Annotated in this window: 110 protein-coding genes (1 of these 110 only partly in view); 59 read left to right on the forward strand and 51 right to left on the reverse strand. The window is 64.3% G+C overall.

The window, feature by feature from the left end:
- From dnaA to gyrB, 4 genes are read left to right on the forward strand one after another with little or no spacing between them, the layout of a single operon-like run.
- Positions 1 to 1527, forward strand: coding sequence for a chromosomal replication initiator protein DnaA (gene dnaA, locus VUG52_RS00005; protein ID WP_050707604.1), 1527 nt, complete (start codon positions 1 to 3; stop codon positions 1525 to 1527).
- Positions 1528 to 1567: 40 nt separating this feature from the next.
- The gene (gene dnaN / locus VUG52_RS00010) at positions 1568 to 2671 is read left to right on the forward strand and encodes a DNA polymerase III subunit beta (RefSeq protein ID WP_050707605.1); all 1104 of its coding nucleotides are present in this window, start codon (positions 1568 to 1570) and stop codon (positions 2669 to 2671) included.
- Between the two features lie 15 nt (positions 2672 to 2686).
- Positions 2687 to 3790, forward strand: coding sequence for a DNA replication/repair protein RecF (recF, locus tag VUG52_RS00015; RefSeq protein WP_028690032.1), 1104 nt, complete (start codon positions 2687 to 2689; stop codon positions 3788 to 3790).
- 4 nt (positions 3791 to 3794) lie between these two features.
- Positions 3795 to 6215 (forward strand): DNA topoisomerase (ATP-hydrolyzing) subunit B, encoded by a 2421-nt coding sequence (gyrB, locus tag VUG52_RS00020; protein ID WP_050707607.1) that lies wholly within the window; start codon positions 3795 to 3797, stop codon positions 6213 to 6215.
- Positions 6216 to 6289: 74 nt separating this feature from the next.
- Here the strand turns inward: gyrB and VUG52_RS00025 are convergent, their stop codons facing one another.
- Positions 6290 to 7588, reverse strand: coding sequence for a sigma-54 interaction domain-containing protein (locus VUG52_RS00025; RefSeq protein WP_050707608.1), 1299 nt, complete (start codon positions 7586 to 7588; stop codon positions 6290 to 6292).
- Between the two features lie 248 nt (positions 7589 to 7836).
- Here VUG52_RS00025 and VUG52_RS00030 point away from each other — a divergent pair, with 248 nt between their 5' ends.
- Genes VUG52_RS00030 through VUG52_RS00040 form a run of 3 tightly spaced genes read left to right on the forward strand, consistent with a single transcriptional unit; the run spans position 7837 to position 10858 of the window.
- Positions 7837 to 8721: an MBL fold metallo-hydrolase gene (locus VUG52_RS00030; RefSeq protein ID WP_331832315.1), complete on the forward strand. Its 885-nt coding sequence runs from the start codon at positions 7837 to 7839 to the stop codon at positions 8719 to 8721.
- A 41-nt stretch (positions 8722 to 8762) separates the two neighbouring features.
- The gene (locus VUG52_RS00035) at positions 8763 to 10043 is read left to right on the forward strand and encodes an NAD(P)/FAD-dependent oxidoreductase (RefSeq protein ID WP_050707610.1); all 1281 of its coding nucleotides are present in this window, start codon (positions 8763 to 8765) and stop codon (positions 10041 to 10043) included.
- On the forward strand, positions 10040 to 10858 hold the full coding sequence (locus VUG52_RS00040) for a sulfite exporter TauE/SafE family protein (RefSeq protein WP_050707611.1): 819 nt from the start codon (positions 10040 to 10042) through the stop codon (positions 10856 to 10858). The genes VUG52_RS00035 and VUG52_RS00040 overlap by 4 nt, the downstream gene beginning before the upstream one ends.
- Here VUG52_RS00040 and VUG52_RS00045 read toward each other — a convergent pair.
- On the reverse strand, positions 10847 to 11734 hold the full coding sequence (locus VUG52_RS00045) for a LysR family transcriptional regulator (protein ID WP_050707612.1): 888 nt from the start codon (positions 11732 to 11734) through the stop codon (positions 10847 to 10849). The two genes, VUG52_RS00040 and VUG52_RS00045, sit on opposite strands and share 12 nt — an antisense overlap.
- Before the next feature lie 239 nt (positions 11735 to 11973).
- Between VUG52_RS00045 and VUG52_RS00050 the strand changes: the two genes are divergently transcribed.
- Both VUG52_RS00050 and VUG52_RS00055 read left to right on the forward strand, forming a co-directional pair.
- Positions 11974 to 13623, forward strand: a complete 1650-nt coding sequence (locus tag VUG52_RS00050; protein ID WP_331832316.1) for a GMC family oxidoreductase — start codon at positions 11974 to 11976, stop codon at positions 13621 to 13623.
- Positions 13624 to 13720: 97 nt separating this feature from the next.
- Positions 13721 to 15340: an MFS transporter gene (locus tag VUG52_RS00055; protein ID WP_280081526.1), complete on the forward strand. Its 1620-nt coding sequence runs from the start codon at positions 13721 to 13723 to the stop codon at positions 15338 to 15340.
- A gap of 293 nt (positions 15341 to 15633) precedes the next feature.
- Here VUG52_RS00055 and VUG52_RS00060 read toward each other — a convergent pair whose 3' ends face one another.
- The 4 genes from VUG52_RS00060 to glyQ all read right to left on the reverse strand — a co-directional run bounded on the left by VUG52_RS00060 (position 15634) and on the right by glyQ (position 20000).
- Positions 15634 to 16404 carry a lysophospholipid acyltransferase family protein gene (locus VUG52_RS00060; protein ID WP_331832317.1) on the reverse strand — a complete coding sequence of 257 codons (771 nt, stop codon included), beginning with the start codon at positions 16402 to 16404 and terminating at the stop codon, positions 15634 to 15636.
- A 65-nt stretch (positions 16405 to 16469) separates the two neighbouring features.
- Positions 16470 to 16997, reverse strand: coding sequence for a D-glycero-beta-D-manno-heptose 1,7-bisphosphate 7-phosphatase (gene gmhB, locus VUG52_RS00065; protein WP_062572332.1), 528 nt, complete (start codon positions 16995 to 16997; stop codon positions 16470 to 16472).
- A gap of 4 nt (positions 16998 to 17001) precedes the next feature.
- Entirely contained in the window at positions 17002 to 19056 is a 2055-nt protein-coding gene (gene glyS / locus VUG52_RS00070; RefSeq protein WP_280081524.1) for a glycine--tRNA ligase subunit beta, read from the reverse strand.
- Positions 19053 to 20000: a glycine--tRNA ligase subunit alpha gene (glyQ, locus tag VUG52_RS00075; protein ID WP_011531473.1), complete on the reverse strand. Its 948-nt coding sequence runs from the start codon at positions 19998 to 20000 to the stop codon at positions 19053 to 19055. The genes glyS and glyQ overlap by 4 nt, the downstream gene beginning before the upstream one ends.
- A gap of 83 nt (positions 20001 to 20083) precedes the next feature.
- Between glyQ and VUG52_RS00080 the strand changes: the two genes are divergently transcribed.
- The gene (locus tag VUG52_RS00080) at positions 20084 to 20635 is read left to right on the forward strand and encodes a DNA-3-methyladenine glycosylase I (protein ID WP_331832321.1); all 552 of its coding nucleotides are present in this window, start codon (positions 20084 to 20086) and stop codon (positions 20633 to 20635) included.
- A 41-nt stretch (positions 20636 to 20676) separates the two neighbouring features.
- Complete coding sequence (locus VUG52_RS00085) at positions 20677 to 21564, forward strand: lysophospholipid acyltransferase (RefSeq protein WP_331832322.1); 888 nt, start codon at positions 20677 to 20679, stop codon at positions 21562 to 21564.
- Positions 21565 to 21661: 97 nt separating this feature from the next.
- Here VUG52_RS00085 and VUG52_RS00090 read toward each other — a convergent pair whose 3' ends face one another.
- From VUG52_RS00090 to def, 5 genes are all read right to left on the reverse strand, one after another.
- Complete coding sequence (locus VUG52_RS00090) at positions 21662 to 21976, reverse strand: tetratricopeptide repeat protein (protein WP_050707619.1); 315 nt, start codon at positions 21974 to 21976, stop codon at positions 21662 to 21664.
- Positions 21977 to 21987: 11 nt separating this feature from the next.
- Positions 21988 to 23361 (reverse strand): Trk system potassium transporter TrkA, encoded by a 1374-nt coding sequence (trkA, locus tag VUG52_RS00095; protein WP_050707620.1) that lies wholly within the window; start codon positions 23359 to 23361, stop codon positions 21988 to 21990.
- Between the two features lie 27 nt (positions 23362 to 23388).
- Positions 23389 to 24699 (reverse strand): 16S rRNA (cytosine(967)-C(5))-methyltransferase RsmB, encoded by a 1311-nt coding sequence (gene rsmB, locus VUG52_RS00100; protein ID WP_050707621.1) that lies wholly within the window; start codon positions 24697 to 24699, stop codon positions 23389 to 23391.
- The gene (gene fmt / locus VUG52_RS00105) at positions 24696 to 25628 is read right to left on the reverse strand and encodes a methionyl-tRNA formyltransferase (protein WP_050707622.1); all 933 of its coding nucleotides are present in this window, start codon (positions 25626 to 25628) and stop codon (positions 24696 to 24698) included. The genes rsmB and fmt overlap by 4 nt, the downstream gene beginning before the upstream one ends.
- A gap of 62 nt (positions 25629 to 25690) precedes the next feature.
- Complete coding sequence (gene def / locus VUG52_RS00110) at positions 25691 to 26197, reverse strand: peptide deformylase (protein ID WP_028690050.1); 507 nt, start codon at positions 26195 to 26197, stop codon at positions 25691 to 25693.
- A gap of 208 nt (positions 26198 to 26405) precedes the next feature.
- Here def and dprA point away from each other — a divergent pair, with 208 nt between their 5' ends.
- From dprA to VUG52_RS00125, 3 genes are all read left to right on the forward strand, one after another.
- Positions 26406 to 27503, forward strand: a complete 1098-nt coding sequence (dprA, locus tag VUG52_RS00115; RefSeq protein WP_050707623.1) for a DNA-processing protein DprA — start codon at positions 26406 to 26408, stop codon at positions 27501 to 27503.
- A gap of 39 nt (positions 27504 to 27542) precedes the next feature.
- Positions 27543 to 28100, forward strand: a complete 558-nt coding sequence (locus tag VUG52_RS00120; protein ID WP_028690052.1) for an L-threonylcarbamoyladenylate synthase — start codon at positions 27543 to 27545, stop codon at positions 28098 to 28100.
- Positions 28101 to 28330: 230 nt separating this feature from the next.
- Complete coding sequence (locus VUG52_RS00125; RefSeq protein WP_052896150.1) at positions 28331 to 28678, forward strand: hypothetical protein; 348 nt, start codon at positions 28331 to 28333, stop codon at positions 28676 to 28678.
- A 9-nt stretch (positions 28679 to 28687) separates the two neighbouring features.
- Here the strand turns inward: VUG52_RS00125 and VUG52_RS00130 are convergent, their stop codons facing one another.
- A complete protein-coding gene (locus tag VUG52_RS00130) occupies positions 28688 to 29884 on the reverse strand; it encodes an IS256 family transposase (protein WP_016391483.1) in 1197 nt (398 codons plus the stop codon).
- A gap of 56 nt (positions 29885 to 29940) precedes the next feature.
- Here VUG52_RS00130 and VUG52_RS00135 point away from each other — a divergent pair, with 56 nt between their 5' ends.
- The 4 genes from VUG52_RS00135 (at position 29941) to VUG52_RS00150 (ending at position 31785) form a co-directional block, all read left to right on the forward strand.
- Positions 29941 to 30207 (forward strand): hypothetical protein, encoded by a 267-nt coding sequence (locus tag VUG52_RS00135; RefSeq protein WP_256205946.1) that lies wholly within the window; start codon positions 29941 to 29943, stop codon positions 30205 to 30207.
- Between the two features lie 431 nt (positions 30208 to 30638).
- Positions 30639 to 30950 (forward strand): hypothetical protein, encoded by a 312-nt coding sequence (locus tag VUG52_RS00140; protein ID WP_050703158.1) that lies wholly within the window; start codon positions 30639 to 30641, stop codon positions 30948 to 30950.
- 279 nt (positions 30951 to 31229) lie between these two features.
- The gene (locus VUG52_RS00145) at positions 31230 to 31514 is read left to right on the forward strand and encodes a type II toxin-antitoxin system Phd/YefM family antitoxin (RefSeq protein WP_046853585.1); all 285 of its coding nucleotides are present in this window, start codon (positions 31230 to 31232) and stop codon (positions 31512 to 31514) included.
- Entirely contained in the window at positions 31480 to 31785 is a 306-nt protein-coding gene (locus VUG52_RS00150) for a Txe/YoeB family addiction module toxin (protein ID WP_082337593.1), read from the forward strand. Before VUG52_RS00145 ends, VUG52_RS00150 begins: the two co-directional genes overlap by 35 nt.
- 81 nt (positions 31786 to 31866) lie before the next feature.
- On the opposite strand, the gene VUG52_RS00155 is transcribed toward VUG52_RS00150, so the two are convergent.
- A complete protein-coding gene (locus VUG52_RS00155) occupies positions 31867 to 32844 on the reverse strand; it encodes an NADPH:quinone reductase (protein WP_050703159.1) in 978 nt (325 codons plus the stop codon).
- 132 nt (positions 32845 to 32976) lie between these two features.
- On the opposite strand from VUG52_RS00155, the gene hemF reads away from it, so the two are divergent.
- The gene (gene hemF / locus VUG52_RS00160; protein WP_050703160.1) at positions 32977 to 33888 is read left to right on the forward strand and encodes an oxygen-dependent coproporphyrinogen oxidase; all 912 of its coding nucleotides are present in this window, start codon (positions 32977 to 32979) and stop codon (positions 33886 to 33888) included.
- A gap of 25 nt (positions 33889 to 33913) precedes the next feature.
- Positions 33914 to 34738: a shikimate dehydrogenase gene (gene aroE / locus VUG52_RS00165; protein WP_186732132.1), complete on the forward strand. Its 825-nt coding sequence runs from the start codon at positions 33914 to 33916 to the stop codon at positions 34736 to 34738.
- A 318-nt stretch (positions 34739 to 35056) separates the two neighbouring features.
- Here the strand turns inward: aroE and VUG52_RS00170 are convergent, their stop codons facing one another.
- The 3 genes from VUG52_RS00170 to betC all read right to left on the reverse strand — a co-directional run bounded on the left by VUG52_RS00170 (position 35057) and on the right by betC (position 39241).
- A complete protein-coding gene (locus tag VUG52_RS00170; RefSeq protein ID WP_331832325.1) occupies positions 35057 to 36622 on the reverse strand; it encodes a SulP family inorganic anion transporter in 1566 nt (521 codons plus the stop codon).
- 163 nt (positions 36623 to 36785) lie between these two features.
- The gene (gene choX / locus VUG52_RS00175; RefSeq protein WP_050703163.1) at positions 36786 to 37709 is read right to left on the reverse strand and encodes a choline ABC transporter substrate-binding protein; all 924 of its coding nucleotides are present in this window, start codon (positions 37707 to 37709) and stop codon (positions 36786 to 36788) included.
- Positions 37710 to 37723: 14 nt separating this feature from the next.
- The gene (gene betC / locus VUG52_RS00180) at positions 37724 to 39241 is read right to left on the reverse strand and encodes a choline-sulfatase (RefSeq protein WP_262950839.1); all 1518 of its coding nucleotides are present in this window, start codon (positions 39239 to 39241) and stop codon (positions 37724 to 37726) included.
- 109 nt (positions 39242 to 39350) lie between these two features.
- Here betC and VUG52_RS00185 point away from each other — a divergent pair, with 109 nt between their 5' ends.
- Both VUG52_RS00185 and VUG52_RS00190 read left to right on the forward strand, forming a co-directional pair.
- Entirely contained in the window at positions 39351 to 40250 is a 900-nt protein-coding gene (locus tag VUG52_RS00185; RefSeq protein WP_262950930.1) for a choline sulfate utilization transcriptional regulator, read from the forward strand.
- Between the two features lie 159 nt (positions 40251 to 40409).
- On the forward strand, positions 40410 to 40742 hold the full coding sequence (locus VUG52_RS00190) for a DOPA 4,5-dioxygenase family protein (protein ID WP_028688720.1): 333 nt from the start codon (positions 40410 to 40412) through the stop codon (positions 40740 to 40742).
- A gap of 98 nt (positions 40743 to 40840) precedes the next feature.
- On the opposite strand, the gene trpA is transcribed toward VUG52_RS00190, so the two are convergent.
- Both trpA and trpB read right to left on the reverse strand, forming a co-directional pair.
- Entirely contained in the window at positions 40841 to 41650 is an 810-nt protein-coding gene (trpA, locus tag VUG52_RS00195) for a tryptophan synthase subunit alpha (RefSeq protein WP_050703165.1), read from the reverse strand.
- On the reverse strand, positions 41647 to 42864 hold the full coding sequence (gene trpB, locus VUG52_RS00200) for a tryptophan synthase subunit beta (protein ID WP_331832326.1): 1218 nt from the start codon (positions 42862 to 42864) through the stop codon (positions 41647 to 41649). The genes trpA and trpB overlap by 4 nt, the downstream gene beginning before the upstream one ends.
- Positions 42865 to 42974: 110 nt before the next feature.
- On the opposite strand from trpB, the gene VUG52_RS00205 reads away from it, so the two are divergent.
- Positions 42975 to 43871, forward strand: coding sequence for a LysR family transcriptional regulator (locus VUG52_RS00205; protein ID WP_050703166.1), 897 nt, complete (start codon positions 42975 to 42977; stop codon positions 43869 to 43871).
- Here VUG52_RS00205 and VUG52_RS00210 read toward each other — a convergent pair.
- Complete coding sequence (locus tag VUG52_RS00210) at positions 43868 to 44191, reverse strand: DUF883 family protein (protein ID WP_050703167.1); 324 nt, start codon at positions 44189 to 44191, stop codon at positions 43868 to 43870. The two genes, VUG52_RS00205 and VUG52_RS00210, sit on opposite strands and share 4 nt — an antisense overlap.
- 150 nt (positions 44192 to 44341) lie before the next feature.
- Between VUG52_RS00210 and VUG52_RS00215 the strand changes: the two genes are divergently transcribed.
- A complete protein-coding gene (locus tag VUG52_RS00215) occupies positions 44342 to 44557 on the forward strand; it encodes a dodecin (RefSeq protein WP_011531496.1) in 216 nt (71 codons plus the stop codon).
- Between the two features lie 102 nt (positions 44558 to 44659).
- Positions 44660 to 44881 carry a DUF1161 domain-containing protein gene (locus VUG52_RS00220; protein ID WP_050703168.1) on the forward strand — a complete coding sequence of 74 codons (222 nt, stop codon included), beginning with the start codon at positions 44660 to 44662 and terminating at the stop codon, positions 44879 to 44881.
- A 75-nt stretch (positions 44882 to 44956) separates the two neighbouring features.
- On the opposite strand, the gene VUG52_RS00225 is transcribed toward VUG52_RS00220, so the two are convergent.
- Positions 44957 to 45961 (reverse strand): LLM class flavin-dependent oxidoreductase, encoded by a 1005-nt coding sequence (locus VUG52_RS00225; RefSeq protein WP_050703169.1) that lies wholly within the window; start codon positions 45959 to 45961, stop codon positions 44957 to 44959.
- A gap of 152 nt (positions 45962 to 46113) precedes the next feature.
- Here VUG52_RS00225 and VUG52_RS00230 point away from each other — a divergent pair, with 152 nt between their 5' ends.
- Both VUG52_RS00230 and VUG52_RS00235 read left to right on the forward strand, forming a co-directional pair.
- Positions 46114 to 46539 (forward strand): OsmC family protein, encoded by a 426-nt coding sequence (locus tag VUG52_RS00230; RefSeq protein WP_331832327.1) that lies wholly within the window; start codon positions 46114 to 46116, stop codon positions 46537 to 46539.
- 75 nt (positions 46540 to 46614) lie between these two features.
- A complete protein-coding gene (locus tag VUG52_RS00235) occupies positions 46615 to 46848 on the forward strand; it encodes a DUF1161 domain-containing protein (protein WP_050703171.1) in 234 nt (77 codons plus the stop codon).
- Between the two features lie 149 nt (positions 46849 to 46997).
- Here VUG52_RS00235 and VUG52_RS00240 read toward each other — a convergent pair whose 3' ends face one another.
- Together VUG52_RS00240 and VUG52_RS00245 are read right to left on the reverse strand one after the other, a co-directional pair.
- On the reverse strand, positions 46998 to 47411 hold the full coding sequence (locus VUG52_RS00240) for a PA0061/PA0062 family lipoprotein (RefSeq protein WP_028688711.1): 414 nt from the start codon (positions 47409 to 47411) through the stop codon (positions 46998 to 47000).
- A gap of 55 nt (positions 47412 to 47466) precedes the next feature.
- Positions 47467 to 47886: a PA0061/PA0062 family lipoprotein gene (locus VUG52_RS00245; RefSeq protein ID WP_186732124.1), complete on the reverse strand. Its 420-nt coding sequence runs from the start codon at positions 47884 to 47886 to the stop codon at positions 47467 to 47469.
- 88 nt (positions 47887 to 47974) lie between these two features.
- On the opposite strand from VUG52_RS00245, the gene VUG52_RS00250 reads away from it, so the two are divergent.
- Positions 47975 to 49066 (forward strand): aminopeptidase, encoded by a 1092-nt coding sequence (locus VUG52_RS00250; protein WP_331832328.1) that lies wholly within the window; start codon positions 47975 to 47977, stop codon positions 49064 to 49066.
- A 94-nt stretch (positions 49067 to 49160) separates the two neighbouring features.
- Here VUG52_RS00250 and VUG52_RS00255 read toward each other — a convergent pair whose 3' ends face one another.
- A complete protein-coding gene (locus VUG52_RS00255) occupies positions 49161 to 49808 on the reverse strand; it encodes an HAD family hydrolase (RefSeq protein ID WP_262950826.1) in 648 nt (215 codons plus the stop codon).
- Positions 49809 to 49911: 103 nt separating this feature from the next.
- On the reverse strand, positions 49912 to 50460 hold the full coding sequence (locus VUG52_RS00260; RefSeq protein WP_050703175.1) for a gamma carbonic anhydrase family protein: 549 nt from the start codon (positions 50458 to 50460) through the stop codon (positions 49912 to 49914).
- Between the two features lie 66 nt (positions 50461 to 50526).
- Between VUG52_RS00260 and prlC the strand changes: the two genes are divergently transcribed.
- The 5 genes from prlC (at position 50527) to VUG52_RS00285 (ending at position 56800) form a co-directional block, all read left to right on the forward strand.
- A complete protein-coding gene (gene prlC / locus VUG52_RS00265; RefSeq protein ID WP_331832330.1) occupies positions 50527 to 52614 on the forward strand; it encodes an oligopeptidase A in 2088 nt (695 codons plus the stop codon).
- Positions 52611 to 52892: a YheV family putative zinc ribbon protein gene (locus tag VUG52_RS00270; protein WP_050703177.1), complete on the forward strand. Its 282-nt coding sequence runs from the start codon at positions 52611 to 52613 to the stop codon at positions 52890 to 52892. Before prlC ends, VUG52_RS00270 begins: the two co-directional genes overlap by 4 nt.
- Before the next feature lie 111 nt (positions 52893 to 53003).
- Positions 53004 to 54059, forward strand: a complete 1056-nt coding sequence (locus tag VUG52_RS00275; RefSeq protein WP_442964600.1) for a PA0069 family radical SAM protein — start codon at positions 53004 to 53006, stop codon at positions 54057 to 54059.
- Between the two features lie 297 nt (positions 54060 to 54356).
- Entirely contained in the window at positions 54357 to 55076 is a 720-nt protein-coding gene (locus tag VUG52_RS00280; protein WP_050703179.1) for a carbonic anhydrase, read from the forward strand.
- A 188-nt stretch (positions 55077 to 55264) separates the two neighbouring features.
- Positions 55265 to 56800, forward strand: coding sequence for a SulP family inorganic anion transporter (locus VUG52_RS00285; RefSeq protein WP_189656855.1), 1536 nt, complete (start codon positions 55265 to 55267; stop codon positions 56798 to 56800).
- A gap of 99 nt (positions 56801 to 56899) precedes the next feature.
- Here the strand turns inward: VUG52_RS00285 and VUG52_RS00290 are convergent, their stop codons facing one another.
- Positions 56900 to 57541, reverse strand: a complete 642-nt coding sequence (locus VUG52_RS00290; protein ID WP_186712209.1) for a hypothetical protein — start codon at positions 57539 to 57541, stop codon at positions 56900 to 56902.
- A gap of 381 nt (positions 57542 to 57922) precedes the next feature.
- On the opposite strand from VUG52_RS00290, the gene coxB reads away from it, so the two are divergent.
- Genes coxB through VUG52_RS00310 form a run of 4 tightly spaced genes read left to right on the forward strand, consistent with a single transcriptional unit; the run spans position 57923 to position 62143 of the window.
- Entirely contained in the window at positions 57923 to 59050 is a 1128-nt protein-coding gene (coxB, locus tag VUG52_RS00295) for a cytochrome c oxidase subunit II (protein WP_186712208.1), read from the forward strand.
- Between the two features lie 31 nt (positions 59051 to 59081).
- Positions 59082 to 60671 carry a cytochrome c oxidase subunit I gene (gene ctaD / locus VUG52_RS00300; protein ID WP_050703182.1) on the forward strand — a complete coding sequence of 530 codons (1590 nt, stop codon included), beginning with the start codon at positions 59082 to 59084 and terminating at the stop codon, positions 60669 to 60671.
- 10 nt (positions 60672 to 60681) lie between these two features.
- A complete protein-coding gene (locus tag VUG52_RS00305; protein WP_050703183.1) occupies positions 60682 to 61239 on the forward strand; it encodes a cytochrome c oxidase assembly protein in 558 nt (185 codons plus the stop codon).
- A gap of 16 nt (positions 61240 to 61255) precedes the next feature.
- On the forward strand, positions 61256 to 62143 hold the full coding sequence (locus VUG52_RS00310) for a cytochrome c oxidase subunit 3 (RefSeq protein WP_050703184.1): 888 nt from the start codon (positions 61256 to 61258) through the stop codon (positions 62141 to 62143).
- Between the two features lie 149 nt (positions 62144 to 62292).
- Here the strand turns inward: VUG52_RS00310 and VUG52_RS00315 are convergent, their stop codons facing one another.
- Positions 62293 to 62496 (reverse strand): twin transmembrane helix small protein, encoded by a 204-nt coding sequence (locus VUG52_RS00315; protein WP_023628968.1) that lies wholly within the window; start codon positions 62494 to 62496, stop codon positions 62293 to 62295.
- 62 nt (positions 62497 to 62558) lie between these two features.
- Between VUG52_RS00315 and VUG52_RS00320 the strand changes: the two genes are divergently transcribed.
- Genes VUG52_RS00320 through VUG52_RS00340 form a run of 5 tightly spaced genes read left to right on the forward strand, consistent with a single transcriptional unit; the run spans position 62559 to position 66442 of the window.
- Positions 62559 to 63302 (forward strand): SURF1 family protein, encoded by a 744-nt coding sequence (locus VUG52_RS00320; RefSeq protein ID WP_331832334.1) that lies wholly within the window; start codon positions 62559 to 62561, stop codon positions 63300 to 63302.
- Positions 63268 to 63846 carry a hypothetical protein gene (locus VUG52_RS00325; RefSeq protein WP_331832335.1) on the forward strand — a complete coding sequence of 193 codons (579 nt, stop codon included), beginning with the start codon at positions 63268 to 63270 and terminating at the stop codon, positions 63844 to 63846. Before VUG52_RS00320 ends, VUG52_RS00325 begins: the two co-directional genes overlap by 35 nt.
- Positions 63847 to 63855: 9 nt before the next feature.
- Positions 63856 to 64929, forward strand: coding sequence for a COX15/CtaA family protein (locus VUG52_RS00330; RefSeq protein ID WP_331832336.1), 1074 nt, complete (start codon positions 63856 to 63858; stop codon positions 64927 to 64929).
- Positions 64914 to 65813, forward strand: coding sequence for a heme o synthase (cyoE, locus tag VUG52_RS00335; RefSeq protein WP_262950820.1), 900 nt, complete (start codon positions 64914 to 64916; stop codon positions 65811 to 65813). The genes VUG52_RS00330 and cyoE overlap by 16 nt, the downstream gene beginning before the upstream one ends.
- On the forward strand, positions 65810 to 66442 hold the full coding sequence (locus tag VUG52_RS00340) for an SCO family protein (RefSeq protein WP_028688687.1): 633 nt from the start codon (positions 65810 to 65812) through the stop codon (positions 66440 to 66442). The genes cyoE and VUG52_RS00340 overlap by 4 nt, the downstream gene beginning before the upstream one ends.
- Positions 66443 to 66664: 222 nt before the next feature.
- On the opposite strand, the gene VUG52_RS00345 is transcribed toward VUG52_RS00340, so the two are convergent.
- The 3 genes from VUG52_RS00345 to VUG52_RS00355 form a co-directional block, all read right to left on the reverse strand.
- Positions 66665 to 67435: a MetQ/NlpA family ABC transporter substrate-binding protein gene (locus tag VUG52_RS00345; protein WP_331832337.1), complete on the reverse strand. Its 771-nt coding sequence runs from the start codon at positions 67433 to 67435 to the stop codon at positions 66665 to 66667.
- Positions 67436 to 67499: 64 nt separating this feature from the next.
- Positions 67500 to 68171: a methionine ABC transporter permease gene (locus VUG52_RS00350; protein WP_050703190.1), complete on the reverse strand. Its 672-nt coding sequence runs from the start codon at positions 68169 to 68171 to the stop codon at positions 67500 to 67502.
- Positions 68171 to 69178 carry a methionine ABC transporter ATP-binding protein gene (locus VUG52_RS00355; RefSeq protein ID WP_050703191.1) on the reverse strand — a complete coding sequence of 336 codons (1008 nt, stop codon included), beginning with the start codon at positions 69176 to 69178 and terminating at the stop codon, positions 68171 to 68173. The genes VUG52_RS00350 and VUG52_RS00355 overlap by 1 nt, the downstream gene beginning before the upstream one ends.
- Positions 69179 to 69401: 223 nt before the next feature.
- Between VUG52_RS00355 and katE the strand changes: the two genes are divergently transcribed.
- Positions 69402 to 71546, forward strand: coding sequence for a catalase HPII (gene katE, locus VUG52_RS00360; RefSeq protein ID WP_050703192.1), 2145 nt, complete (start codon positions 69402 to 69404; stop codon positions 71544 to 71546).
- Positions 71547 to 71606: 60 nt separating this feature from the next.
- Here the strand turns inward: katE and VUG52_RS00365 are convergent, their stop codons facing one another.
- From VUG52_RS00365 to zur, 4 genes are all read right to left on the reverse strand, one after another.
- Positions 71607 to 72314, reverse strand: a complete 708-nt coding sequence (locus VUG52_RS00365; RefSeq protein ID WP_050703193.1) for a PA5502 family lipoprotein — start codon at positions 72312 to 72314, stop codon at positions 71607 to 71609.
- A 129-nt stretch (positions 72315 to 72443) separates the two neighbouring features.
- Complete coding sequence (gene znuB / locus VUG52_RS00370; RefSeq protein ID WP_050703194.1) at positions 72444 to 73226, reverse strand: zinc ABC transporter permease subunit ZnuB; 783 nt, start codon at positions 73224 to 73226, stop codon at positions 72444 to 72446.
- Complete coding sequence (gene znuC / locus VUG52_RS00375) at positions 73219 to 73992, reverse strand: zinc ABC transporter ATP-binding protein ZnuC (protein WP_050703195.1); 774 nt, start codon at positions 73990 to 73992, stop codon at positions 73219 to 73221. Before znuC ends, znuB begins: the two co-directional genes overlap by 8 nt.
- Positions 73989 to 74474, reverse strand: a complete 486-nt coding sequence (gene zur / locus VUG52_RS00380; protein ID WP_050703196.1) for a zinc uptake transcriptional repressor Zur — start codon at positions 74472 to 74474, stop codon at positions 73989 to 73991. Before zur ends, znuC begins: the two co-directional genes overlap by 4 nt.
- 18 nt (positions 74475 to 74492) lie before the next feature.
- Here zur and VUG52_RS00385 point away from each other — a divergent pair, with 18 nt between their 5' ends.
- On the forward strand, positions 74493 to 75449 hold the full coding sequence (locus VUG52_RS00385) for a zinc ABC transporter substrate-binding protein (RefSeq protein WP_050703197.1): 957 nt from the start codon (positions 74493 to 74495) through the stop codon (positions 75447 to 75449).
- Between the two features lie 205 nt (positions 75450 to 75654).
- Here VUG52_RS00385 and VUG52_RS00390 read toward each other — a convergent pair whose 3' ends face one another.
- From VUG52_RS00390 to VUG52_RS00400, 3 genes are all read right to left on the reverse strand, one after another.
- Positions 75655 to 76149, reverse strand: a complete 495-nt coding sequence (locus VUG52_RS00390) for a hypothetical protein (protein WP_156329564.1) — start codon at positions 76147 to 76149, stop codon at positions 75655 to 75657.
- Between the two features lie 303 nt (positions 76150 to 76452).
- Positions 76453 to 77403 carry a homoserine kinase gene (locus tag VUG52_RS00395; protein ID WP_050703198.1) on the reverse strand — a complete coding sequence of 317 codons (951 nt, stop codon included), beginning with the start codon at positions 77401 to 77403 and terminating at the stop codon, positions 76453 to 76455.
- Between the two features lie 71 nt (positions 77404 to 77474).
- Positions 77475 to 77762 carry a DUF2782 domain-containing protein gene (locus tag VUG52_RS00400; RefSeq protein ID WP_050703199.1) on the reverse strand — a complete coding sequence of 96 codons (288 nt, stop codon included), beginning with the start codon at positions 77760 to 77762 and terminating at the stop codon, positions 77475 to 77477.
- Between the two features lie 74 nt (positions 77763 to 77836).
- Between VUG52_RS00400 and polA the strand changes: the two genes are divergently transcribed.
- Positions 77837 to 80587, forward strand: coding sequence for a DNA polymerase I (gene polA, locus VUG52_RS00405; RefSeq protein ID WP_050703200.1), 2751 nt, complete (start codon positions 77837 to 77839; stop codon positions 80585 to 80587).
- Between the two features lie 382 nt (positions 80588 to 80969).
- On the opposite strand, the gene yihA is transcribed toward polA, so the two are convergent.
- Complete coding sequence (gene yihA, locus VUG52_RS00410) at positions 80970 to 81602, reverse strand: ribosome biogenesis GTP-binding protein YihA/YsxC (protein WP_050703201.1); 633 nt, start codon at positions 81600 to 81602, stop codon at positions 80970 to 80972.
- Between the two features lie 208 nt (positions 81603 to 81810).
- Here yihA and VUG52_RS00415 point away from each other — a divergent pair, with 208 nt between their 5' ends.
- The 6 genes from VUG52_RS00415 (at position 81811) to VUG52_RS00440 (ending at position 87452) form a co-directional block, all read left to right on the forward strand.
- The gene (locus VUG52_RS00415; RefSeq protein ID WP_050703202.1) at positions 81811 to 82113 is read left to right on the forward strand and encodes a c-type cytochrome; all 303 of its coding nucleotides are present in this window, start codon (positions 81811 to 81813) and stop codon (positions 82111 to 82113) included.
- Between the two features lie 31 nt (positions 82114 to 82144).
- A complete protein-coding gene (locus VUG52_RS00420; protein ID WP_028688672.1) occupies positions 82145 to 82762 on the forward strand; it encodes a c-type cytochrome in 618 nt (205 codons plus the stop codon).
- A 239-nt stretch (positions 82763 to 83001) separates the two neighbouring features.
- Positions 83002 to 83637: a thiol:disulfide interchange protein DsbA gene (dsbA, locus tag VUG52_RS00425; RefSeq protein WP_050703203.1), complete on the forward strand. Its 636-nt coding sequence runs from the start codon at positions 83002 to 83004 to the stop codon at positions 83635 to 83637.
- 12 nt (positions 83638 to 83649) lie between these two features.
- On the forward strand, positions 83650 to 84501 hold the full coding sequence (locus VUG52_RS00430; protein WP_050703204.1) for an endonuclease/exonuclease/phosphatase family protein: 852 nt from the start codon (positions 83650 to 83652) through the stop codon (positions 84499 to 84501).
- A gap of 96 nt (positions 84502 to 84597) precedes the next feature.
- Complete coding sequence (locus VUG52_RS00435; protein WP_050703205.1) at positions 84598 to 86595, forward strand: GGDEF domain-containing protein; 1998 nt, start codon at positions 84598 to 84600, stop codon at positions 86593 to 86595.
- Between the two features lie 80 nt (positions 86596 to 86675).
- Positions 86676 to 87452: an N-acetylmuramoyl-L-alanine amidase gene (locus VUG52_RS00440; protein WP_050703206.1), complete on the forward strand. Its 777-nt coding sequence runs from the start codon at positions 86676 to 86678 to the stop codon at positions 87450 to 87452.
- Here the strand turns inward: VUG52_RS00440 and VUG52_RS00445 are convergent.
- Positions 87436 to 87699 carry a hypothetical protein gene (locus VUG52_RS00445; protein WP_156329565.1) on the reverse strand — a complete coding sequence of 88 codons (264 nt, stop codon included), beginning with the start codon at positions 87697 to 87699 and terminating at the stop codon, positions 87436 to 87438. The genes VUG52_RS00440 and VUG52_RS00445 overlap by 17 nt on opposite strands.
- On the opposite strand from VUG52_RS00445, the gene VUG52_RS00450 reads away from it, so the two are divergent.
- Positions 87698 to 89317, forward strand: a complete 1620-nt coding sequence (locus VUG52_RS00450) for an EAL domain-containing protein (protein ID WP_050703207.1) — start codon at positions 87698 to 87700, stop codon at positions 89315 to 89317. The two genes, VUG52_RS00445 and VUG52_RS00450, sit on opposite strands and share 2 nt — an antisense overlap.
- A gap of 75 nt (positions 89318 to 89392) precedes the next feature.
- On the opposite strand, the gene VUG52_RS00455 is transcribed toward VUG52_RS00450, so the two are convergent.
- Positions 89393 to 91171 (reverse strand): KinB sensor domain-containing domain, encoded by a 1779-nt coding sequence (locus tag VUG52_RS00455; RefSeq protein WP_220689959.1) that lies wholly within the window; start codon positions 91169 to 91171, stop codon positions 89393 to 89395.
- The gene (gene algB / locus VUG52_RS00460; RefSeq protein WP_050703210.1) at positions 91168 to 92514 is read right to left on the reverse strand and encodes a sigma-54-dependent response regulator transcription factor AlgB; all 1347 of its coding nucleotides are present in this window, start codon (positions 92512 to 92514) and stop codon (positions 91168 to 91170) included. Before algB ends, VUG52_RS00455 begins: the two co-directional genes overlap by 4 nt.
- A 210-nt stretch (positions 92515 to 92724) precedes the next feature.
- On the opposite strand from algB, the gene VUG52_RS00465 reads away from it, so the two are divergent.
- The 6 genes from VUG52_RS00465 (at position 92725) to VUG52_RS00490 (ending at position 98184) form a co-directional block, all read left to right on the forward strand.
- On the forward strand, positions 92725 to 93546 hold the full coding sequence (locus VUG52_RS00465; RefSeq protein ID WP_050703233.1) for a BON domain-containing protein: 822 nt from the start codon (positions 92725 to 92727) through the stop codon (positions 93544 to 93546).
- Positions 93547 to 93720: 174 nt separating this feature from the next.
- Positions 93721 to 94005 carry a hypothetical protein gene (locus VUG52_RS00470; RefSeq protein WP_050703211.1) on the forward strand — a complete coding sequence of 95 codons (285 nt, stop codon included), beginning with the start codon at positions 93721 to 93723 and terminating at the stop codon, positions 94003 to 94005.
- A 39-nt stretch (positions 94006 to 94044) separates the two neighbouring features.
- The gene (locus VUG52_RS00475) at positions 94045 to 94206 is read left to right on the forward strand and encodes a DUF1328 domain-containing protein (RefSeq protein WP_008092060.1); all 162 of its coding nucleotides are present in this window, start codon (positions 94045 to 94047) and stop codon (positions 94204 to 94206) included.
- 5 nt (positions 94207 to 94211) lie between these two features.
- On the forward strand, positions 94212 to 94682 hold the full coding sequence (locus tag VUG52_RS00480; protein ID WP_050703234.1) for an inhibitor of vertebrate lysozyme family protein: 471 nt from the start codon (positions 94212 to 94214) through the stop codon (positions 94680 to 94682).
- A 729-nt stretch (positions 94683 to 95411) separates the two neighbouring features.
- A complete protein-coding gene (gene gltP / locus VUG52_RS00485) occupies positions 95412 to 96746 on the forward strand; it encodes a glutamate/aspartate:proton symporter GltP (RefSeq protein WP_050703212.1) in 1335 nt (444 codons plus the stop codon).
- A 208-nt stretch (positions 96747 to 96954) separates the two neighbouring features.
- Positions 96955 to 98184, forward strand: coding sequence for a nucleoside recognition domain-containing protein (locus VUG52_RS00490; protein ID WP_050703213.1), 1230 nt, complete (start codon positions 96955 to 96957; stop codon positions 98182 to 98184).
- Here VUG52_RS00490 and VUG52_RS00495 read toward each other — a convergent pair.
- The 9 genes from VUG52_RS00495 to VUG52_RS00535 all read right to left on the reverse strand — a co-directional run bounded on the left by VUG52_RS00495 (position 98166) and on the right by VUG52_RS00535 (position 108505).
- Positions 98166 to 98780, reverse strand: a complete 615-nt coding sequence (locus tag VUG52_RS00495) for an ABC-type transport auxiliary lipoprotein family protein (RefSeq protein WP_050703214.1) — start codon at positions 98778 to 98780, stop codon at positions 98166 to 98168. The genes VUG52_RS00490 and VUG52_RS00495 overlap by 19 nt on opposite strands.
- A complete protein-coding gene (locus VUG52_RS00500; RefSeq protein WP_050703215.1) occupies positions 98777 to 99715 on the reverse strand; it encodes an MlaD family protein in 939 nt (312 codons plus the stop codon). The genes VUG52_RS00495 and VUG52_RS00500 overlap by 4 nt, the downstream gene beginning before the upstream one ends.
- Before the next feature lie 3 nt (positions 99716 to 99718).
- On the reverse strand, positions 99719 to 100504 hold the full coding sequence (locus tag VUG52_RS00505; protein ID WP_050703216.1) for an ABC transporter ATP-binding protein: 786 nt from the start codon (positions 100502 to 100504) through the stop codon (positions 99719 to 99721).
- Positions 100501 to 101634 (reverse strand): ABC transporter permease, encoded by a 1134-nt coding sequence (locus tag VUG52_RS00510; protein WP_050703217.1) that lies wholly within the window; start codon positions 101632 to 101634, stop codon positions 100501 to 100503. Before VUG52_RS00510 ends, VUG52_RS00505 begins: the two co-directional genes overlap by 4 nt.
- A gap of 188 nt (positions 101635 to 101822) precedes the next feature.
- Complete coding sequence (locus VUG52_RS00515; RefSeq protein ID WP_050703218.1) at positions 101823 to 102842, reverse strand: DUF5924 family protein; 1020 nt, start codon at positions 102840 to 102842, stop codon at positions 101823 to 101825.
- 74 nt (positions 102843 to 102916) lie between these two features.
- Positions 102917 to 104323 (reverse strand): M16 family metallopeptidase, encoded by a 1407-nt coding sequence (locus tag VUG52_RS00520; protein WP_050703219.1) that lies wholly within the window; start codon positions 104321 to 104323, stop codon positions 102917 to 102919.
- Positions 104324 to 104354: 31 nt separating this feature from the next.
- Entirely contained in the window at positions 104355 to 106013 is a 1659-nt protein-coding gene (locus tag VUG52_RS00525; protein ID WP_050703220.1) for a Na/Pi cotransporter family protein, read from the reverse strand.
- 341 nt (positions 106014 to 106354) lie between these two features.
- Entirely contained in the window at positions 106355 to 107125 is a 771-nt protein-coding gene (locus tag VUG52_RS00530; RefSeq protein WP_050703221.1) for a TerC family protein, read from the reverse strand.
- 72 nt (positions 107126 to 107197) lie between these two features.
- Positions 107198 to 108505: a CitMHS family transporter gene (locus VUG52_RS00535; protein ID WP_050703222.1), complete on the reverse strand. Its 1308-nt coding sequence runs from the start codon at positions 108503 to 108505 to the stop codon at positions 107198 to 107200.
- Between the two features lie 268 nt (positions 108506 to 108773).
- Between VUG52_RS00535 and VUG52_RS00540 the strand changes: the two genes are divergently transcribed.
- Positions 108774 to 109175 carry a GFA family protein gene (locus tag VUG52_RS00540; RefSeq protein ID WP_028688651.1) on the forward strand — a complete coding sequence of 134 codons (402 nt, stop codon included), beginning with the start codon at positions 108774 to 108776 and terminating at the stop codon, positions 109173 to 109175.
- Between the two features lie 167 nt (positions 109176 to 109342).
- Here the strand turns inward: VUG52_RS00540 and VUG52_RS00545 are convergent, their stop codons facing one another.
- On the reverse strand, positions 109343 to 111301 hold the full coding sequence (locus VUG52_RS00545) for a DUF7844 domain-containing protein (RefSeq protein WP_050703223.1): 1959 nt from the start codon (positions 111299 to 111301) through the stop codon (positions 109343 to 109345).
- Positions 111298 to 111420, reverse strand: the 3' end of a protein-coding gene (locus tag VUG52_RS00550) for a DUF2388 domain-containing protein (RefSeq protein WP_011531558.1). Its footprint extends 198 nt past the window's final position; only the last 123 of its 321 coding nucleotides appear in the window; its start codon lies off the right edge, out of view — the gene reads right to left on this strand; the stop codon is at positions 111298 to 111300. Before VUG52_RS00550 ends, VUG52_RS00545 begins: the two co-directional genes overlap by 4 nt.

Raw genomic sequence — 111420 nt, forward strand, 5'->3', positions numbered from 1 at the left:
GTGTCAGTGGAACTTTGGCAGCAGTGCGTGGAGCTTCTGCGCGATGAGCTGCCTGCCCAGCAATTCAACACCTGGATCCGTCCGCTACAGGTCGAAGCCGAAGGCGACGAGTTGCGCGTCTATGCGCCTAACCGCTTCGTGCTCGATTGGGTCAATGAAAAGTACCTTGGCCGCCTGCTCGAACTGCTGGGTGAACAGGGCAGCGGTATTGCACCTGCCCTTTCCTTATTAATAGGCAGCCGTCGCAGCTCCGCAGCCCGTGCCGCACCCAACGCCCCTGTCAGTGCCGCCGTTGCGGCAACCCTCGCGCAACAGGCGCAGGTGCAGCAGCCAGCCCCTGTACTCGAGCCTGTCAGCGCACCCGTGGTGGAGCCGGCACAGGTTGCCGAAGTCGAGGAGCCCTCTTCGCGCGACAGCTTCGACAGCATGGCCGAGAACGCGACCGCTCCGGTTGCCAGCGGCCGTACTGAACAGCGTACGGTGCAGGTCGAGGGTGCCCTGAAGCACACCAGCTACCTGAACCGCACCTTCACCTTCGAAACCTTCGTCGAAGGCAAGTCGAACCAACTGGCTCGCGCCGCGGCCTGGCAGGTTGCCGACAACCCCAAGCACGGCTACAACCCACTGTTCCTTTATGGTGGCGTCGGCCTGGGTAAGACGCACTTGATGCACGCTGTGGGTAACCACCTGCTGAAGAAGAACCCGAACGCCAAGGTGGTCTACCTGCATTCGGAGCGCTTCGTCGCCGACATGGTCAAGGCACTGCAGCTGAACGCGATCAACGAATTCAAACGCTTTTACCGTTCGGTCGATGCGTTGCTGATCGACGACATCCAGTTCTTCGCCCGCAAGGAGCGTTCCCAGGAAGAGTTTTTCCACACCTTCAACGCCCTGCTCGAGGGCGGCCAGCAGGTGATCCTCACCAGCGACCGCTACCCGAAGGAAATCGAAGGCCTGGAAGAGCGCCTGAAGTCCCGCTTCGGCTGGGGCCTGACGGTGGCCGTCGAGCCGCCGGAGCTGGAAACCCGCGTGGCGATCCTGATGAAGAAGGCCGACCAGGCCAAGGTCGAGCTGCCGCACGATGCCGCGTTCTTCATCGCCCAGCGTATCCGCTCCAACGTGCGTGAGCTCGAAGGCGCCCTGAAGCGGGTGATCGCCCACTCGCACTTCATGGGCCGCGACATCACCATCGAGCTGATCCGTGAATCGCTCAAGGATCTTTTGGCGCTGCAGGACAAGCTGGTCAGTGTGGATAACATTCAGCGCACCGTGGCCGAGTACTACAAGATCAAGATCTCCGATCTGCTGTCCAAGCGACGGTCGCGCTCCGTGGCGCGTCCACGCCAGGTGGCCATGGCGTTGTCGAAAGAGCTGACCAACCACAGTCTGCCGGAGATCGGCGACATGTTCGGCGGCCGCGACCACACCACCGTGCTGCACGCCTGCCGCAAGATCAACGAATTGAAGGAATCCGACGCGGACATCCGCGAGGACTACAAGAACCTGCTGCGCACGCTGACGACCTGATGGCCGTCTGCGCAGCTAATTGAAGGCAAGGGACTAGACCATGCATTTCACCATTCAACGCGAAGCCCTGTTGAAACCCCTGCAACTGGTCGCAGGCGTCGTCGAGCGCCGCCAGACCTTGCCGGTCCTGTCCAACGTCCTGCTGGTCGTGCAAGGCCAGCAGCTGTCGTTGACCGGTACCGACCTGGAAGTCGAACTGGTTGGCCGCGTCCAGCTGGAAGAGCCTGCGGAGCCGGGCGAGATCACCGTTCCGGCGCGCAAGCTGATGGACATCTGCAAGAGCCTGCCCAGCGATGTGCTGATCGACATCAAGGTCGACGAGCAGAAGCTGCTGGTCAAGGCTGGTCGCAGCCGTTTCACCCTGTCCACCCTGCCGGCCAATGACTTCCCGACCGTGGAAGAAGGCCCAGGCTCGCTGACCTGCAACCTGGAACAGAGCAAGCTGCGCCGCCTGATCGAGCGCACCAGCTTCGCCATGGCCCAGCAGGATGTGCGCTACTACCTCAACGGCATGCTGCTGGAAGTCTCCACTGACACCCTGCGCGCCGTCGCCACCGATGGCCACCGTCTGGCGCTGTGCGCCATGCAGGCACCGATCGGCCAGGCTGAGCGTCACCAGGTCATCGTGCCGCGCAAGGGTATCCTCGAGCTGGCGCGTCTGCTCACCGATCCGGAAGGCATGGTCAGCATCGTCCTGGGCCAGCATCACATTCGCGCCACCACCGGTGAGTTCACCTTCACCTCCAAGCTGGTCGACGGCAAGTTCCCGGACTACGAGCGCGTCCTGCCCAAGGGCGGCGACAAGCTGGTGATCGGTGATCGCCAGGCGTTGCGCGAGGCGTTCAGCCGTACCGCGATCCTGTCCAACGAGAAGTACCGCGGCATCCGTCTGCAACTGGCCGCCGGCCAGCTGAAGATCCAGGCCAACAACCCGGAGCAGGAAGAAGCGGAAGAAGAAATCAGCGTCGACTACAACGGCAGCTCGCTGGAGATCGGTTTCAACGTCAGCTACCTGCTGGACGTGCTGGGCGTCATGACCACCGAACAGGTTCGCCTGATTCTGTCCGACTCCAACAGCAGCGCCCTGCTGCAGGAAGCCGGCAATGACGACTCGTCCTACGTTGTCATGCCGATGCGTCTGTAACCCAAAGCAGGCGACATGTCCCTTCGACGTCTCTCGGTCACCGCGGTGCGCAACCTGCACCCGGTGACCCTCTCACCCTCCCCCCGCATCAACATCCTTTACGGCGCCAACGGCAGCGGCAAGACCAGCGTGCTCGAAGCTGTGCACCTGCTGGGGCTCGCCCGCTCGTTCCGCAGCACCCGGTTGAACCCGGTGATTCAGTACGAGCAGCCGACCTGCACTGTGTTCGGTCAGGTTGAACTGGCCGAAGGCGGTACCAGCAACCTGGGTGTTTCTCGGGAGCGCCAGGGTGATTTCACCATCCGTATCGACGGACAGAATGCGCGCAGCGCCGCGCAACTGGCCGAGATGCTGCCCCTGCAACTGATCAACCCGGACAGTTTCCGCCTGCTCGAAGGTGCGCCCAAGGTGCGCCGGCAGTTCCTCGATTGGGGCGTGTTCCACGTGGAACCTCGCTTCATGGCGACCTGGCAGCGCCTGCAGAAGGCCCTGCGGCAGCGGAACTCATGGCTGCGGCATGGTACACTTGATGCCGTTTCGCAAGCCGCCTGGGATCGGGAGTTATGTCTCGCCAGTGCGGAAATAGATGAATACCGTCGCAACTACATCAAGGCCTTGAAGCCTGTCTTCGAGCGTACCCTGAGCGAGCTGGTCGAACTGGACGGGCTGACCCTGAGCTACTACCGAGGCTGGGACAAGGACCGGGAACTCAACGAAGTCCTCGCAACCTCTCTCCTTCGCGATCAGCAGATGGGCCATACCCAGGCCGGGCCACAACGTGCCGATCTGCGCCTGCGATTGGGCGCGAACAACGCGGCCGACATCCTCTCGCGAGGGCAGCAGAAGCTGGTGGTCTGTGCCCTGCGCATCGCCCAGGGGCATCTGGTCAGCCAGGTTCGTCGCGGTCAGTGTATTTATCTGGTGGATGACTTGCCGTCCGAGTTGGACGAGCAGCACCGCCGCGCCCTGTGCCGCTTGCTTGAAGAATTGAACTGCCAGGTGTTCATCACCTGTGTAGACCACGAATTTCTGAGGGAAGGCTGGCAGACGGAAACGCCAGTCGCCTTGTTCCACGTGGAACAGGGCCGTATCACCCAGACCCACGACCATCGGGAGTGAAGGCATGAGCGAAAATCAAACGTACGACTCCTCCAGCATCAAGGTGCTGAAAGGGCTGGATGCCGTACGCAAGCGTCCCGGCATGTACATTGGCGACACCGATGACGGCAGCGGCCTGCACCACATGGTGTTCGAGGTGGTCGACAACTCGATCGACGAAGCCCTGGCCGGGCACTGCGATGACATCACCGTCATCATTCACCCGGACGAATCCATCAGCGTCCGTGACAATGGCCGTGGTATTCCGGTCGACGTGCATAAAGAAGAAGGCGTTTCCGCGGCTGAGGTCATCATGACCGTGCTGCACGCCGGCGGTAAGTTCGACGACAACTCCTACAAGGTATCCGGCGGTCTGCACGGCGTAGGTGTCTCGGTGGTGAACGCCCTGTCCGAGCAACTGGTGCTCACCGTTCGTCGTAGCGGCAAGATCTGGGAACAGACCTATGTCCATGGTGTGCCCCAGGCGCCGATGGCGGTCGTCGGTGATAGCGAAACCACCGGTACCCACATTCACTTCAAGCCTTCGGCTGAAACCTTCAAGAATATCCACTTCAGCTGGGACATTCTCGCCAAGCGTATCCGCGAGCTGTCGTTCCTGAACTCGGGCGTTGGCATCCTGCTGAAGGATGAGCGCAGCGGCAAGGAAGAGTTCTTCAAGTACGAAGGCGGCCTGCGCGCATTCGTTGAATACCTGAACACCAACAAGACCCCGGTCAACTCCCAGGTCTTCCATTTCAACGTCCAGCGTGACGATGGCGTGGGTGTCGAAGTCGCCCTGCAGTGGAACGACAGCTTCAACGAAAACCTGCTGTGCTTCACCAACAACATTCCCCAGCGCGACGGTGGTACCCACCTGGTCGGCTTCCGTTCCTCGCTGACCCGTAGCCTGAACAGCTACATCGAACAGGAAGGCCTGGCGAAGAAGAACAAGGTCGCGACTACCGGTGACGACGCCCGTGAAGGCCTGACCGCGATCATCTCGGTCAAGGTGCCGGATCCGAAGTTCAGCTCGCAGACCAAGGACAAGCTGGTTTCTTCGGAGGTGAAGACCGCCGTGGAACAAGAGATGAACAAGTACTTCGCCGACTTCCTGTTGGAGAACCCCAACGAAGCCAAGGCGGTGGTCGGCAAGATGATCGACGCAGCCCGTGCCCGTGAAGCGGCGCGTAAAGCCCGTGAGATGACCCGCCGCAAAGGCGCGCTGGACATCGCCGGCCTGCCGGGCAAACTGGCCGACTGCCAGGAGAAGGACCCTGCCCTTTCCGAACTGTACCTGGTGGAGGGTGACTCCGCAGGTGGTTCGGCCAAGCAAGGCCGTAACCGTCGCACCCAGGCGATCCTGCCGCTCAAGGGCAAGATCCTCAACGTCGAGAAAGCGCGCTTCGACAAGATGATCTCTTCTCAGGAGGTCGGCACGCTGATCACCGCACTGGGTTGTGGCATCGGCCGCGAAGAGTACAACATCGACAAGCTGCGTTATCACAACATCATCATCATGACCGATGCTGACGTCGACGGTTCGCACATCCGTACCCTGCTGCTGACCTTCTTCTTCCGTCAGCTGCCGGAGCTGGTCGAGCGTGGCTACATCTATATCGCCCAGCCGCCGCTGTACAAGGTGAAGAAAGGCAAGCAGGAGCAGTACATCAAGGACGACGAGGCCATGGAAGAATACATGACCCAGTCGGCCCTGGAAGATGCCAGCCTGCACCTGGACGAGTCCGCGCCAGCCGTTTCCGGCGTGCAACTCGAGGCGCTGGTCAACGAATTCCGCGCCGTGATGAAGACCCTCAAGCGTCTGTCGCGCCTGTACCCGGAAGAGCTGACCGAGCACTTCATCTACCTGCCAAAGGTTTCCCTCGAGCAACTGGCCGATAAGGCGCAGATGGATGTTTGGCTGAAGGCGTTCCAGCAGCGTCTGGATAACAGCCAGCGTTCTGGTCTGGCTTACAAGGCCGACTTGCACGAGGACAAGGAGCGCAACCTCTGGCTGCCTGTCGTTGAAACGACCTCCCATGGTTTGGCCAGCTATGTCACCTTCAACCGTGACTTCTTCGGCAGCAATGACTACAAGACGGTCGTCGCCCTGGGCGAAAAGCTGGGTACCTTGCTGGGCGATGGTGCCTATGTTCAGCGTGGCGAGCGTCGCAAGGCGGTCACCGAGTTCAAGGAAGCCCTCGACTGGCTGATGAACGAGAGCACCAAGCGCCACACCATCCAGCGATACAAAGGGCTGGGTGAGATGAACCCGGACCAGCTGTGGGAAACCACCATGGACCCGACCGTGCGCCGCATGCTCAAGGTGACCATCGAGGACGCCATTGCCGCCGACCAGCTGTTTAACACCCTGATGGGTGATGCGGTCGAACCGCGTCGCGACTTCATCGAAAGCAATGCGCTGTCGGTGTCCAACCTGGACTTCTGATCTGCGGGTAGTACAAGAAAGCCAATCCCCAGGGATTGGCTTTTTTTTTACCTTCATGAATGTTCCACGTGGAACTACGAAATCCCCAATGCTTTAAGTCGGCGGTACAACGTGCGTTCGCTCATCCCGAGGTGATCGGCCAATTCACTTCGGGAACCGTTGAAGGTTTCCAGGGCATGGGCCAGATCGGCCATTTCGTTCTTACGTCCCCGAACACCTGTCTGCCTTACGGCCGGGTGGATGTCCTCCGGAAGATGTTCGGGACGAATCAGCCCATCATCAGCAAACAATCGCGCGCGCTCCAAGATGTTTCTGAGCTCGCGAATGTTGCCTGGGAATGTATGCAGCTTGAGGCAAGCGAGTGCTTCGGCAGTGACCTTGGGCGAGTGCTTTCCGGCCATCCGTTGCAGCAGACTCTCACAGAGCAACGGCAAATCCTCGACTCGCTCACGCAGCGATGGCAGGCGAATCGGGAATCCGCTGATGCGGTAATACAGGTCTTCGCGAAACGTCCCTTCGGCGGCCATCTCCTTCAAGGGCTTGTGCGTGGCCGAGACCAGGCGGAAATCCGAATGGACCGTGCGCGTGCTGCCGACCGGACGGAAGCTGCCGGATTCGATCAGGCGCAGCAGTTTCACCTGCATCGCCAGCGGTACTTCACCGATCTCATCGAGGAACAGGGTGCCGCCGTGAGCGGCTTCGGCCAGGCCGATCTTGCGTTGAGTCGCTCCAGTGAAGGCGCCCTTTTCATAGCCGAACAGTTCACTCTCGAACAACGACTCGGTCAGCCCGGTGCAGTCCACCACCACCAGGGGGCCATTGGCTCGTGGGCTGCCCAGGTGCAAGGCGCGGGCGAACAGCTCCTTGCCCGTGCCCGACTCGCCCTGGAGCAGTACCGGAATCTGCGCAGGGGCTGCACGTTGCAAACTGGCCACGGCGGTCTTGAAGGCTGGCGCCCGGCCAACCAGTCCTTGCTGTTGAGGTTGTGCCGATGCCAGGGTGACGCTGGTCAGGCGTTCGACGAAGGCTACCACCCTGCCCTCGTCATCGAGGATCGGGCGCAGTTCCACATCCACATGCTCCGGCCCTCGCGGGGTGTGATGGATGTGCAGCACGCGCTCGGGCATCTTGCTGTCCAGCGACTTGCGCAGCGGGCAATGCTCCCCGGCCTGGTCGCAAGGCACGGCATAGTGGTGCGAGACCCGGTGGCATTTTTCGCCGATCGGCGCATGCTCCTCGTTGCCAAACTGGCGACGGTACGCCGCGTTGGCAGCCAGGATGTTGTAGTCGGTATCCAGCACGATACTGGGCAGCACATCGTGTTCGAGGTAGGACACCAGCGCGAGGATCGCGGGATGGGAAGCGGCTAGCATGACAGCACCAGATGAAGGACCTGGCGAGGGTAGCAAGGACTGCCAAACACTGCCATCGGCTGACAGTCGACTGCCAGGAACTGTCACCTTCGGGTTGCTCGTATGGGGGCTGCTGCGCAGCCCATCGCGGCACGAGGCCGCTCCTACAGGGGGAAGGCGTCCTATCTGAAAGGCTGGCATGTATCTTGATAAAGCACCCTTCACTGCCTATGCCTTCAAGGAGGCCCGGTGGATAACTGGAGAGTGCAATGATCATCGGCAACAACCTTCACGTTGAAGAATTCTTCGACAAGGCGACCTGGACCATCAGCTACCTGGTCATGGATGGCGAGACGCGCCAATGCGCGCTGATCGACAGCGTGCTGGACTACGACCCCAAGTCCGGGCGCACCTGCACCGATTCGGCGGACAAGCTGATCGCCCGTGTCGAGGCGCTGGACGCCAAGGTGCAATGGATCCTGGATACCCATGTGCACGCTGATCACCTGTCTGCGGCGGCCTACCTCAAGGAGCGGCTTGGCGGCAGCATCGCGATCGGTGCGCAGATCACCCAGGTGCAGAAAGTCTTCGGCACCCTGTTCAACGCCGAGCCGGGTTTTGCCTGTGACGGCAGCCAGTTCGATGTCCTGTTCGAAGATGAAGAGGGATTTCGCATCGGCAACCTGCATGCCCGTGCCCTGCACACCCCTGGGCATACCCCGGCGTGTATGAGCTACATGGTCGAGGATGCGGGCGAGATCGCTGTGTTCGTCGGCGATACCTTGTTCACCCCCGACTACGGCACCGCCCGTTGCGACTTTCCGGGCGCCAGCGCGCGAACCCTGTACCAGTCGATCCGTCGCCTGCTCGCCTTCCCCGACCAGACCCGGCTGTTCATGTGCCATGACTACCTGCCCGGTGGCCGTGAGCTGCGCTTCGTCACCACCGTGGCCGAGCAACGCGCCGACAACATCCATATCCATGAAGGGGTCAGCGAGGACAGCTTCGTGCAGATGCGCGAAGCCCGTGACAAGACCCTCGACATGCCCGTGCTGATCCTGCCGTCGGTGCAGATCAACATGCGCAGCGGGCAATTCCCCGAACCTGAAGCCAACGGTGTGAGCTACCTGAAGATCCCGCTGAACAAGCTGTAAGCCACGCCGTACCCATAACGAGATTTCCAAGGAACACCGCCATGCCTGCCTTGCTGTCCCCTGTCGATTCCTCCCGTGCCGACCACCACAAGGTGGTGATCGTCGGCGCCGGTGCCGCCGGTATCGCCACCGCCTCCAGCCTGATCGCCCGTGACCCGTCGCTGGACATTGCCCTGATCGACCCCGCCGACGTGCACTACTACCAGCCTGGCTGGACCATGGTCGGTGCCGGGGTTTTCAAGGCGCCGAGCACCGCCCAGACCATGGCGGCCACCCTGCCCCGTGGCGTGCGCTGGATCAAGGCACGGGTGGAGGGCTTCGACCCTCAGGGGCAACTGGTGGTGCTCGAGGACGGGCGCGCGGTCAGCTATGAACAGCTGGTGGTCTGCCCGGGATTGAAACTCGATTGGAATGCCATCGAGGGTTTGAGCGAGACCCTCGGACGCAACGGCGTCACCTCCAACTACCGCTACGACCTGGCGCCCTACACCTGGCAACTGGTGCAGAACCTCAAGCAGGGGCGCGCCCTCTTCACCCAGCCGCCGATGCCGATCAAATGCGCCGGGGCGCCGCAGAAGGCGTTGTACCTGTCCTGCGATCACTGGTTGCGCAACGGCCACCTGGGTAATGTCAGGGCCAGCTTCTTCAATGCCGGTGCGGTGTTGTTCGGCGTACCGGACTATGTGCCGGCGCTGATGAGCTACATCGACAAGTACGGCGTGGACCTGAACTACCAGCATCGCCTGACGGCGGTGGATGGTCCGAACAAGCGCGCCACGTTCATTCGTACCCTCCCCGACGGCAGCACCGAGACCCGGGTCGAGGCCTTCGACATGCTGCATGTGGTGCCGCCCCAGGTGGCGCCTGACTTCATCCGCCAGAGCCCGCTGGCCGATGCGGCGGGTTGGGTGGATGTCGACCCGCATACCTTGCGTCATCGCCAGTTCGGCAATGTCCATGCGCTGGGTGACGTGGCCAATACCAGCAACGCCAAGACCGCCGCCGCTGCCCGCAAGCAGGCACCGGTGGTGGCCAACAATGTGCTGGTGGCACTCGGTCGCCTGTCGACCCTGGCCCAGTACGATGGCTACGGCTCCTGTCCATTGACGGTCGAGCGCGGCAAGATCGTCCTGGCCGAGTTCACCTATGGCGGCAAGGTGGCGCCGAGCTTCCCGCGCTGGCTGCTCGATGGCCGCAAGCCAACCCGCCTGGCCTGGTTGCTCAAGGCGCAGATCCTGCCGCCGCTGTACTGGAAGGGCATGCTCAAGGGCCGCGAATGGCTGGCCCGGCCGCAACCTCTGGTGGTCGAGGCGCAGCAGTGATCGAACACCAACTGCTGGGCGCCGGGCTCGGCGCGATCATTGGCGCGGTGCTGGCCCTGACCGGTGCCGGCGGTGGCATCCTGGCGGTGCCGCTGCTGGTGTTCGGCCTGGGACTGAGCATGGTCGAGGCGGCGCCGATCGGCCTGCTGGCCGTGGGGTTGGCGGCGTCGGTCGGTGCGGTACTCGGCCTGCGCCAGGGGCTGGTGCGCTACCGGGCGGCCGCGTTCATCGCGGTGATCGGGATTGCCTGCGCGCCGTTCGGCCTGATGCTCGCTCATCGTTTGCCCAATACGCCATTGGCCTTGGTGTTCGCCGGGGTGCTGGTGTACGCCTGCCTGCGGATCTGGCGCAAGGCGGCGCGTGAACTGCGTGGCGAGTCGCCCTGTGGGGAGCGGGAGATCATGCCCTGCGTGCTCAACCCGCTGCAGGGAAGATTGCGCTGGACCCTGCCCTGCGCCCGGGCACTGGCGTTCACCGGGATGCTGTCGGGTCTGCTGTCCGGCCTGTTGGGGGTCGGTGGTGGATTTGTGATCATCCCGGCGCTGAACCGCTATACCAACCTGGACATGAAAAGCATCGTCGCCACCTCGTTGGCGGTGATCGCCCTGGTGTCCACCGGCAGCGTGGTCAGCGCCAGCGTCGCGGGGGTGATGCACTGGTGGGTCGGGGCGCCGTTTGCCGTGGGGGCGGTGCTGGGCCTGCTGCTGGCGCGGCCATTGGCGAGCAAGCTGGCCGGCCCGCGCCTGCAGCAGCTGTTCGCCGTGGTGGGCTGTGGCGCTGCGGCACTGTTGGCCGGCAAGGCGCTACTCGGCTAGCAACTCGTCCTGCTCGGCGGCGCACAGCGCCAGCAGGTAGTCCCACACCACTCGCAGGCGGACCGACTTGTGCAGCTCACGGCGGGTGCAGATCCAGTAGCTGCGCTGGATGGTCTCGCTGGGCAGCACGCGCACCAGCTTCGGATCGTGGCGGGCCATGTAGTTGGGCAGCACGGCGATGCCCAGACCGGCCTGGGCAGCATGCTGCTGGGCGATCACGCTGGTGCTGCGGAACACCACGTTGGGCGCCCGGCAGAAGCTGTTGAGGAACAGCAGCTCCTGGCTGAACAGCAGGTCGTCGACATAGCCGATCCAGCTGTGCCGAGCCAGATCTTCGCGGCTGTGCAGCGGTGGCGCGCGGTCCAGATAGTCCTGGCTGGCATACAGGGCAAGGCGGTAGTCGGTGAGCTTGCGGGTGATCAGCAGGTCGGCGTTGGGGCGTTCCAGGTGGATGCTGATCTCGGCTTCGCGGTTGAGGATGCTGACGAAACGCGGCACCGCCACCAATTCCACTTCGAGCCCCGGGTAGCGTTGGAACAAGGCTTTCATGCGCGGGGTGAAGAACATGATGCCGATGCCTTCGGTCACCCCCAGACGGATCTTGCCCAGTGGCGTGATGGCCTGGGTGATTTCTTCCTGCGCCAGCAGGGCGACGTTCTCCATCGCTTCGGCGTGCTTGAGCAGGGCCTGGCCGGAAGGCGTGAGTTCATAGCCCTGGGCGTGCTGGACGAACAGCGCGGTACCCAGGTGCTTTTCGATGCTCTCGATATGCCGGGCCACGGTGCTGTGGGTGGTGTTGAGGCGCTTGGCGGCGGTAAGCAGGCGGCCGCTGCGCTGCAACTCGAGGAAAAACCGCAGATCGTTCCAGTCGAACATGCTTGTCCCTTTGGCTGTTCGCGCTGACTCCTTCGCGGGTAAACCCGCTCCCACAGGGTTATCGCCAAACTCAGGATCGGCGGTGAACCTGTGGGAGCGGGTTTACCCGCGAAGGGGCCGGCCCAGATATGGCGCTGTGCTAAAACGCACAACGGCTGCGCGAAATCTCGTGTTTCCTCGGCGAAATTAATCAATAAGATGGATCGGGACAAGAATAATAATCAGGCGCGAGGTTGCACATGCCATCAGCCGATCCTGTCTACGACTATGTGGTCGTGGGTGCCGGTCCCGCCGGTTGCCTGCTGGCCAACCGCTTGTCCGCCGACCCTTCGTGCCACGTATTGCTGCTCGAGGCGGGTGGCCGCGACAACTATCCCTGGATTCACATCCCCGTCGGTTACCTCTACTGCATCGGCAATCCACGCACCGATTGGTGCCTGAAGACCGAGGCCCAGCCCGGCCTGAACGGTCGCAGCCTGGGTTATCCACGGGGCAAGGTGCTGGGCGGCTGCTCGTCGATCAACGGCATGATCTACATGCGTGGCCAGGCCGCCGACTACGACCGCTGGGCCGAGCAAGGCAACGACGGCTGGGCGTGGAAGGATGTGCTGCCCTTGTTCAAGGCCAGCGAGAACCACTTCGCCGGCGCCAGCGACAGTCACGGCGCGGACGGGGAATGGCGGGTCGAGCAGCAGCGCTACAGCTGGCCAATCCTCGATGCCTTCCGCGATGCCGCCGAGCAGAGTGGCATCGCCAAGGTCGGCGACTTCAACACGGGCGACAACGCCGGCTGTGGATACTTTCAGGTCAATCAGCGCAGCGGCGTGCGCTGGAACTCGGCCAAGGCGTTTCTCAGGCCCATCCTCAAGCGCCCCAACCTGACAGTGTTGACGGGCGTGCAGGTCGACCAGGTGCTGCTCGACAACACCCGCGCGCGGGCGGTGAAGGCCCTGTGGCAAGGCGCCTGGCACGAGTTCGCCGCTCGCCGCGAGATCATCCTGTGCGCGGGCTCCGTGGGCTCGCCCGGCATTCTGCAACGCTCCGGCATCGGCCCGCGCAAGCTGCTCGAAGGCTTGGGTATCGGGGTTCGCCATGAGATGCCCGGGGTTGGCGGCAACCTGCAGGATCACCTGCAACTGCGCCTGATCTATCAGGTCCACAACACCCGCACCCTCAATCAGATGGCCAACAGCCTGTGGGGCAAGCTGGGCATGGGCCTGCGCTACGCTTACGACCGCAGTGGCCCGTTGGCCATGGCGCCGAGCCAGCTGGGCGCCTTCGCCCGTTCAGGTCCCGAGCAGGCAACGGCCAACCTGCAATACCACGTGCAGCCGCTGTCGCTGGACCGCTTCGGCGAACCGCTGCATCGCTTTCCGGCCTTCACCGCCTCGGTGTGCAACCTGCGCCCGGCGAGCCGTGGACGCATCGACATTCGCTCGGCGGACATGAATGCCGCGCCGGTGATCGACCCCAACTACCTGAGCGACCCCGAGGACCTGCGCGTCGCCGCCGAGGCCATCCGCCTCACCCGGCGCATCGTCCAGGCCCCTGCCCTGGCGGCCTTCGATCCTCGCGAGTATTTGCCAGGCCCCGCCTTGCAGAGCGAGAACGACCTGTACCAGGCCGCCGGCCAGATCGGCACCACCATCTTCCACCCGGTGGGCACCTGCCGCATGGGCAGTGGCGCGCTGGACGTCGTGGATAACCAGCTGCGCGTGCATGGCATTCCCGGTCTGCGCGTGGCCGACGCCTCGATCATGCCGCAGATCGTCTCCGGCAATACCTGTTCACCCACGTTGATGATTGCCGAAAAGGCGGCACAACTGATCCTCAAGGGAGCCAATACCCAGACCAACCTCAGCGACGCCAGCGCGATACCGACGCCCTGACCCGGGTGTTTGCAACAGCGGTGGCTTGTGATCGCAAGTCGCCGGCAGTGGAACAACAAGAATAATCACTGTGGCCCGCGGGCCGAGGACAGCAACGATGTCGGATTACATCCAGGAACAGGGGGCGGCGGCGAGCAGCCCAAGCCGTCGTGAAGAGCGCAAGATCATTTTCGCGTCATCCCTCGGGACGGTGTTCGAGTGGTATGACTTTTTTCTCTATGGCGCGCTGGCTGCGGTCATCAGCAAGCAGTTCTTCGCGGGGGTCAACGACACCACCGCCTTCATCTTCGCCCTGATGGCCTTCGCCGCCGGCTTCCTGGTGCGCCCGTTCGGCGCGCTGGTGTTCGGCCGGCTGGGCGACATGATCGGGCGCAAGTACACCTTCCTGGTGACCATCGTGCTGATGGGCCTGTCGACCTTCGCCGTTGGCCTGTTGCCCACCTACGCCAGCATCGGCATCGCCGCGCCGATCATCCTGGTGGTGCTGCGCATGCTCCAGGGCCTGGCGCTGGGCGGTGAATACGGCGGCGCGGCCACCTATGTCGCCGAACACGCGCCACCCGGCAAGCGCGGTTTCCATACCGGCTTCATCCAGTCCACCGCCACCCTCGGCCTGCTGCTGTCGTTGCTCGTGGTCCTGGCCAGCCGCTACATCAGTGGCGACCAGTTCGAAACCTGGGGCTGGCGCCTGCCGTTCCTGCTGTCGATCGTGCTGCTGGCGATTTCCACCTGGATCCGCATGAGCATGCACGAGTCGCCGGCCTTCGTGAAAATGAAGGCCCAGGGCAAGGTCAGCAAGTCGCCGATCCGCGAGTCGTTCACCTCGTGGCCGAACCTGAAGGTGGTGCTCACGGCGCTGTTCAGCATCAATGCCGGGCAGGCGGTGACCTTCTACACCGCGCAGTTCTACGTGCTGTTCTTCATGACCCAGATGCTCAAGATGGACCCGGCCCAGGCCAACACGCTGCTGATCATCAGTGTGGTGATCGGTGCGCCGTTCTTCGTGTTCTTCGGCTGGCTGTCGGACCGGGTCGGACGCAAGCCGATCCTGATGCTTGGCCTTTTGCTGGCGACGGTGTTGTACTTCCCGCTGTTCAAGGCCCTGAGCCATTACGCCAATCCGCAGATCGACGCTGCCAGTCGCCAGGCGCCGATCGTCGTCACCGCCGATCCCAAGGGCTGCACCTTCCAGTTCGACCCGGTGGGCAAGGCACGCTTCGACAGCCCGTGCGACAAGGTCAAGACGTTCCTGGTCAAGCAGGGCCTGCCTTACAGTTCGGTGAATGTCGCTGGCAGCGAGGTGATCGTCAGCATTGGCGACAAGACCATCAATGGCTTCGACGAGACGGCCATGCGCAGTGCCATCGATAGCGCCGGCTACCCGGCCAAGGCGGATCCTGCGCATGTGAACCAGGTGATGGTGGTGGTGCTGATCGTTGCCATGATCCTGATCGCCACCATGACCTACGGGCCGCTGGCGGCGGTGATGGTCGAGCTGTTCCCGACGCGCATCCGCTACACCTCGATGTCGCTGCCCTACCACATCGGCAACGGCTGGTTCGGCGGCTTCCTGCCGACGGTATCGTTCGCGTTGGTGGTGTACACCGGGGATATCTTCTATGGGCTGTGGTACCCGGTGCTGATCACCGGGGTGAGCCTGGTGGTGGGGATCTTCTGCCTGAAAGAGACTCGGGATGTGGATATCGACAAGGTCTAGGCAATGCCAGGGATGTAGCGTGGGAGCGGGCTTGCCCCGCGATACCGGCGCAGCCGGTGCCATCCATCGCGGGGCAAGTCGGGGCGCCGAACCGCCGCTCCCACGTACTCGCTATGCCACCATCAAACGAGCACAAAAAAACCGGCGTAAAAGCCGGTTTTTTTATCGCGGGAAAAAACTTATGCACGATTTTCGGAAAAACGTCATACATGAAAATAAATAGCTAATTCAATCACTTAGCTATATTTCAAGACGCTTAATCCAAAAATTGCTAACAAGTTATCCACAGATCGTCAGGCAGGCTGCTGCTCGGGTTTTTCCGCCGCTGGCGGCAGCGAACCCATGGCGCGTTGGACTGCCTCGTTCCATGCCTGTGCGCGATCGTTGAGCTCGGCGATGGCACGCGGGCCCGTCCCCTCCGGGTACATCGGCTCGCCAATCACCACCTCGATGGTGCCCGGGCGCTTGCCCCAGCCTTCACGCGGCCAGAACTTGCCGGCGTTGTGGGCGATCGGCAGAACCGGCAGGCCGGCATTCACCGCCAGCGCGGTGCCGCCGCGGGAGAACTTGCCCATCTGCCCATGCGGCACGCGGGTGCCTTCGGGGAAGATCAACACCCAGGTGCCCTGCTTGAGCAGCTCGTCGCCCTGGCTGGCAACCTGGCGCAGGGCCTCCTTCGGGTTCTTCCGGTCGATGGCGATCGGTCGCAGCATGGCCATGGCCCAGCCGAAGAACGGCACGTACAGCAACTCGCGCTTGAGCACCTGGCTCAGCGGCGAGAAGTACGCCGACAGGAAGAACGTCTCCCAGGTGCTCTGGTGGTTTGACAGGATCACGCAAGGTACGTCAGGCACGTTCTCGGCGCCGGTGACCTTGTAGTCGATCCGCAGGATCGTCCTCACCAGGAACAGCGCACAGCGGCACCAATACACGTTGATGAACTTGTAGCGCTTGGGGAACGGCAGGAAAGGCGCGACGAAGAAGCTCAGCGAGCACCACAGCAGCGAACTGGTGCCCAACAGCAGGTAAAAAAGAAAGATTCTGATCGCCTGCAGGATCGACATAGTGGCATGTACCGTTGCGGGGCGTGCCCGCCTGATGAAAAGTGCGCCGGTCCTGGCGCACTCATTTAAATAAGTTCTCTGGCGATGGCTGCCAGATCGTCGAAAATCAGTGTAGTTTGCGGGACGCCTTTTTCCAGGGTCCTCTCGCCCTTGCCGGTTTTTACCAACACGGGTTGTGCATCGACGGCCAGGGCCGCCTCCAGGTCACCTTTGCTGTCACCGACGAACCATACGCCGGCCAGCGGTACCTGGTAGTGCTCGGCAATGGTCCGCAGCATGCCGGGCTTGGGCTTGCGGCAGTCGCAGCCCTCGTCCGGGCCGTGCGGGCAATGCACGATCAGGCCGACCTCGCCGCCCTGCTCGGCCACCAGCGCGCGCAGGCGCGCATGCATGGCCTCGAGGGTTTCCAGCGGGTAGTAGCCGCGGGCAATGCCGGACTGGTTGGTGGCAACCGCCACCGTCCAGCCCGCCTTGCTCAACTGCGCGATGGCCTCGATCGAGCCGGGAATGGGGATCCACTCCTCCAGCGACTTGATGTAGGCGTCGGAGTCGTGGTTGATCACTCCGTCTCGATCAAGAATCAGCAGTTTCAACGACTCACCCCAGCAGCGAGATATCGGCCACGCCCAGGAACAGGCCGCGCAGGCGGCTGAGCAGGGCATAACGGTTGGCGCGCACCTTGGCATCCTCGGCGTTGACCATCACCGCCTCGAAGAAGGCGTCGACCGGGTCACGCAGGGCAGCCAGGCGGGCCAGGGCCTCGCTGTACTGACGCGCGGCCGCCATCGGTTGCACGGCCTGGTCGGCCTGCTGGATGGCCGAGTACAGGGAGAACTCATTGGCGTTGTCGAAGTACTTCGGCTCGACCTGGTCGGCGATGGCGCCTTCGGCCTTGCCCAGCAGGTTCGACACGCGCTTGTTCGCCGCGGCCAGGGCTTCGGCTTCCGGCAGCTTGCGGAAGGCCTGCACGGCCTGCACGCGCTGGTCGAAGTCCAGCGCCGAACCCGGCTTCAGGGCACGCACCGACAGGTAGGTGGAGACGTCGATGCCTTCGTCCTCGTAGCGCGCGCGCAGGCGGTCGAAGACGAACTCCAGCACCTGCTCGGACAGGCCGGCGGCCTTGACCTTGGCACCGAACTGCTTGACCGCGAACTCGACCGCGACGGCCAGGTCCAGGTCCAGCTGCTTCTCGATCAGGATGCGCAGCACGCCCAGGGCGGCACGACGCAGGGCGTACGGGTCCTTGCTGCCGGTGGGCAGCATGCCGATGCCGAAGATGCCGACCAGGGTGTCGAGCTTGTCGGCGATGGCCACGGCGGCACCGGTGAGGGTCTGCGGCAGCTCGGCGCCGGCGCCGCGCGGCATGTACTGCTCGTTCAGCGCCAGGGCGACGTCTTGCGGCTCGCCATCGTTGAGGGCGTAGTAGTAGCCGGCGATGCCCTGCATTTCAGGGAATTCGCCGACCATTTCCGAAGCCAGGTCGCACTTGGACAGCAGGCCGGCACGGCCGGCGTTGGCGGCGCTGCCGCCGATGTACGGGGCAATGAAGGCGGCCAGCTTGGAAACGCGCTCGGCCTTGTCGAACACGGTGCCCAGCTGAGCCTGGAACACCACGTTCTTCAGGCGCTCGTTGAAGCTTTCCAGCGGCTGCTTCTTGTCCTGCTTGAAGAAGAACTCGGCGTCGGTCAGGCGCGGGCGCACGACCTTCTCGTTGCCCTGCACGATCTGCTTCGGATCGCGGCTCTCGACGTTGGCCACGGTGATGAAGCGCGGCAGCAGCTTGCCTTCGCTGTCCAGCAGGCAGAAGTACTTCTGGTTGTCCTGCATGGTGGTGATCAGGGCTTCCTGCGGCACCTCGAGGAAACGCTCCTCGAACGAGCACACCAGCGGCACCGGCCACTCGACCAGGGCGGTCACTTCGTCCAGCAGCGCCGGCGGCACGATGGCCGTACCTTCCTGCTGCATGGCAAGCTCGGCGGTACGCTTGCTGATCAGCTCGCGACGCTCGGCGAAGTCGGCCAGCACGTGGGCCTTGCGCAGGTCCTCGACGTAGTTGGCCGGGGTGGTGATGAGTACGTTTTCCGGGTGGTGGAAGCGGTGGCCACGGGATTCACGGCCGGCCTTCTGGGCCAGGATGGTGCAGTCGACCACCTGATCGCCCAGCAGCATCACCAGCCACTGGGTCGGGCGCACGAACTCTTCACGACTGGCGCCCCAGTGCATGCGCTTGGGGATCGGCAGGTCGTTGAGCGAATCCTCGACGATGGTCGGCAGCAGGCTGGCGGTGGCCTTGCCCGGAATGTGCTGGGAGAAGCGCAGCTTGGGGCCGCTCTGGTCGATGTCCGACAGCTCCACGCCGCACTTCTTGGCGAAGCCCAGGGCGGCCTGGGTCGGCTGGCCTTCGGCATTGAACGCGGCCTGCACGGGCGGGCCGTCGATGTTGATGCTGCGGTCTGGCTGCTGCACGTCCAGCTGGCGGATCAGCACGGCCAGGCGGCGCGGCGCGGCATAGACCTGCTTGCCGGTGTAGTTCAGGCCGGCGGCCTGCAGGCCTTTCTCGATGCCGGCGAGGAACGCGTCGCCCAGGGTGGCGAGGGCCTTCGGTGGCAGCTCTTCGGTGCCCAGTTCAACCAGGAAATCTTGAGCACTCATTGTGCAGCCTCCAGCTTAGCCAACACTTCGTCACGCAGTTCAGGAGAGGCCATCGGGAAGCCCAGGCGTGCGCGGGCTTGCAGATAGCTTTGCGCCACGTCCCGGGCCAGGGTACGTACGCGCAGGATGTAGCGCTGGCGCTCGGTCACCGAGATGGCGCGGCGGGCGTCCAGCAGGTTGAAGGTGTGCGAGGCCTTCAGGACCATTTCGTAGGTCGGCAGCGGCAGGTCCAGCTTGATCAGGCGGTTCGCTTCGCTTTCGTAGAAGTCGAACAGTTCGAACAGCTTCTCGACGTTGGCGTGCTCGAAGTTGTAGGTCGACTGTTCCACTTCGTTCTGGTGGAACACGTCGCCGTAGGTGACCTTGCCGAACGGACCGTCGGCCCATACCAGGTCGTAGACCGAGTCCACGCCCTGCAGGTACATGGCCAGGCGCTCCAGGCCGTAGGTGATCTCACCGGTGACCGGGTAGCACTCGATGCCGCCGACCTGCTGGAAGTAGGTGAACTGGGTCACCTCCATGCCGTTCAGCCAGATTTCCCAACCCAGGCCCCAGGCGCCGAGGGTCGGCGATTCCCAGTTGTCTTCGACGAAGCGGATGTCGTGAACCAGCGGATCCAGGCCGATGGCTTTCAGCGAGCCGAGGTACAGCTCCTGGAAGTTGGCCGGGTTCGGCTTGAGCACCACCTGGAACTGGTAGTAGTGCTGCAGGCGGTTGGGGTTTTCGCCATACCGCCCGTCGGCAGGGCGACGGCTGGGCTGCACGTAGGCGGCGTTCCAGGTCTCCGGGCCGACGGCGCGCAGGAAGGTAGCGGTGTGGAAAGTGCCGGCGCCTACTTCCATATCGTAGGGCTGAAGCACCACACAACCTTGCTCGGCCCAGTAGTTCTGCAGGGCGAGGATCAGGTCTTGGAAGGTACGCACGGCTGGCGTAGGCTGGCTCACGAAATTCACCTGTATCTGGGGATGCGGATGTAAAGAGCGGGAGTATACCCGATTCGCCTCGCCCTCTACGTTATTGGAGCCTTATGCCACGCTGCTTTTGGTGTTCCGACGATCCGTTGTACCAGGCCTATCACGACCACGAGTGGGGAACGCCGCAGCGCGATCCGGCGTTGCTCTTCGAGATGCTTTTGCTCGAAGGGTTCCAGGCGGGGTTGTCGTGGATCACGGTATTGAAGAAACGCGAGCGCTATCGCCAGGTGCTGGAGGGCTTCGACCCGGTGAAACTGGCGCGCCTGAGCGACGAGCGCATCGAGGAGCTGATGCTGGACCCCGGCATCATTCGCAACCGCCTCAAGCTCAAGGCCGTGCGCCGCAACGCCCTGGCCTGGCTGGCTGTGGATAACCCCGCCGAATGGCTGTGGTCGTTCGTCGGCGGTGCGCCGAAGATCAACCATTTCCAGGGGCGCGGCGACGTGCCGGCGGTCACCGACGAGGCCAAGGCCATGAGCAAGGCCCTGCAGAAGGCCGGCTTCACGTTCGTTGGCCCGACCATCTGCTACGCCTTCATGCAGGCCACCGGCATGGTCATGGACCACACCACCGACTGCGATCGCTACGCCGCGCTGGTGCGCTGACGGGGTACAATGCGCGCCTTGCTGAAATAAGGAATTCGCCTGTGGAAAAGTTCAAGGGCGCCCTGATGGTCGGGGTGCTGCGCCTGTTTGCCAAGCTGCCCTGGGGCGCTGTGCAGCGCGTCGGCGCCGGTATCGGCTGGTTGATGTGGAAAATCCCCAATGGCTCGCGCAATGTCGTGCGCATCAACCTGGCCAAGTGTTTCCCGGAGATGGACCCGATCGAGCGCGAGCAGCTGGTTGGCCGCGCGTTGAAGGACATCGGCAAGTCGTTCGTCGAGAGCGCCTGTGCCTGGATCTGGCCGCCGCAGCGCTCGCTGGAGCTGGTCAAGGAAGTGCACGGCCTGGAAGTGCTGGAACAGGCCCTGGCCTCGGGCAAGGGCGTGGTGGGTATCACCAGCCACCTGGGCAACTGGGAAGTGCTCAACCACTTCTATTGCAACCAGTGCAAACCGATCATCTTCTATCGCCCGCCGAAGCTTAAGGCGGTGGATGACCTGCTGCGCGAACAGCGCGTGCAGATGGGCAACCGCGTGGCGCCTTCGACCAAGGAAGGCATCCTCAGCGTGATCAAGGAAGTGCGTCGGGGTGGTCAGGTGGGGATTCCTGCCGACCCGGAGCCGGCGGAGTCCGCAGGTGTGTTCGTGCCGTTCCTGGGCACCCAGGCGCTGACCAGCAAGTTCGTGCCGAACATGCTGGCCGGCGGCAAGGCGGTCGGGGTGTTCCTGCATGCCCTGCGGCTGCCGGATGGCTCGGGTTTCAAGGTGTTCCTGGAGGCGGCGCCGCAAGAGATGTACAGCGAGGATGTGACCGTGTCGGCGGCGGCCATGAGCAAGGTGGTCGAGCGTTATGTGCGCGAGTATCCGAGCCAGTACATGTGGGGCATGAAGCGCTTCAAGAAGCGTCCGGCGGGCGAGGCGCGCTGGTACTGAGGCCATCGTCTATCGTGGGAGCGGGCTTGTCCCGCGATGGCGTCGTCAGCGTTGACGCCATCGCGGGGCAAGCCCGCTCCCACGAGGTTGCTTCAACTCAGGTGCTGGATTTGTTCAGCTTCTTCAGAAATACCGTCATCTCTTTCTCTGCCTGCTTGTCGCCATGGGCCTGCGCCGCCTCGATCCCCTCCTCCCAGGCCTTGCGCGCCCCGTCCAGATCCCCGCTCAACTGATACGCCTTCCCCAGCAGCTTCCACGCCGCCGAGTACTTCGGATCCTGCTTCACACAGGCAGCCAGGTGCACCGCCGCTTCAACCCCATTGCCCTCGTCCAGCCAGGCCTTGCCCAGCCCGAACCTCAGCAGCGGGTTATCCACACCCTTGGCCAGCATTTTCTCCAGCGATTCGCGCATGTCCTTCCCTCCTAGAAGAAACTCAGGCCCACGTGGAACAGCTTCTCCACGTCCCGGATATGCTTTTTATCCACAACGAACAGGATCACATGGTCGCCCGATTCGATCACCGTGTCGTCGTGGGCGATCAGCACTTCCTCGTCGCGGATGATCGCGCCGATGGTGGTGCCCGGCGGCAGCGAGATGTCCTCGATGGCCTTGCCCACTACCTTGCTCGACTTTGAATCGCCATGGGCCACCGCCTCGATGGCCTCGGCCGCGCCTCGGCGCAGCGAGTGCACGCTGACGATATCGCCGCGGCGCACGTGGGCCAGCAAGGTGCCGATGGTGGCCAACTGCGGGCTGATGGCGATGTCGATCTCGCCGCCCTGCACCAGGTCGACGTAGGCCGGGTTGTTGATGATGGTCATCACCTTGCGCGAGCCCAGGCGCTTGGCCAGCAGCGACGACATGATGTTGGCTTCGTCGTCGTTGGTCAGGGCCAGGAAGATGTCGGCGTCGGCGATGTTCTCTTCGAGCATCAGGTCGCGGTCGGAGGCGCTGCCCTGCAGCACCACGGTGCTCTCGAGGGTGTCGGAGAGGTAGCGACAGCGCGCTGGGTTCATCTCGATGATCTTTACCTGGTAGCGGCTCTCGATGGCCTCGGCCAGGCGTTCGCCGATCTGCCCGCCGCCGGCGATGACCACGCGCTTGTTGGTCTCGTCGATACGCCGCAGCTCGCCCATCACCGCGCGGATGTCCTTTTTCGCGGCGATGAAGAACACCTCGTCGTCTGCCTCGATCACCGTGTCGCCCTGGGGTGTGATCGGCCGGTCGCGGCGGAAGATCGCCGCCACGCGGGTGTCGACGTTGGGCATGTGGGCGCGGATCTGGCGCAGTTGCTGGCCCACCAGCGGGCCGCCGTAGTAAGCCCTGACCGCCACCAGTTGGGCCTTGCCTTCGGCGAAGTCGATCACCTGCAGCGAGCCCGGGTGTTCGATCAGGCGCTTGATGTAGTTGGTCACCACCTGTTCGGGGCTGATCAGCACGTCCACCGGGATGTGGTCGTTGTCGAACAGCTCTTCGCGGGTCAGGTAGGCCGACTCGCGCACCCGGGCGATCTTGGTCGGGGTGTGGAACAGCGAATAGGCCACCTGGCAGGCGACCATGTTGGTTTCGTCGCTGTTGGTCACCGCCACCAGCATGTCGGCGTCGTCGGCGCCGGCCTGGCGCAACACCGTCGGCAGTGAGGCGCGCCCCTGCACGGTGCGGATGTCCAGACGATCGCCCAGGTCGCGCAGGCGCTCGCTGTCGGTGTCGACCACGGTGATGTCGTTGGCTTCGCTGGCCAGGTGCTCTGCCAGCGTACCGCCTACCTGGCCTGCGCCGAGGATGATGATCTTCATCCGCTACTCCCTACCCTTTTTGTTCTTTCACCCGCGCGAGGCGGCAATCTTGATCAGCTTGGCATAGTAGAAACCGTCGTGGCCGCCTTCCTGGGCCAGCAACTGGCGGCCATGGGGCTGGCGCAGGCCGGCCTCGGTGGCGAGGTCCAGCTCGCGGGCGCCGGGGGTGCGGGCGAGGAAGGCGTCGATCACTTCGGTGTTCTCGGTCGGTAGGCTCGAGCAGGTGGCATAGAGCAGCATGCCGCCCACTTCCAGGGTTGGCCACAGGGTGTCTAGCAGCTCGCCTTGCAGCGCGGCCAGGGCCGGGATGTCCTCGGCCTGGCGGGTCAGCTTGATGTCCGGGTGGCGGCGGATCACGCCGGTGGCCGAGCACGGCGCGTCGAGCAGGATGCGCTGGAACGGCTTACCGTCCCACCAGCTGGCGGTGTCGCGGGCGTCGCAGGCGATCAGCTCGGCGTCGAGCTTGAGGCGGTCGAGGTTTTCGCGCACACGGGCCAGGCGCTTGGCTTCCAGGTCGATGGCGACCATGTGGGCCAGGCCGGGCTCGGCTTCCAGCAGGTGGCAGGTCTTGCCGCCGGGGGCGCAGCAGGCGTCGAGCACGCGCTGGCCGGGAGCCAGTTCCAGCAGGTCGGCGGACAACTGCGCGGCTTCGTCCTGCACACTCACCCAGCCGTCGGCGAAGCCCGGCAGGCCGCGTACGTCGCAGGCTTCGGCCAGGACGATGCCGTCGCGGCTGAACTGGCAGGCGCTGGCCTCAATGCCGGCCTCGGCCAGCAGTGCCAGGTAGGCGTCGCGGCTGTGATGGCGGCGATTGACCCGCAGGATCATCGGTGGGTGGGCGTTGTTGGCGGCGCAGATGGCTTCCCATTGTTCCGGCCAGAAGGCTTTCAGCGACTTCTGCAGCCAGCGTGGGTGGGCAGTACGCACCACCGGGTCGCGTTCCATGCCGGCGAGCAGTTCCTCGCCTTCACGCTGGGCGCGGCGCAGCACGGCATTGAGCAGGCCCTTGGCCCACGGCTTCTTGAGCTTGTCGGCGCAACCCACGGTCTCGCCGATGGCGGCGTGGGCCGGGATGCGCGTGTAGAACAGCTGGTACAGGCCGACCAGCAGCAGCGCCTGCACATCGGCGTCGGCGGCCTTGAACGGCTTCTGCAGCAGTTGCGCGGCCAGCAGGTCCAGGCGCGGTTGCCAGCGGGCGGTGCCGAAGGCCAGGTCCTGGGTCAGGCCGCGGTCGCGCTCCTCGACCTTGTCCAGTTGCGCCGGCAGCGAGCTGTTCAGCGAGGCCTTGCCGCTGAGCACGGCGGCCAGGGCACGGGCGGCGGCCAGGCGTGGGTTCATTGGCCGAGCACCTTGCCACTGGCGAACTTCTCGCGGCGGCTGTTGAACAGGTCGCTGAAGGCCAGGGCCTTGCCGCCGGGCAGTTGCAGGCGGGTCAGGCTCAGGGCGCCGTCACCGCAGGCGACCACCAGGCCGTCCTTGCTGGCGGAGAGGATTTCGCCGGGAGTGCCCTTGCCTGTGGACAAGTTGGCGGCCAGCACCTTCACGCTTTCGCCGTCGAGGCTGCTGTGGCACACCGGCCAGGGGTTGAAGGCGCGGATAAGGCGCTCCAGCTCCACGGCCGGGCGGCTCCAGTCGATGCGGGCTTCATCCTTGTTCAGCTTGTGGGCGTAGGTGGCCAGGGCATCGTCCTGGACTTCACCTTGCAGCGAACCGTCGGCCAGGCCGGCGATTGCCTGAACCACGGCGCCCGGGCCCATGGTGGCGAGGCGGTCGTGCAGGGTGCCGCCGGTGTCCTCGGCGCTGATCGGGGTAACCACCTTGAGCAGCATCGGACCGGTGTCCAGGCCCGCTTCCATGCGCATCACGGTCACACCGCTCTCGGCGTCGCCGGCTTCCACGGCGCGCTGGATCGGCGCCGCACCGCGCCAGCGTGGCAGCAGCGAGGCGTGGCTGTTGATGCAGCCCAGACGCGGGATATCCAGCACCACCTGCGGCAGGATCAGGCCGTAGGCGACCACCACCATCAGGTCCGGCTTGAGCGCGGCGAGTTCGGCTTGCGCCTCGGCGTTGCGCAGGGTCTGCGGCTGGTACACCGGGATGTCGTGGGCCACGGCCAGCGCCTTGACTGCGCTCGGCATGAGCTTCTGGCCACGGCCGGCCGGGCGATCGGGCTGGGTGTAGACGGCCACGATCTCGTACGGACTGTCGAGCAGGGCCTTGAGGTGTTCGGCGGCAAACTCTGGAGTGCCTGCGAAGACGATGCGCATGGAGTTCTCGCTTCTTCAAAAAGAAAAAGGCTTGCCGGAGCAAGCCTTCTGGAAGGTGGGGATCAGGCTTGCTGGCGGTGCTGCTTTTCCAGCTTCTTCTTGATCCGATCGCGTTTGAGCTGGGACAGGTAGTCGACGAACAGCTTGCCGTTGAGGTGGTCGAACTCGTGCTGCACACACACCGCCAGCAGGCCTTCGCATTCCAGTTCGTAGGGCTTGCCGTCGCGGTCCTGGGCCTTGACCCGCACGCGCAGCGGGCGATCGACGTTCTCGTAGAAGCCGGGCACCGACAGGCAGCCTTCCTGGTACTGGCCCATGTCGTGGGTCAGCTCCTCGACCGTGGGGTTGATGAAGACGCGCGGTTCGCTGCGGTCTTCGCTCAGGTCCATCACCACGACCTGCTTGTGCACGTTGACCTGGGTCGCGGCCAGGCCGATGCCGGGCGCCTCGTACATGGTCTCGAACATGTCGTCGATCAGCTGGCTCAAGGCGTCGTCGAACTCCGTCACCGGTTTGGCGATGGTGCGCAGGCGCGGATCGGGAAATTCGAGAATGTTCAAAATAGCCATGGCGGTCAGGCAGTCACTGTGCGGTCGGTTGAAAACTGAGCACACATAATAAAGGGAAATGGGGCGTTCGGCACCTGTGAAGCTTGGCTAGGGTCTCTATGGGCTTGATAGCTGCCATGTCATGGACAGCTTTTCAAAGTGTTACTCACAAAGTTATCCACAGGCTGTGCCACGTATCTGGCCCCCTGTCGATCAAGGATGATCCACCATGAATCCATCCCGTTCGTCGCCTTGTCCGCCTGCGGAACTGGAGGCGCGGCTGCGTCTTCATAGCCTTCCGGAGATTGGCTTGCGTCGTTTCCATACCCTCATCGAAGCGTTCGGCAGTGCCTCGTCGGCACTCAGCGCGCCGGCCAGTGCCTGGCAGGCGTTGGGACTGAAGGTTGCCAGTATAGACGCCCGGCGCAGCCCGCAAGTGCGCGATGGCGCATTGGCTGCAATGCGCTGGATAGAGCGTCCGGGCCAGCATTTACTGATGTGGGACGGGCCTGGCTACCCCGCGCTGCTGGCCGAGATAGACGATCCGCCGCCGCTGCTGTTCGTCGCGGGCGACCCCGATTTGCTCGAAAAACCGCAACTGGCGATCGTGGGTAGCAGGCGTGCTTCACCCCCGGCGCTGGATACCGCAGGCGCGTTTTCCCGCTGCCTTTCCCAGGCCGGTTTCACCATCACCAGCGGGCTGGCGCTGGGCGTCGACGGTGCCGCTCATCGGGCCGCTTTGAAGGCCGGCGGGCACACCATCGGGGTGCTCGGCACGGGGCTGCAAAAACTTTATCCACAGCGCCATCGTGACCTGGCACGGGCAATGCTCGACAGTGGCAGCGCGCTGGTTTCCGAGTATCCGCTGGACGCCGGGCCACTGGCCGGCAACTTCCCACGGCGCAACCGGATCATCAGCGGCTTGTCGCTGGGTGTGCTGGTGGTCGAGGCCAGCCTGGCCAGCGGTTCGTTGATCACCGCGCGGCTTGCCGCCGAACAGGGGCGGGAGGTGTACGCGATTCCCGGGTCCATTCATCACCCCGGCGCCAAGGGCTGCCACCAGCTGATCCGCGATGGCGCCCTGCTGGTGGAAAGCGTGGAACAGATCCTCGACAGCCTGCGCGGTTGGCAGAACCTGCCGCCTGCGGTTGTGGATAAGCCCGCTCATCCATTGATCGCCCTGCTCCACGCCGCACCCCAGACCACCGAGGGCCTGGCCAGCAGCAGCGGCCTGCCACTGGCCCAGGTACTGGCCAGCCTCACCGAGCTGGAGCTCGAAGGCCGGGTGAGCAATGAAGCGGGGCGTTGGTTTGCCCGTGCGGGCTAAGTACACTGCGCGCACGGCGATTATGCGGAGAGACGGAAAATGGTGAGCAGTTGGCGTGTGCAACAAGCCGCGCGCGAGGTGAAGGCGGGTGCAGTGATCGCCTATCCGACGGAAGCGGTCTGGGGCCTGGGCTGCGACCCGTGGAACGAGGACGCGGTGTATCGCCTGCTGGCGCTCAAGTCGCGGCCTGTGGATAAAGGGCTGATCCTGGTCGCCGACAATATTCGCCAGTTCGATTTTCTGTTCGAGGATTTCCCCCAGGACTGGATCGACCGCATGAGCGCCACTTGGCCTGGGCCGAACACCTGGCTGGTGCCGCACCAGGGTCTGCTGCCCGAGTGGGTGACCGGGCAGCATGACACCGTGGCGCTGCGGGTCAGCGATCATCCACAGGTGCGTGAGTTGTGCGCGCTGGTCGGGCCGTTGATCTCCACCTCCTGCAACCCGGCCGGGCGGCCGGCGGCCAAGAGCCGGTTGCGGGTGGAGCAGTATTTCCACAACGAGCTGGACATGGTGTTGGGTGGGGCGTTGGGTGGGCGGAAGAACCCGAGCCTGATTCGCGACCTGGCGACCGGCGAGGTTGTGCGCCCGGGCTGATACCGCTGGCGAGGGCTGCGCCCTCGTTTCGCGGCACAAGGCCGCTCCTACAGGCAATCGCGATCCCCTGTAGGAGCGGCCTTGTGCCGCGAAAGAGCCGCAAAGCGGCCCCAGTAATCCAATTGGGAAACGTCCTACTACCCCCGTCCTAAGCCACCACCTTCACTACAGGAACCCCTACCTCTAGCTTGCTCGCCGTGCGTCACAAATCGGCGGGAGCATCTAGAACAATGCCGCTATTCGAGAATGCCGAGTACCTGATAAGGGCGAATCTGGAGCAGCTAGCGTCCAATCATCGGGTCAGGGCGGTGGAGATAGGCAGATTTACCGCAGATCAGTTCGAAGCGATCAACAGGCAGAAAGCAGGGCAGGATTTACCCCAGCTTGAGGATCCGGGCATCGTCTTCATTGGCAGTCATGCCTACAGAAGCCGGGTGATACGCGACGGATACACCATTGATGACATGGTTCTGCAAATCAAGGCAGCGCTGGCAGCGTCATCGGTCTGGAAGAGTGCCACGCACATGACTGATCGTGTCCCGGGAAGTGGTGTAACTCATCATGGCCTTGACCACTGAGTTTGCCGTTTAGTTGATCACGGCCGACAGCTTGGCCTGTGGATTATCGCTGACTGCCTCGAAGGCCTCCAACTGCATATACCGCCGTTGCAGGCACCACTCGTCGTTCTGCTCCAGCAGCATCGCGCCTACCAGCCGTGTGATTGCAGGGTCGTTGGGAAAGATGCCCACGACGTCGGTGCGACGTTTGATTTCAGCGTTGAGCCGTTCCAGTGGATTGGTGCTGTGCAACTGCTGACGGTGCGCTTTTGGAAACGCCATGTGCGCCAGCACTTCATCCTCGCAGCCGTCCATGAGCGTCGCGATCTTGGGGTACTTTTCGCGCAACTGATCGGCGACCAGGCGCCACTGCTGATGACATTCGGCACGGCTGTCCTGGGCGAAAACCGTGCGCAGAAGCGCTGCCACCATGGTGCGCTGACCCTTGCCGACATGGGCCATGGCGTTACGCATGAAATGCACGCGGCAGCGCTGCCAGGTCGCGTTGAAGACCTTGGAGACAGCCGCCTTGAGCCCCTCGTGGGCATCGGAGATGACCAACTTCACTCCACGTAAGCCACGCCGCATCAGGCTTCGCAGGAAGTCCGTCCAGAACGGCTCGGCTTCTGATGGGCCAACACGCATGCCCAGGACTTCACGGCCACCATCGGTGTTCACGGCCACAGCGATTATTACGGCGACCGAGACGATGCGCCCGGCCTCCCGCACTTTGACGTAGGTGGCATCTATCCAGAGATAGGGCCAGTCGCCTTCAAGCGGTCGGTCAAGGAAGGCGTGAACGCGCTCATCGATCTCACCAGCCAGCCGTGACACTTGGCTTTTGGAGATGCCGGTCATGCCCATGGCCTTGACCAGCTCGTCCACCGAACGCGTTGAAACGCCCTGAATGTAAGCTTCTTGGATCACCGCTGCCATGGCCTTCTCGGCGGTACGTCGAGGCTCGAGAAAGCCAGGAAAGTAGCTGCCCTGGCGCAGCTTCGGGATCTTCAGGTCAACGTCACCGGCGCGGGTTTGCCAGAGGCGATCACGGTAGCCATTGCGGCTGTTTGTCCGGTCTGGGCTTTTGACATCGAAGCCGGCGCCGCACAGGCCTTCGACATCGAACTCCATCATGCGCTGGGCAACGAACTGGATCATTTGCTTGAGCAGATCAGCGTCTGCCCCTTTCTCAACCAACTCGGTCAATGCGATAGTGGGCTTGGTCATCGTGGTTTCTCTGGTGAAGGTTAAGTCCGCAAACTCAACGTTAGCCAAGAACCACGATGACCATCCTCTTTCGCCCGCAGGGCGCCTTCGGCTGGTTCAGTTACACCACTTCCTGGGACACGATCCACATGACTGCTCTTCGCAGCACGATTGGCCGAAATGATGGCTATGGCAATGAAATCTATGATGAGGCGATTTTTGAACTGACGGCCCGCAAGCCCAAGGCGGAGCTCTATTCCATCGTGCCTAAAGGCGATAGAAACAAGCCCAAAAATAATGGCCGCTTAAGCGGCCAAAGGGTAAGGATGCACTCGCCCGGATAACTTGAAACTCAACCGGCGCACCAGCACAACCTCAGGGAGAAAGGCTACGCCTCAGAGCCGGCACGGTCAAGCGAGGCCCTACCCCCCGCGTGTCGCTCCCACAGGGATTCTCTGCACCCTCAGGACTTTCTGATTTTTCCTCCCAAGGCTGCCCATCTCGCATTCAGAGAAATATCCTACGCAGTCTGTCGACTGCCATTACCTTCTCAGTGGGAACGCTTGCCTCTAGGCTCCAAACCGTCGCCGAATAACTTGGCGATCGGGTGTGGTAGCCCGGGTATTCGATTCCCCATGTCAGTCCATGGCGGCTGTGCGTGGGAGGCTTTCGAGCCTGCCTGGTTTGGGAATCGCCCGGGTCTACCACCTCGCGTACAGTCGCCACCCAATTCGCGTGGTAGCGGGGCCGGTGGTTTTTTAAGGAGCGAATTCCCATGACTAGAAAGCTTGTTCCCGATCCACCACTCCCAAATACCACAACCCACCCCTTCGGCCGCTGCGACGCCGGCCACCCTCCACTCTTCACTGTAAACCCCAACATCGAAGCCCACGACGCCCTGGTACACGTCGCGCTCTACCTGCGCTGTGCCTATGACACCGGCATCAAGGCCCTCGACCACCTACGCGATGAGGGACGAGGCATGTATTGGTCGAGCCTGCATTCGCTGGAAATGGCGGAGGGGTTGGTGGAGGCGATGCTCGATGGCATCGAGTCGGCGCCAGCGGCGAAGAAGCCCACCGGCTGAACTGACGCAATCGCGGGGCAAGCACGCTCCCACGCCGATCTCTGGTCATGGCATGGGAGAGGACTTGCCCCGCGATGAAATAGAAACTGGGAAATACCCTACGTGTCACACCGATCCAATCACGTTCCCGCTGAAGGTTTGGGCCGGTAATCTCCCTTTGCTTTGCGCAGCACTCCATCCCGAGTGATGAAGACGCCGACGGCGGGTCGTTGAGATTTGTACACAGCTTTGTACAATGTTCGCTCAGCTCTCCTTTGTAATCCGGGAAGGATTGGACAAATGCATGTACTGACTTTTAGCCAAGCTCGCGCCGACCTGAAGCAAACGATGGATGACGTATGCCGCGACCACGAGCCGGCGATCATCACGCGCCAACGTGGCGAGCCGGTGGTCATGCTGTCCCTGGAGGATTACAACGGCATGCAGGAGACCCTTTACTTGCTAGGGTCTTCTGCCAACGCAAGGCGCTTGCGTTCATCAGTCGAGCAGCTGCGGTCGGGTCAGCCAGTTACTCAAGAGCTGATCATCGATGAACATGAAGTCAAAGCAACGCAACAAGACTGAGGCTCGGAATTCCGTGAGCGTTGCGTTCACTGCCGAGGGATGGGAAGACTATCACCACTGGCGGGAAGCTGATTCGGCGATCTTCGAGACGGTCAATGTGCTGATCCGCGAGTGCTGCCGTACACCCTTCAAAGGGACTGGTAAACCTGAGCCGCTCAAGGGCGATCTTTCCGGGTTCTGGTCTCGTCGCATCACCCGAGAGCACCGTCTGGTCTACTTCTATGAAGGTGGCCAGTTGACTGTACTTCAATGTCGGTTCCACTACGACTGAGAAATCGCATCGCTGGGCAAGCCCACTCCCACGCGGGTCTCTGATATGGCGTGGGAGCGGGCTTGCCCCGCGATAGAGCCATCAAGGCAGAAGCACAGTCGAGCCAACGGTCCGCCGGGCCGACAACTCCGCCTGCGCCTTGGCCGCCTCACTCAACGGATACCGCTGCTGGATATCCACAACCAGCTTGCCGCTGGCGATCATCGCGAACAGATCATCGGCCATGGCCTGGGTGTTCTCGGCATTGTTGGCGTAGCTCCCCAGCGTCGGCCGGGTGACATACAACGACCCCTTCTGCGACAGGATCCCCAAGTTGACCCCGGTTACCGCGCCGGAGGCATTGCCGAAGCTCACCATCAACCCTCGCGGCCTCAGGCAATCCAGCGAGGTCAACCAGGTATCCGCCCCCACGCCGTCATACACCACCGCGCACTTTTGACCGTCTGTCAGCTCCAGCACGCGCTTGGCCACGTCTTCATGGCTGTAGTCGATGGTCGCCCAGGCACCGAGGGCCTTGGCCCGTTCGGCTTTCTCAGCAGAGCTGACGGTACCGATCAGCTTCGCGCCCAGGGCCTTGGCCCACTGGCACGCCAGCGAGCCCACACCACCGGCGGCGGCATGGAACAGCACGAAGTCCCCCGGCTGCAGGGCATAGGTCTGCTTGAGCAAATACTGCGTGGTCAGCCCCTTGAGCATCACCGCCGCCGCCTGTTCGAAGCTGATCGCCTCCGGCAGCTTCACCAGGTTGGCCTCCGGCAGCGTATGCACCTCGCTGTAGGCCCCCAGCGGCCCACCGGCATAGGCCACGCGGTCGCCGACCTTGATCCGGCTGACGCCCTCGCCCACCGCCTCGACCACACCGGCCGCTTCGGTACCCAGCCCGGAAGGCAGTGCAGGCGGCGCATACAGCCCGCTGCGGAAATAGGTGTCGATGAAATTCAAGCCGATTGCATGGTTACGCACCCGCACGTGCTGCGGGCCGGGCGGTGCCGGGTCGAACTCCACCAGCTGCAGGACTTCCGGGCCGCCATGCTGGCTGAACTGGATACGCTTGGCCATCACACACTCCTGTCGTCGAGGGTCGCAAAGGCCTTCTATCGGACGCCTTTGCTTGACCGCCGTCAACTGCGACGCGGCGTCGGCCGGTGGTATGCTACGCGGCGAATTTTCCCGCTCCTTCCAGGTGACCCGATGACCAGCCGCACCGAGGCCGTAAAAGCCTACCTGCTCGACCTGCAAGACCGCATCTGCTCTGCCCTCGAAACCGAAGACGGCGGCGCCCGCTTCGTCGAGGATGCCTGGGTGCGCGATGCCGGTGGCGGCGGTCGCACGCGGGTGATCGGCGAGGGCAAGGTGATCGAGAAAGGCGGGGTGAACTTCTCCCACGTGTTCGGCGCCGGCCTGCCGCCGTCGGCCAGTGCCCACCGCCCGGAGCTGGCGGGCCGTGGCTTCGAGGCCCTGGGCGTGTCGCTGGTGATCCACCCGCACAACCCGCACGTACCGACTTCCCACGCCAACGTGCGCTTTTTCATCGCCGAGAAGGAAGGTGAAGAGGCGGTATGGTGGTTCGGCGGCGGCTTCGACCTGACCCCGTACTACGGCTTTGATGAAGACTGCGTGCACTGGCACCGCGTCGCCGAGCAGGCCTGCGCGCCTTTCGGCGCCGACGTCTACCCGCGCTACAAGGCCTGGTGCGACCGCTACTTCCACCTCAAGCACCGCGGCGAGCCGCGCGGCATCGGCGGCCTGTTCTTCGACGATCTGAACGAGTGGGACTTCGACACCTGCTTCGCCTTCATGCGCGCCATCGGCGACGCCTACGTCGATGCCTACCTGCCGATCATCCAGCGCCGTAAGGACACGCCGTACACTGCCAAGCAGCGTGAATTCCAGGAATACCGCCGTGGCCGCTACGTCGAGTTCAACCTGGTCTACGACCGTGGCACGCTGTTCGGTTTGCAGTCGGGCGGTCGTACCGAGTCGATCCTGATGTCGCTGCCGCCGCAGGTGCGTTGGGGCTACGATTGGAAAGCCGAGCCGGGCAGCGAAGAAGCGCGCCTGACCGAATACTTCCTGCAGGACCGCGACTGGCTCGCCCAGTAAGCCTGTGGATAACCGAGGAGCTCCCATGGACCAGTACGTCGTATTCGGCAACCCCATCGGCCATAGCAAGTCGCCGCTGATCCACCGCCTGTTCGCCGACCAGACCGGCCAGGACCTGGAGTACGCCACCCTGCTGGCGCCTCTGGACGAGTTCAGCGACTGCGCCACAGGCTTCTTCAAGCAAGGTAGCGGCGCCAACGTCACCGTGCCATTCAAGGAAGAGGCTTATCGTCTGTGCGACAGCCTCACCCCGCGTGCGCAACGTGCTGGCGCGGTGAACACCCTGACCAAGCTGGCCGACGGTACCTTGCAAGGCGACAACACCGACGGCGCCGGGCTGGTGCGTGACCTTACGGTGAACGCCGGGGTGACCTTGGCTGGCAAGCGCATCCTTATCCTTGGCGCTGGCGGTGCTGTTCGGGGTGTGCTTGAGCCGATCCTGGCGCACAAGCCGCAATCGCTGGTGATCGCCAACCGTACCGTCGAGAAAGCCGAGCAGCTGGCGCGGGAGTTCGATGAGCTGGGGCCGGTGGTGGCCAGTGGTTTCAGTTGGTTGCAGGAGCCGGTGGACGTGATCATCAACGCTACTTCTGCGAGCTTGTCTGGCGAACTGCCGCCGATTGCCGACAGCCTGGTCGAGGCGGGGCGCACCGTCTGCTACGACATGATGTATGGCAAGGAGCCGACACCGTTCTGCCAGTGGGCCAGCAAGCTGGGGGCGGCCAAGGTGCTGGATGGGCTGGGGATGCTGGCCGAGCAGGCGGCCGAGGCGTTCTTTATCTGGCGTGGGGTGCGTCCGGACACGGCGCCTGTGTTGGATGAGCTACGTCGTCAACTGGCGCGCAGTTGACGTCGGAGCTCTGTCGGATGAATTGGCGCTCCAGTTCGACCTGCTGTTGGTAGTGAGCGAGTTTTGCTGCGGATTGCGTTATGCCGGTGTAGGGATCGCGCGCTGTCATATCGCTTTCCAGCCGGGCGATACGTGCCTGTGCATCTGTAACGCTCCAGCAGTTGTCCACAGCGCTGCTGCTTGGAGCGGCTAGTAATGGCACGAGTGCCAGTGCGAGATGAACGCAACTACTCATGGCGTGCTCCGCAGTGAATGAGCGTTGTTTACTCTTTCATCGCCTGCACGCTGTTCGCAACTGACAGAAATACCAGTTGACCGTCAGCCCTCGAAGCGAATCGGGCAACTCGCCATGCCTTCCAGCTTCTGCAGTTCCTCGATCACCTGCGGCCTTGCCCGCTGCAACGTCAGGCTCCCGCCATTGCGCATCAACCGCCGCGCTTCGCGGTGCAACATATCCACACCCGAATAATCGATGAAGTTCACCTGTCGCGCATCGATCACCACATGCGGCCCCTGGCAGCGCTGCAAGCGCAGCTGCAGGTAATGCGCCGCGCCGAAGAAGATCGACCCGCCCACCCGCAACACGTCCGCCTCCCCTTCCCGGCTCTGCTGTACTCGCGGCCTCGAGGTGCGCTTGAGGTAGAAGAACAGCGATGCCAGCACCCCGGCGTAGATCGCCGTCTGCAGCTCCAGCAGCAGGGTCGCGGCGGCGGTCAGCGCCATCACCAGGAACTCCGAGCGGCTGACCCGGAACAGCGCACGGATGCCACGATGGTCCACCAGCCCCCAGCAGATCAGCAGGATGCTGCCCGCCATCGCCGGGATCGGCAGATGGGCGATCAGCCCGGCCCCCGCCACCGCGAACAGCGCCACCCACAGCGCCGAGAACACCCCGGCCAATGGCGAGCGGGCCCCTGCGTCGTAGCTGAGCCCGGAGCGGGTAAAGGAGCCGGAGGACAGGTAGCCGGAGAACAATGCCCCGACGATGTTCGACAAGCCCTGGGCGCGGATCTCCTGGTTGGCGTCGATCAGTTGCTCGGAACGTGCGGACAGGGAACGGGCGATGGACAGGCTGGTGACCAGCCCGAGCATGCCGACAGCCACGGCACTGGGCAGCAGGCGCAGGATCAGTTCCACATCGAGTAACGGCAGTGGGCTGAGCGGTGGCAACTGGCCGACGAAAGCGGGCACGCGCGGCACATGGCCGAACACGCTGGGCAACAGCCAGGCCGCCAGGCTCACCAGCAGCAGACTTATCAACAGGCCCGGCCAGCGTGGACGCCACAGCTTCAACAGCACGCCAATCGCCAGGGTGCTCAGTCCCAGAACCAGCGATGGCATGTCCACCTCGCCAACATGCCCAGCGAGTTCCTGCACGGTCTTCAGAGCCGTGGCCTGGCTAGGCAGGTCCAGGCCCAGCAGGTTGGGAAATTGCCCCAGGGCGATGACGGCGGCGGCACCGAGGGTGAAGCCCAGCACCACCGAATGGGAGACGAAGTTGACCAGCGCGCCGAAGCGCAGCAGCCCCAGCATTAGCTGGAAAACGCCGCCGAGGAAGGTCAGCAGCAGCACCAGGGTCACGTAGTCGTCGCTGCCGGCGACGGCCAGCGGGCTGATGCTGGCATAGAGGACGATGGAAATGGCGGCGGTGGGGCCACAGATCAGGTGCCAGGACGAGCCCCACAGGCAGGCCACCAGCACCGGCACGATGGCGGCGTACAGGCCGTACTCGGCGGGCAGGCCGGCGATCAGGGCGTAGGCGATCGATTGCGGCAAGGCGAGGATGGCGCCGCTCAGGCCCACCAGCAGGTCCTGGCGCAGGCTACGGCCTGACTGGCGGGGGAGCCAGGTGAGGAAGGGCAGCAGGTGGTGGAGACGAGGCATGCGTCATTCCTGTTCAGTATCGCAGGCGAGGGCGTTGCCCTCGTTTCGCGACACAAGGCCGCTCCTACAGAAAAGCGCGAACTCCTGTAGGAGCGGCCTTGCCGAGGCGTCGGACCGGCCGGAAAGGGCCGCAAAGCGGCCCCAGCAGCCTAACAGACAAAAATCAGAGTTTGGCTTTGACCGTTTCTGCTGCATCCCCGCCAGCTTTGGTGGTCACCCCTGCAAGCCAGGCATCCAGGACCTGTGGATGAGCCTTCACCCACCTCCTGGCCGCTTCATCAAAGCTCACCTTCTTGTCCACAACCTCGGCCATGATGCTGTTCTCCATGTCCAGCGTGAACGTCAGGTTGCCCAGCAACTTCGCCGCATTCGGGCACGCCTGTGGATATCCCTTGCGGGTCAGCGTGTACACATCGCCTTTGCTGCCAAACCATTTTTCGCCACCCGTGAGGTAATGCATCTTCAACTTCACGTTCATCGGGTGCGGGGTCCAGCCCAGGAAGGTGATGAACTGCTGCTTCTTCACCGCCCGATCCACCTGGGCCAGCATCGCCTGTTCGCTGGACTCGACCAGCTTCCACTGGCCAAGCGCGAAGTCGTTCTTGTCGATGATCTCCTTCAGCGACAGGTTGGCCGGCGCGCCGGAGCCGATGCCGTAGAGCTTCTTGTCGAATTTGTCGGCGTGCTTGTGCAGGTCGGCGAAGTCCTTCACGCCGGCCTCCCACACATAATCGGGCACCGCCAGGGTGAATTCGGTGCCCTCCAGGTTGCGCGCCAGCTGCTGCACGTCGCCATTGGCGATGAACTTGTCATGAAAGCCCTGCTGCGCCGGCATCCAGTTGCCGAGGAAGGCATCCACCCGGCCATCCTTCAGGCCACCATAGATGATCGGCACGGCCAGGCTGTCGATCTTCACCTGGTAGCCCAGGCTTTCCAGAAGCAGGCGGGCGACGGCGTTGGTGCTGGCGATATCGCTCCAGCCGGGGTCGGCCAGTTTCACGGTGCTGCATTGCGCGTCGCCGTCGGCGGCGTGGGCCGTGCCCAGGCTCAGGGCCAGGGCGAGCACGGCGGTGGAGAACTTCTGCATGGCGGCCTCTCTTCTCAATCCAGGGGGGCGGGCTGTGGATAACGTGCCTTGCGCTCGAGGTCGTCGAGATCGATGTGGTTGCGCATGTACTGTTGGCTGGCGTCCACCAGCGGTTGGTGGTCCCAGCTTTTCAGCGTGCCGATGGACAGCGCCTCGGCCACCAGACGGCGGCGGCGCTGGCTGGCCAGCACCTGCTGGCGCAGGCTGGGGATATCCCAGCGCAGCTTCGCTTCATCGACAAATGCCTGCAGCAGCGCCTGGTGGTCGGGGCTGCCGGTGAGGTTCTCCCGCTCGTGCGGGTCGCGGCTCAGGTCGTAGAGTAAACAGGGGTCGTCCTCGCTGTACACGAACTTGTACGCGCCGCGGCGGATCATCATCAGCGGGCCGACGGTACCTTCGGCCATGTATTCGCCGATCACCTCGTCATGACCGCCCTGCCCTTGCAGATGGCCGAGCAGTGAGCGACCGTCCAGGTGCAGGCTTTTATCCACAGCGCCGCCGGCCAGTTCGACAAGCGTCGGCAGCAGGTCGCAGGTGGAAACGTTGGCGCTGATGCGCGCAGGATCGAAGTGCCTGGGCGCGTGGATCAGCAGCGGTACCCGCGCCGACATCTCGAACCAGTGCATCTTGTACCAGAGCCCCCGCTCGCCAAGCATGTCGCCGTGGTCGCCGGAGAAGACGATCAGGGTGTCGTCGGCCAGGCCGCAGTCTTCCAGCGTCTGCACAAGCAGGCCGATATTGTCGTCGATGTAGCTGCAGGCACCGAAGTAGGCGCGGCGGGCATCGCGGATCTTGTCTACGGGCAGCGGCTTGTCCCACAGGTCGTAGACCTTGAGCAGGCGTTGCGAGTGCGGGTCTTGCTGGCTCTGGGCGATCGTGTCGCGGGGCAGCGGGATATCCACCGCCTCGTAGAGATCCCAGTAGCGTTTGGGGATGGTGTACGGATCGTGCGGGTGGGTCATCGACACGGTCAGGCAGAACGGCCGGCCATGGTCTTCGCGCACATGGTCGTAGAGATACTGGCGTGCCTTGAACACCACCTCCTCGTCGAAATCCAGCTGGTTGGTGCGCACGCACGGTCCGGCCTGCAGCACCGAGGACATGTTGTGGTACCAGCTCGGGCGCTCGTCAGGCGCGTCCCAGTTCACCGCCCAGCCATAGTCGGCCGGGTAGATGTCGCTGGTCAGGCGTTCTTCGTAGCCGTGCAGCTGGTCCGGGCCGCAGAAATGCATCTTGCCCGACAGCGCGGTGCGGTAGCCGAGGCGGCGCAGGTAGTGGGCGTAGGTCGGAATGTCGGCGGGGAAGTCGGCGGCGTTGTCGTAGGCGCCGATGCGGCTGGGCAGCTGGCCGCTGACCAGGGTGAAGCGCGAGGGCGCGCACAGCGGGCTGTTGCAATAGGCGGAGTCGAACACCACGGCCTGCTCGGCGAGGCGCGCCAGGTTGGGCATCTTGATCGGCGACGGGCTGTAGATCGGCAACAGCGGCGCGGCCATCTGGTCGGCCATGATGAACAGGATATTGGGTTGCTTCATGGTGCCCTTCCATCGTCGAGAGTTATGGTGAACGCTTGCAATCCAGCATGGTCCTGTGGATAAGGTGGGTAAAGCCCACGTCGGGCAATGACTCGGATTAGCCATGCTTATGTTTGAACACCTTGCCGACCTGTCTCTGGACGCATTGCGTGTGTTCGAGTCCGCCGCGCGCTTGCGTAGCTTCACGGCTGCGGCCGTGGAGCTGGGCACCACCCAGCCGGCGGTCAGCCAGCAGATGAAGCGCCTGGAGGCGCAGTTGGGCACGCGGTTGTTCGACCGGATTTACCGGGGCATCGCGTTGACCGAGGCGGGGTTGCTATTGTTCGAACAGGTGCACCAGGGCTTGCAGGCGATGGACGATGGCGTCGCCCAAGCCAGTGGGCGCGGCCAGCGCGAGGTGCTGCAGGTGGCTACGGACTTCGCCTTTGCGGCGTTCTGGCTGATGCCGCGCTTGCAGCGTTTCCACGACGCTTATCCACAGGTGGACGTGAGCCTGGTGACCGGCGAGCGCAGCCAGGGGATGCTGCGCCCGGACATCGATGTGGCGGTGCTGTTTGGCGATGGGCGCTTCCATCAGGGCGAGAGTCGCTGGTTGTTCGACGAGGAGGTCTTCCCGGTCTGCAGCCCCCGGCTGACTCATGGCAAACCCTTGTCAGCCGAGGCTTTGCAACGATTGCCGTTGTTGCACCTGAAGGGCGAGCAGGCCAGTCGCTGGTTCGATTGGGCGGGGGTGTTTCGTGGTCTTGGCGTGGACAGCCCTCCTCCGTCCGGTCAACTGCGGTTCGACAACTACACCCTGCTGATTCAGGCGGCGATTGCTGGCCAGGGCGTGGCGATCGGCTGGGCGCATCTGGTGGACGGGCTGGTCGAGCAAGGGTTGTTGTGTCGGCCCATGGAAGGCAGTTTGCGATCGGAGCGCGGGTATTACGTGGTGCTGCCGCCGCGCAAACGGCGCGGGGCGTTGATCCAGCGGTTTGTGGATTGGCTGGAGCGGGAGCGCCTCCTGTAGGAGCGGCCTTGTGCCGCGAAAGGGGCGCGAAGCGGCCCCAGATTTCAGCATTCCTGCAACATTGCCGGGGCTGCTTCGCAGCCCTTTCGCGGCACAAGGCCGCTCCTACAGAGATGGCGTAGACTTCCAGGCATGCTTTCAACGCCATCAGGAGCCACTGTGCAAAGGATCAAGGGCTATCACGCCCACGTGTACTACGACGCATCGACCATGGAACAGGCCCGTGAGCTGTGCGAGGAAGCAACGCGGCTGTTTCCCGTGACCATGGGACGCATGCACCAGAAACCGGTTGGGCCGCACCCGGACTGGAGCTGTCAGCTGGCCTTCGGGCCGGAGGTGGTGGGTGTGGTGCTGCCGTGGCTGGCGCTGTATCGCAAGGGACTGGTGGTGTTTCTGCACCCGGAAACCGGGGATGAGCTGGCGGATCACCGCGATCATGCGATCTGGATGGGGGCGATCAGGCCGTTGGATCTGTCGATATTTGGTGCTTGATGCAACGTGGGAGCGGGCTTGGCCCACCACAGCGGCGGTGAGTCCACCATCGTTATCGCGGGGCAAGCCCGCTCCCACAAATACACCTGCTGCGCGGATCAGTTGCGGGCGGCGCGCACGCCTTCGGCCAGCGCCGAGCACAGGCTCAGCACATCCTGCACTGCCTGGCCGGCATCCTTGGCCTGGGCGATCTTGTCGACCAGCGCCGAACCGACCACCACGCCATCAGCCAGACGGGCAATGGCGGCGGCCTGTTCAGGCGTGCGGATACCAAAGCCAACGCTGATCGGCAGATCGGTATGCCGACGCAGGCGGGCAATGGCCTCGGTCACATGCTCGGTGGTTGCCGAACCCGCACCGGTCACACCTGCAACCGACACGTAGTAGACGAACCCGGAGCTGCGCTCCAGCACGCGCGGCAGGCGCGCATCATCAGTGGTCGGGGTGGTCAGGCGGATGAAGTCGATGCCCGCGGCCTGGGCTGGCGTGGCCAGCTCGGCGTCGTGTTCCGGTGGCAGGTCGACGATGATCAGACCATCGACGCCCGCCTCTTTCGCCTCGGCGACGAACTGCTCGACGCCGAAACGGTGGATCGGGTTGTAATACCCCATCAGCACGATGGGCGTGGTCTGGTTATCCACACGGAATTCGCGAACCATCTGCAGGGTCTTGGCCAGGGTCTGGCCGGCTTCCAGGGCGCGCAGGGTGGCGAGCTGGATGGCCACGCCGTCGGCCATCGGGTCGGTGAAGGGCATGCCCAGTTCGATCACGTCGGCACCGGCGGCCGGCAGGCCCTTGAGGATCCGCAGCGAGGCATCGTAGCCCGGGTCGCCGGCGGTGACGAAGGTGACCAGGGCGGAACGGCCTTCGGCCTTCAGTTCGGCGAAGCGTTGTTCGAGACGGCTCATGCCTGTTTCTCCTGGGCGGCCATGTGGTTCATCACGGTTTGCATGTCCTTGTCGCCGCGACCGGACAGGCAGATCACCATCAGGTGGTCCTTCGGCAGTTTCGGCGCGCGCTTGATCGCCTCGGCCAGGGCGTGGGAGCTTTCCAGCGCCGGGATGATGCCCTCCAGGCGGCAGGTGGCGTGGAAGGCGTCGAGGGCCTCGTCGTCGGTAATGCTGACGTACTCCACGCGCTTCACTTCGTGCAGGTAGGCGTGCTCCGGGCCGATGCCGGGGTAGTCGAGGCCTGCGGAGATCGAGTGGGCGTCGGTGATTTGGCCGTCGTCGTCCTGCAGCAGGTAGGTGCGGTTGCCGTGCAGCACGCCCGGTACGCCGCCGTTCAGGCTGGCTGCGTGCTTGTCGGTGTGCACGCCGTGGCCGCCGGCTTCGACGCCGATGATCTGCACGCTGGTATCATCGAGGAAGTCATGGAACAGGCCCATGGCGTTGGAGCCGCCGCCGACACAGGCGATCAGGCTGTCGGGCAGGCGCCCTTCCTTCTCCTGCAGCTGGGCACGGGTTTCCTTGCCGATGATCGACTGGAAGTCGCGGACCATCGCCGGGTACGGGTGCGGGCCTGCCACGGTGCCGATCAGGTAGAAGGTGTCCTCGACGTTGGTGACCCAGTCGCGCAGGGCCTCGTTCATGGCGTCCTTGAGGGTGCCGGTGCCGGCGGTCACCGGGACGATCTCGGCGCCCAGCAACTTCATGCGGAACACGTTGGCCTGCTGGCGCTCGATGTCGGTGGCGCCCATGTAGATCACGCAGGGCAGACCGAAGCGCGCGGCGACGGTGGCGGTGGCCACGCCGTGCATGCCGGCGCCGGTCTCGGCGATCAGGCGCTTCTTGCCCATGCGCTTGGCCAGCAGCACCTGGCCGATGCAGTTGTTCACCTTGTGCGCGCCGGTGTGGTTGAGCTCTTCACGCTTGAAGAAGATCTTCGCGCCGCCGCAGTGCTCGGTCAGGCGCTCGGCGAAATACAGCGGGTTGGGGCGGCCGATGTAGTCGCGCTGGAAGTAGGCCAGTTCTTCGAGGAACTTGGGGTCGGCCTTGGCGGCTTCGTATTCGCGGGCCAGGTCCAGCACCAGGGGCATCAGGGTTTCGGCCACGTAGCGGCCGCCGAACGAGCCGAACAGGCCGTTGGCATCGGGGCCGGCGCGGTATTGGGTCTGGGTCATGGGGCGCTCCAGGGCGTAATGGATGAGTGATGGGCTTTACTCTAACCACGACGCGGCCGGCTGAAAACCGATAAGATTGCGTAAACCTGTCAGGAAAACTCACAAGTTAAATGGCCCAGGACCTTCCCCCCCTTAACGCCCTGCGGGCCTTCGAGGCGACCGCCCGGCTGAACAGTGTCAGCCAGGCTGCCGAGGCACTTCACGTTACCCATGGCGCCGTCAGCCGACAAATCAAGGTGCTCGAGGAGCATCTGGGCGTAGCCCTGTTCGCCAAGGATGGGCGTGGCGTCAAACTCACAGATGCCGGGGTGCGCCTGCGTGATGCCAGCTTTGAGGCGTTCGACCGCTTGCGCAGTGTCTGCGCCGAGCTTTCCCGCGATGCCGACGAAGCGCCCTTCGTGCTCGGCTGTTCCGGCAGCCTGCTGGCGCGCTGGTTCATCCCGCGCCTGGGGCGCTTGAAGGCCGACCTGCCGGAACTGCGCCTGCACTTGTCCGCTGGCGAAGGCGATCTCGATCCTCGCCGCCCGGGGCTGGATGCCCTGCTGGTCTATGCCGAACCGCCATGGCCGGCGGACATGCAGGTGCATGTGCTCGCCCAAGAGCGGATCGGTCCGGTGATGAGCCCGCACTTCGAAGGCTTTGACCGTTTGAAAGCCGCGCCAGCCGTGGCTTTGCAACGAGAGGCAGTGTTGCACACGACCTCGCGGCCACAGGCCTGGCCGACCTGGGCGCAGCAGCATGGCATCGAGCCCGGTGCGTTGAGTTACGGCCAGGCATTCGAGCATTTGTATTACCTGTTGGAAGCGGCGGTGGCCGGCCTTGGCGTAGCCATCGCGCCACAACCGCTGGTGGCGGACGACCTGAAGGCCGGGCGGCTGGCTGCGCCATGGGGCTTCTCCCCGACCCGCGCCGCGTTGGCCCTGTGGGTGCCCCGGCGCGCCGAGCACGGGCGCGCCGAGCAGCTGGCGCAATGGCTGCGCCGGGAGCTGCAGCAGCAGGCGGGCTAGCTGCGCCGGCACATCAGGTAGGCGGCCAGCAGGCCGAGGGCGCCGACTGCCACACCCGCAGTGGTCCAGGGATGTTCCTGGGCGTAGTCACGGGTGGCGACGCCGGTCTGGCGGGTACGGGTTTTCACCTCCTCATAGGCATCGCTGAGCAGGCTGCGCGAATGTTTGAGGGCGTTCTCGGCATTGCCGCGCAGCGCCTTCATGGTCTTGTGGGATTCCTCCGAGGCATCGTGCTTGAGGTGCTCAAGCGTCTTGAGCAGGCTCTCGATCTCGGCTTCCATGCTTTCCAGGGAGGCTTGGCGCAGGGAATTGCGGGGCATAGTGACTCTCCTTCGCGGTATGGGCTGTAAGAAGTGCGACTGCGCGGCGGTGGGAAAGTGCAGTCGAACTTTCTCCTGCGGCGATCGCTCGCAAGTAAACCGGGCTTGCACTGCTAGGCTCAACGGACTACCCAACCAAGGAGAGCACTTATGTCGGATCATCACACCTACAAGAAGATCGAGCTGGTCGGATCCTCCCCCACCAGCATCGAAGAAGCGATCAACAATGCCCTGGCCGAGGCCGGCAAGAGCATCAAGCACCTGGAATGGTTCGAGGTGGTCGATACCCGCGGGCATATCCGCGACAACAAGGCCGCGCACTTCCAGGTGACGCTGAAGGTGGGCTTCCGCATCGCCAACAGCTGAAACGAAGCTGGGCTAGGCTTGCCCGGCCTGATCGGGTAATAAGGTTGCAGGGCGCGAGCTTCGCGCCCTTTTCGTCTTTGATCTGTACAAGGAAAGCGATCGATGAAGAAGTTGATTCTGGCCATGGGGCTGATGGCGTTGGCCGGTGGCGCGCTGGCGGCAGGCAAGCCGTGCGAGGAGCTCAAGGCGGAGATTGCGGCGAAGCTCGATGCCAAGGGGGTGAAGGGTTACAAGCTTACGATCGCCCCCAAGGGTGATCCTGCCGACAAGGTGGTGGGTACCTGCGAGGGTGGGACCAAGGTAATTGCCTATAGCCGTGACTGATTGTGGCTCCATCGCGGGGCAAGCCCGCTCCCACAGAGCGTACCCTGTAGGAGCGGGCTTGCCCCGCGATGACCTTTAACCGGTCTTCAAGGCCTGCGCCATCAGCTCATAGGACCTGATCCGGTCGGCATGCTCGTACAGATCGCTGGTGAAGATCAGCTCATCCGCCCCGGTCTGCTCCAGCAGTACCTCCACCTTCGCCCGCACCTTCTGCGGGCTACCGATCATCGCCAGGCCCAGGAAGCTGCTCACTGCATCGCGCTCATGGGGCAGCCATAGTCCATTCATGCTCTCGACCGGTGGGCGCTGCATCAGGCTCTGGCCACGGATCAGCGCGAGGATGCGCTGGTACACCGACGTCGCCAGGTACTCGGCCTTTTCGTCGGTCTCGGCCACCACCATCGGGATGCCGAGCATCACGTAAGGCTTGTCCAGCGTGGTGGACGGCTTGAAATGGTCGCGGTAGATGCGGATCGCCTCGTGCATGTAGCGTGGCGCGAAGTGCGAGGCGAAGGCGTAGGGCATGCCGCGCATGCCGGCCAGCTGGGCGCTGAACAGGCTGGAGCCGAGCAGCCACATCGGCACCTCGGTGTCATGGCCGGGCACGGCGATCACTTTTTGATCATCTGTACGCGGGCCAAGGTAACGCGACAGTTCCTCGACATCATCGGGGAAGTCGTCGGCACTGCCAGAGCGTTCACGGCGCAGGGCGCGGGCGGTCATCTGGTCGGAACCCGGGGCGCGGCCCAGGCCCAGGTCGATACGCCCCGGGTACAGGCTGGCCAGGGTGCCGAACTGTTCGGCGATCACCAGCGGCGCATGGTTGGGCAGCATCACCCCGCCGGAGCCGATGCGGATGCTCGAGGTGCCACCGGCCAGATAGCCGATCAGCACGGCGGTGGCCGAACTGGCGATGCCGTCCATGTTGTGGTGTTCGGCGACCCAGAAGCGGTTATAGCCGAAGCGCTCGACGTGTCGGGCCAGGTCCAGCGAGTTGCGCAGCGATTGCGCCGGGCCGCCATCGGCGCGCACGGGCACCAGGTCGAGGGTGGAAATCTTCAGGTCTCGCAGGTGCGTCATTGGAGCCTCCGCTTCAGGTGATTGGCCATGGCCTTCTGGACTCTGTATGGGCATATTCGCTGGATTCAATGCCTTCCTGTGGATTGATCTGAACTTGGCGTGGGCTTGGTCCTCAGAACCTTAGACACCCCAACCCTGTGACAGGAGGCAGCATGAAGAAGACAGCATCGGCGGTCTGGCAAGGTGGCCTGAAGGATGGCAAGGGCCAGATCTCCACTGAAAGCGGCGCGCTCAAGCAGGCGCCCTACGGCTTCAACACCCGTTTCGAAGGCACGCCTGGAACCAACCCGGAGGAACTGATCGGCGCTGCCCATGCCGGCTGCTTCTCCATGGCATTGTCGATGATGTTGGGCGAAGCGGGATTCACGCCTGAGCGGATCGACACTCACGCCGAGGTGAGTCTGGACAAGCAGGATGATGGCTTTGCCATCACCGCCGTTCACCTGACCCTCAAGGCCACCGTGCCTGGGGCCAGCGAGGCACAGTTCCAGGAGATCGCCAACAAGGCCAAAGCCGGCTGTCCGGTGTCCAAGGTGCTGAACGCAACCATCAGCCTGGATGCCACACTGCTTTCCTAGGCGTCGCAACGGCGGCGGTTTCCTGTAGTCTAAACAGCGTTGGCAGCTTGTCTGCCCTGTCTCAGGAGCCGTTCCATGATCCGCGTTGCATTTGGTGTGCTGGTTTCCCTGCTGGCCTCGGCCGCACTGGCCGCGCCCAAGCCGTGCGAGGAACTGAAAGCCGAGATCGAAGCGAAGATTCAGGCGAACAAGGTTTCCTCCTACACGCTTGAGATCGTGCCCAATGCCGAGGTCAGTGATCCGAACATGATCGTTGGCAGCTGCGAGGGCGGCACGAAGAAGATCATCTACCAGAAGAACGATCGGTAAGGTCGGCCTCCACCTCTGTAGGAGCGGCCTTGTGCCGCGATGGGGCGCGTAGCGGCCCCAGGATTTCAGCATCAAACAAAAATCGCCGGGGCTGCTGCGCAGCCCCATCGCGACACAAGGCCGCTCCTACAGGCGAATGGCTGTGAGTCCTAGGGAATGCAGGTCACGTTGCTCGGCTCGTTGACCACCACCTTGCGGTTGGCGTCATACAGCAGCACCTGCGGCTGCATCGCCGGGGCCCGCGCCTCCAGGCGATAACGCTGGCCGGCCTTGAAGTCGTTGTAGCGCACGGTGAGGTAGCAGGTTCGCTCGGTAGGGTCGGTGCTGAAGCCGCCGGAATAGATCTCGTAGTCGAAGCGCACCACCAGCTCATGCTTGCCGGGCGTCACCTGGAAGTAGCGGCCGTCGTCCAGGCGCTGGCCGTCCAGACGGTCAGCCATGATGGTTCTGCCGGGGGTGATGGTGTAGAGATCGACCCAGGCCTTGCCTGGGTCTACGGGCGGCAAGGGGCTGGCGCACGCCCCCAGTGCACTGAGGGCCATCAGCATCATGGGCTGGCGCATGGTGAAACTCCCGCTCGCGGTTCACAGGTTACAAGCATAGCGCCGTTCGCGGGGTTCAGGTGCGCTGGCAGCCTGCCGGCTCACCCTGGCCGATCAGTTTCTGCTGCTGGTCGTAGAGCTTGATCCAGGGGCGGAAACCGATGCTGCCCGCCTGCATCTGGTAGCGTTGCCCGGCGGTGAAGTCCTTGTAGCTGAGATTGAGCTGGCAGTCGCGCCATAGCGGCTCGTCCACCGGGCCGATATTGCTGGGCGTCACGGCGAACTGGTAGCGCACGGTCAGCTCGTGATTGCCGGGCTGCACCTGGAAGTAGCGGGTGTCGGCCCAGTCGCGCTCATCGACCTGCAGGGCGTGCAGCGAGTCGTTGTCTCCGGGGGCCAGGTCGATCCAGGCCTGGTTTGGGTCGGCGCGGGGCAGGAAGGAGGCACAACCGGACAACAGCACGAGCGTGCCGGCGGCAAACAGCAGAGTACGCATGGCTGAGCTTCCCCTTGGCGAGATAGTCTTGGTCGCATTCGGCCGACGAGCGAGATAGACAGCCTCGATGTTTGGACTTTTTCTTTTCATGCGCTGCAGCCGTCGGGTTCTCGACCGCGTTTTCACCCGGTTGGTTCCCGTGGCGCTGGGCGTCCTGCTGAGCGGTTGCTCCAGCGTGGGGTATTACGGCCAGTTGGCCGAGGGCCAGTGGCAGCTGTTGCGGGCACGCCAGCCGCTGGACCGGGTGATCGGGGATCCGGCCACCAGCCCGGCGTTGCGCCAGCGCCTGTTGTTCGCCGAAAAGGCCCGGGCGTTCGCCAGCACGCAGTTGAAGCTGCCGGACAACGGCAGTTACCGGGTCTACGCCGACCTGGGTCGACCGTATGTGGTGTGGAATGTATTCGCGACCCCTGAATTGTCGTTGCAACCGGTGACCCATTGCTTCCCCATCGCCGGCTGCGTGGCCTATCGAGGGTATTACCGGCAGGGCGCGGCCCGCAGCGCGGCGGCGCTGATGCGCCAGGAAGGCCTGGATGTCTATGTGGGAGGTGTGGAGGCTTACTCCACCCTGGGCTGGTTCGACGACCCGATCCTGTCGACCATGGCCGGCTGGGGCGATGAGCGCCTGGCCACGGTGATCTTTCATGAGCTGGCGCATCAGCGCTTCTACGTGCAGGACGATACCGAGTTCAACGAGTCGTTCGCCTCGTTCGTCGAACAGGAGGGCACCCGGCAATGGCGTGCCGCGCGTGGGTTGGCAGCCATCGAGGATGCTGGCGCCAGGCAGCGCGAGCAGTTCACCCGCTTGGTGCTGGCCAGTCGCGAGCGGTTGCGGGCGATCTATGCCGGGCCGCTGGATGAGGCGGGCAAACGGGCGGCCAAGCAGGCCGAGTTCGAGCGGTTTCGCCGGGAGTACCGTGAGGTGCGGGATCGGGACTGGAGCGGGGATCGGCGATTCGATGCCTGGGTCTTTGCGCCGTTGAACAATGCCAAGCTGCTGCCTTTTGGGCTTTATGACCAGTGGGTTCCGGCGTTTTCGCAGTTGTTCAAGGATGTTGGTGGGGATTGGCTGCGTTTTTATCAACGGGTGGAGGCGCTTGGGAGGCTGCCGATCGAGCAGCGCAAATTGGCGTTGGCAGAGCTGGCCTCATCGCGGGGCAAGCCCGCTCCCACGACCTGATACGTGGACTGCTCCCAAAGCAGTTGGACACCAAGCCAACTCTTGAGGGCATGCCACAGCGTGGGAGCGGGCTTGCCCCGCGATGAGGTTTGAATCAGCGAGCGAACGCCTGGTGCATCTCGGCCAGGGTCTCGAAATGGAATGCTGGCGACTCGGCTTCCAGTTCTTCCCGGCTACCGAACCCATAGCCCACCGCCACGGCCTGTAACCCATTGCTGCGCGCACCGATCAGGTCATGCTTGCGGTCGCCGATCATCAGGGTCTGCGCCGGGTCCAGCCCTTCTTCGTCCAGCAGGTGGCGAATCAGCTCGACCTTGTTGGTGCGGGTGCCGTCCAGCTCGCTGCCGTAGATCACCTTGAAGTGCTGGTCGAACTCGAAATGCCGGGCGATCTCGCGGGCATACACCCACGGCTTGGAAGTGGCGATATACAGGGTGCGGCCCTGGCCGTTGAGCGCCTGCAGCAACTGCGGCACGCCGTCGAACACCAGGTTCTCGTACAACCCGGTGACCTTGAAGCGCTCGCGGTAGAAGTTCACCGCCTCCCAGGCCTTGGCCTCGTCGAAGCCATAGAACTGCATGAAGGCCTGCAACAGGGGTGGGCCGATGAAGTGCTCGAGGCGGGTCAGGTCCGGCTCGTCGATGCCCAGCTTGGCCAGGGCGTACTGGATCGAGCGGGTGATCCCTGAGCGCGGGTCGGTCAGGGTGCCGTCGAGGTCGAAGAGGATGTTCTGTTGGTGCATGGGGCTGTCCACTCTGGTGTTCGTCAGGACGCCATCGCGGGGCAAGCCCGCTCCCACGCAGGCCATGCAAGGATCGTGGGAGCGGGCTTGCCCCGCGATGGGGTCATTCCGGTTGGTCGTAGCCTTCGGCCAGGTGCTGGTCCTTGAGCTTTACGTAGTTGCCGGCGCTGTAGGGGAAGAACGCGTGTTCCTGCTCGCTCAGCAGGCGCACCTGTTTCACCGGGCTGCCCATGTACAGGTAGCCGCTGATCAGGCGCTTGCCCGGCGGCACCAGGCTGCCGGCGCCGATGATCACCTCGTCCTCGACGATGGCGCCGTCCATGATGGTGCTGCCCATGCCGACCAGGATGCGGTTGCCCAGGGTACAGCCATGCAGCATGACTTTGTGACCGATGGTCACCTCGTCACCGATGATCAGCGGAAAACCGTCGGGGTTGAATGGCCCGGCGTGGGTGATGTGCAGCACGCTGCCGTCCTGCACGCTGGTGCGCGCGCCGATGCGGATGCGGTGCATGTCGCCGCGCACCACGGTCAGCGGCCAGATCGAGCTGTCCTCGCCGATCTCGACGTCGCCGATGACCACCGCCGAGCGGTCGACGAAGGCCCGTGCTCCCACTTTCGGCGTGTGTTGCTGGAAGGTCCGGAGGGCCATGATAGTGTTCCTCTGCAATGCCGATAGGCAGGCTGCCTGCTGCGGTCGGCGTCGATTGTAATTAAGATGGTCCCGTGTTTCTCCTGCCAAGGTACCCGAACCGTGAGTGCGAACAACCCGCTGCTGCAGTCCCATGATCTGCCGCCCTTCTCGGCAATCCGCGCCGAGCATGTGCTGCCGGCGATCGAGCAGATCCTCGCCGACAACCGCAAGGCCATCGCCGAGATCCTCGAAAAGCAGGGCAAGAACCCGACCTGGGCCGGCCTGGTGCTGGCGATGGACGAACTCAACGACCGCCTGGGCGCCGCCTGGAGCCCGGTCAGCCACCTCAATGCGGTGTGCAACAGCCAGGAACTGCGCGAGGCCTACGAGTCATGCCTGCCGGCCCTGAGCGCCTATTCCACCGAACTGGGCCAGAACCGTGCCCTGTTCGAAGCCTATGAAGCCCTGGCCGCCAGCCCCGAAGCCGCCGGCTTCGACGTGGCGCAAAAGACCATCATCGACCACGCCCTGCGCGACTTCCGCCTGTCGGGCATCGACCTGCCGACCGACAAGCAGCAGCGCTACGCCGAAGTGCAGAGCAAGCTCAGCGAGCTGGGCAGCCGCTTCTCCAACCAGTTGCTCGACGCCACCCAGGCCTGGACCAAGCACGTCACCGACGAGGCCGCCCTCGCCGGCCTGACCGATTCGGCCAAGGCGCAGATGGCCGCCGCCGCCCAGGCCAAGGGCCTCGACGGCTGGCTGATCACCCTGGAATTCCCCAGCTACTACGCGGTGATGACCTACGCCGACGACCGCGCCCTGCGCGAAGAGCTGTACGCCGCCTACTGCACCCGCGCCTCCGACCAGGGCCCGAACGCCGGCCAGTTCGACAACGGCCCGGTGATGGAAGAAATCCTCGACCTGCGCCAGGAGCTCGCCGAGCTGCTGGGCTACCCGAACTTCGCCGAGCTGAGCCTGGCCACCAAGATGGCCGAGTCCAGCGACCAGGTGCTGAGCTTCCTGCGTGACCTGGCCAAGCGTTCCAAGCCGTTCGCCGCCCAGGATCTGGAGCAGCTTAAAGCTTATGCCGCCGAGCAGGGCACCCCGGAGCTGGCCAGCTGGGACGCCGGCTACTTCGGCGAGAAGCTGCGCGAACAGCGCTACAGTGTGTCGCAGGAAGCCCTGCGCGCCTATTTCCCGATCGACAAGGTGCTGTCCGGCCTGTTCGCCATCGTCCAGCGCCTGTACGGCATCGAGATCGCCGAGCTCAAGGGCTTCGACAGCTGGCACCCGGACGTGCGCCTGTTCGAGATCAAGGAAAACGGCCAGCACGTCGGCCGTTTCTTCTTCGACCTCTATGCCCGTGCCAACAAGCGAGGCGGCGCCTGGATGGACGGTGCCCGCGATCACCGCCGCACCGCCGCGGGCTCGCTGCAGAGCCCGGTGGCCAACCTGGTGTGCAACTTCACCCCGGCCACGCCCGGCAAGCCTGCGCTGCTGACCCACGACGAAGTCACCACCTTGTTCCACGAGTTCGGCCATGGCCTGCACCACCTGCTGACCCGCATCGAGCATGCCGGCGTGTCCGGCATCAACGGCGTGGCTTGGGACGCGGTGGAACTGCCCAGCCAGTTCATGGAAAACTGGTGCTGGGAGCCGGAAGGCCTGGCGTTGATCTCCGGCCATTACGAAACCGGCGAGCCCCTGCCCCAGGACTTGCTGGACAAGATGCTGGCCGCGAAGAACTTCCAGTCCGGCATGATGATGGTGCGCCAGCTGGAGTTCTCGCTGTTCGACTTCGAGCTGCACGCCACCCACGGCGACGGCCGCAGCGTGCTGCAGGTGCTCGAAGGCGTGCGCGACGAGGTCTCGGTGATGCGCCCGCCGGCGTACAACCGCTTCCCCAACAGCTTCGCGCACATCTTCGCCGGCGGTTACGCGGCGGGTTACTACAGTTACAAGTGGGCCGAAGTGCTGTCGGCCGACGCCTTCTCGCGCTTCGAGGAAGAAGGTGTGTTGAACGCCGAGACCGGCCGTGCCTTCCGCGAAGCCATCCTGGCCCGTGGCGGTTCCCGCGAACCGATGGTGCTGTTCGTCGACTTCCGAGGCCGTGAGCCTTCCATCGATGCATTGCTGCGCCACAGTGGCCTCACCGAGGACGCGGCGGCATGAGCGAGGTAGCCGTGAGCAAGAGCAAGCGACGTTTCATCGCCGGGGCGGTATGCCCGGCGTGCAGTGAGATGGACAAGCTGATGATGTGGAACGAGGACGGCGTGCCGCACCGCGAGTGCGTGGCCTGTGGGTTCACCGACACCCTGAACGAACAGGGCCTGTCGGTACCCTCGGAGCTGGGCACACGGGTCAACCACCTGGCGCCCAAGGCGGCGCCGGCCAAGGTGCAGACCGTGCAGTTCTTCCCCAATCCGAAGCTGAAGAAGCCGCAGGATTGAAGGTGGATCACGCGGCATGCGTGGGAGCGGGCTTGCCCCGCGATAATCGGTTGTAGCTATCCAGCTGAACCCGGATTACTGTATATAAATACAGTAATCCGGGTTCTCATCATGAAACCAGTCCCCATTCGTGGCCGCGGCACCGCCGACAATCCCCACAACCGCTTCGCCCCGAGCGTTTCAGTAGCCGAGGACGATGGCTGGTACCAGGAAGTCCCACTCACCCAGGGCACCGAGGTGCGGATCGAGACGGCCAAGACCATCATCGCCCGCAACACCTCCCCCGACCTGCCCTTCGACCGTTCCATCAACCCCTACCGCGGTTGCGAGCACGGCTGCATCTATTGCTATGCCCGCCCCAGCCACGCCTACTGGGACCTCTCTCCCGGCCTCGATTTCGAAACCAGGCTGATCGCCAAGACCAATGCCGCCGAGGTACTTGAACAGCAATTGAGCAAGCCCGGTTACGTCTGTGCGCCAATCAACCTGGGTTCCAACACCGACCCCTACCAACCCATCGAGCGTGAGCACCAGCTCACCCGACGCCTGCTCGAAGTGCTGCTGCGCTACCGCCACCCGGTGACCATCGTCACCAAGGGCTCGCTGATACTGCGCGACCTTGATCTGATCAGCGAACTGGCCAGTCGACGCCTGGTGCGGGTGATGATCAGCCTCACCACTCTCGACGATGAGCTCAAGCGCACCCTCGAACCCCGCGCGGCCGCCCCCAAGGCGCGTTTGCGGGCGATCCGCGTGCTGCGCGAGGCCGGCGTTCCGGTGGGCGTGCTGTGTTCGCCGATGATCCCGATGATCAACGACAGTGAGCTGGAGCACCTGCTGGAGGCGGCGAAGGAGGCGGGCGCGCAGAGCGCGGCGTACATGATGCTGCGCCTGCCGCTGGAGGTAGCGCCGTTGTTCGAGCAGTGGCTGCACGATCATTACCCGCAGCGGGCCGCGCATGTGCTGAGCCTGATCCGCCAGAGCCGGGGGGGCGAGTTGTATGACAGCCGTTTCGGCGCCCGGATGCGCGGCGAGGGAGTGTTCGCCGAGCTGTTGGCCCAGCGCTTTCGCAAGGCGGCCAGGCGGCTGGGGTTCGAGGGGCGTGAGGAACTGCAGCTCGATTGCACCGCCTTCTGCGTCCCGGGCGCACAGATGGCGTTGTTCTAGCAGCGTAATTTCTCGGATCAGGAGCTATAAGTACAACTAAGACAACCCAACAATTTCACTCATGAAGCTTGGCATCTGATGCTTTTTTGCTATTATCCAGCACTCCCCTCGCCCATCTAGAACGCCCGTTCTAGAGCCTGCGCAATTAAGTTTCAGTTAAGTTTCCTACGCTAGCGTGAGTCATGAGTCAGCAGTGACTGTGATTATTTACCCGTGCGCGTCATCTAAATCCCCGCGTCACCCCAATCTTTCCCCGGTAACATGGAATTCACTTTCAAACCGTCAAGAGGATGAATCATGCCCGTCAAGGACCCATCCAAGGTTGTCCCGGCCGCACCCGCCGAAAGCGCCGATGCCGCCCTCAAGCATATCGTCGACGGCTTCCTGCGGTTCCACACCGAAGTCTTCCCCGAGCAGCAAGAGCTGTTCAAGAAACTGGCCACCGCGCAGAAGCCGCGCGCCATGTTCATCACCTGCGCCGACTCGCGCATCGTGCCTGAACTGATCACCCAGAGCTCGCCGGGCGACCTGTTCGTCACCCGTAACGTCGGCAACGTCGTGCCGCCGTATGGCCAGATGAACGGCGGTGTGTCGAGCGCCATCGAATACGCGGTGCTGGCCCTGGGCGTGCATCACATCATCGTTTGCGGCCACTCCGACTGCGGCGCCATGCGCGCGGTGCTCAACCCGCACTCGTTGGACAAGATGCCGACTGTCGCGGCCTGGCTGCGCCACGCCGAGGTGGCGCGTACCGTGGTCGAGGACAATTGCTCCTGCGACACCCCGCACGAAAGCATGCAGTTGGTGACCAAGGAAAACGTCATCGCCCAGCTGCACCACCTGCGCACCCACCCATCGGTGGCCTCGCGCCTGGCTGCGGGCCAGTTGCACATCCATGGCTGGCTGTATGACATCGAGACCAGCCAGATCGAAGCCTACGACGCCGCCAGCGATCGCTTCCTGCCGCTGACCGCAGGTCAGCCGATCCCCTCTGCCACACCGAGAGGTCGCTACTAAGCGACCCGAACACGCTGAAAAAGCCTTGATTGCCGGCTGCACCCGATGGGTGCGGCGCGGCCTTCGCCTGCCTTGAATCTCCCTGAATGCCTTGCCGGCAGACCCGCTGGCGGCCTGCGCCTGCGCGTCATTCAGGGTTCCCCGTGCTAGCGGCCAGCGGAATGGCCGTGAATTTAGAAAGGAGCTACATGGTGAACATGACACAGATAAAGGCGGCCCTGCCGCGCGAGTTGCTGGCTTCGGTGGTGGTCTTCCTGGTCGCCCTGCCGTTGTGCATGGGCATTGCCATCGCCTCGGGCATGCCCCCGGCGAAGGGGCTGATCACCGGCATTATCGGCGGTATCGTGGTGGGCTTTCTTGCCGGCTCGCCGCTCCAGGTCAGCGGCCCGGCGGCGGGGCTGGCGGTGCTGGTGTTCGAGCTGGTGCGCCAGCACGGCATGGCCATGCTCGGGCCGATCCTGTTGCTGGCCGGCCTGCTGCAACTGCTGGCCGGGCGCCTGCGCCTGGGCTGCTGGTTTCGGGTCACGGCGCCGGCGGTGGTGTACGGCATGCTCGCCGGGATCGGCGTGCTGATCGTGTTGTCCCAGGTGCATGTGATGTTCGACACGGCGCCACAGCCCTCGGGTGTGGACAACCTGCTGGGCTTTCCGGCGACACTGGCTTCGGCCCTGCCGCTGGAAAGCGCGGGCAATGGTTGGCAGGCCGGTGCGCTGGGCTTGGGCACGATCGCTATCATGTGGGGCTGGGAGCGCTTGCGCCCGCAACGCCTGCGCTTCATTCCCGGAGCCCTGCTCGGGGTGGCTGCGATGACCGCCGTCAGCCTGTGGCTGGCGCTGCCGGTCAATCGCGTTCAGGTGCCGGCCGATTTGTCCGAAGCCATCGACTGGTTGCGCCCGGATGACCTGCTCAAGTTGGCCGACCCGACCCTGCTGGTGGCGGCCTTCGCCCTGGCCTTCATCGCCAGCGCCGAGACCTTGCTGTCCGCCGCCGCCGTCGACCGCATGCACAGCGGCCAGCGTTCGGACTTCGACCGTGAGCTGTCGGCGCAGGGCATCGGCAACATGCTCTGCGGGGTGCTCGGTGCGCTGCCGATGACCGGGGTGATCGTGCGCAGCTCGGCCAACGTCCAGGCCGGCGCGCAGACACGGGCCTCGGCGATCTTCCATGGGCTCTGGCTGCTGGCCTTCGTGGTGGCGCTGAGCAGCGTGTTGCAGCAGATACCTGTGGCCAGCCTGGCCGGGGTGTTGGTCTATACCGGGGTCAAGTTGGTGGACTTCAAGGCGTTCCGCGGCCTGGGGCGCTACGGGCGAATGCCGATGTTCACCTATGCGGCGACGGCCCTTGCGATCATCTTCACCGACCTGTTGACCGGCGTATTGCTGGGCTTTGCCCTGACCCTGCTGAAGCTGGCGCTGAAGGCGGCGCGGTTGAAGATCAATCTGGTGACCTCGGGTACGCCGGGGCACATGGAACTGCGCCTGAGCGGCGCGGCGACCTTCCTCAAGGTGCCGGCGCTGACACAGGTGCTGGATACCGTGCCGGAGGGAACGACATTGCATGTGCCGCTGGGCAACCTGAGCTATATCGACCATTCCTGCCTGGAACTGCTGGAGGATTGGGGACGCAGTGGCGCGGCCAAGGGCTCGCGGTTGGTGCTGGAGCAGCGGCGTTTGAAGCGGCGGGTCGAGGGACGGTTGCGGACTACGGCGGGGGTTGGGGCTTAGCGTAAGTCTATAGCGACCTATCGCGGGGCAAGCCCGCTCCCACGATGATCGAGCTCGTGGGAGCGGGCTTGCCCCGCGATAGGGGCGGATCAGGTCAATTCAGGCTGACTGCCCCAACTCCACACCAAGTTGGCGCGAAAGGCACGGCCAGCGTTTCCACGCAGCACCAGTTGCCGGGCTCGACAGCTTGTCGCGGTAGGCTTCCACCGACTCGGCGGCGAAACTCTCGTCATCGAGCATCTCATCCACCGAATGATGCACCACCTCATCCAGCTGGTTGGCAAACGTCTCGCCGATCAGCTGATGGGCGATCAGGTTGGCGACCGTGGTATCCACCGGAATCAGCGGTTGCTGGAAATGGCGGATATACAGGTCGTTGACCTCCTCGACCAGGCGATGCGCCAGGTAGGCCTCGTCCAGCAGGCAGTCCAGCCCGACCTGCCCCGCCATCACGCTCGGTGGCTGCAGGAAGTAGGCTTCGGCAATCTTCAGTACCGGCTTGATCTGCGTCTCGATGCCTGCTTCGAGCGCCACGTTGTGCGCGGCCTCGAGCAGTTCCGGAACCTCGTTGATGTAGGCGCCGACAAAGCGCGCCAAGGTACCCTGGGCATCCTGCTCAGGCAGTTGGATCGACGGATGCAGGTGTGGCAGTTGCAGTTCGAGGCGGGCTTTCAGTTGGCCTGTGCGGCTCTCATGTTGATGGGCGTTTTCGATCTGCTCGCGTACAGCAGCGATGTTCATGACAACTCCAGGGACATGGCGTTACAAACGGAAGACACTAAGTTAGCTTGCTTACGAGAATCGCTAAGACGCATTTGTTATATCGCTGAGATACGTGTAGGAAATTGGCTATATCAAAGTGCCATTATTGTGCCCCAGCCCAGTATTCATACGGCTTTCAGCGCAAACGTTTGGTTACGTGAAGATCATTTCAAACCCTGCGTTGCGCACCATTGGTCGGTGTCTATACTCCGGGTGAAACGTGATTCGTTGATGAGGCCCGACTGCCTTAAGCAGGGGGCTCGGTCGTCGAAGCCAGGCAGTCTTGGCCACCGTTCCCCCCTTTGTCGTAGCAGGTCGTCCACGCCTCCGGGACTACAAGAACGATAAGGGGAACCCGCAATGATGCGACATCCACATGTCTGGATGGGCCTGTTGCTGTGGTCGGTTTTCGGTCAGGCACAGGCAGCATGGACGGTGAACATGGCGCCCGGGGCGACGGAAGTCTCCCACGCAGTGTTCGACCTGCACATGACCATCTTCTGGATCTGCGTGATCATCGGCATCGTGGTGTTCGGCGCGATGTTCTGGTCGATGGTCATCCACCGCCGCTCGACCGGGCAGCAGGCCGCGCACTTTCACGAGCACACCTGGGTCGAGATTCTCTGGACCGTGGTTCCCTTCCTGATCCTGGTCGTCATGGCCATCCCGGCCACCAAGACCCTGATCGACATCTACGACGCCAGCGACTCGGATATCGACATCCAGGTCACCGGCTACCAGTGGAAGTGGCACTACAAGTACCTGGGCCAGGACGTCGAGTTCTTCAGCAACCTGGCCACTCCCGCCGAGCAGATCCACAACAAATCGCCGAAGGATGAGCACTACCTGCTCGAGGTCGACCAGCCGCTGGTGCTGCCGGTGGGCGCCAAGGTGCGCTTCCTGGTGACCGCCGCCGACGTCATCCATTCCTGGTGGGTGCCGGCTTTCGCGGTCAAGCGCGACGCCATCCCCGGCTTCGTCAACGAGGCCTGGACCCGGGTCGAGAAGCCGGGCATCTACCGTGGCCAGTGCACCGAGCTGTGCGGCAAGGACCACGGCTTCATGCCGGTGGTGGTCGAGGTGAAGTCCAAGGCCGACTACGACACCTGGCTTGGCGAGCGCAAGGCCGAGGCGGCCAAGCTCAAGGAACTGACCAGCAAGGACTGGACCCTCGAAGAGCTGGTCGCCCGCGGCGACAAGGTCTACCACACCACCTGCGTGGCCTGTCACCAGGCCGAAGGCCAGGGCCTGCCGCCGATGTTCCCGGCGCTCAAGGGCTCGAAGATCGCCACCGGGCCCAAGGAAGCCCACCTGGGCATCGTCTTCCACGGCAAGCCCGGCACCGCCATGGCGGCGTTCGGCAAGCAACTCTCGGAAGTCGATATCGCCGCCGTGGTCACCTACGAGCGCAATGCCTGGGGCAACAACAAGGGCGACATGGTCACGCCGAAGGACGTGCTGGCGCTCAAGCAGGCGGAAAGCAAATGAACCGGTGCCTTAGGGTTGCAGGAGACAGGACATGAGTGCAGTGATCGACGACCACGCCCACGGTCATGAACACGCCCACGGCCCGGCCAAGGGCCTGATGCGCTGGGTGCTGACCACCAACCACAAGGACATCGGCACGATGTACCTGTGGTTCGCCTTCAGCATGTTCCTGCTCGGCGGCTCGTTCGCCATGGTGATCCGCGCCGAGCTGTTCCAGCCCGGGCTGCAGATCGTGGAGCCGGCGTTCTTCAACCAGATGACCACCATGCACGGGCTGATCATGGTGTTCGGCGCGGTGATGCCGGCCTTCGTCGGCCTGGCCAACTGGATGATCCCGCTGATGATCGGCGCGCCGGACATGGCCCTGCCGCGGATGAACAACTTCAGCTTCTGGCTGTTGCCGGCGGCGTTCCTGCTGCTGGTCTCGACCCTGTTCAGCCCCGGCGGCGGGCCGAATTTCGGCTGGACCTTCTACGCCCCGCTGTCGACCACCTACGCCCCGGCCAGCGTGACCTTCTTCATCTTCGCCATCCACCTGATGGGCATCAGCTCGATCATGGGCGCGATCAACGTGATCGCCACCATCCTCAACCTGCGCGCCCCGGGCATGACCCTGATGAAGATGCCGCTGTTCGTCTGGACCTGGCTGATCACCGCGTTCCTGCTGATCGCGGTGATGCCGGTGCTGGCCGGCGTGGTGACCATGATGCTGATGGACATCCACTTCGGCACCAGTTTCTTCAGCGCCGCCGGCGGTGGCGACCCGGTCTTGTTCCAGCATGTGTTCTGGTTCTTCGGCCACCCCGAGGTATACATCATGATCCTGCCGGCCTTCGGCGCGGTCAGCTCGATCATCCCGGCGTTCTCGCGCAAGCCGCTGTTCGGCTATACCTCGATGGTCTACGCCACCGGGGCGATCGCTTTCCTGTCGTTCATTGTCTGGGCCCACCACATGTTCGTGGTCGGCATCCCGGTGGTGGGCGAGCTGTTCTTCATGTACGCGACCATGCTGATCGCCGTGCCCACCGGGGTGAAGGTGTTCAACTGGGTCAGCACCATGTGGGAAGGCTCGTTGACCTTCGAGACACCGATGCTGTTCGCCATCGCCTTCGTCATCCTGTTCACCATCGGTGGTTTCTCCGGTTTGATGCTGGCCATTGCGCCGGCAGACTTCCAGTACCACGACACCTACTTCGTGGTCGCCCACTTCCACTATGTGCTGGTGCCCGGGGCGATCTTCGGCATCTTTGCCTCGGCCTACTACTGGCTGCCGAAGTGGACCGGCCACATGTACGACGAAACCCTTGGCAAGCTGCACTTCTGGCTGTCGTTCGTCGGCATGAACCTGGCTTTCTTCCCCATGCACTTCGTCGGCCTGGCCGGCATGCCGCGACGCATCCCGGACTACAACCTGCAGTTCGCCGACTTCAACATGGTCTCGTCGGTGGGCGCGTTCATGTTCGGCGCCACGCAGATCTTCTTCCTGTTCATCGTCATCAAGTGCATCCGTGGCGGCGCGCCGGCAGCGGCCAAGCCCTGGGACGGCGCCGAGGGCCTGGAGTGGTCGGTCCCGTCGCCGGCGCCCTACCACACCTTCCAGACCCCGCCGGAAGTGAAGTAGGAGCCCGCCCATGGACGGCCTGTCGCTCAAACGCCTGGTCAGCCGCCTGCTGATGCTGACCGTGGTGATGTTCGCCTTCGGTTTCGCCCTGGTGCCGATCTACGACGTGATGTGCAAGGCCTTCGGCATCAACGGCAAGACCGGCGGGCAATACGCGGGCACCCAGGTGAGCGACCCGTCGCGCTCGGTGCGGGTGCAGTTCATGTCCACCAATGCCGGTGACATGAGTTGGGAATTTCATTCCACCGCCGACCAGATCGAGGTCAACCCGGGGGCGGTGAACCAGATGATCTTCATCGCCCGCAACCCGACCAACCAGCCGATGAGTGCCCAGGCCATCCCCAGCATCACCCCGGCCGAGGCCGCGGCGTACTTCCACAAGACCGAGTGCTTCTGCTTCACCCAGCAGGTGCTGCAGCCGGGCGAGCGCATCGAGATGCCGGTGCGTTTCATCGTCGACCGCGACCTGCCGGAGTCGGTGAAGCACCTGACCCTGGCCTACACCCTGTTCGACATCACCGCTCGCCACCCGCCGGTCGCCCATGCCGCGACCGAGGCCGCCCGTTGAGGGAAGGAGATCAAGCATGGCAAGCCACGAGCACTACTACGTCCCGGCGCAGAGCAAGTGGCCGATCATCGCCACGATCGGCATGTTCATCACCGTGTTCGGCCTGGGCACCTGGTTCAACGACCTCAAGGCCGGCCATCCGGAATCCCACGGGCCGCTGATCTTCTTCGTCGGAGGGCTGTTCCTGGCGTACATGCTGTTCGGCTGGTTCGGCGCGGTGATCAAGGAGAGCCATGCCGGGCTGTACAGCGCGCAGATGGACCGCTCGTTCCGCTGGGGCATGAGCTGGTTCATCTTCTCCGAGGTGATGTTCTTCCTGGCCTTCTTCGGCGCGCTGTTCTACGTGCGGGTGCTGGCCGGGCCGTGGCTGGGCGGTGATGGAGCCAAGGGCGTGGCGCACATGCTGTGGCCCAACTTCGAGTTCGTCTGGCCGCTGCTGCACACGCCGGACCCGAAACTGTTTCCGCCACCGAAGGAAGTCATCGACCCGTGGCACCTGCCGCTGATCAACACCATTCTGCTGGTGAGCTCCAGCGTGACCGTGACCATTGCCCACCATGCCCTGCGCAAGGGCCATCGCGGTCCGCTGAAACTGTGGTTGGGGTTGACCATCCTGCTGGGGCTTGGGTTTCTCGCGCTGCAGGCCTACGAGTACCACGAGGCCTACAACAAGCTGGGGTTGACCCTGGGCTCGGGGATCTATGGCGCGACGTTCTTCATGCTTACGGGCTTTCACGGCGCCCACGTGACGCTGGGGACATTGATCCTGTTCGTGATGTTCTGCCGGGTGATGCGCGGGCACTTCGAGCCGGACAAGCACTTCGGCTTCGAGGCGGCGAGCTGGTACTGGCACTTCGTGGATGTGGTGTGGGTTGGGTTGTTCATTTTTGTGTATGTGCTCTGAACGGCGGCACGGCCCACTGTTGTAGGAGCGGCCTTGTGCCGCGAAAGGGCTGCGAAGCAGCCCCGGCGATTTTGCATGATGCCGAGATTCTGGGGCCGCTGCGCAGCCCCTTCGCGGCACAAGGCCGCTCCTACAGGAATCGAGGTAATTCAGAAGGGTGCGTGGGAGACCAACTGCCCGCTGATCAGCCCCCAGGCCACCAGCGCGATGGTCAGGGTGGCGAGGGCGACACGCACGGTAAGGGCCTTGAGCAGGCGGGTTGACTGGTCATCGTCCTTGACCAGGAACACCAGGCCACTGAACAGGCTGGCGATGGTGGCCAGCAGCATCAGGACTATCGCGGCCTTGAGCATGGCGTAACTCCGGGGGATGCGGTGATGAATACAAGTATAGCGCTCGACCTGACGAGGCCCTGGTGAAGCCGTTTCGCCCCGGCCTGCTGCCGACCCTGGTGGTGCTCGCGCTGCTGCCGGGCCTGATCGCGCTCGGCTGCTGGCAGCTGCGCCGCGCCGATGAGAAGCGCGACGTGCTTGCCGCGTACACCGAGCGCCAGATCGAGGCGCCGGTCGCTGTCGAACAGCTGCGCCAGCTGCCGGACCCGGCGTTCTACCCCGTGCACCTGTATGGCCGCTTCGACGCCGCGCACAGCTTGTTGCTGGACAACCAGATGCGCGACGGCAAGGCCGGCGTCGAGCTGCTGCAACCCTTCCACGACCAGGCCAGCGGGCTGTGGCTGCTGGTCAACCGCGGCTGGCTGCCTTGGCCCGATCGCCGGGTGCCGGTGCGTTTCGACACCCCGGACCAGCCCCTGGCGCTGGACGCCACGGTCTACGTGGCGCCGGGCAAGACCTTCCAGCTGCACCCGGACAACCCGGACGGACGCTGGCCGCAACTGCTGACGGCAATCGACCCGGCCGGGCTCTGGCTACAGCTGGGCCGCGAAGGCTTCGCCCAGGAACTGCGCCTGCAGCCCGGCCCGGCCGCCTACCGCCTGGACTGGCCGGTGGTCGCCATGGGCCCGGAAAAGCACCAGGGCTACGCCGTGCAGTGGTTCGCCCTGGCCACCACGCTGGTGCTGCTCTACCTGTATTTCGGCTGGCATCACAACGACAAGGAGAACCGCCATGGCCGCCGCCACGAGTCCACTGGACGTGCCTGACCGCCGCAAGCCGCGGGGTCGTCTGCAACTGTTGCTGATCCTGTTCGTCGTGCTCGGGCCGATGATCCTCGCCACCTTCATGTACAAGCTCAAGTTCTGGGTGCCGGAGGGGCGCAGCTATCACGGCGTGATGATCGGCAACGGCGAGGGCCGCGCGGACATCGGCATCGATGCCCGGGACGAGCGCTGGCAGCTGCTGGTCAGCGCCCCCGAGGCCTGCGCCGAGGAGTGCCGGCAACTGGTGTACCTGGCCCGGCAGATCCAGGTCGGCCTGGGCCGCGACGCCAGCCGTGCCAGCCATGCCCTGGCGGCGGCCCAGCCGCTGGCCGCCGACTACCAGGCGCTGCTGGGCCGTGAATACCCGCAGTTGCAGCGCTACCCGCTGGACGCTCAGCGCTATGTGCAGAAGGTCGGCGACGCAGGCCCGCAGCTGTGGATCGTCGACCCTCACGGCAACCTGGTGCTGCGCTACGACGCCAAGGTCAACGGCAAGCATGTGCTGGACGACCTGCGCCACCTGCTCAAGCTGTCCAACATCGGCTAGGAGCCCGCCATGGCCAGACCCGGATTCCGTCTCGCTGTGTTCGCCACCCTGCTGGCGCTGCTGGTGGTGCTGCTCGGCGCCTATACCCGGCTGACCCATGCCGGTCTCGGCTGCCCCGACTGGCCGGGGTGCTACGGCTTCATCAGCGTGCCCAAGACCGATGCCCAGCTGGCCCATGCCGAGCTGCACTTCCCCGAGCACCCGGTGGAAGAAGCCAAGGGCTGGGCCGAGATGGTCCATCGCTATTTCGCCGGCACCCTGGCGCTGGTGATTGCCCTGCTCGCCTTCCAGGCCGTGCGCCGGCATGCCCGCGAGGGCCAGCCCTACCGCCTGCCGGTATTGCTGCTGGCAGTGGTACTGGCCCAGGCGGCGTTCGGCATGTGGACGGTTACCTTGAAGCTTTGGCCCCAGGTAGTCACCGCGCACCTGCTCGGCGGGTTCACCACGGTGAGCCTGCTTTTCCTGCTGTCCCTGCGTCTATCCCGGGCCTTTGCGCCATTGCCGAAATTGCCGCTGAGCCTGCGCCGGATCGCCGCGCTGGCGCTGTTGGTGGTCATCGGCCAGATCGCCCTGGGGGGCTGGGTCAGCGCCAACTACGCGGCGGTGGCCTGCATCGACCTGCCCACCTGCCACGGCCAGTGGTGGCCGGCGGCGGACTTCAGCAACGGCTTCCACCTGACCCAGCACGTCGGCCCCAATTACCTCGGCGGGCAACTGGACAGTGACGCGCGCACCGCGATTCATATCAGCCATCGCCTGGGCGCGATGCTGGTCATGCTGGTGTTGCTGACCCTGAGCTGGAAGCTGCACCGCCACGGTCTCGGTGGCCTGGCCCGCCTGGTGTTGCTGGCGCTGGCGCTGCAACTGGGCCTGGGCATCAGCAACGTGCTGTTCCACCTGCCCCTGGGCGTGGCCGTCGCGCACAACGCCGGCGGCGCCCTGCTGCTGCTGTGCATGGTGCTGGTCAACTACCGCATCCGCGTGGTCGACAAGGTCCGTGTGGGCCACGGCTGGCGCCTGACGCCTGTGACAGGCGTGCACCTTTCCCATCACATGAGGAACGATTCGTGGCGACGCTTCTGAGCACGGAACGCCAGCGCGCCGGATGGCGCGACTACATGGAGCTGACCAAACCGAAGGTGGTGGTGCTGATGCTGATCACCTCGCTGGTGGGCATGTTTCTCGCCACCCGCGCGGGGGTGGCCTGGAGCGTCCTGCTGTTCGGCAACCTGGGGATAGGCTTGTGCGCGGGGGCCGCGGCGGCGGTCAACCACGTGGTCGATCGCCGCGTCGATGCGCTGATGGCCCGCACCCACAAGCGCCCGCTGGCTCAGGGCCGGGTGGCGCCCCTGCCGGCACTGCTATTTGCCTTGCTGCTGGCCGTGGCGGGGATGGCCCTGCTGCTGGCGTTCACCAACCCCCTCACCGCCTGGCTCACGCTGGCCTCGCTGCTGGGGTACGCGGTGCTCTATACCGGCTTTCTCAAGCGTGCCACGCCGCAGAACATCGTGATCGGCGGCCTGGCAGGAGCGGCCCCGCCGTTGCTGGGCTGGGTGGCGGTCAGTGGGCACCTGGGCGCCGAGCCACTGCTGCTGGTGCTGATCATCTTCGCCTGGACGCCACCGCACTTCTGGGCCCTGGCGATTCATCGCAAGGAGGAGTACGCAAAAGCTGATATTCCCATGCTCCCCGTTACCCACGGCGAGCGCTACACGGCCCTGCATATCCTGCTCTACACCTTGATATTGCTGGCGGTGAGCCTGTTGCCCTATGCCATCCACATGAGCGGGCCGCTGTACCTTGCCTGTGCCCTGGGGCTGGGCCTGCGCTTCCTGCATTGGTCCTGGGTGTTGTACCGTGGCACCCGGCCGCACGCGGCGATCAAGACGTTCAAGTACTCTATCGGCTACCTGTTCGCCCTGTTCATCGCGTTGCTCGTAGACCACTACCTGTTGCTGAACCTATGACCCGAACCCAGAAAACCGTCTTCATCCTCGTTGCCCTGGTCGCGCTGATCATGGGCCTGACCGTCAACAAGGTGCTCAACGACCGTGGTCAGTTGAACCCCACCGAGCTGATCGACGCCGGCATCATCCTGCTGCCGCAGAGCCGCACCGTGCCCGACGTGACCATGACCGACCAGAACGGCCAGCCCCTGGTGCTGGACCAGCTCAAGGGCAAGTGGTCGTTGCTGTTCTTCGGCTATACCTACTGCCCGGACATCTGTCCGACCACCCTGGCCCAGCTGCGCCAGGTGAAGAGCGAGCTGCCCAAGGAGGCGCTGGAGCGTTTGCAGGTGGTGCTGGTGAGCGTCGACCCGAACCGCGACACGCCGAACCAGCTCAAGCAGTACCTGGGTTACTTCGACAAGGATTTCGTCGGGGTGGCGGGGTCGATCGAGGACACCCAAAAGCTGGCCAATGCCTTGAGCATTCCGTTCATCCCAGCTGATACCAGCAAGCCGGGCTATACCGTGGATCACAGCGGCAACCTGGCGGTGGTCGGCCCGGACGGGCGCCAGCGTGGGTTCATCCGTGCGCCGTTCAACAACCAGAAGCTGGTGGCGCAGTTGCCGGGGCTTGTGAAGCGCGACTGACCGTTGAAATGAATCGCGGGGCCAGCCCGCTCCCACGCCAGAACGCAATCTGGCGTGGGAGCGGGCTGGCCCCGCGATGTGTGTTCGTTCCTCGGGCCTGCTGCGCAGGCCATCGCGACACAAGGCCGCTCCTACAGAGGAATGCAATCTCCTGTAGGAGCGGCCTTGCCGACGCGTCGGACCGGCCGGAAAGGGCCGCAAAGCGGCCCCGGGGACATCAGCTTAGAACGCCGGAATCACCGCGCCCTTGTACTTCTCGGTGATGAACTGCTTCACCTCAGGCGAATGCAGGGCCGCAGCCAGCTTCTTCATGGCATCGGCGTCCTTGTTGTCCGGACGGGCCACCAGGATGTTCACGTAAGGCGAATCGCTGCCTTCGATCACCAGGGCGTCCTTCTCCGGATTCAGCTTGGCTTCCAGCGCATAGTTGGTGTTGATCAGCGCCAGGTCGACCTGGGTCAGCACGCGCGGGATGGTGGCCGCTTCCAGCTCGCGGAATTTCAGCTTCTTGTCGTTGCCGGTGATGTCCTTCACGGTCGACAGGATGTTCTTGCTGTCCTTGAGCTTGATCACGCCAGCCTTGTCCAGCAGCAGCAGGGCACGGCCGCCGTTGGTGGCGTCGTTGGGGATGACCACGGTGGCGCCGGATGGCAGTTCGTCGAGCTTCTTGTACTTGCTCGAGTAGGCGCCCAGCGGCTCCAGGTGCACGCCGGCAACGCTGACCAGCTGGGTGCCCTTGGCCTTGTTGAACTCATCCAGGTACGGCTGGTGCTGGAAGAAGTTGGCGTCCAGGCGTTTTTCTGCGACCTGCACGTTCGGCTGGATGTAATCGGTGAACTCCTTGACCTTCAGCTCTATGCCCTCTTTGGCCAGCTGTGGCTGGACGAACTTGAGGATCTCGGCGTGCGGCACCGGGGTGGCGGCGACGGTCAGGGTCTCGGCGTGGGCCGAGAAGGCCGCGACGGCGGCGACAACAGCAAGCAGCTTCTTCATTGATCACTCCTTGTGAGGGCCGCGACGGCCCCCGAACGGGTCGGCCAGGCCGACCCCATTGGGGTTACTTACGGGAAAAGTGCACGACCAGCTTGTCGCCGACGCTTTGCAGCACCTGCACCAGGATCAGCAGCAGGACCACGGTGACCACCATCACGTCGGTCTGGAAACGCTGGTAGCCGAAGCGGATGGCCAGGTCGCCCAGGCCGCCCGCGCCCACCACGCCGGCCATGGCGGTGTACGAGACCAGGGTGATGGCGGTGACGGTGATCGCCGCGAAGATGCCCGGACGGGCCTCCGGCAGCAAGGCGTTGGTGATGATCTGGCGGGTGGTGGCGCCCATCGACTGGGTGGCTTCGATGATGCCGCGATCCACCTCGCGCAGGGCAGTTTCCACCAGGCGCGCGAAGAACGGCGTGGCCCCCACCACCAGCGGAGGAATGGCCCCCGCGACACCCAGCGAGGTGCCGGTGATCAGGACCGTGATCGGGATCATCACGATCAGCAGGATGATGAACGGAAGCGAGCGCAGGATGTTCACCACCAGCGACAGCAGCGCGTAGACGCCCTTCTGCTCGAACATCTGCCGCGGCCCGCAGAGGAACAGCAGCACGCCAAGCGGCAGGCCCAGCAGCACGGTGAAGAACAGCGAGCCGAACAGCATGATCATGGTGTCGATGCTGGCCAGCCAGATTTCGGCCCAGTCGACGTTGGCGAAGAAATTCAGGGCGTCCATCAACGCAGTACCTCCATATGTACGTCAGCTGCAGTGAAGCGGGCGAATGCCGCGTCCATGTCTCCGCCGATCAGGGCGAGGGTCAGCTGGCCATAGGGAATGTCCTTGATGCGGTCGATGCGTCCGGCCAGGATGCTGTAGTCGACACCGGTTTCGCGGGCCACGGTGCCCAGCAGCGGCGCGTAGGTGGCGCAGCCCTGGAACGTCAGGCGCACGATGCGGCCCGGCACATGGGCGAAGTCGTCGCGTTGCTCGTTCTCGTCGACCTGCTCGTCCTCCTGGACGAAGCGTCGGGTGGTGGCGTGCTGCGGGTGCAGGAACACGTCGGCCACCGGGCCTTGCTCGACGATCTGCCCGGCGTCCATCACTGCCACGCGGTCGCAGACCCGGCGGATCACGTCCATCTCGTGGGTGATCAGCACGATGGTCAGCTTCAGTTCGCGGTTGATCTCGGCCAGCAGTTGCAGCACCGAGGCAGTGGTCTGCGGGTCGAGGGCGCTGGTGGCCTCGTCGCACAGCAGGATCTTCGGGTTGGTGGACAGGGCGCGGGCGATGCCGACGCGCTGCTTCTGTCCGCCCGACAGCTGCGCGGGGTACTTCTTGGCGTGCTCGGACAGGCCGACGCGGGCCAGCAGTTCGGTGACGCGCTTGTCGATCTCGCCTCGCGGCAACTCCCCGGCCAGCACCAGCGGCAGGGCGACGTTGTCGGCGACGGTCTTGGACGCCAGCAGGTTGAAGTGCTGGAAGATCATCCCGACCTGCTGGCGGAAGCGGCGCAGCTGGTTGGCGTCGAAGGCGGTGACGTCCTCGCCGTCGACCACGATCTTGCCGCCGGATGGCTCCTCGAGGCGGTTGATCAGACGCAGCATGGTGCTCTTGCCGGCACCGGAGTGGCCGATCAGGCCGAACACCTGGCCATCTTCGATGGTCAGGCTGGTCGGGTTCAGGGCCGGGATATCCCTACCGGCGACGCGGTAGGTCTTGTGGACATTTTGAAACTCGATCACTGAGCGAACCTTGTGGGGCGCATGGAATTTGGGTCAGCGGTTAGCCGGGGTCGCGCATTTTAGCCTTTTCCCCTGCCTGTTCTTAGCATTAATTTCGCAATGCTCCAATCCAATCGGCATATCGCGACGGTCGGCAATCCGATTGAACGCATCCGACGGCGGCCCAGTCACTAATTGAACAAGCCCGAATGGGCAGACTGATGACTGATGAGGAGAGCCGAAGATGCCCAGCAAGACGCCCCAGGCGCCACAGCCCAGCCCTGTCGCCGGCACCGACACCCCGGACAAGGCCAACACCAACGCCAAGCTGCAGAGTCTGGAGGCGTTTCGCAGCGACGCCAGCGGCCAGGCGCTGCGCACCAACCAGGGGGTGAAGGTCGCCGACAACCAGAACAGCCTCAAGGCCGGCGCCCGCGGGCCTTCGCTGCTCGAAGACTTCATCATGCGCGAGAAGATCACCCACTTCGACCATGAGCGCATACCCGAGCGTATCGTCCATGCCCGCGGGACCGGCGCCCATGGATACTTCCAGAGCTACGGCTGCCATGCCGAACTGACCAAGGCCGGTTTCCTGCAAGATCCCGAGAAAATAACCCCGGTGTTTGTGCGTTTTTCCACCGTGCAGGGGCCACGTGGCTCGGGTGACACAGTGCGCGACGTGCGCGGCTTTGCGGTGAAGTTCTACACCGACGAGGGCAATTTCGACCTGGTCGGCAACAACATGCCGGTGTTCTTCATCCAGGACGCGATCAAGTTTCCCGACTTCGTCCACGCGGTCAAACCCGAACCGCACAACGAGATACCCACCGGTGGCTCTGCCCACGATACCTTCTGGGACTTCGTATCGCTGGTGCCGGAATCCGCGCACATGGTCATGTGGGCGATGTCCGACCGCGCCATCCCGCGCAGCCTGCGCATGATGGAAGGCTTTGGCGTGCATACCTTCCGGTTGATCAATGCCCAAGGCGTGGCCAGCTTCGTCAAGTTCCACTGGAAGCCGCGCCAGGGCGTGCACTCGGTGTTGTGGGACGAGGCGCAGAAGCTTGCCGGCAAGGACACCGACTACCACCGCCGCGACCTGTGGGAGGCGATCGAGACCGGGCATTATCCGGAATGGGAACTGGGCGTGCAGATCGTGCCGGAGGCCGACGAGCACAAGTTCGATTTCGACCTGCTCGACCCGACCAAGATCATCCCCGAGGAGCTGGTGCCGGTGACGCCGCTGGGCAAGATGGTGCTCGACCGCAACCCGGACAACTTCTTCGCCGAAGTGGAGCAGATCGCCTTCTGCCCAGGGCATATCGTCCCGGGCATCGATTTCAGCAATGATCCCTTGCTGCAGGGCCGGTTGTTCTCGTACACCGACACCCAGATAAGCCGCCTGGGCGGACCGAACTTCCACGAGATCCCGATCAACCGCCCCATCGCGCCCAATCACAGCAGCCAGCGCGACGCCATGCACCGCATGACCATCGACAAGGGACGGGCCTCTTATGAGCCCAACTCGATCGATGGCGGTTGGCCGAAGGAAACGCCGCCCGCCGCGCAGGATGGTGGTTTCGAGAGTTACCAGGAACGTATCGATGCGCACAAGATCCGCCAGCGCAGCGAGTCGTTCGGCGACCATTTCTCCCAGGCGCGGCTGTTCTTCCAGAGCATGAGCCCCACCGAGCAGCAGCACATCATCAAGGCCTACAGCTTTGAACTGGGCAAGGTCGAGCGCGAGGCGATCCGGGCGCGGGAGGTGAACGAGATCCTGGCCAACATCGATCTCAAGTTGGCGGCAGCGGTCGCCGCCAACCTCGGGCTGCCGGCGCCGAAGGCCGGCACGGTCAAGGTCAAAAGCAGCAAGCCGGAGCAGTCAAAGGCCTTGAGCCAGATGAACCACCCCGGGGATATCGGCATCCGTGGGCGCAAGATTGCCATCCTGGTGGCTGATGGCGTGGATGACGCGAGTGTCGACAAGGTGGTCAAGGCGCTGGAGGCGCAAAGTGCGCGCCCCATGCTGCTTGGGCCGACTTCGGCACCAGCTAAGACTGCCGATGGCAAACAGCTGCCGGTGGATGCGTCGATGGAGGGCATGCCGTCGGTGATGTTCGACGGCGTGTGGGTGCCGGCGGGCAAGGCTTCGCTGGAAGCGTTGGAAAACAGTGGCGTGGCCAAGCATTTCCTGCTCGAGGCCTACAAGCATCTCAAGCCCATGGGCGTAGTCAGTGAGGGCAAGCTACTGCTGAACAAACTGGGGCTCAAGGAAGATACGGGGCTGTTGCTGGGCGATGATCAGAAGGCGTTTGAGGCCTTCTTCACGGCAATCGAGGGACACCGGGTGTGGGCGCGGGAGGCGGCTGCCGAGGCGATACCTGCGTAAGAATGCATCGCGGGGCAAGTCGGACCGCCGTACCGCCGCTCCGACTTGCCCCGCGATTGATCACTGCTGATGAGGGATCAGCACCACCTGCGCCGGCATCGAGCGCTGGATCTCATGTTTCTGCTCAAGCTCGAAACCACTGTCGAGCTTGCGCACGCGCTTCTCCAGCAGGGTCTTGAGCCACGGCGCATCCTGGGTGCGCGGCACCTGGAACACCACCTCGCACTGGTAATTCACCACGTCGGCGGCAATGTCATCCAGCTGTCGGCGCATCGCCCGGCTGTCGGTGGTCTTCAACGCCACCACGCTGCTGGGCGCGGTCGGGTCGATGACCCGGGCCTTGGGCTTGGACTCGGCCGCCTTCAGCGCCGCCTCGGCTTTTTCCAGCTCGGCTTTGCGCGCCTGGGCCATGGCATCGCCGCCAGTCAGGGCCGGGGCCTGGGGCATCAGCGCCCGGGCGCGGGCCAGCGCGGTGGCGGCGGCATTCACATCGCCCTTTTGCAGGACGATGCGGCTGCGTTGCAGGTAGGCCTCGGCCAACTGGCGCTGGTGCGGCTCGAGGCGCGCATCGCCCGGCGCCTGGGCCTGCAGCGCGGCCAGTTGGTCCTCGGCGGTGGCCAGTTCGTTGCTGGCGATGCTCTGTTCCAGCTGCTGCCAGGCATCCGGCTGGGCAGGCGCGACCGGCTGCTCGGCCGGCTTGCTGGAGCAGGCGGCCAGGAACAGGGAAAACGCGGCAACAAGCAGATAACGTGAGGCGAACGGCTTCATTCCTGCGACTCTCTATTTGCGCAAAAAGCGAGCAAGTCTACACCCAGGTGCGCACGCTCGAAAACTGGTCTTGTCAGACCTGCAAGCGATGAAAAGGTTGCAGGGCGCGTCAGCAGGCGCCCTGGAATCTCAGCGTTTCGGCAACGCCAGGCTCAGCAAGAATAGCACCGCCGCACAGACCACGATCGAAGGCCCGGCCGGGGTGTCCTTGAACCAGGACAGCGCCAGGCCGCCGCAGACCGCGGTAACCCCCAGCAGGCTGGCGCCCACGGCCATCTGTTCCGGCGAGCGGGCGTGACGCTGTGCCGCGGCGGCCGGGATGATCAGCAGCGAGGTGATCAGCAGCACGCCGACGATCTTCATCGCCACCGCGATCACCACGGCGATCAGCAGCATCAGCGCCAGGCGCAGGCCGGCCACTGGCAGGCCTTCGACCATCGCCAGCTCTTCGTGCACGGTGACCGCCAGCAGCGGCCGCCAGAACATCGCCAGCAGCACCAGCACCAGCGCGCTGCCGCCGAGGATCCAGGCCAGGTCGGTGGTGCTGATCGCCAGCAGGTCGCCGAACAGGTAGGCCATCAGGTCGATGCGCACATCGTGCATGAAGCTCAGCACCACCAGGCCCAGCGACAGGGTGCTGGGGGCGAGGATGCCGAGCAGGGTGTCCGAGGCCAGTGGCTGGCGCTGTTGCAGGGTCACCAGCAGGATCGCCAGCAACAGGCAGCCGACGGTCACCGCCAGCGCCGGGCTGACGTCCAGGGCAAAGCCCAGCGCCACGCCGAGCAGCGCGGCGTGGGACAGGGTGTCGCCGAAGTAGGCCATGCGTCGCCAGACCACGAAGGAGCCCAGCGGGCCGGCGACGAGCGCCAGCGACAGGCCGGCAAGCAGGGCGTAGAGAAGAAAATCAGCCATGCTTGCAGTGCTCTCCGTGGACATGGGCGCCGGGGGCGATCACCGAGCCGTGCAGGTCGTGGCTGTGATCGTGATGGTGGTGGTAGATGGCCAGGCTCGGCGCGTTCTGGCCGAACAGCTCGACGAAGGCCGGGTCGTTGCTGACCTGCTCCGGGTGGCCCGAGCAGCACACATGGCGGTTGAGGCAGACCACCTGGTCGGTGGCGCTCATCACCAGGTGCAGGTCGTGGGAGACCATCAGCACGCCGCAGCCATGGCGGTCGCGCAGGCGGGTGATCAGGTTGTACAGCTCGGTCTGGCCGACCACGTCGACGCCTTGCACCGGTTCGTCCAGCACCAGCAGTTCGGGTTCGCGCAGCAGGGCGCGGGCCAGCAGCACGCGCTGCATTTCGCCGCCGGAGATGGTCTGGATCGGGCTGTCGATCACCTGCTCGGCGCCGACTTCCTGCAGCGCCGCCAAGGCTGCCGCGCGGTCTACCCCGGGCACCAGGCGCAGGAAGCGCAGCACCGACAGCGGCAGCGTGGCGTCTACCTGGATCTTCTGCGGCATGTAGCCGATACGCAGTTTCGGCTTGCGCCACACCTTGCCGCGGTGCGGCTTGAGCAGGCCGAGCACGGCGCGCACCAGGGTGGTCTTGCCGGCGCCGTTGGGGCCGATCAGGGTGACGATCTGCCCGGGCGCGACGGCCAGGTCGATGCTGTCGAGCACCGCCTCGCCACCGAAGCTGACGCCGACCTGCTCGAGTCGGATCAGGGCGTCGCTCATGCCTTGCCCCGGCAGTTGCCGCACAGGCCGACCACTTCGACCGTCTGCGTCTCGACGGCGAAGCCCACGGCCTTGGCGCTGCTGACGATGGCGTCGCTGATGCTGTTCTGCTCGAGCTCGATGGCCACATGGCATTCGCGGCAGATCAGGAACTGGCCCTGGTGCGCATGCTCGGGATGACTGCAGCCGATGAAGGCATTGAGGGAGGCGATGCGGTGCACCAAGCCGTTCTCCAGCAGGAAGTCCAGCGCCCGATAGACGGTGGGCGGCGCGGCGCGGCGGCCGTCCTGCTCGCTGAGCACGGCGAGGATGTCGTAGGCGCCCAGCGGCTTGTGGCTCTGCCACACCAGCTCCAGCACGCGGCGGCGCAGGGCGGTCAGGCGCAGGCCCTGACGGTTGCACAGCGCGTCGGCCTCGGCCAGCGCGCTGTGGACGCAGTGGGAATGATCGTGGGGACGGTGGGCCAGCGGCGTGATGGACATGGGCAGCGACGGTTCAGGATGGAGACGTTATTATGTTACCTGTTTCTGACGACCCGAGTATCCACCGTGTCCCGATTCCTTGCCCTCTTTGTCGCTTTCATCGCTTTTTCGGCCCACGCCGACGTGCGCGTGCTGACCAGCATCAAGCCCCTGCAGCAGATTGCCGCCGCCGTCCAGGACGGTGTCGGCAGCCCCGATGTGCTGCTGCCGCCGGGTGCTTCCCCGCACAACTACGCGCTGCGCCCCTCCGACGTGCGCAAGGTCGCCGATGCCGACCTGCTGTACTGGATCGGTCCGGACATGGAAGGCTTCCTGCCCCGCGTGTTGAAGAGCCGCGCCAAGCCGACCGTGGCCGTGCAGTCGCTGTCAGGCCTGCAGCTGCGCCACTTCGGCGAGGACAGCCACTCCCACGACGAGGAAGACCACGACGATCACGACCATGACCACCGTCCGGGCAGCCTCGATGCGCACCTGTGGTTGTCGTCGGTGAATGCCCGGGTGATCGCGACGAAGATGGCCGGTGACCTGGCGGCAGCGGATCCGGCCAATGCGCCGCGCTACCAGGCCAACCTCAAGCTGTTCGTCGAGCGCATGGATGCCCTGGATGGGCGGATCAAGCAGCGGGTGGCGGGGATCGCCGGCAAGCCGTACTTCGTGTTCCACGAAGCCTTCGACTACTTCGAGGCCGCTTATGGCCTGAAGCACGCCGGTGTGTTCAGCGTCGCCTCGGAAGTGCAGCCGGGCGCGCAGCACGTCGCCGCGATGCGCAAGCGCCTGCAGGCGGTGGGCAAGACCTGTGTGTTCAGCGAGCCGCCGCTGCGCCCGCGCCTGGCCGAGACGTTGACCGCTGGTTTGCCAGTGCGCCTGGCGGAGCTGGATGCGCTGGGGGGCAGCGATGCGGTGGATGCCAGGGGCTATGAGCGTTTGCTGGAAAAGTTGGGCAACGACCTGACCGGTTGCCTGGAACCGCTCTGAGCCGGTGTGCAGTCGCGAAAAGCCTGATTGCCACCCTGCCAATCACTCATGGCTTCACGCTGAGCCGAAGCTGAGTTTTGATTGAACAAGTATGGCAATCAGGATTTATGAGTTTTATATGTAATAAAACTGATCGTTCATGACTCATATAGTTGGAGTCGGCGTGTTTTTCCCATTGCCGGTAACTGCAGAGCTGCACATTCGACTAGCGAATTTGGCGGTTATCAGAGGCTGGCACTCCTGCTGGAATACTGAAGATTCTGATGCCATCAAGGCTAGGTGTGGCACATTGGAATTCGTATTTTACAATTGGTGATGCTACGTCAAATGGATTGTACCACCCGCCACCCGCCAATTGTGGGCGAATGGTTACCGTTCGGTGTTCTTCAGGGACATTATCTGTCTCGAAGCTAATTTTCAGGGTGAATTCTGCTCCCCTGGCAACTGCACCTTCAGGGACTTCATAGAAAAATTCTCCAGGTTGATAACCTTCACCTCCATCTTGGGGTAAAACATTTGTCCACAACTGCGGGCGCCCCAAGGTAATTTCCAGGCCGGTATTATTTCTAAATGTAATACTTGTAGTAAACGTGGTAGCGGATTTCACCAAGAATTGATCTGTCGAAACTGCAGTGGGGCGTCCATTCCAGAAATAGGAGTAGTCAAGCAAAGTGGGGCAGGATACTTTTGAGTCAGACATGTCAGATCTCCGAATAAGGCTCATGGTTCGCTTGAAACATTTCATGCGCTTTATATATGACATCTGACTCGGGAATCTTACAACTGACAAAATCAATAGTTGACAATTAATTTCGGGCGGTGGTTTGCATACAAAGCCAATCACTGTCCATTAAGGTTTGGCGGCGTAAAAACGTACAGCAAGTCTTATCAGATCCGCCAGATACAACAAGCAGAAAACCGCGCCACTGGCTGGTGCATTGCGCTGGCGATGATGACGTACCAGCGCGGCACTCAGAATTACTCGTGATTAAGTAGCTAAAATTCAAAGCGCGAACGGCAGCTTCAGCGCCACCTGCTGGCGCTGCGCCAGGCGCACTTCGAACTCGCTCGGGTCATGGATCATCACGTCCATCCCGGCGAACGCCTGCGCCGCGATCAGGCGCGACAGCCAGAAGCGCACGCAAGCCACCCGCAGCATCACCTGCCACAGCTCGGCCTCGGCGGCGGTGAACGGCCGCAGCGCCGCATAGGCGCCCAGCAGGGCCTGGGCACGTGGCAGGTCGATGCCGCCCTGATCGTCCAGGCACCAATCGTTCACGGTGATGGCGATGTCATACAGCATCGGCCCGGAGCAGGCGTTGTAGAAGTCGATGAGTCCGGTCAGGTGGGTGCCTTCGAACATCACGTTGTCGCGGAACAGGTCGGCGTGCAGGTTGGCCTTGGGCAGGGCGAGGATCTGCGCCTTGTGCGCGGTGATTTCCGCCAGTGCCGGCTGCAGCAGCCCGGCCTGTTCCCGGTTCAGGCCCGGCAGCAGCTCGGCGCCCGATTCCAGCATCCAGTCCAGGCCACGGTCGGTGCGGCGCTCGATGATGCGCTCGCGGGTGGCCAGGTGGATATGCGCCAACAGCTCGCCGACCTGGGCGCAGTGCTGGTTGTTCGGCGCCTTGATGTGCTTGCCCGACAGCCGTGGCTGCAGCAGCGCCGGCTTGCCGCACAGCTCGCGCAGGCCGTTGCCGTCGCGGTCGCGCAGTGCGTAGGGCACCGGCATGTCGGCAGCGTGCAGCACGTCGAGCAGCTCGATGAAGAACGGCATGTCTTCAGCCGGCCCGCGCTCGATCAGTGTGAGGACGAACTCCCCCTTTTCCAGGCTGACGAAGAAATTGCTGTTCTCGGTACCGGCGGCGATGCCCTGGAAGTCGAGCAGGCGACCCAGCTCGTACGGCGCCAGAAAGGTTTCCAGCTCAGGCCGGGACACAGGGGTGAAGACTGACATGTTGAAGAATTGCCCATGCGGGCACTTCCGCCGGAAGTGCCTGGTTGATAAGAACGATACGCGTTACTAGCTTACCACTCGAAGATCTTCCAGGACGGAATCAGCATGTCCGGCTGGTCGGAACGAATGAAATTGCCTTCGGAGCCATCGGCGCGTACCAGGAAATAAGGCTTGCCGTTCTTCGGCGTGACCTTGATCGCATACAGGAAGCCGTTTTGACGGTACTCCTGGATGGTCTTGTCGCCTTCCGTGCGAATGGTTACATCGGGATCGGCCGATGGGGCTTCGTCCGCCGCCAGGGTGACGACCGGCATGGTGGCCAGCAGACCGAGCAGTAACAGGCGAATGGGTGTGCGCATGATAACCTAGTCCTTTTGTCGTCATTGATCCGGCTATTCTAGCGCCGGACCCGTCGAAAAGGTTGATTCTCCTCATGAGCCAAGCGCCCCTCGTCCTGGTGGACGGTTCGTCCTACCTCTACCGCGCCTTTCACGCACTGCCGCCGCTGACCACCTCCAAGGGCATGCCCACCGGCGCGGTCAAGGGCGTGCTGAACATGCTCAAGAGCCTGCGCAAGCAGTACCCGGACAGCCTGTTCGCGGTGGTTTTCGACGCCAAGGGCGGGACCTTCCGTGACGCCATGTTCGCCGAGTACAAGGCCAACCGCCCAAGCATGCCCGACGACCTGCGGGTGCAGGTCGAGCCGCTGCACGCCAGCGTCCGCGCCCTCGGCTACCCGCTGTTGTGCGTCGAAGGCGTGGAAGCCGACGACGTCATCGGCACCCTGGCGCGCAGCAGCGCCGCCGCCGGCCGTCCGGTGATCATCTCGACCGGCGACAAGGACATGGCCCAGCTGGTGGACGGCCACGTCACTCTGGTCAACACCATGACCGGCAGCGTGCTGGACATCGCCGGCGTGCACGAGAAGTTCGGCGTAGGTCCCGAGCAAATCATCGATTTTCTCGCCCTGATGGGCGACAAGGTCGACAACATCCCTGGCGTGCCGGGCGTTGGCGAGAAGACCGCGGTCGGCCTGCTGACCGGCATCGGCGGTGGCCTGCGCGACCTGTACGACAACCTCGACAAGGTGCCGGCCCTGGCCATCCGTGGCGCCAAGACCCTGCCGGCCAAGCTCGAGGAGCACCGCGACGCGGCCTTCCTGTCCTACGAGCTGGCGACCATCAAGTGCGATGTCGAACTGGATGTCGAAGTGGACGCCCTGGTCTGCGGCGAGCCGGACCGCGAGGCGCTGCTGGCGCTGTACACCGAGATGGAGTTCAAGAGCTGGGTGGCCGAGGTCCAGCGCAGCGCGCCCAAGGCCGGTGGCAGCGTTGCTGCCGACGTTGAACCTGTGGCCGAGAAGGTCGAGCCGAAGTACGAGACCATCCTCGACCAGGCGCGTTTCGACGCCTGGCTGGAGAAACTGCGCCAGGCGCCGCTGTTCGCCTTCGACACCGAGACCACCGGCCTAGACGCACAGCAGGCGCAACTGGTCGGCCTGTCGTTCGCCGTCGAGCCCCACGAGGCCGCCTATGTACCGCTGGCCCACGATTACGAAGGCGCCCCCGCCCAGCTCGACCGTGACGCCGTGCTGCTGGCCCTCAAGCCCCTGCTGGAAGACCCGGCCAAGGGCAAGATCGGCCAGAACGCCAAGTACGACATCAACATCCTGGCCAACGGCAGCCCGGCCATCCTGATGCGCGGCGTGGCCTACGACACCATGCTCGAGTCCTATGTGCTCGACTCCACCGCCACCCGTCACGACATGGACAGCCTGGCGCAGAAGTACCTGGACCACACCACCATCGGTTTCGAGGACATCGCCGGCAAGGGCGCCAAGCAACTGACCTTCAACCAGATCCCCCTGGAGAAGGCCGGCCCCTACGCGGCCGAGGACGCCGACATCACCCTGCGCCTGCACCACGCGTTGCAGGCGCGCCTGGCCAAGACACCGAGCGTGCTGCCGGTGCTGATGGACATCGAGATGCCGCTGGTGCCAGTGCTGGCGAAGATCGAGCGCCAGGGCGCGCTGGTCGACGCCGCGCTGCTCGGCGTACAGAGCGGCGAGCTGGGGGCGAAGCTGGTCGAGCTGGAGCGTGAGGCATACGCCCTGGCCGGCGAGGAATTCAACCTGGGCTCGCCCAAGCAGCTGGGCGCGATCCTCTACGACAAGCTGGGCATGCCGGTGCTGAGCAAGACCGCCAAGGGCCAGCCGTCCACCGCCGAGGCGGTCCTGGATGACCTGGCCGAGCAAGGCTACCCGCTGCCCAAAGTACTGATGCAGTACCGCAGCCTGAGCAAGCTCAAGAGCACCTACACCGACAAGCTGCCGGGGCAGATCAACCCGCGCACCGGGCGGATCCACACCTCCTACCAGCAGGCCGTGGCCGCCACCGGCCGGCTGTCTTCCAGCGACCCGAACCTGCAGAACATCCCGGTGCGCACTGCCGAAGGCCGGCGTATTCGCCAGGCCTTCGTCGCCAGCCCCGGCTACAGGCTGCTGGCGGCGGACTATTCGCAGATCGAGCTGCGCATCATGGCCCACCTGGCCAAGGACGAAGGCCTGCTGCATGCCTTCCGCAACGACCTGGACGTGCACCGCGCCACCGCCGCCGAAGTGTTCGGCGTGGCCCTGGCGGACGTCACCATTGACCAACGCCGCAGCGCCAAGGCGATCAACTTCGGCCTGATCTACGGCATGAGCGCGTTCGGCCTGGCCAAGCAGATCGGCGTCGACCGCAAGCAGTCCCAGGACTACATCGACCGCTACTTCGCCCGTTACCCCGGCGTGCTGGCCTACATGGAGCGCACCCGCGCCCAGGCTGCCGAGCAGGGCTTCGTCGAGACCCTGTTCGGCCGTCGCCTGTACCTGCCGGACATCAACGCCAAGAACCCGGCCCTGCGCAAAGGCGCCGAGCGCACCGCGATCAACGCCCCGATGCAGGGCACCGCGGCGGACATCATCAAGCGTGCCATGGTGGCGGTGGATAACTGGCTGACCGACAGCAAGCTGGATGCGCGAGTGATCCTGCAGGTGCACGACGAACTGGTGCTCGAGGTGCGCGAGGACCTGGTCGAGCAGGTGAAAGATGAAATTCGTGGCTACATGAGCGGTGCCGCGGAACTCGATGTGCCGCTGCTGGTTGAAGTGGGCGTTGGCTCGAATTGGGACGAAGCTCACTAAACGCCGTGTGAAAGCTGTGTAGGATCTGCGGCGTAGTGTCGCGGATCCGGTGCTGGCCTCGGGCCTTAGATCGTGAGTTTCATGAAACTATCGCAAATAGTTTCGAGGGGCTCGGAACTAAACCGGTGAACCGCCACTCAGAGGTACTGAATGGCTGGTGAAGCCTTTCGATGCTCCTATGTTGTGTTAAGTGTTGGCAGATATCTGGACCCCGCCCTAGCGGTCCGGACTTGGACCCCGAACTTCCCCCTCCCCATACGAAGTCCGGGGTTTTTTTTGCCCGGAATTCGGCCTGAAGCCTGGGAAATCCGTGGGAGCGGGCTTGCCCCGCGATCAGCCGATCGCGGGGCAAGCCCGCTCCCACGAAAGTACCCCTTGGCCTTCAGGCCGCCGGCTTGTCTTCCAGCTCCATCCAGTCCGCCAGCACCCGGTAGGCCTCCTCCAACCCCTGGCGCTTGGGCGCCGAGAACAGCTGGATGGTCGCCGCATCGCCCCAGCCCTTGCGGATTTCCGCCTGCACCTTGAGCAGGGTGTTCTTGCCGGCGCCATGGGTCAGCTTGTCGGCCTTGGTCAGCAGGATGTGCATGGGCATGCCGCTGGCCTTGGCCCAGTCGAGCATCATCTTGTCGAAGTCGGTCATCGGGTGGCGGGTGTCCATCATCAGGATCACCCCGCGCAGGCACTCGCGGCTGCCCAGGTAGGCTTCCAGGTGTTTCTGCCAGTGCTGCTTGAGCGGAATCGGCACTTTTGCATAACCGTAGCCCGGCAGGTCGACCAAACGCCGTTCATCGTCCAGACTGAAGAAATTCAGCAGCTGGGTGCGCCCGGGGGTCTTCGAGGTGCGCGCCAGGCTGGCGTGGGTCAGGGTGTTGAGGGCGCTGGATTTACCGGCGTTGGAACGGCCGGCGAAAGCCACCTCGTAACCCTGGTCTTCGGGGCATTGTTCGACCTTGGCGGCGCTGAGGGCGAATTTGGCTTTCTGGCAGAGGCCGAGGATGGGGTTCTTGACTTGCATGGGATTTCCGATGTGGGTGTTGCCCAGCGCTGGAGGCGTAGGACCAGGCCTGGCAAGCGGTGTCGTTTCCGTTTGGCTGGCGGAAGTATATAATGCCCCAGTTTTTGTGTGCTCATTCGCCCAGCGAAGGCAATTGAGCATGGGGTGTCGAACAATAGCTCGCGCAACAGAACGCAGCGCGGCCCCCAACCCTGTCAGGTCGTTTCGCATGGCGAAATGGCTGCTTGCTGTCGGTATGTTCCTGCCGTTTTTCAGCGCACAGGCTACACAGGATCCCGAGGCGTTGTACAACCGCACGTGCGCGGCCTGTCACGCCGGACAACTGCCCCAGGCACCCAAAAGCGGTGACCGGGCGGCCTGGGAGCCAAGGCTGGCGCGAGGCATGGAGCAACTGGTGGTGCATGTTACACAGGGTTTCAAGGCTATGCCGCCGCGTGGATTGTGCATGGACTGCAGTGCCGAGGACTACCGTTTGGTCATCCTTTGGATGAGCGGCAGTCCCGATACATAACATTTCACCCTTAGCCGTGTTGGATTAGCTGATGAACAAACTATTCGTGAGTCTGCTGTTGACCATGGGGGTCGCAGGTGCGGCAACTGCTGCGGGACCCATCAAAGGCGATGCTGCTGCCGGTCAGGCCAAAACAGCTGTCTGCGGGGCCTGCCACAACCCTGACGGCAACAGCCTGGCACCGAACTTCCCGAAACTCGCCGGCCAAGGTGAGCCCTACCTGAACAAGCAGCTGCATGACATCAAGGACGGCAAGCGTACCGTGCTGGAGATGACCGGCATGCTGGCCAACTTCAACGACCAGGACCTGGCCGATATCGCCGCCTATTTCGCCAGCCAGAAAGGCAGCGTGGGCGCCGCCGACCCGAAACTGGTCGAGCGTGGCCGTGCCCTGTTCAATGGCGGCAACCTCGAGAAAGGCATGCCCGCCTGCACCGGCTGCCACTCGCCCAACGGCGCGGGCATCGCCCTGGCGAAATTCCCGCACCTGAGCGGCCAGCACGCGCAGTACGTCAGCAAGCAGCTGACCGACTTCCGCGAAGGCAACCGCACCAACGACGGCGACGCCATGACCATGCGCACCATCGCCGGCAAGCTGAGCAACAAGGACATCGAAGCGCTGTCCAGCTACATCCAGGGCCTGCACTGATCCGGTTGCCCTGGGATAGAGGATTGCGTGGGAGCGGGCTTGCCCCGCGATGGGGCCTGCTTGATCACTGCATTATCCCGCGTTAACACTCGGTTAATGCACCAGCGCTAAAGATGAAAAGGGCAGCCCAGGCTGCCCTTTTTTCTGTCCATAGCCGTTACACTACAGAACTCGAGCCCTTCCCGGCCTGTCCTACACGGGTCGCGTCGAGGCGACCAAAGACTGCTCAGGAGTAAAGCATGCGTAAACTGATTCTCAGCGCCGCGCTGGTCGCCGCCAGCGTATTCGGTATGGCCGCCGTGCAGGCCGCGGAGCCTGCCACCGCCGGCAAGGAATATATCGAGCTGAGCAACCCGGTCCCGGTTTCGGTACCCGGAAAGATCGAAGTCGTCGAGCTGTTCTGGTATGGCTGCCCGCACTGCTACCACTTCGAGCCGGTCATCAACCCTTGGGTCGACAAGCTGCCCAAGGACGTCAACTTCAAGCGCGTACCGGCCATGTTCGGTGGTCCATGGGATGCCCACGGCCAGATGTTCCTGACCCTGGAAGCCATGGGTGTGGAGCACAACGTCCACAACGCGGTATTCGATGCCATCCAGAACAAGCGCATGCGCTTGACCAAGCCTGAGGAAATGGCCGACTTCCTGGCCACCCAGGGCGTGGACAAGGACAAGTTCCTCGCCACCTTCAACTCCTTCGCCATCAAGGGGCAGGTCAACCAGGCCAAGGAACTGGCCAAGAAGTACGAGATCACCGGCGTCCCGAGCATGGTCGTCAACGGCAAGTACCGCTTCGACCTGGGCACCGCCCAAGGTCCGGAAGGCGTGCTGAACGTCGCTGACCAACTGATCGCCAAGGAGCGCGCCGCTAAGTAAGCGGCGACCGCCATGCGCTTGCGTGCCACGCGAGGCATTGGCCTGCCCCAGCCGCAGGTCAACGAGCATCACCTGCGGGCCACCGGCCTGCCGGAAGATGGTCGCCTGCGGCTGCTCAGCTTCAACATCCAGGTCGGTATCAGCACCGAGCGTTATCGGCACTATGTCACCCGCAGCTGGCAGCACCTGCTGCCGCACAACGGGCGCGCCGGCAACCTGCAGAAGATCGGCGACCTGCTCGGCGACTTCGACCTGGTGGCCCTGCAGGAAGCCGATGGCGGCAGCCTGCGTTCCGGCTTCGTCAACCAGGTCGAGCACCTGGCCCATCTGGGTGCCTTCCCCTACTGGTACCAGCAGCTCAACCGCAACCTCGGGCGTTTTGCCCAGCACAGCAACGGTGTGCTCAGCCGTCTCAAGCCCCAGCACCTGGAAGACCATCCCCTGCCCGGCCCATCCGGCCGCGGGGCGATACTGGTGCGCTTCGGCGAGGGCGAGGATGCGCTGATCGTGGTGATGATGCACCTGGCCCTCGGCGCCAAGACCCGCGCCCGTCAGCTGGCCTACATCCGCGAGCTGATCGGTGGCTATCGCCACCAGATCCTCATGGGCGACATGAACACCCATGCCAACGACCTGATCGACCACTCGCCACTGCGTGACCTGGGCCTGATCGCGCCCCAGGTCGAGGCCACCTTCCCCAGTTGGCGCCCCCAGCGCTGCCTGGACCATATCCTGCTCAGCCCAAGCCTGACGCTCGAACGTGTCGAGGTGCTGGCGCAGCCTATTTCCGACCACCTTCCGGTTGCCGTCGAGATCCGATTGCCTGATGCCCTGACAGTGGATACGCTGCCGGTCCTGAGTTAGTCCTGCCTGGGCGAATCCTGCACTCAAGTGTTGGGCTTTTCCGCCGAAATCCAGTGATTGCAGGACTAGATGCCACTACCCGTTGCGGATCCAGGCATGACCGAAGAAGCCGAGCGCTGGAAAGAAAAATACCTCAAGAGCATCGAGCAGCAGGAAAAGCTCGAGCGGCGCTGGGAAGCCCGCCTCGACCTGCTGCGCCGTGGCCTGGTGCGCAGCACCCTGGCGGCTGAAGGTAGCGACAAGACCGTTGACCAGTGCATGAAGGAAATGCGCGAGGTCATCCGCAGCGACAATATGGACGCCGGCCTCGCCGGGCTGATTCCCCGCCTGGAAAAAGCCGTGCTCGACTCCGAGCAGCGTCGTGAGACCCGCATGAACCAGGTCAGCGAGGCGCTGACCGCGCTGGTCACCCAGCTGCAGACCCTGCCGCTGCCGGGCGAGGTGTCGCGGCCGCTGAAAAAGCTGGCGAAGAAGCTCGACGGTGGGGTCAGCCAGTCCCGCGAACTGCCGCCCTTGCTGGGTGAGCTCAGCGGCTTGCAGGGGCGCGCCCTGAGCGCGGTGCAAAAGCCCGAGGAAGAGGCCCGCCCGGGCTTTCTGCAGCGCCTGTTCGGTGGCCGTGACGAGGCCCCGGGCGAGATGGTGCCTGCGCCTGTGGCCGTCGAAGTACCTGTGCCTGCGGCGCAGGAGTCTCCCGTCATCGCGCCTGAGGCGCAGGCCAGGGATGCCGATGAACTGCATGCTCTTGCACCTGTGCCGCCTGTCGCGCCTGAGCCTGCGCAGGAGCACACTGCGCCAGCCGAATTGCCCGAACCGGAACCCGAGCCGGAAACTGAACTGCCCGGTCCAGCGTTGGTTGAAACCACGCCAGTGCCCGTTGTCGAACCGAAAGCCGAACCTCAAGCCGAGGTGGAGCCCGTTGACGTAGCGGTTGCTGAGCCCGTGGCGCTTGTCGAGGACGTGCAACCCGTACCGGATGAGCTGGAACCTGCGACAGATGAGGTTATCGGCGAAGACGGCCCTTATGCTCTCCCCGACGCGGTCGAGCCACCGTACAGCCAGGTCGCCGCCCATATCGAGCAGACCCTGATCGGCCTGCTCGATGACCTCAGCCTGCCGGAGCGCCACAAGGCCCAGGCCCTGGAGATGCGCGAGCGGGTTTCACGGGGGCTGAACTGGTACGAGCTGATTCCGGTCCTGGATGACCTGGCCGTGCTCATGCTGGCGATCACCGACAGTGGCCAGCATGAGTTCGAAGCCTACCTGCAACAGCTCAACGAGCGCCTGGAGACTTTCCAGAGCCATCTGCACGAAGCCAGCGCCGGCCATGCCGACAACAGCTCCGCCGCCCGCGAGCTGGACAGCCAGCTGCGCGAGCAGGTCGATGGCCTGCAAAGCAGCGTGCAGGGCGCCGTCGATGTCGACAGCCTCAAGCACATCCTGGAGAACCGCCTCGAGGGCCTGCTGGTGACCATGGACGATCACCAGCACGAGCGCGACCGTCGCGAGCACGAGCTGGCCAGCCGCCTGCAAGGCCTGGCCGAGCGCGTGGCGAGCATGGAGCAGGAGGCCCTCGGTTACCGCGAGCACCTGGAGGAGCAGCGCCAGAAAGCCATGATCGATCCGCTTACCGGCCTGCCCAACCGTGCGGCCTGGAGCGAGCAGGTCGAGCGCGAGGTGCTCGACTGGCAGGAAAACGGCGGCCACCTGGCCATGGCCATCCTCGACCTCGACCATTTCAAGCGCATCAACGACGGCTATGGTCACCTGGCGGGCGACAAAGTGCTGAAGATCGTTGCCGACCAGCTACGCAAGCGCCTGCGCGGGCGCGACTTCATCGCCCGTTTCGGTGGCGAGGAATTTGTCCTGCTGTTGCCGCAGACATCGCCGCCGGCTGCGGCTCAGGTGGCCGAAACGCTGCGGGCGGCCATCGAGGCCTGCCCGTTCCACTTCAAGGGCGAGCGAGTGGTCATCACCACTTCCATCGGCATCAGCGCCTTCCGTTCCGGCGAGCGTGGCGACCAGGTGCTCAAGCGTGCCGACGAGGCGTTATACCGGGCCAAGGAGCTGGGGCGCAATCGGGTGGAACAGGGTTAGTCGGGTTCAGGGTGAGCAATCGTGGCGGGCACGTTATACTGTAGCATTGTCGCCGCTGACTCCATCACGTGCCCCCTGCAATGAAAAGACTCTTCACCGCCCTGCTCCTGCTGGCCCTGGCAGGTTGTTCCAGTGGCCTGCGCATCGACCGCAGCCATCCTTCGGCCAACCAGGACAGCCGTATCCAGTTCGTCGTGCTGCATTACACCAATGCCTCGCTGGAGCGTTCACTCGCCCTGTTGACCCATGGCGAAGTCAGCAGCCACTACCTGATCGGTGACGGCCCGGCCACGGTGTATCAGCTGGTGGACGAGAACCGCCGCGCCTGGCATGCCGGGGACAGCCAGTGGCAGGGTCGCACCTGGCTCAACTCCAGCTCCATCGGCATCGAGATCGTCAACGAGGGGTATACCGACACGCCGACCGGGCGGGTCTGGCACCCGTACAGCGAAGCGCAGGTGCAGGCGCTGATCGCGTTGCTCAAGGACATCGTCAAGCGCAACAACATCGACCCGCGCCACATCATCGGCCACAGCGACATCGCGCCGTTGCGCAAGCTCGACCCCGGCCCGCTGTTCCCCTGGAAGCGCCTGGCCGACGCCGGTCTGGGCATCTGGCCGGACGCTGCCTCGGTGGCACGCCAGCAGGCCTATTTCGAGGTCAATCCGCCGAGCGTCACCTGGTACCAGCAGCAGCTGGCGCGCTTTGGCTACGCCATCGACCAGACCGGCGAGCTGGATGTGTCCACCCGCCATGTGATCGCTGCGTTCCAGATGCGCTTCCGCCCGCAGCGCTTCGACGGTGTGCCGGATGCGCAGACCGCGGCGATGTTGCAGGTGCTCAACCGCAAGCGCTAATACGGTTTTTTGAATGTTCAGCGTGGGAGCGGGCTTGCCCCGCGATGCGGTGCATGGCACCGGCTTCGCCGGTGATCGCGGGGCAAGCCCGCTCCCACGCTGGTAGAGCCTGCACCTTTTCTTCCTGTGTAACAGCGCACCATAAATCGCTGGGCGATCCTCGATAGGACCGCTCCACACGCCCAGCGGCCACGCCAAGCATCGATTCAGTTGCTATACCTTTGGTATTCAACTGGATGCCACGCATGTTTGACCTCCTCGCTTCGGTGCGTCAATTTTTCCACCGACCCTGGCTGTTGGCCGCGCTCGCGGCGTTGGCCAGTGCCGTGCTGTTGCTGGCGATCAGCGTCAACGTTGCCTTGCAGCAGATGAAGCAGAGCGAAAGCGCGCAGATGAATGCCCAGGGCGAGCGTTTCCTGGAGCGCCTGGAGCAGGTCTTCGGTCAGTTGCGCGAGGGCGTGGACCAGCTTCAGGCGCAGCCCCTGCGCGGCTGCGACCCGCAGATGCTGGCGCAACTGCAGCAGGTGGCGCTGAAGTCGCGGTTCATCTACGAGGCGTCCTATGTGGAAGGCACGCTGGCCTGTTCGAACCGCGGCGGCGAGCGGACCATCGAACCCTTGCGCAGCCCTGATATCCAGGGCCCGACCTACAGCTACTGGCTCAACACCACCACCGAGCCCAACGAGAACCTCGCGGCGCTGATGCTGGGCCGGGGACGCTTCGTGGTGTCGACCTCCCGTGGCCACCTTACCGACGTGGTCGACCTGCCCCCGGGCGGCAGCCTGCTGGTGGTGCTGGACCGGGGCACGCGGGCCATCCCGGTGCTGGGGCCGGCGCAACCCTGGCCACCGATCGCCGATTGGCCGCCGCCGCAGGGCAAGTCGCTGATCGAGCTGCCCGACCGGCTGGTCTATCGCATGTCCACCAAGTCGCCGGACTACCAGCTGGTGCTGATCGCCCCCCGCGCCAGCCTGCCCCTGAAGCTCAACGGCCTGCTCTGGTTGCTGTTCCCCGGCAGCCTGGTGCTGGCTGCGTGCATCGGCTGGCTGGTGCTGCAACTGATCCTGCAACGTCGCTCGATGAGCTCGGAGCTACAGCAGGCCTTGCGCCGGGGCGAGCTTCAGGTGCTGTACCAGCCGATCTTCGAGCTGGACAGCCGCCGCTGCGTCGGGGCCGAGGCGCTGGTGCGCTGGCGCCGTCCGGACGGCAGCCTGACCAGCCCGGAGCTGTTCATTCCCCTGGCGGAGAACACCGGGCAGATTCGCCAGATCACCGACTTCGTCCTGCAGCGGGTACTGGAGCAGCTGGGGCAGTTGCTGCGGGCCAACCGCCAGCTGTACATCTCGGTGAACCTGGCGGCCTGCGATGTCATGGCGCCGCGTATCGGCCGGGTGGCGGCGCGGCTGCTGGCCCATCATCGGGTGGCGCCCAGGCAGATCGCCTTCGAGGTGACCGAACGCGGGCTGATCGACGTGGTGGTGGCGCGGGACAACCTGCAGGCCTTGCGCGCCGTGGGTCACCAGGTGTTGATCGATGACTTCGGCACCGGCTACTGCAGCCTGGCCTACTTGCAGACGTTGCCGGTGGACTGCCTGAAGATCGACAAGTCGTTCATCGACGCCCTCGGCCATGACGCCGCCAGCAGCGGCGTGGCGCCGCACATCATCCGCATGGCCCACGACCTGCACCTGCGGGTGATCGCCGAGGGCATCGAGTCAGAGGACCAGGCGGAGCTGCTCAACAGCGAGGGAGTCAACTATGGGCAGGGCTGGTTGTTCGCCCATCCGTTGAACGCGCGCCAATTTGCCGAGCTGATTACCCGGGGGCGGCGGGTGGCGGGGCGGCGGATCGATGATGAGCCTTGAGGCTAGGTTGCCTGGGCCGCCCTCATCGCGGGGCAAGTCGCATCGGCGCGCCGCCGCTTCCACCAAGAAGCGATGTCAGACCGGTAAGGCCATGTAGAACTGCGTGCCCTGCCCTGGTCGCGAGAACACCCCCATCCGCCCGCCATGCAGCTGGACGATCTCCTTGCACAGCGCCAGGCCCAGGCCGGCCCCGCCCTTCTTGCGCCCGACCTGCACGAACGGCTCGAAGATCCGCCCTTGCTGGCCGTAGGCGATGCCTTCGCCGTTGTCCTCGACGCTGATGATCACCCGCTCGGCGTGACGCCGTGCGTGCAGGCGGATGCGCCCGCCGCTGCCGGTGTGGCGGATGGCGTTGTGCAGCAGGTTGTCGAGCACCCGGTCGAGTTGCGCGACGTCGGCCTGGATGCGCGGCAACGGCGGTTCCAGCTCGCGTATCAGCTCGATCTGCTTGCCCGAGGCCTGTTCGGCAAAGCGTGCCTGGGCGCGCTCGAACAGTTCGTCGAGGGCACAGGGGGCCAGTTCCAGCTTCTGCAGGCCGCTTTGATAACGGGAGAAGTTGAGCAGGTCGTTGATCAGTTGGGTGAGGCGCTGCATCTCCTCGGCGATGGTCTCGAGCAGGTCGTTCTCGCGCGCTTCTGGCGGGAAACTGACCCGCTCGCGCAGCAGGCCGAACGCCATGTGCATGCCGGTGACCGGCGTGCGCAACTCGTGGGAGGCGCGCAGCACGAATTCGCTGCGCACCCGCTCGAAGGCGCGTTGCTCGGTGACGTCGTGCAGCACCATCACCGCGCCGAGGATCGGCCCCTCGGGGTGGCTGACCGGGGTCAGGCTGTAGGTCAGCAGACGGGTTTCCTCATCCACCTCCAGGCTCAGGTCGTCCGGCGGGCGGTCCAGGCTGCCGCCGCGCAGCACCTGGCGCAGTTGCTTTTCCAGCTCCGGGCGCTGCAGGGCCTCGGCCAGGCTTGCGCCGAGCCGGCTAGGGTCCCAGCCGAGCTGGCGCTGGGCCACCGGGTTGAGGTGTTCAAGGCGGCCCTGGCGATCGATGATCAGCAGGCCGTCATCGATGCTGTCAAGCACCGCCTGCAAGCGTTGCTGGCCGGCCTGCAGTTCGTCGATGTTGGTGGCCTGGTGCTTGCGCAGGGCATCGGCCATCAGGCCGAAGCGGCGGGTCAGCTGGTTGAGCTCGGTGGCCTGGGTCACCGGCAGGGTGACGTCGAAATTGCCCTGGCCGACCTGGTCGGCGGCCTTGGCCAGCGCCTCGATCGGCTGGCCGAAGCGGCGGGCGATGTTGTGCGCGGTAATGAAACCGAGCACCAGCACGGTGAGGCCCATCAGCCCGAGCAAGCCGCTGATCAGCAGGGCGCGGTCGCGTGATTTCTCCTCGCTGCGGGCGATGTGCTCCAGGGCCTGGCGGTGGGAGTCCAGCAGGTCGGTACGGACCTGGTTGAAGGCGGCGCCGAGGGGTTGGTCCACGCCCATGCTGCGGGCGGGTGTGGGACTCTGCCGGTAGGCCTGGACGAATGCCTGGTAGTTGCTGGCGGCCTTGCTGAAACCCGTGCGCTCGCCGCCCTGCTCCAGCCCCTGCTTGAGCAGGGCCTGGAATTGGTCCTGCAAGGTCACCAGGCTGGCCGGGGCGGTGTCCTCGTCGAGGATCAGGTTCAACTGCTCACCCAGGTTTTGCCGCAGCTTCAGGCCCAGCTCCAGGGTGTGGGTGGTGTCCTGCACCACGCGCTGCTGCAGGGCTGCCATCTGCAGCACGCTGAACAGCCCCAGCATCAGGCCCAGCAGGGCTACCGTGACCAACGCCGAGATGCTGAGGAACAGCCGCGTGCGCAGCTTCATCGGCCATTTCATAGGTTGTACTGCTTGCGCTTGCGGTACAGGGTGGAGGCGTCGATACCCAGGGTCTTGGCCGCCTGGTCAAGGGTGTCGCTGGTGGCCAGCACCGCGCCGATATGGGCGCGCTCCAGTTCATCCAGACTCAGCGCCGCGCCGACCCTGGGCGCGTTGCTGGCGGGTTGCTCGGCCATGCCCAGGTGGGCGATCTCCACCCGCTCCTGCGGGCAGATGATGCTGGCCCGTTCGATCACGTTGCGCAGTTCGCGGATATTGCCCGGCCAGCGGTAGTTGAGCAGCGCGGCCCGGGCTTCGTCGCTGAAGCCGCGAGCCGGGCGCGAGTACTCCTTGACGAAGCGGGCCAGGAAGCGGTCGGCCAGGGTCAGGATGTCCTCGCTGCGCTCGCGCAGCGGCGGCAGGTGCAGGGTGATGACGTTCAACCGATACAGCAGGTCTTCACGGAAGCGGTTCTCGCGGACCATCTCGTCGAGGTTGAGGTTGGTGGCCGCGAGGATCCGCACGTCCGCCCGGCGAGTGACCGGGTCACCGACCCGCTCGTACTCCTTGTCCTGAATGAAACGCAGCAGTTTTGGCTGCAGGGTCAGCGGAAAATCGCCGATCTCGTCGAGAAACAGCGTGCCGCCATCGGCCTGGTTGACCCGCCCCAGCGTGCTCTCGCTGGCGCCGGTGAAGGCGCCGCGGGTGTGGCCGAACAGCTCGCTTTCCATCAGCTCGGCATTCAACGAGGGGCAGTTGATGGTCACGCAGGCCTTGCGCGCCCGCTTGCTCCAGCCATGGATGGCGCGGGCCAACTCGCCCTTGCCGGTGCCCGACTCGCCGAGGATGAGGATGTTGGCGTCGGTGGTCGCCACCTGGCGCGCGGTTTCCAGCACCGCCATCATCGCCGGGCTATGGGAGTCGAGGCCGTCCTTGGGTTTGCGCACCTCGCCTTCGAGGGCCTCCAGGCGCGCCGACAGTTGCCGCACTTCCAGCTGCTTGGCGGTGGCCAGGCGCAGCTGGTCGGGGCTGCAGGGCTTGACCAGGTAGTCGGCGGCGCCGGCCTGGATGGCATCCACCGCAGTGTCGATGGCCGAATGGGCGGTGACGATCACCACCCGCATCCACGGCGCCTGGATACGCATCTGAGCCAGAACGTCCAGGCCATTGTCCTCGCCCAGGCGCAGGTCGAGGAAACACAGGTCGAACACCTGGCGCTGCAACAGGGCCTCGGCCTGGGCGGCGCTGTTGGCGGTGGCCACGCTGTAGCCCTCGTCCTCGAGGCAATAGCGGAACGTGCGCAGGATGGCGGACTCGTCGTCCACCAGCAGAATGCGGCCTTGGTTGTCCTGGGCTGATTCCATTTCCTGCGCTCCTTTGGGATTGATCTCAATTAGTGTCGGAAAAATCGGGCAAGTTGCATGGTCGATTCTGATTGATTCCGCTACATGCATGCTAGCCGTATGCCTGCATGATGACTAACTAACTGATAAATCTGAAGTTACCTATTGGCAATTGGCCGGCATGACGTTTGCGAGCGTCTGGGGCTGAGGTATGCGAAAGGAGGTTCCATGATGACCATTTACGCTCGAATAGCCGTGCTGGCGGCTTGTGCACTGGCGACGATTGTCCCGGCCCAGGCCGACCCAATTCAGGATGCGCGTCTTGAAGGTGCACTGCAGACGGCCCTTTCTCTGAATCCCATGCTTAATCCCTTCTCTATAAAAGTAGTGGTTGATGACCAGCGCGTGCGGCTGTCGGGTGCGGTGGAGAATCCGGTCGAACGATCCTTGGCCGAACAGGTAGCGCTGGCCACGCGCGGGATCGAGCAGGTAGACAATCAGCTGCAAGTGGAGCCTGGGTTGGTGGACAGGCCGCTGGAGCCACGTGCCTACGCGCAGCGTCTGGAGGATGCCACCTTGGCGGCTGTGGTTCGCGCACGGTTGCTGTGGAGTCGTGTAACGGAAAAAGCTGCCATCGAGGTGGAAAGTCGCGAGGGTGTCGTGACCTTGCGAGGCAAGGTCGACAGCCCTGAGGCCAAGGACCTCGCTGGAGTGCTCGCGCGAACGACCGACGGTGTGCACATGGTCAGCAATCTGGTCAGCCTGGACAGCACGGCCCTGGCCAAGGCCAGGGAGAAACCTGTTGATGCCCCAGACGGCCCGCAGCCTGGCGACAGTTGGATCGTCGACAAGATCCAGGCCAGCTATCGCTTCAGCCGAAACCTCGACGGTTTGAATATCAAGGTGTCCAGCGACAAAGGAATCGTCAGGCTATCGGGTGAAGTGGTCAGTAGCGAGCAGAAGACCATAGCCGTGGAGGTCGCGAGGCAGATCGTTGGTGTGCGGGGGGTGGATGGCGATCTGCTGAAGGTCGCGACCAAGGTAGAGGGTTGATCGTGCAAATCGCACGACCCGTTATCGGGGCATCGTGCAGGATACGTCCCTGATTTACATCGTGAAATTGGTTAACTATATGATTTAAAAGAATATTTTTTTCTTGTTAAGGCTGGCATGCAGGCTGCAACGACCTTTGCAGAATGGATAACAAGCACAGCAGGAGGAGCCGGCATGAATCGCCCCCAAGACAATCGTACGCAGAGCGCTGTAGTCCCCCTGCACCAGCTGTTGTTCCTCGGCATGGCCCTGCTGCTCACCCTGGCGGCGGGCCTCTTCTACCACAGCTGGCAGACCGCCCGTCTGGCCGAGCAGGTGGCGGTGCAGACCGCGCTGTTGACGCAAATGCGGGCAACCCATGCCACCACTCTGGTCAAGGCCGCCGAGCCGCTGCCCAGTGCCGACAATGCGCCTGCCGTGCTCGAGCGCGTCCAGCCCGAGGAGCGTTGGGTGTTCTGACGCCATCGACCGATTTCGCACAAGAAAAGGAGAAACATCATGCTTAGTTGGGCAATCACCTTCCTGATCATCGCCATCATCGCCGCGGTTTTGGGCTTTGGCGGCATCGCTGGCGCCGCGACCGGTATCGCGAAGATCCTGTTCATTGTCTTCCTGGTGCTGTTCGTCGCCTCCTTCTTCTTCGGCCGCGGCAGAGGTTGATGACCATGAGCAGGATGCTCCCCAAGGCCCTGGTCGTCGCGTTGCTGCTGGGCAGTGGCGCGACGGCGCTGGCGGCCAATGACGGCCAGGTTCGGGCCAACCAGCTGCTGGGCTCGGATCCCGAGTACCGGGAAACCTGGCAAAAGACCATCAAGCACGAAGAGCGCCTGCCCGAGTGGGTGATCAACCTGAGCGGCAGTTCGGCGCAGCAGATGTCGGCAGTGACCGAGGACGGCGACCAGTATCTGGTCGGCCCGTTGTGCGAGTCCGAAGGCAAGTGCACCTACAAGCGCCTGATCGTGGCCTTCAGCTGGGACAAGGAGGACGCCTACGGCATGCTCGTGGAAGTGCCCGAAGGGCTGCCTGCCGACAAGTCACCCACCCGTCATGCCGACTACCGTTGGCTGGGCAAGCCGGATGACGGGATGAAGGCTCTGCTGCAGGAGCAGCTCAAGCGCGACCCGAACTGGTACTGACCAGCGGTCGCGGACTGTAATGCTATAGAAGCTGAACCTTTTTATCTTTCAGGCTTCTATGATGCGCCGCCCCTAGGAGGGGCGGCGCATGACCAGGGGGCCGGGCCGCTCTGACTGTTGCAGGGTCGCAGTGGCCTAGGGGTACAGGGAGTGCCTCCGTCATGGGCCGGGTCAGGAGAGGGTGGCATCGGAAGTTGCAGGTCGGTTGGGTCCGAACAGGACGAAGTGACCGATCTGGCTTCCGAAGCGCCTGTAAGACTCCTTCCTTTAATACGAGCGACTTTTTACTTCAGACACATTTTGTCGCTACCGTATATCGAAATTTTTTTTGTTGTCCGACAGGTCAGTTCGCGTGGCATTTCAGCCATTCGGATTGTCGAACACGCCACTTCACACCTTTCTGTCCCACCGTCAAATCGGCCTAAAACTGGCACTTTGGTCTTGTTCGGAAATCCGAACGTTGAAAATCAAGGGCTTGGCGATGCCCGATTTTGGATTCTAGTCTCATGCCGATTCGGCATAGGGTAGTCGTTTCCGGCATTAGACTGCCCCTCCCCACGTCGCAATAGTTGCCGCCTTTTTCCTCGGCCCGAGCGCCAGCAATGTTCGCTCGCGGTGTCCTTACAGTGGGACGCCGGACTGACCAGGCGCAACCGGAATGGCTTTCAGCCGCTCTGGCATGCGTCTTTTCGGCCGGTGCCCGTGACCACTACAACAAAGGGTAATGACATGAAGAAGGCAAAACTGAGCCTCGCCTGGCAGATCGTGATTGGTCTGTTGCTGGGCGTTGCAGTCGGCGCGCTGCTGAATCATTTCAGTGCAGAAAAGGCATGGTGGATCAGCAACGTCCTCCAGCCGGCCGGCGACATCTTCATTCGCCTGATCAAGATGATCGTCGTCCCGATCGTGATTTCGTCGCTGATCGTGGGCATCGCCGGGGTTGGCGACGCGAAGAAACTGGGCAGCATCGGCCTGAAGACCATCATCTACTTCGAGGTGGTGACCACCATCGCCATCGTCGTCGGCCTGGTCCTGGCCAATGTGTTCCACCCGGGCGCCGGCATCGACATGAGCACCCTGGGCACCGTCGACATCTCCAAGTACCAGGCCACCGCGGCCGAGGTGCAGCATGAGCACGCGTTCATCGAGACCCTGCTCAACCTGATCCCGTCGAATATCTTCGCGGCGCTGATGCGTGGCGAGATGCTGCCGATCATCTTCTTCTCGGTGATGTTCGGCATGGGCCTTTCGAGCCTCAACGCCGACCTGCGCGAGCCGCTGGTGCGTACCTTCCAGGGCGTGTCGGAGACCATGTTCAAGGTCACCCACATGATCATGAACTACGCCCCGATCGGCGTGTTCGCCCTGATCGCCGCGACCGTCGCCAACTTCGGCTTCGCTTCCCTGCTGCCGCTGGCCAAGCTGGTGCTGCTGGTGTACTTCGCCATCGCCTTCTTCGCCTTCATGGTGCTGGGCCTGGTGGCGCGCGTGTTCGGCTTCTCGATCATCAAGATCATGCGCATCATGAAGGACGAGCTGATCCTCGCCTACTCCACCTCCAGCTCCGAGACCGTGCTGCCGCGCGTGATCGAGAAGATGGAGAAGTACGGCGCGCCGAAGTCGATCTGCTCGTTCGTGGTGCCGACCGGCTACTCGTTCAACCTCGACGGTTCGACCCTGTACCAGAGCATCGCGGCGATCTTCATCGCCCAGCTGTACGGCATCGACCTGTCCTGGAGCCAGCAACTGCTGCTGGTGCTGACCCTGATGGTCACCTCCAAGGGTATCGCCGGCGTGCCGGGCGTGTCCTTCGTGGTACTGCTGGCCACCCTGGGCAGCGTGGGCATTCCGCTGGAAGGCCTGGCCTTCATCGCCGGTGTCGACCGCATCATGGACATGGCCCGTACCGCGCTGAACGTGGTGGGCAACGCCCTGGCCGCGGTGGTCATCGCCAAGTGGCAGGGCATGTACGACGCCGAGAAAGGCGCGGCGTACTACCAGTCGCTGGTGCTGGAAAAAGGCAAGAAAGAGGCTGTGGTGGCGGGCAAGACCGTCAACCAGTAAGCCACTGAGCTGAGCGAAGAGCCCCGACTTGTCGGGGCTTTTTGCATTCATTCGTGGAGCATCGGGTCCTGTGGGAGCGGGTTTACCCGCGAAGCAGGCAACTCGGTGGCTGGCACCGGCTTCGCCGGTGTTCGCGGGTAAACCCGCTCCCACAGAGGGCGCGGCGATTGCGCTATCATTCGGGCATTTTTCACGGGGGAACACACGGATGCTCAACGGCCTCTGGCTCGGCTTTTTCCTGGTGGCGGCCATTTCCGCCCTGGCCCAATGGCTGGTGGGCGGCAACGCCGGCATCTTCGCCGCGATGGTCGAGAGCATCTTTGCCATGGCCAAGCTGTCGGTGGAGGTCATGGTCCTGCTGTTCGGCACCCTGACCCTGTGGCTGGGTTTCCTCAAGATCGCCGAGAAGGCCGGTATCGTCGAATGGCTGGCCAAGGTCCTCGGCCCGCTGTTCGCCCGGCTGATGCCGGAAGTGCCGCCCGGCCACCCTGCCCTGGGCCTGATCACCATGAACTTCGCCGCAAACGGCCTGGGCCTGGACAACGCCGCCACGCCCATCGGCCTGAAGGCCATGCGCTCGCTGCAGGAGCTCAACCCCAGCAGCACCACGGCGAGCAACGCGCAGATCCTGTTCCTGGTACTAAACGCCTCGTCGCTGACCCTGCTGCCGGTGACCATCTTCATGTACCGCGCCCAGCAAGGCGCGCCCGATCCGACCATGGTGTTCCTGCCGATCCTGCTGGCCACCAGCTGCTCGACCCTGGTCGGCCTGCTGTCGGTGGCGGTGATGCAGCGCCTGCGCCTATGGGACCCGGTGGTGCTTGCCTACCTGATCCCCGGTGCCCTGCTGCTGGGCGGCTTCATGGCCTTCCTCGGCACGCTGTCGGCGGCCGCGCTGGCCAGCCTGTCGTCGATCCTTGGCAACCTGACGCTGTTCGGCGTGATCATGCTGTTCCTGGTGATCGGCGCGTTACGACGGGTGCAGGTGTACGAGGCCTTCGTCGAGGGCGCCAAGGAAGGTTTCGACGTGGCCAAGGGGCTGCTGCCCTACCTGGTGGCGATGCTGGTGGCGGTCGGTGTGCTGCGCGCTTCGGGCGCCTTGGAACTGGCCTTGGACGGCATCCGCCACGCGGTGACCTGGATGGGCCTGGACACCCGCTTCGTCGAGGGCCTGCCCACCGCGCTGGTCAAGCCGTTCTCCGGCAGCGCGGCGCGGGCCATGCTGATCGAGACCATGCAGACCCAGGGCGTGGACAGCTTCCCGGCGCTGGTGGCGGCGACCATCCAGGGCAGCACCGAGACCACCTTCTACGTCCTGGCGGTGTACTTCGGCGCGGTGGGCATCCAGCGCGTGCGCCACGCCGTCGGTTGCGCCCTGCTGGCCGAGCTGTCCGGGGTGATCGCGGCGATCTTCGTCTGCTACTGGTTCTTCGCCTGAGCCTGGCTGACGGTCCAGTCGATCACCTGGCGCGCCAGCTGATCGCTGGCCGCGCCGAAGCCGGCGACCACCGCAGGCACCTGCTGTTCGCCCAGCGCCTGGCGCACCTCGAAGCGTTTGCTCGCGAGGATGCGCTGGCTGCGGCCCTGCACCAGCCGCGCGTCGTAGCGGATCACCACCTCCACCGCCCCACCCGGGCGGTATTCGCTCTGGAAGGCCTGTAGCTCGCCGCCCAGCTCGTAGTCAGCCTGCAGGTTGCTGTCATCGGCGCTCAGGCGCTGCACCCGGCCATCGCGCTGGAAACCGTCGAGCAGGCGGTTGCGCACCAGCATCGGCGTCGGGTCGCTCCAGCGTGCGCCCTTGTAACTGCTGATCACGTCACCCTGGGGGATCACCGCGATGCGCGGCCCGGCCAGGGCTTCGCTGGCCAGCGGCTTGTTCAGGCGCAGCGACCAGTCCAGCGGCGCGGCGGCGCGGGCCGCCTGGTTCACCGGCAGGCGGTAGATATCCACAGGCTCGCTCTGCGGCAGGATCGAACAGGCCGAAACCAGGCTCAGCGTGGCGGCGGCGAAGGCCAGGCGCAGCGACGGGATCATGGCTGGAACTCCTTGTTGTTGTCGCGGCCCAGCAGGTAGCCGCTGGGGTCGGCTTCCAGGCGCCGGGAGATGCCCTTGAGCGAGTTGAGGGTCTCACGCAGTTCGCGGATCGCCGGGGCGATCTGGTTCAGGCCCTGGGCACCGTCGTCCAGGGACTGGCGGTTGTCCTGCAGCAGGCTGTTGATGGTGGCGGTGCTTTCGGCCAGCGACTGCATGGCCTGTTCGGCACTGCCGATGGCCTGCTTGCCCTGGGTGCCGAGCAGGCCGTTGGCATTGCGCATCAGCGCCTGGGTCTCGGCCAGGGTGGCGTTGGCCTGCTTGCCGACCTGGGCCAGTTGCTCGATGGCGTCGGCGATGCCGCCCTTCTGGCTGGCAAAGGCGCCGGTGGTCTGCTCCAGGTTGGCCAGGGTGTTGCTCAGGCGCTCGATGTTGCTTTCGGAGAACATCAGGTTGGCGTTGTGCAGCAGCAGGTTGATGTTGGTCACCAGGTCGCTGCTGTCGTTGAGCAGGCGTGAGATCGGCGACGGCGAGGCGACGATCACCGGCAGCTTGCCGTCCCTGCCCTTGAGTTCGGGGCTCTGCGGGGTGCCGCCGCTGAGCTGGATGAATGAGTTGCCGGTCACCCCGGCCAGGGTCAGCTTGGCCTGGGTGTCTTCCTTGACCGGCGTGTCGCCGCTCAGGCGCACTCGGGCCAGCACACGGCGCGGATCCTTCGGGTCCAGGCGCAGGCTGCTGACGTCACCGACCTTGATGCCGTTGTACTGCACCGGGCTGCCGCGGGACAGGCCTGAGACCGCCTCGTTGAACACCACTTCGTAGTCCTTGAAGGCGTCGTCGACGCTGGACTTGGTCAGCCACAGGCCGAACAGCATGGCGCCGGCCACCACCAGCACGGTGACCAGGCCGATCAGGACATGATGAGCTCGGGTTTCCATCGTTCAGCGCTCCTGGCGGGCGCGCAGGGCGGCGTCTTCGGCCGCCCGGCCACGCGGGCCGTGAAAGTATTCGTGAATCCATGGGTCGTCGGTCTGCTCGACCTCGGCCAGGGGCCCTGCCACCAGCACCCTCTTCTGCGACAGCACCGCCACCCGGTCGGTAATGGTGTAGAGGGTGTCCAGGTCGTGGGTGATGAGGAACACCGACAGCCCCAGGGCGTCGCGCAGGGTCAGGATCAACTGGTCGAAGGCGGCGGCGCCGATCGGGTCGAGGCCGGCGGTGGGCTCGTCGAGGAACAGGATGTCCGGGTCCAGGGCCAGGGCACGGGCCAGGGCGGCGCGCTTGATCATGCCGCCGGACAGCGACGCCGGGTACTTGTCGGCGGCGCTGATCGGCAGCCCGGCCAGGGCCAGCTTGACCCCGGCCAGGTGCTCGGCATCGGCCCGTGACAGCCCGGCATGCTCGATCAGCGGCAGGGCGACGTTCTCGGTGACGGTCAGCGAGGAGAACAGCGCGCCCTTCTGGAACAGCACGCCGAAGCGGCGTTCGACCAGCGAGCGCTGGGTTTCGTCGAGGGTGGCCAGGTCCTGGCCGAACACCTTGACCGTGCCTTCGTTGGGCCGGCGCAGGCCGACGATGCTGCGCAACAGCACCGACTTGCCGCTGCCCGAGCCACCGACCACGGCGAGGATCTCGCCGCGGTACAGGTCCAGGTCGAGGTTCTCGTGCACGCTCTGGCTGCCGAAGCGATTGCACAGGCCCCGGGCTTCGATCACCGCTTCAGTCACCAGCCCATCTCCATGAAGAACAGCGCGGCCACCGCGTCCAGCACGATCACCACGAAGATCGATTGCACCACGGCAGACGTGGTATGAGCGCCCACCGACTCGGCGCTGCCGCTGACCTTGAAGCCTTCCAGGCAACCGATGGCGGCGATCAGGAAGGCGAAGAACGGCGCCTTGGCCAGGCCCACCAGGAAGTGCTGCACGCCGATGTCGCTTTGCAGCAGCGAGAGGAACATGGCCGGCGAGATGTCCAGGGTCAGGGCGCAGACCACCGCGCCGCCGATCATGCCGCAGAGCATGGCGACGAAGGTCAGCAGCGGCAGCGCGATCAGCAGCGCCAGCACCCGCGGCACCACCAGCAGTTCGATGGGGTTCAGGCCCAGGGTACGGATGGCGTCGATCTCTTCGTTGGCCTTCATCGAGCCGATCTGTGCAGTGAACGCGCTGGCGGTGCGGCCGGCCATGAGGATGGCGGTCAGCAGCACGGCGAATTCACGCAAGAAGGAGAACGCCACTAGGTCGACGGTGAAGATGGTCGCGCCGAAGTCGGCCAGCACCGTGGCGCCGAGGAAGGCCACCACCGCGCCCACCAGGAAGGTCAGCAAGGCGACGATGGGCGCGGCGTCCAGGCCGGTCTGCTCGAGGTGCGCGACCACCGGCGTGACGCGCCAGCGGTGCGGCTGGAACAGGCGCAGGAACAGGGTCTGCAGGATCAGGCCGATGAAGCCCAGTACCTGGTTGGTATCCTGCCACAGCTGGTCGACGGCGCGGCCGATGCGTGCCAGCAGCAGGAGCAGCACCGGTTGCTCCGGCTCCTTGACCGGGATGCAGTAGTCCTGCACCGAGCAGTAGACGTTCTTCAGCAGCGCGCGGCTGGCATCGGGGAGTTCGTCGGTGCAGCGCGACAGGCGTTCGGAGCCAAGCAGCTCGGCCAGCAGCGAGGCGCCGGCGGTGTCCAGGCGGCCCAGCTGGCTGAGATCGACCTGGGTGTCATCGCCGTACTGGCTGCCCAGGCGCTCGCATTCTCGCTTGAGGCTGGCGTAGTGGGCCAGGGTCCAGTCGCCGACGATGCGCAGGCGCGAAGGCTGCTCGGTGGTGTCCAGGGTGGCGCTCGGGACGGTCATAGGCTCCATGCGTCTGACTGAGGGCATAGAGGCTGATCATAGCGCAGCGGGGCGCATTCCTGTAGGAGCGGCCTTGTGCCGCGAAAGGGCCGCACAGCGGCCCCGGCAATTTCTGCCTTGAGGCTGAAATCCCGGGGCTGCTTCGCAGCCCTTTCCGGCCGGTCCGACGCCTCGGCAAGGCCGCTCCTACAGGTTTTTCAGCGGGCGGTGTCGTCCACCACCTTGAACCGCAACACCCCGATCACCTGCCCGTCCTCGGTCAGCACCCTCACCTGCCACTTGCCCACCGGATTGGCCGGGAAGTTCTGCTTGTGGGTCCAGGCCCGGTAGCCTTCCTTGCGCCCACCGTGGATATCCAGGGCGATACGGTCCACTTCCTTACCGTCCAGCTGCCATACATGGTAGATGCGCTCGTTCAGGCCACGGGGCGCGTTGATGGCGGTATAGGCGTACAGCCCACCGCTGCGGATGCGGCTGGCGGCCACTTCGTCCAGCGAGGCGCCCGGCTGGCGGTTGAGCACTTCGGTGCTGATCGCCACGTCGGTCATCCACAGCGTGGCCGGCGGCACCCAGGAGCGCAGCAGCCAGCCGCCGCCGCCGACCGCCAGGGTCACCAGCACCAGGGCCACGCCGCGGCGCCAGTTGTTGATCGGGAAGCTGCTGGCCAGGCTCGGGAACGACAGCACCATGGCGGCGATCAGCGCCAGCTTGAAGCTCTGCGCGGTGGTCAGGTGCAGGATGATCGGCAGCGCCGTGAGCATCGCGGCGAACAGCGTCAGGGTGTGCAGCGCGAGGAACAGCCAGCGGCGTGGCGCCAGCCACTTGTGGTACAGCGGGTCGATGATCGAGATCAGACCGGCGGCGCCGAGCAGGCCGGTAAAGATCAGCTGGCCGCTGTTCCAGGTAGTGGTGATGAAGAAGAACGGCAGGACGAAGAACAGGCTTTCCTGGTGGATCATTTGCGTCGCGAAGCGCAGCAGCGGCTGCGGGATCTCGCGCTTGAAGGTGCGGGCGAACAGCTCGGTGAGGGTGTTCTCCAGCATCAGCCAGATCCAGCTGACCAGCATGACGATGGCGATCCAGCTGGCCAGCCCGGCCTGGCGGTCGACCAGGATGAAGCTGCCGATCCCCGAGAGGAAACCGTAGAGCGCGATGATGCCGGGATAGCGTTTGAGCAGCTCGATGATGCGCAGGATGAAGCTGGGGATCGGGGGCATGGGTTTACAACAGGAAAGGGCGTGTTCGAGGCGTCGTGGGAGCGGACGCTGTTGGCCGACAGGATACCGCCGAATCACGGCTCCCGTGTAGCACCACTGGGGCGATTGGCCACCACGCGGCGCCGGCGGATCAGCCCCGCGGCCAGGATCAGCCCCAGCACCAGTGCCACCAGCCCATACAGTTCGTCATACCCCAGCAACGGCTTCTCGATGCGCAGGTACCCCGGTTCCTTGAGCAGTTCGCGCAGCGCCGCGTCGGCCTGCTTGAGGCTGACCTGACGCAGTTGCCGCACCGTATCAGTGAAATGCCCGTCCTCGTAGGCGTTGAGCGCCCCCCAGTAATAGTCGGCGAGCGCCGCGTTGCCCTGGGTGGTCCAGCTTTCCCGGGCAATTGCCGCCTCCTTGATCCGGGCGAAGGTGTCCGGGTCCAGGCCGTGCTTGCGCAGGTGGTCGAACAGCTCCCCGAGCACCTTCAGCGCCTCGTCGAGGTCCTGGCGCTCAAGGTCGGCATTGAGGCTGAGCATCCCGCTGTCGCCGAAGCTCTCGCGTTGCACCGACGGGCCATAGGACAGGCCGTGACGCAGGCGCAACTGGTCGTACAGCGCCCAGTCCAGGTAACGCGAGAGCAGCTCGAGGGTCTGGTCGTGGCCCTCCTCCAGCGTCGGCTCGATGAACAGCCAGTGCAGCTTGATGTTGTCGCCCAGCCAGCCGCGGGTCAGGTCGCGGCGCTGCTCGGCCTGCTGGCTGATGCTCTCCAGGTTGCGGCGCTCCCCGGGTTCGGTGGCCGGCAGCTCGCCGAAGGTGCGTTCCAGGTAGGCCGGAAGCAGGCGGTCGAGGCCGCCGACGACGATCAGCGACATGTTGTTGGCCACGTACCAGTGCTCACGCAGTTGCCGGACTTGCTCCAGGGTCATGTCGTCGAGGCTGGAGCGCTCGGGGCACTTCAGGCCCAGCTCGGTGGCCAGCTGGTCGCTGGCCGGGTGGCCGATGTCCTGGCGGTCGAGCCAGCGCTGCAGGCGGCCGTAGTGGCCGCCATCCTCGCGTTCGATGATCTTCTTCGCCGTGGCCAGCGCCTTTTCGTCGATGCGGGTGTCGCGAATGATCGCCAACAGCAGGTCGAGCACCTTGCGCTGGTTACGCGCCGGGGCCTCGATGACGAAGGTGGTGTCGGCGCTGCTGGTGAAGGCGTTCCACTCCCCGCCCAGGGCCTGCATGCGCTCTTCCAGGCCGCCCTCGCCCGTCTCGTCGATCCCGCTGAACAGCAGGTGCTCGAGCAGGTGCGGCAGCTCGCGCTGGTCGCAGTCGAAGTCGTCCAGGCCCACGCCAACCACCAGGCGGATCGACACATGGTCGCGCTCGTAGCCGGACTTGAGGATCACTTGCAGGCCGTTGGGCAGCAGGTAGCCCTCGACCCGCGAGCGGTCGAGGGCGAGCGTGGGCAGGCTGAGGATCAGCAGGCAGGCGAACAACAGGCAACGCATAAGCGAGCTTCGGTCTCCGGGGTGTCTGGGCTCAAGGCTGGCGGGCTTCGTCCGGCACGCTGTCGAGCATCAGCCCGCCGGTGTCGGTGCCGCCCAGTACCACATAGGCACTGCTGCAGAACAAAGAGTTCAAACGCTTCATGTCGGCAATCAGCTCCAAGTGTAGCGAACTGGTCTCGATACTCTGCACCACTTTACGTTGCAGGCGGCTGACATGGGCATGGGCCAGGCGCCGTTCCTGGGCGCGGAAGCGGCGTTTCTCGCGTAGCAGCTGGTGCGCGCTCTGCGGGTCGGCGCTGAGGAACACCGACAGGCCCAGGCGCAGGTTGGCCAGCAGCTGCTCCTGCAGGCCGGTCAGTTCCTCCAGGCCGACCTGGGAGAACTCCCGGCGCTGCGAGGTCTTCTGCTGCTGGACCTTGCGCAGCATGCGCTCGATCAGGTCGCTGGCCAGCTTGAGGTTGATCGCCAGCTCGATGATCTCCGCCCAGCGCCGGTTGTCCTGCTCGCCAAGATCCTCGCGGGGCATCTGCGCCAGGTACAGCTTGATGGCGTTGTACAGGGCCTCGGCGTCCTCGCCCAGGGCCCGCACCTGCTGCGGCATGGCGGTCTGGGTGCCGCGCAGGGCGCCGAGCATGGCTTCGAGCAGGCTGTCGACGATATCGCCCAGGCGCAGGGTCTCGCGCACGGCGTTGGCCAGCGCCAGGCTGGGGGTGTTCAGCGCGGTCGGGTCGAGGTGGCGTGGCTGGTGGTGGCCGTTGCCGTTGTCGCGCTCTGGCAGCAGGTAGTTGCACACCCGGCCCATGGGTTTGACCGTCGGCAGCATCAGCAGGCAGCGCAGGGTGTTGTAGAGCAGGTGGAAGCCGATCACCAGCTCCTGCGGGCTGAAGCTCAGGCTGTCCATCCATTCCACCAGCGGGTGCAGCACCGGGATGATCAGCAACAGGCCGACGATCTTGTACAGCAGGCTGCCCAGTGCCACCCGGCGCCCGGCGCTGTTCTGCAGGCTGGTGGTGAGGAAGGCGAGCAGGCCGCTGCCGATGTTGGCGCCGATCACCAGGCCGATGGCCACCGGCAGGCTGATCACCTCGGCGCCGGCCAGGGTGGCGGTGAGCAGCACGGCGGCGAGGCTCGAGTAGGAAATCATGGCGAATAGCGCGCCGATCAGGGCGTCGAGCAGGATGTCCCCGGTCAGCGAGGCGAACAGTACCTTGACCCCCTGGGCATGGGTGATCGGCGCGGCGGCGTGGACAATCAGCTGTAGCGCCAGGATGATCAGGCCCAGGCCGATGCCCACTCGGCCCAGTTGGCCGGCGCGGGTCTGCTTGCGCGAGAGGAAGAAGATCACCCCGAGGAAGATCAGCAGCGGCGACAGCCAGGACAGGTCGAAGGTCAGCACCCGCGCCATCAGCGCGGTGCCCACGTCGGCGCCGAGCATGATCGCCAGGGCCGGGGTCATGGCCATCAGGCCCTGGCCGACGAACGAGGTGACCAGCATGGCGGTGGCGTTGCTGCTCTGGACCATGGCGGTGACCAGGATTCCGGCAATGAACGCCAGCGGACGCTTGTTCATGTTCTGGCCGAGCACCCGACGCAGGTTCGAGCCGTACACCCGCAGGATGCCGGTACGCACGATATGGGTGCCCCACACCAGCAGCGCCACGGCGGAGAGCAGGTTGAGCAGGGTCAGCATGGTCGGGCCCCCTTTTCTTCTATGCCCCTGTGCGGGGCCAATGGGTGCGGCGGTGAGCCTGGCCCGGGGGTGGGCTGGTTTTTTCAGTGCTCACTGAAGCTTTAGTTGTTTTGCGCGATGGGTGCCAGCTTGGCATGGGTGAAACATATTTGAAACACGGGTGCCTTTGTAGGAGCGGCCTTGTGCCGCGAAAGGACCGCAGGGCGATCCCGACAATCTTGCATGATGCCAAGATCCTGGGGCCGCTGCGCGCCCCATTCGCGGCACAAGGCCGCTCCTACATGGGCGTGGATGCGACAAAGGGCCCCGAAGGGCCCTTTGTCTTTCTGCGCTTCCTGATCTTACTGACCGGGAATGTCCTTGCGCAGTTTCACCGGATCGTGCTCCTTGCCCTTCTTGCGCGCCAGCGCCGTGCGCATGCGGATGTTGATCGCTTCCACCGCCAGCGAGAAGGCCATGGCGAAGTAGACGTAGCCCTTCGGCACATGCACATCGAAAGATTCGGCGATCAGCACGGTACCGACGACGATCAGGAACGAAAGCGCGAGCATCTTCAGCGACGGGTGCTTGTCGATGAAGTCGCTGATGGTGCCGGCGCAGAGCATCATCACCAGCACCGCGACGATGATCGCGGCGATCATCACCGGTACGTGGGAAACCATGCCCACGGCGGTGATCACCGAGTCCAGGGAGAACACGATGTCGATGATGGCGATCTGGATGATGGTGTAGAAGAACTTGCCGCCCGCGCCTTTCGGCTCGTCGGTGCTCTCGTCTTCGCCTTCCAGGCCGTGGTAGATCTCCTGGGAGCTTTTCCACAGCAGGAACAGGCCGCCGAAGAACAGGATCAGGTCGCGCCCGGAAATGCCCTGGCCGAGCACATGGAACAGGTCGTCGGTCAGGCGCATGACCCAGGTGATCGACAGCAGCAGCATGATCCGCGTGACCATGGCCAGGGCCAGGCCGAAGATCCGCGTGCGCGGCTGCATGTGCTTGGGCATGCGGCTGACCAGGATCGAGATCATGATGATGTTGTCGATCCCGAGCACGATCTCAAGCGCGGTGAGGGTGAAAAAGGCAACCCAGATTTCCGGGCTGGTCAGCCATTCCATGTGTATTCCTTCGAGCGGTAAAGGCCAAGCGCCCGGATTTCGGGCGCTTGGCGGTTGGATGATGCGCTTGTGTTACAGACTGCTGAACAGCGGGAAAGTCCCCAGCGCCAGCGCGCCGGCCATTATGCACAGGCACACCAGCACTGCCCACTTGAGGGTGAAGCGCTGGTGATCGCCGAACTCGATGCCGGCCAGGGCCACCAGCAGGTAGGTGGAGGGTACCAGCGGGCTGAGCAGGTGTACCGGTTGTCCGACGATCGACGCGCGGGCCATTTCCACCGGGGTGACGCCGTAGTGGCTGGCGAACTCCGACAGCACCGGCAGCACGCCGTAGTAGAAGGCATCGTTGGACATGAAGAAGGTGAACGGCATGCTGACGATGGCGGTGATCACCGCCATGTACGGGCCGAACGCTTCCGGGATCACCGCCAGCAGGCTCTTGGACATGGCGTCGACCATGCCGGTGCCCGACAGGATGCCGGTGAAGATGCCGGCGGCGAAGATCAGCCCGCTGACGGCCAGCACGCTGGAGGCGTGGGCGGCGATGCGGTCCTTCTGCTGCTGCAGGCACGGGTAGTTGACGATCATGGCGATGCTGAAGGCGATCATGAACAGCACCGGCAGCGGCAGCACGCCGGCGATCAGCGCGACCATCAGCGCGGCAGTCAGGGCGCCGTTGAACCAGATCAGTTTCGGACGACGGGCCTCGGGGAACTGCGACACGCTGATCTCGCTGTGGTCGATGTCGTCGGTCGGCAGGTGCAGCTCGCCCAGACGGGCACGCTCGCGCTTGCCGTACCAGTAGGCGATGGCCAGGATCGCCGCCACGCCGAAGGCCATGGCCGGGATCATCGGCACGAAGATGTCCGACGGGTCCACGTGCAGGGCACTGGCGGCACGGGCCGTGGGGCCACCCCACGGGGTCATGTTCATCACCCCGCCGGCGAGGATGATCAGGCCGGCCATGATCCGTGGGCTCATGCCCAGGCGGCTGTACAGTGGCAGCATGGCGGCGCAGCAGATCATGTAGGTGGTGGCGCCGTCACCGTCGAGGGACACCACCAGGGCCAGCACCGCGGTGCCGACCGAGACTTTCAGCGGATCGCCCTTGACCAGCTTGAGGATCCTGCGCACGGCCGGGTCGAACAGGCCGGAGTCGATCATCAGGGCGAAATAGAGAATGGCGAACATCAGCATCACGCCGGTGGGCGCGAGCTTGCTGATGCCTTCGAGCATCATCGGGCCGATCTTGGCGGAAAAACCACCGAACAGGGCGAACAGGATCGGTACCAGGATCAGCGCGATCAAGGCCGACAGGCGCTTGGTCATGATCAGGTACATGAAGGTGATGACCATGGCGAAGCCGAGGAAGGTCAGCATGGCGGTACTCCAGGCGTGGCGCGGCGAAAGGAAGGACGATTCGGGCGGATCAGCGCGTCAGGCGCTGCGCGAGGAGCAGGCGGAGGGGGATTGCGAAAAGGCGGGCACAGGAAAACATCAGAATCACCATTGTTGTTGTTGATTGGGCCGGGCGCGGAAGTTTCCGGGTGCCCTGGCTGACCGGTCTGCTGCCGGTGGTGGCGCTATCCTATGTGGGCAAGCTTTCAGCCAGCTTTCGCCTGCTGTCAGGCGACGGGAGGTCGTTTCGATGGTGGATGTCGTGGAAGGCGGGTGTCATTGCGGGGCGTTGCGCTACCGGCTGCAGGCCGATCTGGGCGATGTCGCCCATTGCCATTGCTCGATCTGCCGGCGAGTCAGCGGCGGCACGCTGGTGACCTGGGTCACCCTGCCCCTCGCGGGTTTCCAGTGGCTGGCGGGCTCGCCCCAGCGCTACATGGCGCCGCAGAGCTGCAGCCGGTATTTCTGTGGCAACTGCGGGGCGCATGTGGCGCTGGTGACGGCGCATAGCCCTGAAACGATCGATGTGACGGTGGCGACGCTGGATCATCCCGAGCGGGTGCCGGCCAATCGGCATATCTGGGTGGGGAGTCGGCTGCCGTGGTTGCAGGTGGATCAAGGGTTGCCGGAGGAGGACGAGGAAAGCCTTTGAGGTTTGGTGATGGCTGTCGGGCTGCGAGACGTTCTGTAGGAGCGGCCTTGTGCCGCGAATGGGCTGCAGAGCAGCCCCGGCGATTTTTGCGTCAACACTGAAATGCTGGGGCTGCTACGCAGCCCATTCGCGGCACAAGGCCGCTCCTACAGCGATGCACCCATACCTCAGGGCAGCTGCAACCCCCCGGCCGCCTTGTGCAACGCCCGCAGATGCTCGCCCACCTGCTTGATATTGGCTTCCACGGCCTTGATCTCCCTGCCCCGCTCCGGCCCCAGCAGCGCCCTCACCTGCTGGTCCAGGTCGGTGCTCAGGCGCAACAGCTGCGCCTGGCGCTCGCTGCTCACCTGCTCCAGCTGCTTGCGTTCGGCAGGCTGCGGCAGACCGTAGCCCCCTGCCCCCAGCAATTCCGCCGGGCGGCTGAGGAAGCCGCTGTTGGCCAGCATCGCCTGCAAGGTCTCGTTGGCCTTGTCGAAGCTGCCGTCCTTGAGCGCCCGGCCGTTCAGGTAGCGTTGCTTGACCTCGTCCTGGGCCAGCAGCAGCTGGCGGCGCAGGCCGGCCTGCTCGAGCAGCAGCAAGGCCGCGCTGGTGCGCAGGTCGGCGCGGTCGAACCACTGGCGGCGCTGCTCGGCGTCCAGCGCCAGCCAGTCTTCCACGCTCGTCTGCTTGATCGGCAACTGCTTGCGCAGCACTTCGAACATCGCCTGGTAGCGATCACGGTAGGAGTCGAAGCGATAACCCAGGCGCAGGGCCTCGCGCGGGTCGTCGAGCACGTGGGTATCGGCCAGTCCCCTACCCTTCAGCACCTCCAGCAAGCCGTTGGGCATGATGCTGTCGAGGTCGTTCAGGCGCGGGTTGCCGGTACCGCTGCGCAACAGCTTGAGCGACTCCACCGCGCAGTTGTTGGACAGGAAGTAGTAGTTGCCGTCGTAGCTCCAGTGCATCTCGGCGGCCTGACGCACCAGGTTCTCGATCTCGCCGCGGCTGAGCTTGAGCGGAACCGAGGCCAGGCTGCGCAGCTCGGTCTTGGTGTATTCGTCGATCACCTGCCCCAGCGGCAGCACGAACAGCCGCGAGGGATAGGCGCCAGTCAGGCCGTCCCAGCTGGACAGCTGCACGTCGTTGACGAAGGCGCGGTACGACAGCACCAGGCTCTGGTCCAGGTCCAGGCGGCAGGCCGGCCCGCGCGGGCGACCCGGGGCGCAGATCACCAGGCGCAGCATGCTGTGGCCCCAGCGGCTGACCCAGTTCTGGTTGGCTTCGGCCAGCAGATAGTCCACCTCGTAGACCCGTTCCGGGTCGATCTCGCCCAGTGGCTGGCGGGCGAAGTCGTTGCCGGCGTTGAGGAATGGCAGGCCCTTGGCGCAGGCATCCTGTCGCGGCGCCCAGCCGAAGTGGTCGCGCAGGTACTGGTTCAGCGCCGGGCGGCGACAGCCGTAGCTCGGGTCGAGGAGGAAGTACTCCATGTTGACCGCGATGAACTCCTTCGGGCTGCTCAGCTCGTAGGGATCCGGGCTGCGCACCAGCTGGCCGTTGTGCTGTTCGCGCTCGCCGCGCCGGCCGACGTACTGCGGCCAGCCGGCCAGGTCCAGCAGGCGCGGGTCGTCGCTCAGGGTGAAGCGGCGTTCGGCCTGGCCACGGCAGTCCTGCGGCAGCCCGACCTTGCCCAGGGCGCCCTGCTGGCGCTTGCAGCGGCTGATCAGCTGGCGCTCGGCGTCCGGCCACAGGCGCGCGCGGTCATAGATATGGGTGAGTTCGTGGAGCACGGTGGCCAGCAGTTCTTCGCGGACCGTGCCGTGGGGACGGTTGGTCTTCTCGCGGGCGGCGCTGCCGTCGACCAGGCCCGGCAGCAGGCGCCGGTTGAGGTCCAGGCTGGCCACCGGAGAGGCCTGGCCGTAGGCGTCTTCGGGCATGCGCTCGGTCCAGCCGACCAGGATCTGCCGGTCCAGTTGCTGCTTGAAGCGCGGTGGCAGCTTGGCCATGGCTTCGTCGAGCAACGTCTGGGTCGCCTGCTGTTGTGCAGGGTCGAGGCCGTCGCGCTGCAGCACCAGCTGCAGGTCGGCCAGGGCGGGCGTGCCGAGCAGCGTCAGGGCGCAGCCCAGCAGCCAGGCACGCACGCGCTTCACAGGGCGAGGATGGCTTCGGCCAGCACCTGGTCGCTGGCGTCACGGGCCTCGGGAACACGGGCGCGCAGGGTGTCGAAGGCGGCTTCGAGCTGGGCGCCGCGGATGTCGCCGTTGCTGGC

The sequence above is a fragment of the Pseudomonas sp. LH21 genome (genome assembly GCF_036549575.1).
In the GTDB taxonomy this organism is placed as follows: Bacteria; Pseudomonadota; Gammaproteobacteria; order Pseudomonadales; family Pseudomonadaceae; genus Aquipseudomonas; species Aquipseudomonas peradeniyensis.

Coding starts and splice junctions, on each gene's coding strand:
- dnaN (WP_050707605.1), top strand. CDS start 1,568: ATGCATTTCACCATTCAACGCGAAGCCCTGTTGAAACCCCTGCAACTG.
- recF (WP_028690032.1), top strand. CDS start 2,687: ATGTCCCTTCGACGTCTCTCGGTCACCGCGGTGCGCAACCTGCACCCG.
- gyrB (WP_050707607.1), top strand. CDS start 3,795: ATGAGCGAAAATCAAACGTACGACTCCTCCAGCATCAAGGTGCTGAAA.
- VUG52_RS00025 (WP_050707608.1), bottom strand. CDS start 7,588: ATGCTAGCCGCTTCCCATCCCGCGATCCTCGCGCTGGTGTCCTACCTC.
- VUG52_RS00030 (WP_331832315.1), top strand. CDS start 7,837: ATGATCATCGGCAACAACCTTCACGTTGAAGAATTCTTCGACAAGGCG.
- VUG52_RS00035 (WP_050707610.1), top strand. CDS start 8,763: ATGCCTGCCTTGCTGTCCCCTGTCGATTCCTCCCGTGCCGACCACCAC.
- VUG52_RS00045 (WP_050707612.1), bottom strand. CDS start 11,734: ATGTTCGACTGGAACGATCTGCGGTTTTTCCTCGAGTTGCAGCGCAGC.
- VUG52_RS00050 (WP_331832316.1), top strand. CDS start 11,974: ATGCCATCAGCCGATCCTGTCTACGACTATGTGGTCGTGGGTGCCGGT.
- VUG52_RS00055 (WP_280081526.1), top strand. CDS start 13,721: ATGTCGGATTACATCCAGGAACAGGGGGCGGCGGCGAGCAGCCCAAGC.
- VUG52_RS00060 (WP_331832317.1), bottom strand. CDS start 16,404: ATGTCGATCCTGCAGGCGATCAGAATCTTTCTTTTTTACCTGCTGTTG.
- glyS (WP_280081524.1), bottom strand. CDS start 19,056: ATGAGTGCTCAAGATTTCCTGGTTGAACTGGGCACCGAAGAGCTGCCA.
- VUG52_RS00080 (WP_331832321.1), top strand. CDS start 20,084: ATGCCACGCTGCTTTTGGTGTTCCGACGATCCGTTGTACCAGGCCTAT.
- VUG52_RS00090 (WP_050707619.1), bottom strand. CDS start 21,976: ATGCGCGAATCGCTGGAGAAAATGCTGGCCAAGGGTGTGGATAACCCG.
- trkA (WP_050707620.1), bottom strand. CDS start 23,361: ATGAAGATCATCATCCTCGGCGCAGGCCAGGTAGGCGGTACGCTGGCA.
- rsmB (WP_050707621.1), bottom strand. CDS start 24,699: ATGAACCCACGCCTGGCCGCCGCCCGTGCCCTGGCCGCCGTGCTCAGC.
- fmt (WP_050707622.1), bottom strand. CDS start 25,628: ATGCGCATCGTCTTCGCAGGCACTCCAGAGTTTGCCGCCGAACACCTC.
- def (WP_028690050.1), bottom strand. CDS start 26,197: ATGGCTATTTTGAACATTCTCGAATTTCCCGATCCGCGCCTGCGCACC.
- dprA (WP_050707623.1), top strand. CDS start 26,406: ATGAATCCATCCCGTTCGTCGCCTTGTCCGCCTGCGGAACTGGAGGCG.
- VUG52_RS00120 (WP_028690052.1), top strand. CDS start 27,543: ATGGTGAGCAGTTGGCGTGTGCAACAAGCCGCGCGCGAGGTGAAGGCG.
- VUG52_RS00125 (WP_052896150.1), top strand. CDS start 28,331: ATGCCGCTATTCGAGAATGCCGAGTACCTGATAAGGGCGAATCTGGAG.
- VUG52_RS00130 (WP_016391483.1), bottom strand. CDS start 29,884: ATGACCAAGCCCACTATCGCATTGACCGAGTTGGTTGAGAAAGGGGCA.
- VUG52_RS00135 (WP_256205946.1), top strand. CDS start 29,941: ATGACCATCCTCTTTCGCCCGCAGGGCGCCTTCGGCTGGTTCAGTTAC.
- VUG52_RS00140 (WP_050703158.1), top strand. CDS start 30,639: ATGACTAGAAAGCTTGTTCCCGATCCACCACTCCCAAATACCACAACC.
- VUG52_RS00145 (WP_046853585.1), top strand. CDS start 31,230: ATGCATGTACTGACTTTTAGCCAAGCTCGCGCCGACCTGAAGCAAACG.
- VUG52_RS00150 (WP_082337593.1), top strand. CDS start 31,480: ATGAACATGAAGTCAAAGCAACGCAACAAGACTGAGGCTCGGAATTCC.
- VUG52_RS00155 (WP_050703159.1), bottom strand. CDS start 32,844: ATGGCCAAGCGTATCCAGTTCAGCCAGCATGGCGGCCCGGAAGTCCTG.
- hemF (WP_050703160.1), top strand. CDS start 32,977: ATGACCAGCCGCACCGAGGCCGTAAAAGCCTACCTGCTCGACCTGCAA.
- aroE (WP_186732132.1), top strand. CDS start 33,914: ATGGACCAGTACGTCGTATTCGGCAACCCCATCGGCCATAGCAAGTCG.
- VUG52_RS00170 (WP_331832325.1), bottom strand. CDS start 36,622: ATGCCTCGTCTCCACCACCTGCTGCCCTTCCTCACCTGGCTCCCCCGC.
- choX (WP_050703163.1), bottom strand. CDS start 37,709: ATGCAGAAGTTCTCCACCGCCGTGCTCGCCCTGGCCCTGAGCCTGGGC.
- betC (WP_262950839.1), bottom strand. CDS start 39,241: ATGAAGCAACCCAATATCCTGTTCATCATGGCCGACCAGATGGCCGCG.
- VUG52_RS00185 (WP_262950930.1), top strand. CDS start 39,351: ATGTTTGAACACCTTGCCGACCTGTCTCTGGACGCATTGCGTGTGTTC.
- trpA (WP_050703165.1), bottom strand. CDS start 41,650: ATGAGCCGTCTCGAACAACGCTTCGCCGAACTGAAGGCCGAAGGCCGT.
- trpB (WP_331832326.1), bottom strand. CDS start 42,864: ATGACCCAGACCCAATACCGCGCCGGCCCCGATGCCAACGGCCTGTTC.
- VUG52_RS00205 (WP_050703166.1), top strand. CDS start 42,975: ATGGCCCAGGACCTTCCCCCCCTTAACGCCCTGCGGGCCTTCGAGGCG.
- VUG52_RS00210 (WP_050703167.1), bottom strand. CDS start 44,191: ATGCCCCGCAATTCCCTGCGCCAAGCCTCCCTGGAAAGCATGGAAGCC.
- VUG52_RS00215 (WP_011531496.1), top strand. CDS start 44,342: ATGTCGGATCATCACACCTACAAGAAGATCGAGCTGGTCGGATCCTCC.
- VUG52_RS00220 (WP_050703168.1), top strand. CDS start 44,660: ATGAAGAAGTTGATTCTGGCCATGGGGCTGATGGCGTTGGCCGGTGGC.
- VUG52_RS00225 (WP_050703169.1), bottom strand. CDS start 45,961: ATGACGCACCTGCGAGACCTGAAGATTTCCACCCTCGACCTGGTGCCC.
- VUG52_RS00230 (WP_331832327.1), top strand. CDS start 46,114: ATGAAGAAGACAGCATCGGCGGTCTGGCAAGGTGGCCTGAAGGATGGC.
- VUG52_RS00235 (WP_050703171.1), top strand. CDS start 46,615: ATGATCCGCGTTGCATTTGGTGTGCTGGTTTCCCTGCTGGCCTCGGCC.
- VUG52_RS00240 (WP_028688711.1), bottom strand. CDS start 47,411: ATGCGCCAGCCCATGATGCTGATGGCCCTCAGTGCACTGGGGGCGTGC.
- VUG52_RS00245 (WP_186732124.1), bottom strand. CDS start 47,886: ATGCGTACTCTGCTGTTTGCCGCCGGCACGCTCGTGCTGTTGTCCGGT.
- VUG52_RS00250 (WP_331832328.1), top strand. CDS start 47,975: ATGCGCTGCAGCCGTCGGGTTCTCGACCGCGTTTTCACCCGGTTGGTT.
- VUG52_RS00255 (WP_262950826.1), bottom strand. CDS start 49,808: ATGCACCAACAGAACATCCTCTTCGACCTCGACGGCACCCTGACCGAC.
- VUG52_RS00260 (WP_050703175.1), bottom strand. CDS start 50,460: ATGGCCCTCCGGACCTTCCAGCAACACACGCCGAAAGTGGGAGCACGG.
- prlC (WP_331832330.1), top strand. CDS start 50,527: ATGGTCCCGTGTTTCTCCTGCCAAGGTACCCGAACCGTGAGTGCGAAC.
- VUG52_RS00270 (WP_050703177.1), top strand. CDS start 52,611: ATGAGCGAGGTAGCCGTGAGCAAGAGCAAGCGACGTTTCATCGCCGGG.
- VUG52_RS00275 (WP_442964600.1), top strand. CDS start 53,004: ATGAAACCAGTCCCCATTCGTGGCCGCGGCACCGCCGACAATCCCCAC.
- VUG52_RS00280 (WP_050703179.1), top strand. CDS start 54,357: ATGCCCGTCAAGGACCCATCCAAGGTTGTCCCGGCCGCACCCGCCGAA.
- VUG52_RS00285 (WP_189656855.1), top strand. CDS start 55,265: ATGGTGAACATGACACAGATAAAGGCGGCCCTGCCGCGCGAGTTGCTG.
- VUG52_RS00290 (WP_186712209.1), bottom strand. CDS start 57,541: ATGAACATCGCTGCTGTACGCGAGCAGATCGAAAACGCCCATCAACAT.
- coxB (WP_186712208.1), top strand. CDS start 57,923: ATGATGCGACATCCACATGTCTGGATGGGCCTGTTGCTGTGGTCGGTT.
- ctaD (WP_050703182.1), top strand. CDS start 59,082: ATGAGTGCAGTGATCGACGACCACGCCCACGGTCATGAACACGCCCAC.
- VUG52_RS00305 (WP_050703183.1), top strand. CDS start 60,682: ATGGACGGCCTGTCGCTCAAACGCCTGGTCAGCCGCCTGCTGATGCTG.
- VUG52_RS00310 (WP_050703184.1), top strand. CDS start 61,256: ATGGCAAGCCACGAGCACTACTACGTCCCGGCGCAGAGCAAGTGGCCG.
- VUG52_RS00315 (WP_023628968.1), bottom strand. CDS start 62,496: ATGCTCAAGGCCGCGATAGTCCTGATGCTGCTGGCCACCATCGCCAGC.
- VUG52_RS00325 (WP_331832335.1), top strand. CDS start 63,268: ATGGCCGCCGCCACGAGTCCACTGGACGTGCCTGACCGCCGCAAGCCG.
- VUG52_RS00330 (WP_331832336.1), top strand. CDS start 63,856: ATGGCCAGACCCGGATTCCGTCTCGCTGTGTTCGCCACCCTGCTGGCG.
- VUG52_RS00340 (WP_028688687.1), top strand. CDS start 65,810: ATGACCCGAACCCAGAAAACCGTCTTCATCCTCGTTGCCCTGGTCGCG.
- VUG52_RS00345 (WP_331832337.1), bottom strand. CDS start 67,435: ATGAAGAAGCTGCTTGCTGTTGTCGCCGCCGTCGCGGCCTTCTCGGCC.
- VUG52_RS00350 (WP_050703190.1), bottom strand. CDS start 68,171: ATGGACGCCCTGAATTTCTTCGCCAACGTCGACTGGGCCGAAATCTGG.
- katE (WP_050703192.1), top strand. CDS start 69,402: ATGCCCAGCAAGACGCCCCAGGCGCCACAGCCCAGCCCTGTCGCCGGC.
- VUG52_RS00365 (WP_050703193.1), bottom strand. CDS start 72,314: ATGAAGCCGTTCGCCTCACGTTATCTGCTTGTTGCCGCGTTTTCCCTG.
- znuB (WP_050703194.1), bottom strand. CDS start 73,226: ATGGCTGATTTTCTTCTCTACGCCCTGCTTGCCGGCCTGTCGCTGGCG.
- znuC (WP_050703195.1), bottom strand. CDS start 73,992: ATGAGCGACGCCCTGATCCGACTCGAGCAGGTCGGCGTCAGCTTCGGT.
- zur (WP_050703196.1), bottom strand. CDS start 74,474: ATGTCCATCACGCCGCTGGCCCACCGTCCCCACGATCATTCCCACTGC.
- VUG52_RS00385 (WP_050703197.1), top strand. CDS start 74,493: ATGGAGACGTTATTATGTTACCTGTTTCTGACGACCCGAGTATCCACC.
- VUG52_RS00390 (WP_156329564.1), bottom strand. CDS start 76,149: ATGTCTGACTCAAAAGTATCCTGCCCCACTTTGCTTGACTACTCCTAT.
- VUG52_RS00395 (WP_050703198.1), bottom strand. CDS start 77,403: ATGTCAGTCTTCACCCCTGTGTCCCGGCCTGAGCTGGAAACCTTTCTG.
- VUG52_RS00400 (WP_050703199.1), bottom strand. CDS start 77,762: ATGCGCACACCCATTCGCCTGTTACTGCTCGGTCTGCTGGCCACCATG.
- polA (WP_050703200.1), top strand. CDS start 77,837: ATGAGCCAAGCGCCCCTCGTCCTGGTGGACGGTTCGTCCTACCTCTAC.
- yihA (WP_050703201.1), bottom strand. CDS start 81,602: ATGCAAGTCAAGAACCCCATCCTCGGCCTCTGCCAGAAAGCCAAATTC.
- VUG52_RS00415 (WP_050703202.1), top strand. CDS start 81,811: ATGGCGAAATGGCTGCTTGCTGTCGGTATGTTCCTGCCGTTTTTCAGC.
- VUG52_RS00420 (WP_028688672.1), top strand. CDS start 82,145: ATGAACAAACTATTCGTGAGTCTGCTGTTGACCATGGGGGTCGCAGGT.
- dsbA (WP_050703203.1), top strand. CDS start 83,002: ATGCGTAAACTGATTCTCAGCGCCGCGCTGGTCGCCGCCAGCGTATTC.
- VUG52_RS00430 (WP_050703204.1), top strand. CDS start 83,650: ATGCGCTTGCGTGCCACGCGAGGCATTGGCCTGCCCCAGCCGCAGGTC.
- VUG52_RS00435 (WP_050703205.1), top strand. CDS start 84,598: ATGACCGAAGAAGCCGAGCGCTGGAAAGAAAAATACCTCAAGAGCATC.
- VUG52_RS00440 (WP_050703206.1), top strand. CDS start 86,676: ATGAAAAGACTCTTCACCGCCCTGCTCCTGCTGGCCCTGGCAGGTTGT.
- VUG52_RS00450 (WP_050703207.1), top strand. CDS start 87,698: ATGTTTGACCTCCTCGCTTCGGTGCGTCAATTTTTCCACCGACCCTGG.
- VUG52_RS00445 (WP_156329565.1), bottom strand. CDS start 87,699: ATGCGTGGCATCCAGTTGAATACCAAAGGTATAGCAACTGAATCGATG.
- VUG52_RS00455 (WP_220689959.1), bottom strand. CDS start 91,171: ATGAAATGGCCGATGAAGCTGCGCACGCGGCTGTTCCTCAGCATCTCG.
- algB (WP_050703210.1), bottom strand. CDS start 92,514: ATGGAATCAGCCCAGGACAACCAAGGCCGCATTCTGCTGGTGGACGAC.
- VUG52_RS00465 (WP_050703233.1), top strand. CDS start 92,725: ATGACCATTTACGCTCGAATAGCCGTGCTGGCGGCTTGTGCACTGGCG.
- VUG52_RS00470 (WP_050703211.1), top strand. CDS start 93,721: ATGAATCGCCCCCAAGACAATCGTACGCAGAGCGCTGTAGTCCCCCTG.
- VUG52_RS00475 (WP_008092060.1), top strand. CDS start 94,045: ATGCTTAGTTGGGCAATCACCTTCCTGATCATCGCCATCATCGCCGCG.
- VUG52_RS00480 (WP_050703234.1), top strand. CDS start 94,212: ATGAGCAGGATGCTCCCCAAGGCCCTGGTCGTCGCGTTGCTGCTGGGC.
- gltP (WP_050703212.1), top strand. CDS start 95,412: ATGAAGAAGGCAAAACTGAGCCTCGCCTGGCAGATCGTGATTGGTCTG.
- VUG52_RS00490 (WP_050703213.1), top strand. CDS start 96,955: ATGCTCAACGGCCTCTGGCTCGGCTTTTTCCTGGTGGCGGCCATTTCC.
- VUG52_RS00495 (WP_050703214.1), bottom strand. CDS start 98,780: ATGATCCCGTCGCTGCGCCTGGCCTTCGCCGCCGCCACGCTGAGCCTG.
- VUG52_RS00500 (WP_050703215.1), bottom strand. CDS start 99,715: ATGGAAACCCGAGCTCATCATGTCCTGATCGGCCTGGTCACCGTGCTG.
- VUG52_RS00510 (WP_050703217.1), bottom strand. CDS start 101,634: ATGGAGCCTATGACCGTCCCGAGCGCCACCCTGGACACCACCGAGCAG.
- VUG52_RS00515 (WP_050703218.1), bottom strand. CDS start 102,842: ATGCCCCCGATCCCCAGCTTCATCCTGCGCATCATCGAGCTGCTCAAA.
- VUG52_RS00520 (WP_050703219.1), bottom strand. CDS start 104,323: ATGCGTTGCCTGTTGTTCGCCTGCCTGCTGATCCTCAGCCTGCCCACG.
- VUG52_RS00525 (WP_050703220.1), bottom strand. CDS start 106,013: ATGCTGACCCTGCTCAACCTGCTCTCCGCCGTGGCGCTGCTGGTGTGG.
- VUG52_RS00530 (WP_050703221.1), bottom strand. CDS start 107,125: ATGGAATGGCTGACCAGCCCGGAAATCTGGGTTGCCTTTTTCACCCTC.
- VUG52_RS00535 (WP_050703222.1), bottom strand. CDS start 108,505: ATGCTGACCTTCCTCGGCTTCGCCATGGTCATCACCTTCATGTACCTG.
- VUG52_RS00540 (WP_028688651.1), top strand. CDS start 108,774: ATGGTGGATGTCGTGGAAGGCGGGTGTCATTGCGGGGCGTTGCGCTAC.